98 protein-coding genes and 1 pseudogene (2 of these 99 cut by a window edge) are annotated in these 115,343 nt (G+C 41.1%); 61 read left to right on the top strand and 38 right to left on the bottom strand.

Features of this window, described 5'->3' with window-relative positions:
* The 7 genes from DUT69_RS11395 to DUT69_RS11365 all read left to right on the top strand — a co-directional run.
* A protein-coding gene (locus DUT69_RS11395) for a DEAD/DEAH box helicase (protein ID WP_113653337.1) crosses the window boundary here: on the top strand, positions 1 to 1,897 show its 3' portion. The gene continues 1,028 nt to the left of window position 1, outside the view; the window shows 1,897 of its 2,925 coding nt (coding positions 1,029–2,925); its start codon lies beyond the left edge, outside the window; its stop codon occupies positions 1,895 to 1,897.
* A 194-nt stretch (positions 1,898 to 2,091) separates the two neighbouring features.
* Positions 2,092 to 3,138 carry an AraC family transcriptional regulator gene (locus DUT69_RS11390; RefSeq protein ID WP_113653336.1) on the top strand — a complete coding sequence of 349 codons (1,047 nt, stop codon included), beginning with the start codon at positions 2,092 to 2,094 and terminating at the stop codon, positions 3,136 to 3,138.
* Positions 3,139 to 3,449: 311 nt separating this feature from the next.
* Positions 3,450 to 4,247, top strand: coding sequence for a helix-turn-helix domain-containing protein (locus DUT69_RS11385; RefSeq protein WP_162796296.1), 798 nt, complete (start codon positions 3,450 to 3,452; stop codon positions 4,245 to 4,247).
* Between the two features lie 472 nt (positions 4,248 to 4,719).
* Complete coding sequence (locus DUT69_RS11380; protein ID WP_113653334.1) at positions 4,720 to 18,015, top strand: DUF7507 domain-containing protein; 13,296 nt, start codon at positions 4,720 to 4,722, stop codon at positions 18,013 to 18,015.
* Between the two features lie 62 nt (positions 18,016 to 18,077).
* Entirely contained in the window at positions 18,078 to 19,049 is a 972-nt protein-coding gene (locus DUT69_RS11375) for a PorP/SprF family type IX secretion system membrane protein (RefSeq protein ID WP_113653333.1), read from the top strand.
* A 36-nt stretch (positions 19,050 to 19,085) separates the two neighbouring features.
* The gene (locus tag DUT69_RS11370) at positions 19,086 to 21,041 is read left to right on the top strand and encodes an OmpA family protein (RefSeq protein WP_113653332.1); all 1,956 of its coding nucleotides are present in this window, start codon (positions 19,086 to 19,088) and stop codon (positions 21,039 to 21,041) included.
* 133 nt (positions 21,042 to 21,174) lie between these two features.
* A complete protein-coding gene (locus DUT69_RS11365; RefSeq protein WP_113653331.1) occupies positions 21,175 to 21,885 on the top strand; it encodes a hypothetical protein in 711 nt (236 codons plus the stop codon).
* Between the two features lie 28 nt (positions 21,886 to 21,913).
* Here DUT69_RS11365 and DUT69_RS11360 read toward each other — a convergent pair whose 3' ends face one another.
* Both DUT69_RS11360 and DUT69_RS11355 read right to left on the bottom strand, forming a co-directional pair.
* Positions 21,914 to 22,144: a hypothetical protein gene (locus DUT69_RS11360; RefSeq protein ID WP_113653330.1), complete on the bottom strand. Its 231-nt coding sequence runs from the start codon at positions 22,142 to 22,144 to the stop codon at positions 21,914 to 21,916.
* An 85-nt stretch (positions 22,145 to 22,229) separates the two neighbouring features.
* On the bottom strand, positions 22,230 to 23,036 hold the full coding sequence (locus DUT69_RS11355; RefSeq protein WP_205314255.1) for an endonuclease/exonuclease/phosphatase family protein: 807 nt from the start codon (positions 23,034 to 23,036) through the stop codon (positions 22,230 to 22,232).
* A 190-nt stretch (positions 23,037 to 23,226) separates the two neighbouring features.
* Here DUT69_RS11355 and DUT69_RS11350 point away from each other — a divergent pair, with 190 nt between their 5' ends.
* Positions 23,227 to 24,333, top strand: a complete 1,107-nt coding sequence (locus DUT69_RS11350) for an NADH:flavin oxidoreductase (protein WP_113653329.1) — start codon at positions 23,227 to 23,229, stop codon at positions 24,331 to 24,333.
* A 51-nt stretch (positions 24,334 to 24,384) separates the two neighbouring features.
* Here DUT69_RS11350 and DUT69_RS11345 read toward each other — a convergent pair whose 3' ends face one another.
* Together DUT69_RS11345 and DUT69_RS11340 are read right to left on the bottom strand one after the other, a co-directional pair.
* On the bottom strand, positions 24,385 to 26,193 hold the full coding sequence (locus DUT69_RS11345; RefSeq protein ID WP_113653328.1) for a histidine kinase: 1,809 nt from the start codon (positions 26,191 to 26,193) through the stop codon (positions 24,385 to 24,387).
* 1 nt (position 26,194) lies between these two features.
* Entirely contained in the window at positions 26,195 to 26,521 is a 327-nt protein-coding gene (locus DUT69_RS11340) for a hypothetical protein (RefSeq protein WP_113653327.1), read from the bottom strand.
* 472 nt (positions 26,522 to 26,993) lie between these two features.
* Between DUT69_RS11340 and DUT69_RS11335 the strand changes: the two genes are divergently transcribed.
* From DUT69_RS11335 to DUT69_RS11270, 14 genes are all read left to right on the top strand, one after another.
* Positions 26,994 to 27,371, top strand: coding sequence for a MauE/DoxX family redox-associated membrane protein (locus tag DUT69_RS11335; RefSeq protein ID WP_113653326.1), 378 nt, complete (start codon positions 26,994 to 26,996; stop codon positions 27,369 to 27,371).
* Positions 27,372 to 27,391: 20 nt separating this feature from the next.
* Positions 27,392 to 28,552 carry an esterase gene (locus tag DUT69_RS11330; RefSeq protein ID WP_113653325.1) on the top strand — a complete coding sequence of 387 codons (1,161 nt, stop codon included), beginning with the start codon at positions 27,392 to 27,394 and terminating at the stop codon, positions 28,550 to 28,552.
* Between the two features lie 205 nt (positions 28,553 to 28,757).
* Positions 28,758 to 29,090, top strand: a complete 333-nt coding sequence (locus DUT69_RS11325) for a nuclear transport factor 2 family protein (protein ID WP_113653324.1) — start codon at positions 28,758 to 28,760, stop codon at positions 29,088 to 29,090.
* A 2-nt stretch (positions 29,091 to 29,092) separates the two neighbouring features.
* Positions 29,093 to 29,410 (top strand): nucleoside triphosphate pyrophosphohydrolase family protein, encoded by a 318-nt coding sequence (locus DUT69_RS11320; RefSeq protein ID WP_113653323.1) that lies wholly within the window; start codon positions 29,093 to 29,095, stop codon positions 29,408 to 29,410.
* Positions 29,411 to 29,550: 140 nt separating this feature from the next.
* Positions 29,551 to 31,134 (top strand): Na+/H+ antiporter, encoded by a 1,584-nt coding sequence (locus DUT69_RS11315; protein WP_113653322.1) that lies wholly within the window; start codon positions 29,551 to 29,553, stop codon positions 31,132 to 31,134.
* A gap of 145 nt (positions 31,135 to 31,279) precedes the next feature.
* Positions 31,280 to 33,034 (top strand): sensor histidine kinase, encoded by a 1,755-nt coding sequence (locus DUT69_RS11310; protein ID WP_113653321.1) that lies wholly within the window; start codon positions 31,280 to 31,282, stop codon positions 33,032 to 33,034.
* Positions 33,035 to 33,087: 53 nt separating this feature from the next.
* The gene (locus tag DUT69_RS11305; RefSeq protein ID WP_113653320.1) at positions 33,088 to 33,735 is read left to right on the top strand and encodes a response regulator transcription factor; all 648 of its coding nucleotides are present in this window, start codon (positions 33,088 to 33,090) and stop codon (positions 33,733 to 33,735) included.
* Between the two features lie 382 nt (positions 33,736 to 34,117).
* Positions 34,118 to 34,825, top strand: coding sequence for a hypothetical protein (locus DUT69_RS11300; protein WP_113653319.1), 708 nt, complete (start codon positions 34,118 to 34,120; stop codon positions 34,823 to 34,825).
* Between the two features lie 253 nt (positions 34,826 to 35,078).
* Complete coding sequence (locus DUT69_RS11295) at positions 35,079 to 35,327, top strand: type B 50S ribosomal protein L31 (protein ID WP_113653318.1); 249 nt, start codon at positions 35,079 to 35,081, stop codon at positions 35,325 to 35,327.
* 70 nt (positions 35,328 to 35,397) lie between these two features.
* Positions 35,398 to 36,567, top strand: a complete 1,170-nt coding sequence (locus DUT69_RS11290; protein WP_113653317.1) for a GlmU family protein — start codon at positions 35,398 to 35,400, stop codon at positions 36,565 to 36,567.
* Between the two features lie 59 nt (positions 36,568 to 36,626).
* Entirely contained in the window at positions 36,627 to 37,388 is a 762-nt protein-coding gene (tpiA, locus tag DUT69_RS11285; protein WP_113653316.1) for a triose-phosphate isomerase, read from the top strand.
* Positions 37,388 to 38,233 (top strand): 50S ribosomal protein L11 methyltransferase, encoded by an 846-nt coding sequence (prmA, locus tag DUT69_RS11280; protein ID WP_113653315.1) that lies wholly within the window; start codon positions 37,388 to 37,390, stop codon positions 38,231 to 38,233. The genes tpiA and prmA overlap by 1 nt, the downstream gene beginning before the upstream one ends.
* Positions 38,234 to 38,301: 68 nt before the next feature.
* Positions 38,302 to 39,654 carry a UDP-N-acetylmuramate--L-alanine ligase gene (locus DUT69_RS11275; protein ID WP_113653314.1) on the top strand — a complete coding sequence of 451 codons (1,353 nt, stop codon included), beginning with the start codon at positions 38,302 to 38,304 and terminating at the stop codon, positions 39,652 to 39,654.
* A gap of 47 nt (positions 39,655 to 39,701) precedes the next feature.
* A complete protein-coding gene (locus tag DUT69_RS11270) occupies positions 39,702 to 40,034 on the top strand; it encodes a helix-turn-helix domain-containing protein (RefSeq protein ID WP_113653474.1) in 333 nt (110 codons plus the stop codon).
* On the opposite strand, the gene DUT69_RS11265 is transcribed toward DUT69_RS11270, so the two are convergent.
* The 4 genes from DUT69_RS11265 to DUT69_RS11255 form a co-directional block, all read right to left on the bottom strand.
* The gene (locus tag DUT69_RS11265; RefSeq protein ID WP_113653313.1) at positions 40,031 to 41,149 is read right to left on the bottom strand and encodes a GNAT family N-acetyltransferase; all 1,119 of its coding nucleotides are present in this window, start codon (positions 41,147 to 41,149) and stop codon (positions 40,031 to 40,033) included. The two genes, DUT69_RS11270 and DUT69_RS11265, sit on opposite strands and share 4 nt — an antisense overlap.
* A gap of 74 nt (positions 41,150 to 41,223) precedes the next feature.
* Complete coding sequence (locus DUT69_RS19275; RefSeq protein ID WP_162796295.1) at positions 41,224 to 41,424, bottom strand: hypothetical protein; 201 nt, start codon at positions 41,422 to 41,424, stop codon at positions 41,224 to 41,226.
* Between the two features lie 450 nt (positions 41,425 to 41,874).
* On the bottom strand, positions 41,875 to 44,814 hold the full coding sequence (locus tag DUT69_RS11260; RefSeq protein ID WP_162796294.1) for a sensor histidine kinase: 2,940 nt from the start codon (positions 44,812 to 44,814) through the stop codon (positions 41,875 to 41,877).
* Positions 44,804 to 45,583: a LytR/AlgR family response regulator transcription factor gene (locus DUT69_RS11255; protein ID WP_113653311.1), complete on the bottom strand. Its 780-nt coding sequence runs from the start codon at positions 45,581 to 45,583 to the stop codon at positions 44,804 to 44,806. Before DUT69_RS11255 ends, DUT69_RS11260 begins: the two co-directional genes overlap by 11 nt.
* Positions 45,584 to 45,733: 150 nt before the next feature.
* On the opposite strand from DUT69_RS11255, the gene DUT69_RS11250 reads away from it, so the two are divergent.
* Entirely contained in the window at positions 45,734 to 46,465 is a 732-nt protein-coding gene (locus tag DUT69_RS11250) for a ferritin-like domain-containing protein (RefSeq protein WP_113653310.1), read from the top strand.
* 18 nt (positions 46,466 to 46,483) lie between these two features.
* Positions 46,484 to 47,344, top strand: a complete 861-nt coding sequence (locus DUT69_RS11245) for a ferritin-like domain-containing protein (RefSeq protein WP_113653309.1) — start codon at positions 46,484 to 46,486, stop codon at positions 47,342 to 47,344.
* A 201-nt stretch (positions 47,345 to 47,545) separates the two neighbouring features.
* Here the strand turns inward: DUT69_RS11245 and DUT69_RS11240 are convergent, their stop codons facing one another.
* The 9 genes from DUT69_RS11240 to DUT69_RS11200 form a co-directional block, all read right to left on the bottom strand.
* Complete coding sequence (locus DUT69_RS11240; RefSeq protein WP_113653308.1) at positions 47,546 to 48,508, bottom strand: polyprenyl synthetase family protein; 963 nt, start codon at positions 48,506 to 48,508, stop codon at positions 47,546 to 47,548.
* Between the two features lies 1 nt (position 48,509).
* Positions 48,510 to 49,667, bottom strand: coding sequence for a carboxypeptidase-like regulatory domain-containing protein (locus DUT69_RS11235; protein ID WP_113653307.1), 1,158 nt, complete (start codon positions 49,665 to 49,667; stop codon positions 48,510 to 48,512).
* Between the two features lie 2 nt (positions 49,668 to 49,669).
* Entirely contained in the window at positions 49,670 to 50,860 is a 1,191-nt protein-coding gene (locus DUT69_RS11230; RefSeq protein ID WP_113653306.1) for a carboxypeptidase-like regulatory domain-containing protein, read from the bottom strand.
* A 1-nt stretch (position 50,861) separates the two neighbouring features.
* A complete protein-coding gene (gene rnr, locus DUT69_RS11225) occupies positions 50,862 to 52,997 on the bottom strand; it encodes a ribonuclease R (protein ID WP_113653305.1) in 2,136 nt (711 codons plus the stop codon).
* Between the two features lie 402 nt (positions 52,998 to 53,399).
* On the bottom strand, positions 53,400 to 55,115 hold the full coding sequence (locus DUT69_RS11220; RefSeq protein WP_113653304.1) for an ABC transporter ATP-binding protein: 1,716 nt from the start codon (positions 55,113 to 55,115) through the stop codon (positions 53,400 to 53,402).
* 45 nt (positions 55,116 to 55,160) lie between these two features.
* On the bottom strand, positions 55,161 to 55,883 hold the full coding sequence (locus tag DUT69_RS11215) for a 3'-5' exonuclease (protein WP_113653303.1): 723 nt from the start codon (positions 55,881 to 55,883) through the stop codon (positions 55,161 to 55,163).
* A gap of 380 nt (positions 55,884 to 56,263) precedes the next feature.
* Positions 56,264 to 57,658: an arginine decarboxylase gene (locus tag DUT69_RS11210; RefSeq protein ID WP_113653302.1), complete on the bottom strand. Its 1,395-nt coding sequence runs from the start codon at positions 57,656 to 57,658 to the stop codon at positions 56,264 to 56,266.
* Positions 57,659 to 57,867: 209 nt separating this feature from the next.
* Positions 57,868 to 59,103, bottom strand: coding sequence for a DUF2931 family protein (locus DUT69_RS11205; protein ID WP_113653301.1), 1,236 nt, complete (start codon positions 59,101 to 59,103; stop codon positions 57,868 to 57,870).
* A 1-nt stretch (position 59,104) separates the two neighbouring features.
* Positions 59,105 to 60,160, bottom strand: coding sequence for a hypothetical protein (locus DUT69_RS11200; RefSeq protein ID WP_113653300.1), 1,056 nt, complete (start codon positions 60,158 to 60,160; stop codon positions 59,105 to 59,107).
* A 252-nt stretch (positions 60,161 to 60,412) separates the two neighbouring features.
* On the opposite strand from DUT69_RS11200, the gene DUT69_RS11195 reads away from it, so the two are divergent.
* From DUT69_RS11195 to DUT69_RS11185, 3 genes are read left to right on the top strand one after another with little or no spacing between them, the layout of a single operon-like run.
* Complete coding sequence (locus DUT69_RS11195; protein WP_162796293.1) at positions 60,413 to 61,240, top strand: XAC2610-related protein; 828 nt, start codon at positions 60,413 to 60,415, stop codon at positions 61,238 to 61,240.
* Positions 61,237 to 62,019: a hypothetical protein gene (locus DUT69_RS11190; protein ID WP_162796292.1), complete on the top strand. Its 783-nt coding sequence runs from the start codon at positions 61,237 to 61,239 to the stop codon at positions 62,017 to 62,019. Before DUT69_RS11195 ends, DUT69_RS11190 begins: the two co-directional genes overlap by 4 nt.
* Positions 62,016 to 62,315: a hypothetical protein gene (locus DUT69_RS11185; RefSeq protein WP_113653297.1), complete on the top strand. Its 300-nt coding sequence runs from the start codon at positions 62,016 to 62,018 to the stop codon at positions 62,313 to 62,315. The genes DUT69_RS11190 and DUT69_RS11185 overlap by 4 nt, the downstream gene beginning before the upstream one ends.
* Before the next feature lie 16 nt (positions 62,316 to 62,331).
* Here the strand turns inward: DUT69_RS11185 and DUT69_RS11180 are convergent, their stop codons facing one another.
* The 4 genes from DUT69_RS11180 to DUT69_RS11170 form a co-directional block, all read right to left on the bottom strand.
* Positions 62,332 to 62,910, bottom strand: a complete 579-nt coding sequence (locus DUT69_RS11180; RefSeq protein WP_113653296.1) for a PhnA domain-containing protein — start codon at positions 62,908 to 62,910, stop codon at positions 62,332 to 62,334.
* 57 nt (positions 62,911 to 62,967) lie between these two features.
* Complete coding sequence (locus DUT69_RS19270) at positions 62,968 to 63,114, bottom strand: hypothetical protein (protein ID WP_162796291.1); 147 nt, start codon at positions 63,112 to 63,114, stop codon at positions 62,968 to 62,970.
* Positions 63,115 to 63,149: 35 nt separating this feature from the next.
* Positions 63,150 to 64,061 (bottom strand): citrulline utilization hydrolase CtlX, encoded by a 912-nt coding sequence (gene ctlX, locus DUT69_RS11175; RefSeq protein ID WP_113653295.1) that lies wholly within the window; start codon positions 64,059 to 64,061, stop codon positions 63,150 to 63,152.
* 123 nt (positions 64,062 to 64,184) lie between these two features.
* Entirely contained in the window at positions 64,185 to 65,630 is a 1,446-nt protein-coding gene (locus DUT69_RS11170) for an arginine deiminase family protein (RefSeq protein ID WP_113653294.1), read from the bottom strand.
* Positions 65,631 to 65,887: 257 nt separating this feature from the next.
* Here DUT69_RS11170 and argS point away from each other — a divergent pair, with 257 nt between their 5' ends.
* Both argS and DUT69_RS11160 read left to right on the top strand, forming a co-directional pair.
* Positions 65,888 to 67,660, top strand: a complete 1,773-nt coding sequence (gene argS, locus DUT69_RS11165; RefSeq protein WP_113653293.1) for an arginine--tRNA ligase — start codon at positions 65,888 to 65,890, stop codon at positions 67,658 to 67,660.
* 151 nt (positions 67,661 to 67,811) lie between these two features.
* Positions 67,812 to 68,621: a sulfite exporter TauE/SafE family protein gene (locus DUT69_RS11160; RefSeq protein WP_240186709.1), complete on the top strand. Its 810-nt coding sequence runs from the start codon at positions 67,812 to 67,814 to the stop codon at positions 68,619 to 68,621.
* Positions 68,622 to 68,994: 373 nt separating this feature from the next.
* Here DUT69_RS11160 and DUT69_RS11155 read toward each other — a convergent pair whose 3' ends face one another.
* Positions 68,995 to 70,119, bottom strand: coding sequence for an AI-2E family transporter (locus DUT69_RS11155; RefSeq protein ID WP_113653292.1), 1,125 nt, complete (start codon positions 70,117 to 70,119; stop codon positions 68,995 to 68,997).
* A gap of 255 nt (positions 70,120 to 70,374) precedes the next feature.
* Between DUT69_RS11155 and mnmE the strand changes: the two genes are divergently transcribed.
* The 3 genes from mnmE to DUT69_RS11140 all read left to right on the top strand — a co-directional run bounded on the left by mnmE (position 70,375) and on the right by DUT69_RS11140 (position 73,787).
* On the top strand, positions 70,375 to 71,733 hold the full coding sequence (gene mnmE, locus DUT69_RS11150) for a tRNA uridine-5-carboxymethylaminomethyl(34) synthesis GTPase MnmE (protein ID WP_113653291.1): 1,359 nt from the start codon (positions 70,375 to 70,377) through the stop codon (positions 71,731 to 71,733).
* Positions 71,734 to 72,103: 370 nt separating this feature from the next.
* A complete protein-coding gene (locus DUT69_RS11145) occupies positions 72,104 to 72,661 on the top strand; it encodes a helix-turn-helix domain-containing protein (protein ID WP_113653290.1) in 558 nt (185 codons plus the stop codon).
* Positions 72,662 to 72,674: 13 nt separating this feature from the next.
* On the top strand, positions 72,675 to 73,787 hold the full coding sequence (locus tag DUT69_RS11140) for a tyrosine-type recombinase/integrase (protein ID WP_113653472.1): 1,113 nt from the start codon (positions 72,675 to 72,677) through the stop codon (positions 73,785 to 73,787).
* Here the strand turns inward: DUT69_RS11140 and DUT69_RS11135 are convergent.
* On the bottom strand, positions 73,784 to 74,134 hold the full coding sequence (locus tag DUT69_RS11135; protein WP_113653289.1) for a helix-turn-helix domain-containing protein: 351 nt from the start codon (positions 74,132 to 74,134) through the stop codon (positions 73,784 to 73,786). The genes DUT69_RS11140 and DUT69_RS11135 overlap by 4 nt on opposite strands.
* A 212-nt stretch (positions 74,135 to 74,346) precedes the next feature.
* Here DUT69_RS11135 and DUT69_RS11130 point away from each other — a divergent pair, with 212 nt between their 5' ends.
* The 4 genes from DUT69_RS11130 to mobC all read left to right on the top strand — a co-directional run bounded on the left by DUT69_RS11130 (position 74,347) and on the right by mobC (position 79,624).
* Positions 74,347 to 75,348, top strand: a complete 1,002-nt coding sequence (locus DUT69_RS11130) for an SDR family oxidoreductase (RefSeq protein ID WP_113653471.1) — start codon at positions 74,347 to 74,349, stop codon at positions 75,346 to 75,348.
* 642 nt (positions 75,349 to 75,990) lie between these two features.
* The gene (locus tag DUT69_RS11125) at positions 75,991 to 76,401 is read left to right on the top strand and encodes a mobilization protein (RefSeq protein ID WP_162796290.1); all 411 of its coding nucleotides are present in this window, start codon (positions 75,991 to 75,993) and stop codon (positions 76,399 to 76,401) included.
* Positions 76,383 to 77,627: a relaxase/mobilization nuclease domain-containing protein gene (locus tag DUT69_RS11120; protein ID WP_113653287.1), complete on the top strand. Its 1,245-nt coding sequence runs from the start codon at positions 76,383 to 76,385 to the stop codon at positions 77,625 to 77,627. The genes DUT69_RS11125 and DUT69_RS11120 overlap by 19 nt, the downstream gene beginning before the upstream one ends.
* The gene (gene mobC, locus DUT69_RS11115; protein ID WP_113653286.1) at positions 77,624 to 79,624 is read left to right on the top strand and encodes a conjugal transfer protein MobC; all 2,001 of its coding nucleotides are present in this window, start codon (positions 77,624 to 77,626) and stop codon (positions 79,622 to 79,624) included. The genes DUT69_RS11120 and mobC overlap by 4 nt, the downstream gene beginning before the upstream one ends.
* A gap of 51 nt (positions 79,625 to 79,675) precedes the next feature.
* Here the strand turns inward: mobC and DUT69_RS11110 are convergent, their stop codons facing one another.
* The gene (locus DUT69_RS11110) at positions 79,676 to 79,969 is read right to left on the bottom strand and encodes a hypothetical protein (RefSeq protein WP_113653285.1); all 294 of its coding nucleotides are present in this window, start codon (positions 79,967 to 79,969) and stop codon (positions 79,676 to 79,678) included.
* A gap of 325 nt (positions 79,970 to 80,294) precedes the next feature.
* Positions 80,295 to 81,416, bottom strand: coding sequence for an alpha/beta hydrolase (locus tag DUT69_RS11105; RefSeq protein ID WP_113653284.1), 1,122 nt, complete (start codon positions 81,414 to 81,416; stop codon positions 80,295 to 80,297).
* 180 nt (positions 81,417 to 81,596) lie between these two features.
* On the opposite strand from DUT69_RS11105, the gene DUT69_RS11100 reads away from it, so the two are divergent.
* On the top strand, positions 81,597 to 81,950 hold the full coding sequence (locus tag DUT69_RS11100; RefSeq protein ID WP_113653283.1) for a nuclear transport factor 2 family protein: 354 nt from the start codon (positions 81,597 to 81,599) through the stop codon (positions 81,948 to 81,950).
* A gap of 170 nt (positions 81,951 to 82,120) precedes the next feature.
* Here DUT69_RS11100 and DUT69_RS11095 read toward each other — a convergent pair whose 3' ends face one another.
* Positions 82,121 to 82,483 (bottom strand): response regulator, encoded by a 363-nt coding sequence (locus DUT69_RS11095; RefSeq protein ID WP_113653282.1) that lies wholly within the window; start codon positions 82,481 to 82,483, stop codon positions 82,121 to 82,123.
* A gap of 140 nt (positions 82,484 to 82,623) precedes the next feature.
* Between DUT69_RS11095 and DUT69_RS11090 the strand changes: the two genes are divergently transcribed.
* The 7 genes from DUT69_RS11090 to DUT69_RS11060 are packed head-to-tail and all read left to right on the top strand — an operon-like array spanning position 82,624 to position 88,056.
* On the top strand, positions 82,624 to 83,772 hold the full coding sequence (locus DUT69_RS11090; protein ID WP_113653281.1) for an NAD(P)/FAD-dependent oxidoreductase: 1,149 nt from the start codon (positions 82,624 to 82,626) through the stop codon (positions 83,770 to 83,772).
* Positions 83,769 to 84,479, top strand: coding sequence for a methyltransferase domain-containing protein (locus DUT69_RS11085; RefSeq protein ID WP_113653280.1), 711 nt, complete (start codon positions 83,769 to 83,771; stop codon positions 84,477 to 84,479). Before DUT69_RS11090 ends, DUT69_RS11085 begins: the two co-directional genes overlap by 4 nt.
* A complete protein-coding gene (locus DUT69_RS11080; protein ID WP_113653279.1) occupies positions 84,476 to 85,528 on the top strand; it encodes a type III polyketide synthase in 1,053 nt (350 codons plus the stop codon). The genes DUT69_RS11085 and DUT69_RS11080 overlap by 4 nt, the downstream gene beginning before the upstream one ends.
* 20 nt (positions 85,529 to 85,548) lie before the next feature.
* Entirely contained in the window at positions 85,549 to 85,986 is a 438-nt protein-coding gene (locus DUT69_RS11075; RefSeq protein WP_240186708.1) for a 3-hydroxyacyl-ACP dehydratase FabZ family protein, read from the top strand.
* A 46-nt stretch (positions 85,987 to 86,032) separates the two neighbouring features.
* The gene (locus DUT69_RS11070; RefSeq protein ID WP_240186707.1) at positions 86,033 to 87,253 is read left to right on the top strand and encodes a beta-ketoacyl-[acyl-carrier-protein] synthase family protein; all 1,221 of its coding nucleotides are present in this window, start codon (positions 86,033 to 86,035) and stop codon (positions 87,251 to 87,253) included.
* Positions 87,246 to 87,509, top strand: coding sequence for an acyl carrier protein (locus DUT69_RS11065; protein WP_113653276.1), 264 nt, complete (start codon positions 87,246 to 87,248; stop codon positions 87,507 to 87,509). Before DUT69_RS11070 ends, DUT69_RS11065 begins: the two co-directional genes overlap by 8 nt.
* On the top strand, positions 87,496 to 88,056 hold the full coding sequence (locus DUT69_RS11060; RefSeq protein WP_113653275.1) for a 4'-phosphopantetheinyl transferase family protein: 561 nt from the start codon (positions 87,496 to 87,498) through the stop codon (positions 88,054 to 88,056). Before DUT69_RS11065 ends, DUT69_RS11060 begins: the two co-directional genes overlap by 14 nt.
* A gap of 89 nt (positions 88,057 to 88,145) precedes the next feature.
* On the opposite strand, the gene DUT69_RS11055 is transcribed toward DUT69_RS11060, so the two are convergent.
* The 3 genes from DUT69_RS11055 to DUT69_RS11045 form a co-directional block, all read right to left on the bottom strand.
* Positions 88,146 to 89,309, bottom strand: coding sequence for a glycosyltransferase family 2 protein (locus DUT69_RS11055; protein ID WP_113653274.1), 1,164 nt, complete (start codon positions 89,307 to 89,309; stop codon positions 88,146 to 88,148).
* Between the two features lie 347 nt (positions 89,310 to 89,656).
* Entirely contained in the window at positions 89,657 to 90,259 is a 603-nt protein-coding gene (locus DUT69_RS11050; protein ID WP_162796289.1) for a DUF4142 domain-containing protein, read from the bottom strand.
* Between the two features lie 348 nt (positions 90,260 to 90,607).
* A complete protein-coding gene (locus tag DUT69_RS11045) occupies positions 90,608 to 90,958 on the bottom strand; it encodes a response regulator transcription factor (RefSeq protein ID WP_113653272.1) in 351 nt (116 codons plus the stop codon).
* Between the two features lie 1,470 nt (positions 90,959 to 92,428).
* Here DUT69_RS11045 and DUT69_RS11035 point away from each other — a divergent pair.
* The 3 genes from DUT69_RS11035 to DUT69_RS11015 all read left to right on the top strand — a co-directional run bounded on the left by DUT69_RS11035 (position 92,429) and on the right by DUT69_RS11015 (position 96,289).
* A complete protein-coding gene (locus DUT69_RS11035; protein ID WP_113653270.1) occupies positions 92,429 to 92,929 on the top strand; it encodes a low affinity iron permease family protein in 501 nt (166 codons plus the stop codon).
* Between the two features lie 127 nt (positions 92,930 to 93,056).
* Complete coding sequence (locus tag DUT69_RS11030) at positions 93,057 to 93,578, top strand: YciE/YciF ferroxidase family protein (protein ID WP_240186706.1); 522 nt, start codon at positions 93,057 to 93,059, stop codon at positions 93,576 to 93,578.
* A gap of 1,910 nt (positions 93,579 to 95,488) precedes the next feature.
* Positions 95,489 to 96,289, top strand: coding sequence for an SDR family NAD(P)-dependent oxidoreductase (locus tag DUT69_RS11015; protein WP_113653267.1), 801 nt, complete (start codon positions 95,489 to 95,491; stop codon positions 96,287 to 96,289).
* A gap of 8 nt (positions 96,290 to 96,297) precedes the next feature.
* Here the strand turns inward: DUT69_RS11015 and DUT69_RS11010 are convergent, their stop codons facing one another.
* The 6 genes and pseudogenes from DUT69_RS11010 to DUT69_RS19265 all read right to left on the bottom strand — a co-directional run bounded on the left by DUT69_RS11010 (position 96,298) and on the right by DUT69_RS19265 (position 99,844).
* The gene (locus DUT69_RS11010; protein ID WP_113653266.1) at positions 96,298 to 96,561 is read right to left on the bottom strand and encodes a hypothetical protein; all 264 of its coding nucleotides are present in this window, start codon (positions 96,559 to 96,561) and stop codon (positions 96,298 to 96,300) included.
* A 3-nt stretch (positions 96,562 to 96,564) separates the two neighbouring features.
* The gene (locus DUT69_RS11005) at positions 96,565 to 96,744 is read right to left on the bottom strand and encodes a DUF2188 domain-containing protein (protein WP_113653265.1); all 180 of its coding nucleotides are present in this window, start codon (positions 96,742 to 96,744) and stop codon (positions 96,565 to 96,567) included.
* A 628-nt stretch (positions 96,745 to 97,372) separates the two neighbouring features.
* Positions 97,373 to 97,954 carry a CinA family protein gene (locus DUT69_RS11000; protein ID WP_113653264.1) on the bottom strand — a complete coding sequence of 194 codons (582 nt, stop codon included), beginning with the start codon at positions 97,952 to 97,954 and terminating at the stop codon, positions 97,373 to 97,375.
* A gap of 183 nt (positions 97,955 to 98,137) precedes the next feature.
* On the bottom strand, positions 98,138 to 98,365 hold the full coding sequence (locus DUT69_RS19570) for a hypothetical protein (protein WP_394341257.1): 228 nt from the start codon (positions 98,363 to 98,365) through the stop codon (positions 98,138 to 98,140).
* Between the two features lie 90 nt (positions 98,366 to 98,455).
* A pseudogene (locus DUT69_RS19455) lies at positions 98,456 to 99,427 on the bottom strand (NAD(P)/FAD-dependent oxidoreductase); the annotation flags it as partial.
* 240 nt (positions 99,428 to 99,667) lie between these two features.
* Complete coding sequence (locus DUT69_RS19265; RefSeq protein WP_162796288.1) at positions 99,668 to 99,844, bottom strand: hypothetical protein; 177 nt, start codon at positions 99,842 to 99,844, stop codon at positions 99,668 to 99,670.
* Positions 99,845 to 100,319: 475 nt separating this feature from the next.
* On the opposite strand from DUT69_RS19265, the gene DUT69_RS19450 reads away from it, so the two are divergent.
* The 14 genes from DUT69_RS19450 (at position 100,320) to DUT69_RS10930 (ending at position 113,607) form a co-directional block, all read left to right on the top strand.
* Positions 100,320 to 100,553 carry a hypothetical protein gene (locus DUT69_RS19450; protein WP_240186705.1) on the top strand — a complete coding sequence of 78 codons (234 nt, stop codon included), beginning with the start codon at positions 100,320 to 100,322 and terminating at the stop codon, positions 100,551 to 100,553.
* A 299-nt stretch (positions 100,554 to 100,852) separates the two neighbouring features.
* Positions 100,853 to 101,593, top strand: coding sequence for an alpha-amylase family glycosyl hydrolase (locus DUT69_RS19445; RefSeq protein WP_240186704.1), 741 nt, complete (start codon positions 100,853 to 100,855; stop codon positions 101,591 to 101,593).
* Positions 101,594 to 101,892: 299 nt separating this feature from the next.
* Positions 101,893 to 102,429 carry a hypothetical protein gene (locus tag DUT69_RS19440; protein ID WP_394341256.1) on the top strand — a complete coding sequence of 179 codons (537 nt, stop codon included), beginning with the start codon at positions 101,893 to 101,895 and terminating at the stop codon, positions 102,427 to 102,429.
* Between the two features lie 373 nt (positions 102,430 to 102,802).
* Positions 102,803 to 103,345: an RNA polymerase sigma factor gene (locus DUT69_RS10980; RefSeq protein WP_113653262.1), complete on the top strand. Its 543-nt coding sequence runs from the start codon at positions 102,803 to 102,805 to the stop codon at positions 103,343 to 103,345.
* A gap of 42 nt (positions 103,346 to 103,387) precedes the next feature.
* Positions 103,388 to 103,711, top strand: a complete 324-nt coding sequence (locus tag DUT69_RS19565) for a PAS domain-containing protein (RefSeq protein ID WP_113653261.1) — start codon at positions 103,388 to 103,390, stop codon at positions 103,709 to 103,711.
* A 62-nt stretch (positions 103,712 to 103,773) separates the two neighbouring features.
* The gene (locus DUT69_RS10970; protein ID WP_317047214.1) at positions 103,774 to 104,409 is read left to right on the top strand and encodes a sensor histidine kinase; all 636 of its coding nucleotides are present in this window, start codon (positions 103,774 to 103,776) and stop codon (positions 104,407 to 104,409) included.
* Positions 104,410 to 105,071: 662 nt separating this feature from the next.
* Complete coding sequence (locus DUT69_RS10965) at positions 105,072 to 107,576, top strand: PAS domain-containing sensor histidine kinase (RefSeq protein WP_162796286.1); 2,505 nt, start codon at positions 105,072 to 105,074, stop codon at positions 107,574 to 107,576.
* Between the two features lie 459 nt (positions 107,577 to 108,035).
* Positions 108,036 to 108,416 carry a response regulator gene (locus DUT69_RS10960; RefSeq protein ID WP_113653258.1) on the top strand — a complete coding sequence of 127 codons (381 nt, stop codon included), beginning with the start codon at positions 108,036 to 108,038 and terminating at the stop codon, positions 108,414 to 108,416.
* Between the two features lie 686 nt (positions 108,417 to 109,102).
* The gene (locus DUT69_RS10955) at positions 109,103 to 109,579 is read left to right on the top strand and encodes a LexA family protein (protein WP_113653257.1); all 477 of its coding nucleotides are present in this window, start codon (positions 109,103 to 109,105) and stop codon (positions 109,577 to 109,579) included.
* The gene (locus tag DUT69_RS10950) at positions 109,536 to 110,813 is read left to right on the top strand and encodes a Y-family DNA polymerase (protein WP_113653256.1); all 1,278 of its coding nucleotides are present in this window, start codon (positions 109,536 to 109,538) and stop codon (positions 110,811 to 110,813) included. The genes DUT69_RS10955 and DUT69_RS10950 overlap by 44 nt, the downstream gene beginning before the upstream one ends.
* A gap of 57 nt (positions 110,814 to 110,870) precedes the next feature.
* On the top strand, positions 110,871 to 111,443 hold the full coding sequence (locus DUT69_RS10945; protein ID WP_162796285.1) for a hypothetical protein: 573 nt from the start codon (positions 110,871 to 110,873) through the stop codon (positions 111,441 to 111,443).
* A gap of 87 nt (positions 111,444 to 111,530) precedes the next feature.
* Entirely contained in the window at positions 111,531 to 112,334 is an 804-nt protein-coding gene (locus DUT69_RS10940; RefSeq protein ID WP_113653254.1) for an SOS response-associated peptidase, read from the top strand.
* Positions 112,335 to 112,443: 109 nt separating this feature from the next.
* On the top strand, positions 112,444 to 112,692 hold the full coding sequence (locus DUT69_RS10935; RefSeq protein WP_113653253.1) for a hypothetical protein: 249 nt from the start codon (positions 112,444 to 112,446) through the stop codon (positions 112,690 to 112,692).
* Positions 112,693 to 112,701: 9 nt separating this feature from the next.
* Positions 112,702 to 113,607 carry a DUF72 domain-containing protein gene (locus DUT69_RS10930; protein ID WP_113653252.1) on the top strand — a complete coding sequence of 302 codons (906 nt, stop codon included), beginning with the start codon at positions 112,702 to 112,704 and terminating at the stop codon, positions 113,605 to 113,607.
* A gap of 1 nt (position 113,608) precedes the next feature.
* Here the strand turns inward: DUT69_RS10930 and DUT69_RS10925 are convergent, their stop codons facing one another.
* From DUT69_RS10925 to DUT69_RS10915, 3 genes are all read right to left on the bottom strand, one after another.
* Positions 113,609 to 113,941: an MGMT family protein gene (locus DUT69_RS10925; protein WP_113653251.1), complete on the bottom strand. Its 333-nt coding sequence runs from the start codon at positions 113,939 to 113,941 to the stop codon at positions 113,609 to 113,611.
* A 363-nt stretch (positions 113,942 to 114,304) separates the two neighbouring features.
* Positions 114,305 to 115,087: a hypothetical protein gene (locus tag DUT69_RS10920; protein WP_162796284.1), complete on the bottom strand. Its 783-nt coding sequence runs from the start codon at positions 115,085 to 115,087 to the stop codon at positions 114,305 to 114,307.
* 110 nt (positions 115,088 to 115,197) lie between these two features.
* A protein-coding gene (locus DUT69_RS10915; protein ID WP_162796283.1) for a hypothetical protein crosses the window boundary here: on the bottom strand, positions 115,198 to 115,343 show its 3' end. It continues 181 nt past the right edge of the window; the window shows 146 of its 327 coding nt (coding positions 182–327); its start codon lies off the right edge, out of view; its stop codon occupies positions 115,198 to 115,200.

Here is a 115,343-nt window from a genome sequence, read left to right as displayed (position 1 = left end):
TGCAGATTGCTTTTATATGCACCGCAAGCACTTTTTAAAACCCGAATGGTTTTTAGAGGCTTTTGAAGTTTGGAGGAATAAGGGAATTGCAATTTTAGGGTTTAACGAGCTAAAGGATAATAAGATAAACAGCCATAAAGCAGAAATTTCTATCCACGTTAACAGTGGTATGGATTGGTTCGAAACTGCCATTAAGGTTAAGTTTAATAAAGAAACAGTATCATTAAAACATCTGCACAAATCCATAAGAAATAAAAGCAAATTTGTACAATTGGATGATGGAACAACCGGTATTTTACCAAAAGAATGGTTGGAGAGATTTGAACATTATTTTTCTGCCGGTGTAATAGTTGATGATTTAATTAGAACGCCAAATATCAATTTTGCTACTGTCGCATCACTATTCGAAACGCATCAACTAGAGGGTGGGAGCAAAGATCGTTTGCAGTTATATCAGCAAAAACTTAATAATTTTGAAGCGATTGCCGACGTTCCTATACCAAAAGACCTAAACGCAAAACTTCGTGGATACCAAAAAGAAGGACTAAATTGGTTAAATTTTTTAGACGACTTTAATTTCGGCGCTTGTTTGGCAGATGATATGGGCTTAGGTAAGACGATACAGATCATCGCCTTTATACTTTCCCAGAAAGAGAAAATCGGTAAAAATACCAATCTTATCGTGGTGCCTGCATCTTTGGTTTTTAACTGGCAACAAGAGCTTGCTAAATTTGCGCCTACCTTAAAAGTTAAAATACTTTACGGGGCCGATAGGGCAAAAATTTTAGTAGAGTTTAATACTTATGATGTTATACTTACTTCTTACGGAACCATACTTTCGGATATTCGTTTCTTGAAAGATTACAGGTTTAACTATATTTTTCTAGATGAATCTCAGCATATTAAAAATCCAGATTCGCAACGTTTTAAAGCGGTTTGTTTACTTCAGTCTAGAAACAAGGTTGTTCTTACAGGTACGCCTGTAGAAAATAATACATTTGACTTGTTTGGGCAATTTTCTTTCGCTTGTCCAGGTTTGCTAGGCACTAGAGAACAGTTTAAGAGATTATATTCAGTTCCAATAGATCAGTTTAAAGATGCTAAGCGTGCGGAGGAACTGCAAAAACGCATAAATCCATTTATGTTGCGTAGAACGAAGGAGCAAGTGGCTAGTGAATTGCCCGACAAAACCGAGATGATTATTTATTGCGAAATGGGTAAGCAACAGCGGGAAATTTACGACAGCGCTCGAGACGATATTAGAGACTATTTAATGGGCGTGGCTGATGATGAATTGACTAAGAGTAGTATGCATGTTTTGCAGGGAATTACCAAATTAAGGCAGATTTGCAATTCGCCAGCAATATTGAGCAAGGAAAAATACTTCGGAAATGCATCTGCAAAAATGGATGTTTTGATGGAGCAAATCGAAAGCAAATCCACTCAACATAAAATATTGGTTTTTTCGCAGTTTGTGAGTATGCTCGATTTAGTTAGTGTAGAATTAGAAGACCGTAAAATACCATTTTCTTACTTAACAGGGCAGACAAAAGAGCGTAAAAAGGTGGTAGAATCTTTTCAGCAAAGCGATGAAATACGCGTGTTTCTAATCAGTTTAAAAGCTGGTGGGGTAGGGTTAAATTTAACGCAAGCAGATTACGTTTATCTGATAGATCCTTGGTGGAATCCAGCAGTGGAAAATCAGGCAATTGACAGGACGTATAGAATAGGGCAACATAAAAACGTAATGGCGGTGCGCTTGATTTGTCCCGATACGGTAGAAGAAAAAATAATGTTGATGCAAGCTGGTAAAAAAGATTTAGCGCAAGAATTGATCAAAACAGAATCGTCTGTTTTTAAATCGTTAAGTAAGAAAGACTTACTTAATCTTTTGTAAATCTATTTAGGAGATTTAGAATTTATATTTTCGTTTTGGTTAAATTTTAAAAATGCTTTAATATTTTTTTTATATTTGCCAAAGCACTTGAAACCGAACAAAGGCCTCTAATAGCTCTCTAATGCCATTTTTTGCTCGATTTGTTTGCGCATAATATTTACGGCATTATCATCCCAAAGGTTAAGTAATAAGCAATGTTTTTATTTGTTTCTCGGCGAGCTTCCGGAATTTTATCCCAACAGTTTTATTCAAAATTATTTTCACAGCCAACTCATTATTTAATCGCGATAACAGTATTATCCATTTTAAATTTTGCTTATCAATTAAACTACAACAGTTGGTCTATCGTTTTTGACGCCAATTTATGGAACCCTACTTGGCTATTGATGGGGCCAGTATTGTTATTGTTTCGCTACAGTAGAGAGGAGAAAGAGAATGGCTTTTCGGGTGCTATATTTCATCTATTTCCATTTTTGATTATGATGATGTTGTTTGCGGTTGCAAACTTACAAAACCTGATTTCCCAAGCTTTTGTATATGATTTTACTGATCTTTATCAAAAAACTTTCATTCTAGTTCCAATATCGCTATTTGGTTACGGTTTAGTAGCTTGTATGCCACTTAGGAAAAAGGCAACAGAATTAGTCTCCTTTGACGATCTACAACTTATAATCAGTGGATTTTATATACTTATTGCTGCGGTCTCGTTACTGATGTATATCTGTTGGGGATTTTTGAAAGTTGATATGGTAATCGACTATAGAATAATTATTTATGCATTGCTGTTATCGATGATAGCGGTAATTTTTTATCATTTATCTATACTAAAAAGACTGCCACAATCTACTGTAAGTGAGTCTGTTGAAGATGAAAGTACGCTAGTTTTAAGCTCAAAACAAATTGGCGATTATGAAAGTAAATTGAAAAAATATCTAATAGGCGAGCAAAAGTTCTTAAATCCAAATCTTTCTTTAGCTATACTTAGCGATAAATTGGAAATTCCAAAATATCACCTTTCGGTGCTTTTTAATCATCATTTAGGAAAGAGCTTTTATAGTTATTTAGCGGCTTTGCGTATTGATTATGCGCTATTAGAACTTGAGAAGGAAAATAATTACACGGTAGAATCACTTGCATATAAATGCGGTTTTAACTCTAAAACATCTTTTCATAAATATTTTAGAGATTACACCGGTTTAACTCCAATTGCTTATATCAATCAAAAAAGCAAGCTTGCATAGCGATTATTATGGCTAGTTTTCCGGTTTTAACCTATCTTTTGCTGGCTACTATTATTGTAACTTTTGTTAATTTCTATTTTTGGTTTAGAGCCGATAAACAAAAGGCCTTTAATTGGCTTATATTTTTTTTAAATATTTATCTCTTTATACATGCTGTTTTTGTTTTTACAGTAAGGCATTTTTTTACGGAAAATATTTATTTTAATACTGTTGCGCCGTTTGTGTTGGTTTACGGACCGCTTCTATATATAGCTATAGCCCTAATTAGGCGAAACACAATTTCAAAAAAGACAGTGTACACGCACCTAGCAATGCCCATTATTATTTGGCTTGCCTGCATCGTTTTAATTGTTTTTTATGGAGAGGGGCAGGTTTACTATTGGCAGTATAATATCATCCTTGCCATTCTTACACCCATCTCGCTTATTGGCTATGCTGCTTTTGGGGTGAAGTCTATTTTGTCAACAGACTCAAGTTTGAAACGTTACAAGTTAATGGTAATGCCCGCTACACTACTACTCATATTCATGAGTTTAATTAGCATAATTGTTCCGATATATGGCGAAAAGCTTTTGCGTAATGCTGAAGCCACGGATATAATTTCTATGATGATTTATTCGCTGATGTTTGCAACGTCTGTTTTAATTTTCAAATATAAAACGTCAATTATTTTCAATGAAGATGATGTTCACAAGACGAGCTCTCTAGAAACCGAAAAACCTTTAGTTTCTGATACTAAATACGAACGTTCTACTTTAACTTTAGCACAACTTGAACTATATCAACAGAAATTAACTGATTTTACGACTAAAAACCAACCATATTTAGATGCTACTTTGTCACTTGCAAAGTTGGCTAAAATGCTGAGAATGCCTAGTCACCATTTAACACAAGTTTTGAGTACAAGGCTTAACCAAAGCTTTTACACCTACATTAATGGATTTAGAATTGAGCACGCTATAAAATTATTAGCAGAAGACACTGAGTTAAGCATGACTGAGGTAGCTATGGTAAGTGGATTTAGTTCAAAAGTTTCTTTTTACAGGCAGTTTAAAAATTTTAAAGGCTGTACACCTGCAGTTTATAAAAGTCAATTTTTCGAAAAATAATTTCATTGAAATTTTTAATGATTGTGCTTCATAATCTAAAATGATGTTTAAACAACGTTATCTGCTATAAGGAAGCGATAAAAACTGCATTTTTGAATCATATTCTGAAAACACGCTTGGTAACACTACAGCGGCGTGAACTCCTTGCCGCTTGATTGCAACTCTTTTTTGTTTTGATTAATAGAGATTTGCGCCCAATCAAAAATCCCTATTTGTGTTTATCATGTTGCAACCTTGCAAACGGAACTTGATTAATTCAGGTTCGAAATTAATATTGGCAAAGCCGATGTTTTTTCTCATTTCCGCATGGCGGAATGACTTCCATTTTTCTTTTCGAGCAAATGCTGATTACGGAATTTTAAAGATTCTGAATTCAATAAAGCTGCACAATCGAACACCCGATTTACGGTTATCAAATTCTTAAACGAACTATCAGTACTAATATTATTCAAATACGAAAAAAAGCACATTTATGTTTAAACTGCTACGTTATTTTCTACCATTAGTTTTTATTTTCATCACTGGCGAAATTTATGCGCAAAACTGTACCATTAATGCGGGTATAGATCAAACAATCTGTCCCGGTACCCCTTTTGTTTTAAGAGGCACTAGTAGCAGTAGCGGAAATTTAACTTTGCAAAGTGTACCCGTATGGACGCAAATTGCAGGACCGGCAGTTACGGTGTCGCCTACAACAAACTCAGGTTCTAATGCTACCGCTACGGTAAGTAATTTCACCACAAATGTTCAATACACATTTCGTTTAACGGCAAAATGTCAAGATGGATCTACCGTTTTTCAAGATGTAAAGTACATTGTGTCTGATGTAAGCACAGCCACCGCTGGTTCCGACCAAACTGTATGCCCGGGCACATTTACTTTTCAAGGTTCTGCTTTAAAGACTGGAGAAACTGGAAGGTGGACTCGAATAAGTGGCTCAACGAACATGCCTTTGCCGGCGAACACCGCTACTCCTAATCCTAGTATAACTATTCCCACTTCTGCAAGCGTAATTAGCGCAACTTACAGATGGACAGTTACCAAAGGAGAATGTAGCACCTTTGCGGATGTGACATTAAGAAATTTGGGTGCACAGCCAATAAGCGCAGGACCTGATAGATTAGATTTAGCTTGTTACAATGTAAGTACTTCGACTACACTGGGCGGCTCGTTCGCAGCAAATGATCCCACTAGTGGTCAAAAAGGAACTTGGACTTTTGTAAGTGGCCCAACAGTCCCTGTTATTTCAAGTCCAAATGCCCACAATTCTAGCGTGTCAAATTTACGTGAGGGAACTTACACGTTGAGATGGACGGTTCAGGGACCATGTATAAATGGCTCTGATGAAATGCAAATTACTGTTAAACCAGCTACACAAAATATAACTCAAGCAGGAGGAAGAAATGATATCTATTGCGACGGGAGAACATCTGTTGTATTAACGGCACCTCGACCATCTTACACAGGGGAGACAGGAACATGGACCAAAATATCTGGCGCTGGAACACAGGTAATCCAAAACCCGACATCGAATGTAACAGTTGTGACAGGTTTAGTCCCTACAGAAGGCACTAACTATCAGTTTAGATATACGATTAATAATCCTAATACAGATTGTACAAGTATTGGTACTTACAATGTAAGTTTTAGCGCACCACCAACCTTAAATATTACCACAGCGAGTCCTTATTTTGCACCTTGTGGTGACGTAGCTGCTGCGATCAGTTATAATTTTGCCGGAGCTACAAATATAAGTTACGCTCTAATGAGTGCACCGGTAGGTTCCGCTTTACAAACTCAATTAGGCGGTTTAGGCGTATACTCAAATGCGCCAAGTTCTGGATCTAGCCTTACTGGCTTAAACAGAATAGGAACCTACGTTTTTCGTTATCGTGCAAGTACCAATAATACTACTGGTGGCTGTGATGACGTATACAAAGAGATTAGCGTAGTGATTTCGAACAATGCTACCACGTCTAATGCCGGAACTAGACAGGTATTAGCATGTAATGTGGTTACAACATCGCTTGCAGGTAATACACCTGCTACTGGTATAGGTACTTGGAGTCAGGTAAAAGGACCAAATACTGCCACATTTAACAATATTAATAGTCCAACGGCAGTGATTAGTGATCTTGTTAGCGGTGTCTACACCTTTAGATGGATTATATCTGGTGGAGATGGAGGCTGTACCAATACGCAACAAGATGTAGATGTAGTAGTATCTGCAGTAGTACCCGTTACTGCAGCTGCAGGTAACGCTAAGCAAACTTGTTATGGCACACCGGTAGCATTAGATGGAAGTGCTACTTTAGATAATGAAACCGGTACATGGACAGTAAGAAAACAGGGAAATATTGCTTCTGAAGTAACTTTCTCGAATATAAATGATCCTAAGGCTACTGCAAACGGGCTTCTGGCAAATACAGCGTATGTATTTAGATGGACTGTAGCCAATTCGTGTAACAGTAATTTTAGTGAGGTAACAATTACTACTACTGCTACAATGGGACCAAAACAAGCAACCGCAGGTCCAGATCAGTGTTTAGCAAGCAACATAAGTAGTTTTACACTGGCTGGTAATCAGCCTGCGGCTGGAGAAACCGGTTCTTGGATAAAAGTTTCCGGTCCTGCCAGTGGAAATATTACCAACTCAACTTTATACAACACCACCGTAACGGGAGCAGCAAATGGAACTTATGTTTTTGAATGGAGACTTAGCAATGGCCCATGTACGGAAACCACAGATCAAGTTCAAATTACAATTTCAGCAGCACCTACAACTGCAAATGCCGGACCGGATCAAAATATTTGTGGTAATACAGTTAGCCTAGCAGGAAACCAGCCAACTGTTGGTCAAGGAATTTGGACACAAACTGAAGGTGCAGGTGGTGTTACAATTACAGATCCCACGCTTCGCAACACAACAGTTAGTGGATTAAAACAAGGCAGATATAAATTTATTTGGACTATCACAAACGGCGCTTGTGTACCAACTACCAATTTCGATGAAGTAGTAATTAATGTATCTACTCCTCCTGAAGCTGCAGACGCTGGACCAGACCAAACCTTATGTAACCAAAATAGCACTACACTGGCTGCTAATGTAATTACTACAGGTATGGGTAGATGGGCAGCGGTTAGCGGACCAACGATTCCGACTTTCGCTAATATTAGCAATCCAGCTACGGTTGTTAGTGGTTTAACTTATGGAACTTATGTGTTGGAGTGGATTAGCAGCGGTGGTTTATATTGTGCACCAAGCACAGATCGTATGACCATTACTGTTACACAAAATGCTAATGCTGGTAATAATCAAACCCTTTGCGACGTAACTAGCATTGCCTTAAACGGTAACGCGAACAGCACAGGAACTTGGGCCCAAGTTAGTGGACCCATTGGTTCTACGATTACTCCAACTGAGAAAAATGGAGCAATTGTTACTGGTCTAACTACGGGAATTTATGTGTTTAGTTATACCATTGACGCAATCGGAAGTTGTCCAGCTACAAGTGCAAATGTAACTTATAACATTTCCGCTCCTCCAACAATAGCTAATGCGGGCGCAGATCAAAATATATGTGAGACAACCGGAGTAATTGCACCGATTCAGTTGAATGGAAATACGCCAACTGAAGGTAACGGCGTTTGGACAGTATTAGAAGGTCCATCCGGATATAGCCATACTTTTTCAAATTCAACACAAGGCAATACCACATTTACACCAACTATTCAAGGAACCTACTTTTTACAATGGCGTATTACTAATGGTAACTGTTCTGGCGCAAGTGCAAGTAGCGACTTAGTAAGGATTATAGTTTCTTTTCCACCAACGCCTTCAAATGCAGGTGCAAATCAAACTAACCAATGTTCTGGTAGTGTTAACTTGGCAGGAAATAATCCAACAAGCGGTTTGGGAACTTGGACTCAACTAAGCGGGCCAAATACTGCAACGATTAGCCAACCAAATTCACCAGCGACAGCAGTGTTAAATACTATTCCAGGAACCTACGTATTCACTTGGACGATTAGAAATGGTAGCGTTTGTTCTCCAAGTGCAAGTAATGTACAGGTAATAGTTACATCTAGCCCTCCAAAACTAGCAAACGCAGGTTCAGATTTTAGCGCATGTACAACTTCTGTGGGTGGAACAGGTACAGCTACGTTAGTCGGTAACCAGCCATCAGGAACTGAAACAGGTTTATGGACGGTATTCGCACAACCTAGTGGCGCAGCCCCAACTTTTACCAATGCATCACTTTATAATACAACCATTAATGGTCTTAGACAAGGTACTTATACTTTACGTTGGACATTAAACAACGGCAGTTGTTCATCATTCGATGATGTAGTGATTACGGTTGGAGATCCGCCATCACAAGCAACAATTACTTCGGGCAATCAAAGCGTTTGTTTATATCAAGCGGTTAATTTAATGGCTTCAGCAGTAACATCAGGTACTGGTACATGGAGTACATTAAGTAAACCTGCAAATACTGGAAATCCAATATTCGATAACGTAAACGGAACTTCAACAGGAGTTTTCGGTTTAGAGGTAGGTACTTATACATTTACTTTCACTACAAGAACTACTGCCACTTGTTCGCCAAGTGTAGCTACGGCAGTTGAAGTAGTGGTAAGTGCGCCACCAACGCCAGCAATTTCTGGTAGTGATAAAATTACCTGTTTTAATACACCTATTGCATTAACTGGAAATACGCCAACTTCAGGTACAGGAATTTGGACGGTAACAAGTGGACAAGCCGCTACTGACTACGAATTTTCTGCTCCTACTTCACCAACCTCAACTTTTACTGGAAAAGTAGCAGGTGTATTTACCGTAACTTGGACTATAAGTACTGGATCTGGAAGTTGTAGTTCTGCATCAAGCAGTAGAGTTACTGTTCAGCCAGAGTTATTGGGTAACCAAATTACTACAACTAATGCAACACTATGTTCTGGAAGCAGACCAGCTACAATAGCAATTAGTGCACCAACCGGAGGAGCGGGTGCCGGAAGCTATGCTTATCAATGGCAAACTTCTACCAATGGCACAACGTATACAAATGTAGCAACTACAGCTGCTTATCAACCGCCTACATTAACAAACACGGGTAATACAACTATCGTAAATTATTACAGACGTTTGGTAACATCTGGTAATTGTGCCGTGTCTACGAGTAACGTAGTTACATTTACTGTCGATCCTGCTTTAGGCAATAACACAGTTACCGCGGCAAATACAAATATTTGCTTTAGCGGCGCAACTGGTATAATTACTGGTAGCGCGGTAAGCGGCGGAACAGGAACCTATACTTATCAATGGGAACTGTCAACAGATGGGGGTACAACTTTTAACAGCATCCTTAATGCAACGGAAGTTAATTACGATCCTGGGGTATTAACCAATGCAGGGAACACCATTTTAACTTATCGCTACAGAAGAATTGTTACTTCGGGCGCTAGTTGTACAAATACAAGTAATGTGGCAACTATTACGATTAACCCAAGGCCAACATTAACTAGCTCAAACACAGCTACCACTTGTAGCAATAATTTATTTACTTACACACCAATATCGTTAGTAACAGGAACTACCTTTACTTGGACTAGGGCGGTGGCTGCCGGTATCAACAATACGACGGCTGGAGGAGTTGGCGTAATTAACGAAACTTTAATCAACACCACTACTGCACCTGTAAATGTAGTATATGTATATACGTTAACGGCTAATGGATGCCAAAACCCAACTACTTATAGTGTAACGGTAACGGTAAATCCTAGTCCGAGAGGGTTGAACGAAAGCCTAACTATTGCAGATTGTACTGGCAATTTTACTTATAACCTACAAACCAACATCAACAAAACTACTTCAATTCCATCAAATTTTACTTGGGCAATTGTGCCAAATGCAAATGTTTCTGGAATAGGAACCGGAACAGGTAGTGGCACAATAATCAATGGTGCGTTATTTAACAATACCAGCGTTCCGCAACAAGTAATTTATACTATTACGCCAACAGCAACCTCTGTCGGTTCTTGCACGGGCCAACCATTTACGCTAACAGTAAATGTTCCAGTTTGCCCGGGTATGACTATTACAAAAACAACCACTAGAACAACTCCGGTAACCGCGGCTGGAAATACAATTCCTTATACAATCGTGGTAACAAATACTGGCAATGCTAGCCAAAACAATGTGGTGGTTAGAGATCCGTTTTTAAGTACAAGTCCTTTAGTCGTATCTTCTAGAATTGGAAATAACGACAATGTTTTAGAAAGAGGCGAGAGTTGGACTTATACAGGTACGTATGTAGTAACCCAAGCCGATATAGATAACAACGGTAAACCCCAGATAAACAGTGGACAGCTTGTTAACACTGCAAGCGTAACTTCGACCGAACTTCCGGCTACGCAAACTTCTTCAACTACCGTGAATATTTTAGCGACAAGCTCTTACTCCGTTGCTAAAAACAGTTCGGTAACCGCCATTACAACTGCTGGTCAAGTGGTGCCATATGATATTGTGGTAACGAATACTGGTAATACAGCCATCAGTAATATTGTTGTAAGCGACCCAATGTTAACGAATATCATTTTATTTAGTGGCGATACAAACGCAAATCAAAAACTAGATCAAGGAGAGGTTTGGACTTACCGTGGTAGTCATACCGTATTACAGGCCGATTTGGATGCCAATAAAAATAGTTTAGCCACTACTGCAGGAACTATCAGAAACGTAGTAAGCGTTACTGGTAAAAAACCTAATGGAGATCCTGTGTACCTTACGCCAATTACAGCCGAAAAAATAATTGCAATTAATGCCGTAGGTTCCATCGGAGTAATAAAGAATAGTATCATTCCTTCTGTTGTTAAAGCAGGCCAAGTGATACCATACACTATTACAATTGCTAATACAGGCAAGGTTGCGGTTTCTAATATTTCAATTGCCGATCCTTTAATACCGATGGCGGCGCTATCACTTTACAGTGGCGACATCGCACCAGCCAATGGTAAATTGGATGTTAACGAAACTTGGACCTATCGTGGAGATTATACCGTTACTCAAGCTGATATTGATAACAATGGTAACGGTAGTCCAGTACTTCGCAATGGATTTTTAAGAAACACAGCTACAGTTACCGGACTGTATTCAAATGGTAACGTAGCTAGTGCCAACTCTAATGTGTTCGATATTCCAATTAATACATTCAGCGCTTATTCTATACAAAAAACAGCTAATCGCACTCAAATTACTGTTGCAGGACAAGTGGTAACTTATACAATTTCGGTAAAAAATACTGGAGACGCAGCATTGTCAAATATTGTGGTTACCGATCCAATGTTTACTGTATTAGGCGCTAGACAAGGAGATTTAAACAACAACAATAGGTTGGATCTTAATGAAACTTGGACTTATACACAAAATTATACTGTAACCCAAGCAATTCTAGATGCTAACGGTAACAATGTGGCTTCTCATCCAGGTATGCTGAGTAATACAGCTAGCGTTCGTGCTACTAATACAGCTGGAGCTGTAATGCCAGCGCAAACAAGTACATTATTAATCCCTTTAAATACTACTTCTTCATTCACTATAACCAAAACAGCAAATCAAACACAGATTACTGCGGCAGGGCAGGTAGTAACTTACACCTTAACGGTTAAGAATACTGGTACAAATGCAGTAAGATCTGTAGGGGTTACAGACCCGATGTTAAGTAGCATATCTGGGCCAACTGGAGATGCCGCACCAACGAGCATATTAGATTTAAACGAAACTTGGACCTACACCGGATCTTACACAGTTAAACAAAGTGATTTAGATAACAACGGCAACATCACTCCAAACGGACAGTTGAGCAATACGGTTAACGTAACAGCCAATAAGCCAGATGGCAGTAGTGCAGGTTCTGCAAGCGCTGTGTTAAATATTCCACTAAACCCATCAGCTAGTTTTAGCATAGCTAAATCAAGTAATGGAGTTACAAGCGTGAACAAAGCTGGAGATTTAATTCCTTACACTGCTACTATCAGAAACACAGGTGCAGTTGCTGTACAGTCGCTTATTATTAGCGATCCGATGGTAAACTTGGTTTACACCAATGGTGATGCAAATGCTAACGGTAAATTAGATTTAACTGAAGTTTGGATTTACTCTGGTACTTACAGCGTAACACAGGCCGATATTGATAATAACGGAAATGGCACAGCAGGAAAACTGATTAACGAAGTTAGCGCAACTGCAAGAACAATTAATGGAACTTTACTACCGGCGGTAAAAGCAACTAACACAGTTGATATTTTAGCTACTGCGGCTTATGCCATTTCAAAAGCTAGTCCTATGGTAAATATTACCAAGGCAGGTCAAGCTGTTCCATATATTATTACGGTAACTAATAAAGGTACGGTAGCGATAGAAAATGTACGTGTTACAGATCCGTTGTTAAGCGCAACGCCTTTGGTACTTACAACTGGCGACGCCAATTTAGATGGTAAGTTAGATGTGAACGAGACTTGGAACTACATCGGTACCTACACGGTAACGCAAAGTATGATTGACAGTCGCGGTAATGGTATTACTCTAGATAGACTTGTAAACACAGCTACCATTAACGGTAATTCCCCGAACGGCGCAATGTCACCTTTAAACAGTAACACAGTTTCTATTCCAATTATTCCTGTAAATGCGTTTGCTGTAGCAAAAACAAGTGCAACAATAAACATTACAGCACCAGGTCAAGTTGTGCCTTACACCATAACCGTAATAAATACTGGCGATGCTGCACTTTCGAACATTGTTGTAAACGATTCTATGTTGGCAAATGGCGCATTAACATTAACCACCGGCGACACTAACAATAATAGTAAATTAGATGTTGGCGAAACTTGGAACTATGTATATAATTACACTGTTACCCAGGCAGACATAGATCAAAACGGTAACACAGCTTTAAAAGGTGTGTTGAGCAATACGGCAACGGTTAGTGCAAACACTGCGGGCGGTACAGCTTTAACAAACCTAACTGCCACCAAGATAATCCCACTAAGCAGTAGCTCTTCATTTACGGTAGATAAATCGTCAGATAGAGCTTCCATTACCAAAGCTGGTGACGTAGTGAATTATACTATTACAGTAACCAATACTGGTAATACTTCAATTAATAATGTTGCGGTAATAGATCCGTTATTGGGCAACAGTACAAATACAGTAAATGGCGGTGATTTAAATGCAAATAACATTTTAGACGTTGCCGAAGTATGGACTTACAAAGGTTCATACACGGTTACTCAAGCCGACATTGACAACAATGGAAATTCATTAGCTGGAAGCAATATATCGTCATTAGGTAACCTAATTAATATTGCAACAGTTACAGGAAATAAGCCAGATGGTTCAACAGCCGGAACTGTAAGTGCAACCAATTTGGTTCCAATACAGCCAGTTGCCTCATTTGTTTTAACCAAAACGAGTGATGTAACACAGGTGAGCAAACTTGGCGATCAGGTAGTATATACCGTAACCGCAAAAAACACCGGTGCTGTTGCAATCAACACACTTATCATTAACGATCCGATGTTAAATCTTGGCTACCTCAGTGGAGATCTAAATGGTAATGGTAAACTTGATGTTAACGAAACTTGGACTTACAGAGGTGCTTACACCGTAAAACAGAGTGATATAGATAACAACGGTAACGGAATTACATTAGGAAAGCTTGTAAATCGCGTAACTGCAAACGGTAGGAAACCAGATGGTTCTTCAATTCCAGAAGTAGATGCGAACCATTCTTTAGATGTGAATTTTGTTGCAACCATGAATGTTCAAAAAACAACATCAACCAAACAAATTACTAAAGCAGGTCAGGTAGTAGATTATACCATTACTGTTGCCAATACAGGTAACGTAGCTATTGCTGATGTTGTTCTTAACGATCCATTATTACCATCAACCACCTTGTATAGCGGAGATGTAAATGGTAATGATATACTGGATGTAAGGGAAACATGGACTTACAATGGAAGTTATACTGTTACGCAAGGCGATATAGATGTACATGGTAAGCCAATAGCCAACTCTGGTAACTTGATAAATACGGCTAGCGTTGCAGGTAAATTGCCTAGCGGAACTGCTATCAACGGAACCAGTAACACCGTAACTATTCCAATCGAAGCAAATATCGCTTATAGTTTAACTAAGGAAAGTGCTACAACTGCTATACTTAATGCAGGTCAGCAAGTGCCTTACACCATCACAGTTAAAAACATCGGCGATGCCGGAATTAGCGACATTGTATTGAATGACCCAATGGTTAATCTAACTTTAAGCAGTGGCGATGTAAATACAAATGCAAAACTTGATGTAAACGAAACTTGGATTTACAATGGGGTTTATACCGTAACGCAAAGCGATATTGATAACAACGGAAACACTACATTAAGAGGAGTGTTGAGTAACACAGTTACCTTATCGGGTAAAAAGCCTAACGGAACAGCATTGCCAAGCATAACAGCTAGTAAAGTTATCCCGTTAAATACCACAAGTTTATTTACAGTTACAAAAACTGCTGATAGACCTTCGGTACAAAAAGCTGGAGATATTATTAACTACGCAATAACAATTAACAATACCGGCGTAACAGCAATTAGCAATTTAAAAGTTGATGATCCGTTGTTGGGTGGAATAATAGTTGTGCCAAGCCAAGGCGATGTTAACTCAAATAACAAACTCGATGTTGGCGAAACATGGACGTATCGCGGTGCTTACACCGTAACTCAAGCAGACATGGACAGAAACGGCAATTTGTTAGCTGGCCAATCTACTGCAAACGGACGTATTATAAACGTTGTAAATGTTAGTGGCGAAAAGCCAGATGCAACAACAGCCGGATCAATCACTTCGGTTAACGAAGTGCCAATTGCTCCAATTGCAACTTTCAGCTTAACAAAAACTGCCGATGTAACTCGCGTTAGCAAATTAGGCGATAAGATTACTTATACTGTTGTAGCTAAAAATACGGGTACGGTTGCCATTAGCACGTTTACAGTTACAGATCCGATGATGCCTTTAGGTACTCCGGTAGGTGATGTAAATAACAATGCTAAGTTGGATGTTAACGAAACTTGGACTTACAAAGGCGTGTATACCGTTAGCCAATCTGATATTGATAATAACGGAAATGGAATTATTGCTGGTAAATTGGTAAATACAGTAAACGCAGGTGGAAGAAGACCTGACGGAACCGCACTTACACCAGTTGTTACTATCGCCAATGTAGATGTACAGCCAGTTTCTACTGTCCGTTTAACAAAGGCAAGTGCTACTACGGCAATCAACGTTGCTGGCCAACAGGTGCCGTACACAATAACGTTGGTTAATACGGGTACCGTAGCAGTTTCTGACGTGGCAGTTGCCGATCCAATGTTGGCAAACCTTACATTCTCTAATGGTGATGTAAATGCAAATAACAAACTTGATGTTAACGAAACTTGGACTTATGTAGGTTCTTACACTGTTACGCAAGGCGACATCGATAATCAAGGTAATACATCTGCAAAAGGAAGCTTAATTAATACGGCTACAGCAAATGGTAAAAATCCTAACGGAACTGCTATTGCTACCATAAGCAGTACAAAAACAATTCCTGTACAGCAAACTATCAGCTTAAACTTTACAAAAGTAGTAACTGGGCAGGTAGGCTACATTGCTGGCCAAACGGTTACTTACGAGATTAAAGTAACCAATAGCGGTAATACTACCATGAGAAACATTGTAGTTAGCGATGCTAATGCGACCATAACTAGCGGTTCGCCAATTGCACAGCTAAACCCAGGTCAGGTAGCAACAATTACCGCTGTTCATACCCTAACTCAACCAGATGTTGACGCAGGAAAAGTAATTAACCAGGCAACCTTAACAGCAGTTGACGCCAACGGAGTTAATGTTAACCAAAGGTCAGATGATCCATCTACAGCTGCGGTTCAAGATGCAACGGTAACACAAATAGTTTCTCCGGGAAGTATTAGCTTAGTTAAAACAGCTTTACTGAGTGGCGATGGAAATACCATTACCTACAACTTTACAGTTAAAAATAGTGGTATTGTAACTTTAAGCGACGTGGTGATTAGCGATACCAAAATTAGAAACGCAATTACAGTAAATCCATCGGTATTGCCTCCTGGTGCAACTGGTACCGCTACCGCAACTTACACGATAACGGCTATAGAAAAAGCGGCAGAACAAGTAACCAACACAGCAATCGTTACAGCTACTAGTCCTAATGGATTTAAAGTTAATGACGTTTCTGGAACAACCGAGAATAATAACGAACCAACATTAGTTATTCTTCCTAAAATTACCGGTGCTAAATCAGTAGCTGATGCTAATGGAAATGGCATCATTGAAGAAGGAGAGGTTTTAACTTATACCATCACTATCAGCAATAACGGAAATGTAAATCGTACAGGCGTTAGCGCAAGCGATCAGCTTCCGGCAAATATGACGTATGTAAATGGTAGCGCAAGCAATGGTGGCGTATTAACTGCAGGAGTGGTTGAATGGAGTAACTTAACTATTCCGGCTAATGGAAGTCTTGCAGTTAACTTCAAAGCAACTGTTAATAATAACTTGCCACTTGGCTTAACTAGGATAACAAATATGGCTAGCATCAGCAATCCAGCTGAGCCAGCAACACCAGTTCTGGTAGAAACAAGCATGCCAACAGCAGGTAAGCTAGAAAGCACCAAAACTGTAAATGATGCTAAAGGTAATAAAGATGCTATTGCACAAGCAAATGAGACATTAACTTATCACATTGTGTTAAAAAATAGTGGCGGAAGCGTGTTGAGAGGAATAAGGGTTAGCGATATGCTACCTACCGGATTAACCTATCTTACCGGCACAGCAAGCAATGGCGGAGTTTACACGCAAACTGGTAACGTTTTAAACTGGACTTTAGATTTAGCACCAGGTGTTAGTGCAGATTTAGTATTCGATGCGAAAGTGGTTGATGATGTAAATGCAATACCATCGTTAAGAAACGTTGCAAATATTGTTAGTCCAACTGGGCAAACATTAACGCCAGAGATTATCATGGCTACAGATCCTTCTGCAGATTTGGTAATTACAAAAGAGCTTATTGCAACTGCTCCGGTAAGAACAGGCGATAGAATTGCTTATAAAATTACGGTTGCTAACGCTGGTCAGAACAAGGCTACAGGAGTATCGGTAAGCGATATTCTTCCGGGTTCGCTTGATGCACCTTACGATATTGTAGTTACTAAAGGTACATCAGCATTTGTAGCAAACAGTAAAACTTTAACTTGGACAATCGGTGACCTTGCTTTGAACGAACTGGTTACGGCAACCTTTAAAACTAGAGTGGTAGCTACCGGTAGTTTGGTAAACACTGCAACGGTTAAAGCAGATCAGCCAGATCCTATAGCCAACAGCAATACTGCATCTTCTGCAGGTTCGCCAATTGGTGGTAACGATTTGTTTATACCAAACTTGTTTACGCCAAACGGCGATGGCAATAATGACCGTTTCGAAATCCGCGGATTGGATCAATTCCCAGACAACGAACTTGTGATAGTGAATAGATGGGGTAACGAAGTTTTCAGAGCTAAAAACTACCAAAACAACTGGACAGGAGAAGGATTAAACGAGGGTACTTACTACTATTTGTTAAAGGCTAAAAACAATGCCGATACCGAATACAGAGTACTTAAAGGTTGGGTTACATTAATCAGAGCATTTAAAAAATAGTAGAACATTTCGGAAGGTTGATTAACCTAATCGCCTTCCGATTTATATAGCATTTAATAATTATGAAGAAATTACTTCTTGCCATCACAATAGCATTATTACTGTTTGATGTACCTGCAATGGCACAACAAGATGCCCAGTATAGCCAATATATTTTTAACGGTATATACATCAATCCGGCCTATGCGGGTTACAAAGAAAATCTCAATTTGCACATGTTTTATCGCAATCAATGGACTGGGATAGACGGTGCTCCAAAAAGTATGTCGCTTGCGGTTGATGCAATTGCCAACAATGGCAATGTGGGTTTGGCGTTTCAGGTATCTAGTGATAAATTAGGTGCGCAAAACAACCTGGCAGCTTACGGAAACTATGCTTATAGAATTAAACTTAACGATGAGGGAACATCTCGATTAGCACTTGGTGTTGGCTTGGGTGCTTTGCAGTTGGGAATAGACGGGTCAATGTTTAATCCGAACGATCCTGAACGTGATGCGCCAACGGGTAATCAAACGGCTATTGTTCCTGATGCAAGAGCCGGAGCTTATTTCTCAAATGAGCATTTCTTTGCTGGTTTTTCGGTTGATAATCTTATTTCGCAATACATAGAACTAGATAGGTACGCGTTCATTCCGCAACCTAAAGCACACTTTTATTTAACAGCAGGCGCTATGTTTAAACTTAGTGATGGCTTAAAATTAAAACCATCATTCTTGATAAAAGACGATCGTAAAGGCCCAACGAGTTTGGATTTAAACGCTTTCTTTTTATTTGGCGATAGATTATGGTTGGGCGGTTCTTATCGCACAGGAGTAAAACTGTACGAAAAAAATCACCTTCAAAACAACTTAAGTAATTTAAACTCGGCTATTGCTGCAGTTGAATTTTACGCTACTGATAAGTTAAGAATTGGTTATGCGCACGATTTTTCTGTAGGTCCTTTGAGAGGCTACTCCAGCGGTACTCACGAGATTTCTGTCGGCTTTACCTTCCTAAAACCAACAGTTAGAATGGCAACACCAAGGTTTTTTTAATTAACAAGAAGAATCAGATATCAAAAAATATACGTCATGATTAAAAGATTACGTCAGCTATTTATTATTTCTACACTGTTAATTTGTGTGTTAAGCGTAAATGCTCAAAACAGTTTAAAGCAAGGCGATAAACAATTTGAGCTTTATAACTACATAAAAGCAATTGATTTGTATGAACAAGCCTACAAAAAACAGAAAAGCCTACATGCTGCAGAGCGTTTAGCTGCAGCCTATAGCTTAACAAAAAATTATGTACAAGCCGAAAGTTGGGCAGCCGTAGCGGTTGACTTGCCAAATAGTAAACCAGAAAATGTTCTGGTTTATGCAAAAGCTTTACAACAAAACTCGAAATATACCGAGGCAAAAAATAATTTTGTTAAATATTTTGGTTTGCAAACAGGCCTTGATCCAAAACAAAAACAGCTTTGGATAGCTTCATGCGACTCTGCGCAGAAGTGGATGAAGTCTCCAGAAAGGTTGGATATTATTAACGAAAAGGCATTAAACAGCCAGCAGTCTGACTGGGCTGCGGTTAATTATAAGAACACTGTAGTTTTTACTTCTGATAGAGGAAAGGGCGAAACAAAAACAGAATCACGCAGACCGTTTTTGAAATTTGATGGTACGGTTTGGCCTCCAAAAAATGTGTACGGATGGACAGGTAATAGCTATTTAAAGTTATATGTTAAAGAAGCTGGTAAAGACAGTTTAAGCCTGTTTCCCTTAACATCTGTAAGCGATTACCACGTTGGTGCAACTAGTTTTACTTCCGACGGCAATACGGCTTATTTTACCTTAACCAGAATTCCTAAAAAGATTAAACGTCTTAAAAATAAGCCAAGTACCATAAACGTAGAATTGTACAGCAGCAAAAAAGATAGTGCTGGTAATTGGGCGGGTCCTATTGCATTTGCATTTAATAATGTAAATGAATATTCGGTTTCCGATCCATTTATTACTAATGATGGCTCTCGTTTGTACTTTACATCTAATATGCCTGGCGGTTTTGGAGGTAGCGATATTTATTACTGCGAAATTAGCAATGGTACATTTTCAAATCCTGTAAACGTAAAAGAATTAAATACGCCTGGTAACGAACGTAGTCCGGTTATTGCACCTAATGGCGATTTTTACTTTTCTACCGATGGAAGAGTTGGTATGGGAGGTTTGGATATTTTCTTGGCAAAATGGAAAGACAATCAGAATGTAGATATCCAAAACCTAAAATATCCTTTAAATTCTCCGCAAGACGATTTTGGCTTTAGTTTAGATCTAAACGGTAACATTGCTTTTTTCTCTTCTGATAGAACAGACGGTTTAGGCCAAGATGATATTTATAGTTTAAAAACGCTAGCAAGTGTTTCAGTAAAACTGATTGGTAAAGTTTTAAACGTGGATACGAAATTGCCAGTTGCCAATGCTTTGGTAATGCTTAGCAAAGAAAATGGTGGCATTTTAAAGGTAGAAACCGATGCAACTGGAGCTTATAGTTTTAACCTAAGTCCGTTATCAAAATATAAACTAGCTGGTATTAAAGCGGGTATGCTTACCGATTTGCAAGAGATAAGTGTCGGCAATGTAGATGCTTCGGAAGTTATAGAAAAAGATTTACACCTAAGGAATATAGAACTTAACAAGGGCATTAGAATAGAAAATATTTATTACGACTTTGATAAAGCTAACATCAGGCCAGATGCCGCAACAGAGTTGGATAAATTAGTTAAGGTTTTACAAAACAATCCTACCATTTGGATTGAATTAGGTTCGCACACCGATAGTCGCGGAAAGGATTCGTACAACCTTGGTTTGTCTCAACGCAGAGCTGATGCTGCAATTGCATACATAATAAGCAAAGGCATAAGCGCAAACCGTTTAACGGCCAAAGGTTACGGCGAAACGCAATTGGTTAATGCCTGCAAAAACGGCGAGAGTTGCACTGAAGAAGCACATCAGCAAAACAGGCGAACTGAATTTAAGATTGTTAAAATCTAACACAGCAAAACCACCTAAATAACGCTCCGGATGTCTCACAATAAATCACAAATTGTTAATTGTCAGACATCCGGTTTTTGTTTTTAATAAGATTGTAGACTGGTAGTCTGCCAAAAATGCAAGCCTTTTATTAATGCCGAGAGAAGAAAATTATAGTGGTTTATTGAGGCAGATTGTTTTAGATCGCTTAGTGCCGAAAAATATTTTACCACATGCAGACGGGAATTTATTTGTATTGGATAGGGGATGGTATTGTATTTTGGTAGAGTTTCAAAATTCGCAGTGGTCAAACGGAATTTATCTTAAAATTGGGGTAGATCTCAACTTCTATCCACGAGATTACTTTTTGTTTGGTTATGTAAAAAAGGAGACCAATTTTACTGTTTTCTCCGATGAAAAGCAATTAGGTGAGATTTTACATTCGCTCTGCGATATGGCACTTTGGGAGGTAAACGTTTTAGATCAGAAATTTAAAGATTTGCTTACCGCAAAGCGCACTTTAGATGCAGGTATAGATGTTTGGAGTTATTACGAAAAAGGGATACTTACTGCGTTAACAGGCAATTTTGAGAAAGCCCGCAATTATATCAGAAAAAAAGTGTCGCCACGCTCTTACGACAATGAAAAATGGGAGCTAGTGGGTTTCGCAAAAGATATGTTAACCTGGATGGATGATGAAGCGCATTTTGCACAACATACCATTAACTTGGTTAACAAATGTAGGGAATTGAAGAAAATGCCTTTTTTCGGTCACCCGCAACTGAATTTAATTTACAGAAAAAAGAATTCTTCGCTTCTATCAACTCTTAAGAAGCTCTTTAGCTTTGCAAAAAACAAGCGTTAATTTTTTGAGATTAACGCTTGACTTTTAATCATCTATAGTTTACTTCAAAACCACCATAGGTTAACATTTCTGCATTATGCGATACGAAAAGGTTTAGGTTTAAACTTTCAATAATTTGTTTCGCTTCTAAAATGTCTCTGTGCAAGTTGTTAACGCCTCTAATATCGATGCCTTTATCTAACATTTTAAATTTGCTGGGCTGAAATTTATCGATGAATTGCTGTAAATCCTTGCCAATTTTTTTGTTGTTGTTTTCCATTGTAGTTGTAAATTAACTCAACAAAAAAAGCAATATCGTTTTAAGTTAGTGCGTAGCTTATGTTAAGCTATTTGTTGTAGAAAGATTATTTTTTTAACCTTAAAACCGAAACAATTGGTAAATGATCTGATGCATATCTTTCATGAACAACTTGATGAGACACAACTTCGATTTCGCTGTTTTTTGTAAACGAAATAAAATCGATTGCAAATTTAGGGTTTACAACGGGGATGGTAAATTCGCAATCTTGGCAGGTTCTAGTAAAAAAAGCATCCAAAATTTTAACTGTTTCGCTCTCGGGTTTAGCATTCCAATCGCCTGCCATAATAAAAGGATAATATTGTCTTTTTCCAATTTCTACCAAAGCTCTTGCCTGCATTAGGCGATTAGTTTCCGCTTTTTGGGCATCTAAATGTGTAGCGCCAAATCTTATCTTTTTACCGTTGGGAAGTAATAGCGTTGCGATTGCCAAAATTCGAGGTTCGCCTTTTAAATCTTCTGCAGAAGGTAGTTTGAGTGTGGCGGTATCTTCTATTTTAAATTTCGAAAGTATGGCTACCCCGTAGTCGCCACCATCGTGGTCTATCGCCTTGGCAAAAAAGACTTCCATATTTAGTTTTTCAGCTAACAATTTTGCTTGGTTGATGTTGCCCGATCTTTTCGTGTTTACGTCTACTTCTTGCAAGGCAATAATATCTGGGTTTTGGCTGGCAATAGTTTTTGCAATGGCATCAACATCTATTAGGCCAGGTTTAGATGGTGGATTAGCATGATGGATGTTGTATGACATCACTTTTAGCTCTGTGGGTTGGGCAATGCCTATCAGTTTTTTTGTGCAACTAACTAATAATGTAATTGCAATTAGAAGCAACAAGCATCTTGATTTGTTCATGTTTTTGTTTTATGGGTGAAACTGCATTTTACCAAATTTTATTAAGCTAATTTTAATTTGATGTTAAATTATTGAATCCTTCGTTCAAACATCAATTTTTTGTCATCTCTCAAATGTTAATAGGTATATCGGGAAATTCCGATATATATTTGTCGGGGATTTCAAATCATCCTAATTAGATTTAAATATTATGAATACAGATAGCTTGTTTAAGCCATTTAACTTAAAATCGCTAAACATAAAAAACCGAATAGTAATGGCGCCGATGACGCGTTCATTTTCTCCGAATGGAGTACCTACAAATGATGTAGCCGATTATTACCAAAAAAGGGCAGAGGGAGAAGTTGGATTAATTTTATCAGAAGGTACAGTTATAGATAGAGTTTCTTCATCAAATGATGCTAACGTGCCACATTTTTACGGCGACAAAGCTTTAGCCGGTTGGAAAAACGTAATCGATAAAGTACATAGTGCTGGCGGTGCAATGGCGCCACAAATTTGGCACATGGGTATTATGGACAACCATCAATCTGGATGGGTACCATCACAACCTTTCGAGGGTCCGTCTGGTTTAAACAGACCAGGCAATAACAATGGTAAAACCATGACCGAAAAAGATATCGAAGATGCAATTATCGCCTATGGCAAAGCAGCTGCAGATGCAAAACGTTTAGGTTTTAACAGTGTAGAAATTCATGGCGCACACGGTTACCTAATAGACCAATTTTTTTGGGAGGGAACTAATGAACGTACTGATGTTTATGGTGGCAAAACTTTAGCAGACCGTACTCGTTTCGGTGTGGATGTAGTAAAAGAAGTTCGCAAACAAGTAGGGGAAGATTTTGCGGTAATTATACGTTTATCTCAATTTAAACCTTCTGCCTATACTAACCAATTAGCTAAAACACCTCAAGAAATGGAAGCATGGTTAAATCCGCTTGCTGATGCCGGTGTAGATATTTTCCATTGTTCGCAACGCCGTTTCTGGGAGCCAGAATTTGAGGGTTCTGATTTGAATTTTGCTGGTTGGGCTAAAAAACTAAGTGGCAAGCCAACTATTACCGTAGGTTCGGTAGGTTTAACAGGCGAGTTTTTAGCCGCTTTTGCCGGCGAAAGTTCTGAACCAAGTTCTTTAGAAGAACTGCTAAGACGTATGGATCGTGGAGATTTCGATTTAGTTGCTGTTGGTCGCCCGTTATTGTCAGATCCAAATTGGGTTAAGAAAATTAAAGAAGGTAAAACCGACGAATTAAAGGGTTTTACCAAAGAAGCGCTTGGCGAATTGGTAATGAGCTAACCAATTTAAAATATAAAGCCTCGGCATATTTGTCGGGGCTTTTTTGTACTATTAACTCAATTTATTTTGATTTAATATGGGCAAACAAATGGTCGCAATTGTTCCTCTATTATTAATTCCCGGAGATATGGTTAAGCTAGCCATATCACTTTTAGTTTGTGCATTTATCATTTCTAACCTTTCTTTTATAGAAGAAATACCAATGGATTGTTGTTTAAGCATTTTCTGAGTAGGTGTTTTTACTTTATCAGAAATGCCGATGCCATTATCGCTTACGGTTATACAAATTCCGTTTTCTAGTTGTGCCAAGCTCACTTCTAAATGCGAATCTGGTTTCGGTTCTACAATTAATCCGTGTAAAATGGCATTTTCTATTAAAGGCTGTATAAGCATTGGCGGTAACAAAATATGTTGCAATTGCAGGTTTTCGTCTACGTTAAAACTATAGGTAAATGAGTCGCTATAACGCATAGCTTCTAGTTCGGTATAAAGTTTTAAAGCCTTCCATTCACGGTCGGCAGTTACTAAACTTTTAGTAGAGTTTTCTAAAATTAACCTGCTCAAACCAGCAAATTTTTGTATTAACCTAGAGGCTATCACCTTTTCGTTATCCATTATATACGATTCGATGGAATTGAGCACATTAAAAATAAAATGCGGATTCATTTGCGATCGTATGGCCTTAAGTTCGCTCTCCGAAAGTTTGTATTGATAGGTTAGTTGCAGTTCGTTCTGCGTAGCTTCTTGTTGTTGTAATTTGTTTTTTAGTCTGAGTTGTTTGTTACTGTAAAAGGCAATGAGCAATAAGCCTAAAATAATGGCGCCCACTAATAAAACGACGAAGTTTCGTTGTCTTTCTTCAGCCTTAACATCTGCCAAAGCCAACTTTTGCTTGCTGATGTAAAGGCTGTCTTGCTGTTGCCTTAACTCGTATTTGGCGGTCATTTCTGCAACGGCATTTCCAATACTTTCGGTATTGATACTGTCTTTAGTTAAATTTTCTAAGTTTTTGTAGTAAAAAGCTTTATAGTAGTCTTTTTGTTGGTTGTAAACAAATGCAAAGTTGTGATACAAAGAAGATTTATTCGAGAGACTGATAGCAGATGTTATATAATTTTTTGCTTTTTGTAAAGCAACTATACTTTCATCAAATCTTTTCAGCTGCATAAGGCAATCGCCTTTATTAGCAAATGCTATACATAAGCTTGAACTATCCTTTGATAGGCTGAATAAGCTGATCGCTTTATCGTAATTACTTAAAGCTAAATCAAAACGTCTTTGTTTGGAATAGGTATCTGCGGTAAGTAATAACGCTGCATTTTTAGATTGATTATGTATAGAGTTGTTTTCAGCGACTTTGTTGAAGTAAAACAAAGCTGAATCGTTAATTTTTAAACTTTTGTAAGCTAAGCCGATATTATTCAAACAGTCAAACAGGCTAACACTGTCCTTTTGTGTTTTTTCACAAGCAAGCTGTTTTTTAAAATAATCAACAGCATTAGCATATCTATGCGTAAAACTCAATTCAATATTTCCCAACCTACTATACAGAAAAGATAGCGACGCAATATTTTTTTTACGTTCATTGAATTTTACCGCTTCCCCATAATAGAAAATACTCGAATCTATTTTATTAAGCGCTTCGTAATTATTTCCTAAATATAGATTTACGTTTTCATTATAACCAGTGTCTTTTCCTTTTAATGATTTTGCTTCTTGTAGTAACTTAATAGCATCTTTATATTTCTCTTTTTTCGTATTTTCCTGTGCAAGGAGAAGTAATGATCGGTACTCTTGTGAAAAGCCCAAGAAATGGATAAGCAAGAAAATTCCTGTAAGTAAAAATCTTGGGCTTAACATGCTATTTTTTTATAAGTTTTTTATAAGTTAAATTAAGCTTCAGTCTGTTAATAGCTTTGATAACATCATCTGTTACGGGTGGTGGCGTAGGTTTTGGTTTAACTAGTAGAAGCTGTTCCAGCTCCGCAACTCCTTTAACAAAAACCTTAGCTACAATTTCGTTTCCTCTTACTGTAATTCTAATTTCCAGGTCGTTAACATCGATATTTTTGTCAATAGGGAAGTTAATATTTAAGGATTTGCTTAGCTTTTTTGTTAAGGTAGATTTACTTGCCGTAGTAGCTTTTGCGCCTGTTAATTTGGCAATGGTTTTTTGCGGTGATTTCATGAAATTTTTTTTAATGGTTAGATGCTTTTTAAACTCTATTGAAATTACAGTTTATTGTTTGCTATTGCAACGTGTTTACTCATTTAAACTCGGGTTTTGCTAAGTGATATGGGTGTTTTTTGCTTGACTTGGTTCTTAGTTGCCAAAAAATTTATTCTCTGCTTTACTTAACCGCTAGTGGAGGACATGATATTTAAACATTTCTTTCGAATTATCTAATACCTTCGTCATTGCCAGCTCGACTGGCAATCGTAATGCAATTAGTAGGTGAAAAGGCTTAAAATGCTTTAAGGCCTGTGTTAACTAGCCCCTACAGTAGCGGAAATACTTTTTTGTTAATAAAACAAAAAAGATTGAAGCGAATGGAGGGACTAACGCCTAATAGTAGTACTGCAAATGCGCTTCAAATAAAAATAAACACTATGTTTTTTCGCTCTGTTTTTTTGCTTAGTTTTAATTAAAAAACAACATTATGAAAATTGTAAAAAATGTATTAAGTATCCTCTTCGGAATTATGTTCTTGAATGCTGGTTTAGACAAATTTTTCCATTATATGCCCATGCCCGAAAACATGCCGGCAGAGTTGATAAAGGCTGGAGAAGCATTTATGGCTATAGTTTGGCTAATGCCTTTGGTTGCAGTAATTGAGATAGTAGGAGGAATTTTATTTGCAATACCTAAAACTAGAGCATTGGGCGCAATTGTTATTTTTCCGGTAATGGTGGGTATTGTATTGCACAATGCCGTTTTTTTTACAACAACAGGTTTAGCAATATCTGGCGTTATGCTTTTAATAAATATTTGGATTATTGCCGATAATACCCATAAGTATAAAGCTATGATAGCTTAAATTTTATAAAAATATCCCTTATGATTAGAAAATTAACCCTTGGTTTTTTGTTGTTTGCTTCTGTTGTAGGTTATACCCAAGAGAACTTAAATTTTAACCAACAGAAAGAAATCGTATCGCCACAAATAAATGCCGATAAAACCGTGACGTTTAGGTTAATGGCACCTAACGCCACTAAAGTAGAATTGCAAGGGGATTTGTTGGAGAAAGGCACAGCGCCAATGGTTAAACAAACAGATGGCGTTTGGACTTTTACCACCACGCCATTAGCTTCTGAGCTTTACAGTTATTCTTTTATTGTAGATGGACTAAAGATGAGGGACGCAAACAATGTTTATCAGATTAGAGATGTAGCTTCGGTGGTAAATGTTTTAATTGTGGGTGCTGGCAAAGCCGACAATTATTTGGTTGCCAATATACCGCACGGCACAGTTGCTAAACGATGGTATAACTCGCCGGGTAACAATGGCAAGCAAAGAAGATTGACCGTTTATACGCCTCCAGGTTACGAAAGTAGTCAACAGAAATACCCAGTTTTGTATTTATTGCATGGCATGGGTGGCGATGAAGAGGCTTGGAGTGCTTTGGGCAGAACGGCACAAATTTTAGATAATTTAATAGCGCAAGGTAAGGCAAAGCCGATGATTGTTATAATGCCAAATGGAAATGTGTCACAACAAGCGGCACCAGGCGAAGATGCCAAAGGTTTGTACAAGCCAACCATGCAATTACCAAATACTATGGATGGTAAAATGGAAGAAACCTTTACTGACATTATAAAATTTGTAGAAAGTAATTATCGAGTTAATGCAACTGCAAATCAGCGGGCTATTGCAGGTTTGTCTATGGGTGGTTTTCATTCCTTGCATACCTCTAGATTTTATCCAAAAACGTTCGATTATGTTGGCTTGTTTTCGCCTGCCATTATGCCTTTTGGTAAAACTACATCGCCAGTTTACGAGAATTTTGATGCCACTTTAAAAAATCAATTTAACAATGGCTTAAAATTGTATTGGATTGCGATAGGTAAAACCGATTTTCTGTATAAAAACGTAGCTGATTACCGAAAAAAGTTAGATGGCTTAGGCGTAAAATATACTTATGTAGAAAGTGAGGGAGGCCATACTTGGGCAAATTGGAGAGATTATTTGATGCTTTTTGCGCCTCAGCTTTTTAAGTAGCTATTTTTGCGATTTGTCATTCCGACTAAGGAGGAATCTGTTTTGACGGTTTTTAAAATAGATTCTTCACTTGTTTCTGAATGACAAAATTTCGAGGGAATTTCATTCCGATTTCAGAGTAATCTGCAAACTTGTATAGAAAAGATGTAAACAGATTGCTCGCTCTCGAAATGCGGGACAGGTTAGCTTAAATGTAAATTAAAAAATGGATATTAAATCAATAGTAAATAAATGGATTAGCGTGAGCAATGCTTACGATGTAGAAAAATATTTGTCGTTCTTTTGGGAAGATGCCGTTTTGAATGATCCTTCCGTAGGTAGAAAATTTGTTGGTCACAAAGGGATAAGGGAATATTTTACCAGTTATTTTATAGGTTATAAAACACAAAGCGAGCTCGTTAAAATAGAAGTTAACCAGAATGTGGCATATATAGAATTAGCTTTTACAGGAGAGTTTCCTGAAGGGAAAATTAACGGAACGTTTGAATTAAAATTTAAAGAAGGAAAAATAGCAGGAGCTAAAGCAGATTTATTATAACTATGGAAAACGATTTGGATGAAATAATCCGTCGCTCTTTGGAGCTCAGAAAAAAATATCATCAATTAGAAATGCAACATCACGGTAGCGAATGGACTGTTAGCGAAGATGCACTTGCATTTTTAACAGACGCAGGTTTAGTAGGCAGACATGTAATGTCGCAACAAGAACGTTGGCCAAAAGCTGATACAGATAGAGAACTTGAACATAAATTGGGCGAAAGTATTTGGTGGTTGATAATTTTAGCCGATAGGATGAATATCGACATTAAACAGGCCTTGACCAATTTTTTAACCAAAACAGAGCAACAATTAAAATGAAATGGATTTTAGAACAATCCATTTGAGGCTTTTATTTTGAGATTATAGTAGAAGCTTTTTGCTACTTTTGCAGGCTAAAAATAAAATTTAATTCATCATCCCTAAAAAACGAACATTATACAAAACAGACAAAAAAATTAATGCACACCTTACTACCTTTTTTTCTGGCCATGATTGCGGCAATTGTATTGCTAAACATGTGGGCCAACAAGTTAAAGATTGCTTATCCTATTTTGCTGGTAATAGCTGGATTAGCAGTAAGTTTTATTCCCGGTTTACCAGTAATCAAAATAGACCCGGATTTAATATTTTTCATCTTTCTTCCGCCACTTTTGTTTGAGGCAACTTGGTCGGTTTCTTTTAAAGAAATGAAAAAATGGTATCGCATTATAACCAGTTTTGCATTTTTGGTGGTGTTTTTTACTGCGCTTTTAGTAGCTGTAGTCACAAATTATTTTATCCCCGGGTTTACGATCGTTTTGGGCTTTCTTTTGGGCGGAATAGTTTCTCCGCCAGATGCGGTAAGTACCGGCGCAATTACAAAATTTGTTAAAATTCCCAAATCTACATCGGCGATATTAGAGGGCGAAAGTTTGCTTAATGATGCTTCTTCATTAATCATATTCCGATTTGCGATGGTGGCTGTAGGCACTGGACAATTCATTTGGCACGAAGCTGCATTAAGTTTTGTTTGGATGGTAATTGGAGGTGCCGCAATAGGGCTTGCACTAGCTTGGTTTTTTGTACAGGCGCAGAAACGTTTGCCAACAGATGCGCCATCGGATATAGCTTTAACCTTAGTACAGCCGTATTTTATGTATTGGGTGGCAGAGCAATTACATAGCTCTGGCGTGCTGGCCGTTGTGGCAGGTGGCTTATACATGTCTACCCAACGTTTAGTTTTTTTAAACAGTGCAAGCCGAATTATGGGCTATAGCGTTTGGCAAAGTTTCGTGTTTATTTTAAATGGAATCGTATTTCTCATTATCGGTTTAGAACTGCCAGAAATTGTAAGCGGAATACGTTCTGCAGGTATTCCGTTAAGTACTGCTATTGGATATGGGGTATTGGTAACCGGAGTTTTAATTTTTGCCAGAATGCTAAGCAGTTATGCTGCATTAGTAGCCACAATGATTTTTAGGCCTCAAAATACGCCAAGGGCAATTTCTAAGAAAAGACGCTGGTTAATGCCTGCACTATTAGGTTGGACAGGTATGCGAGGCGTAGTTTCATTAGCGGCGGCTTTATCTATTCCCGTTACTTTAGATAACGGAACTTTATTTCCCCAAAGGGATTTAATATTGTTTATCACCTTTGTAGCAATTCTTTTAACCTTGTTGGTACAAGGTTTAACCTTACCTTACATAATTAACAAAACCGGTTTGTTTGAAGGTATTTTTGATGAAACCGACGAGGAGGTTACTCGCAAAAAGATGAAACAAGGGCTTAAAACTCATATTTACGAATATTTAAAAGAGAAATATGCAGATGAAATAGGAGGAAATACAGTAATTGCTAAACTTTTACAACAGTGGGAAGAGCGTGCAAAAGCAGCGGATGATACGTGGATGAGTGAAAAGTCAAAACTCATATTTGTAGAATTACTAGAAATTCAGCGTCAATATCTAACCGAACTTAATAAAGATCCAAAAATTAACGAAGAGATTATTCGTCAGCAGTTGTATCAAATTGATTTAGAAGAGGAAAGATTGAAAATGATCTAGCAAGAAACCATCTGAAGGCTTTTTAAAAATCACTTGAACTGAGTATATTATTAAGGCCGGCATTACTAGCTCTACATACGTTTTTTGTTTAAGCAAACTGTTTGAACGGATAAAAAACATAAGTGCTTTTCCCTATATTTATTAAATGAGAAAAGCGCTACTCGTATTTTTGATTTTGTTGCCTTGTATTGTATTTGGCCAGCGTGTTAAAAACCAGCAACCAGATGCCGATCAGAAATTTATACTAGATGCTTTTACCAAGGCAGATGAGTATATGAATACCGATCATTACGACTCAGCGCAGGTTTGGCTCAACAAAATCTATTTAAAAGTTAGCTATCGTAAACCATCCTTATTTTCTTACTTTTTAACTACCAGGCAGGCAGAAGTTTATTATTATAATAATTTGCATGAGCTTGGCATGCAAGAGGCTTTAAAAGCAGAAAATATTGCCCGTGTTTTAAAAGACAGCATATTAATTGCCGACGCTTGCAACTTTATTGGACTATTTTATCTGAATGGTCAGAAGTTGACAGCTGCCGAAAAGTATTTTAAACAAGGTCTTAAGTATACGATCCAGCCACCATATAAAAAAGAGTATATAGAGTTATCTAAACCGCATCATATTTATGGAAATTTGGCCGAAACCTTCGAAAAAATGAAGGAGCCGGATAGCGCCATCTATTATTGCAGAATCTCCTTAAAAAAGGCAACGGAAATAAATTCACTACGTGGTATCGCAACTGGCAATTTAAATTTGGGAAGTGCATTTATTTTAAAACACGAAATTGATAGTGCGTATAAATACTTTGAGCAAACTAGAATTAAGGCCATAAAAAGCGAAGACTTTGACGTAGAGTTAACCAGTTATAGTGGTTTGGCAGATTGCGCATCCGATAGATTAGATAAAATAACTGCATTTGCGCAATTAGATAAAGGCTTCGCTCTGCTTTCTAAATATCCCCAACTAAATGATTTTTATGGTGCCATGTTTTTAGAAACCGCCATTAAAATTTACAGAAGATATGATGTAAAACCTCTGCTAATAAAAACGTTAGATCTTAAATCAAGTATACAAACAGCAACCTATAATAGAAATAACACGCAGATCCAAACCCTGCTTTTAATGGGTTTAAAAAATGAAAAGACCATTTTTAACCTAGAGATCGAAGAATCGAGAAATAAACAAAGTCTGGCCAATACCAGAATGTATGTTTTGTTATTAGCACTTTTAACTGTGGTTGTAGCCTTTGTAGCCTACCGGTATTACGCCTTACAACGTTTACGCTTAGCAAATTTAAGAACTAAAATTAGCCAGGATTTGCATGATGAGGTTGGCGCAACATTAAGCGGAATTGCAATGTACAGTTACATCACCAAAAGCCAGCTGGAAGGAGGCGACAAACAATCGGTTAACCAATCTTTAGATATTATAAAAGATAATGCTAGCGAAATGGTGGCTAAATTAAATGATATTGTTTGGGCGGTTAATCCCTTAGAAGATAATTTATTTGCCTTAACACAACGTTTAAAAGAGTTTGCGCTACAAATTGCTACAGCTAAAAACCTTCGCCTAGAGTTTACCGCAAATCCAAACCTAGAAAGCGTAAAACTTAGTATGGAACAAAGAAAAAACATCTATCTTATTTGTAAAGAAGCAATAAATAATGCGGTAAAATATAGCGAAGCTTCATTGCTTAAAATTGAAGTTACAGTTGCTCAAAAAGATTTATCTGTGCTCATTGCCGACAATGGAATAGGTTTTCAATCTGCCTCTGCAAGTAAAGGTAATGGGTTAATAAATATGGCCAGTAGAGCTAAAGAAATTAATGCAGAACTTAAAATTGATGGACTAGGCGAAGCCGGAACTACCGTAACTTTATTTTGCAAAATCACCTAAAAGGGGATAGCCCAAAAGCTTAAAAAGTAGCATTTTTGTTTAAACTGAAAATAATGGAAATCAACGTTGCAATTTTCGAAGACAATAAACTAATACGGGAAGCATTGCAAACCATTATAAATGGAACTTCTGGTTTTAGGTGTACCGGAACTTTCGCAAACGTAAATCAGGTAGAAGCCGATGTTTTGTTTAGCAAGCCCGATGTAGTTTTAATGGATATCGAGATGCCAGGTAGAAGCGGTATAGAGGCAACAAAAATAATTAAGGCTAAATTTCCCGATATTAAAGTTTTAATACAGACGGTTTTTAACGATAACGATAAAATATTTAACGCACTTTGTGCCGGCGCATCTGGCTATATTTTAAAAACAGATTCGCCAATGAAACAGCTACAAGCTTTAGAAGAAGTGTTTAATGGTGGCGCTTCCATGTCATCGGCAATAGCGCATAAAGTATTGCAGTTTTTCGTAAGGCAAAACGTAATATTGGTGCAACCGCAAGAAACAGATTTTAACCTCAGTGCCCGCGAAAAAGAAATTCTCTCTTTAATGGTAGATGGAAATAATTATAGAAATATAGCAGATAAGGCATTCATCAGCTATGAAACTGTTCGTACGCACATAAAGCATATTTATAAAAAACTGCACGTAGCTTCTCGGTCAGAAGCCATTATGAAAGCTAAACAGCAGGGTTTGTTGTAAGCTAATTTTATATTTATCTCTAGCGTGGCTCAAATATTTAAGCTTTTTTTTAGAAAAGCAATTGTTTTTCTCCGTCGGTTCTTTCTGTCCCGCTTTCCGCTCCAATCTTTTAACCTTATATTCCCTAAAGGGAAATGGTTAAAAGTATTTCCACTACAATCGGGTTTAAAAAACGCATTGCTTTGCTACTATTTAATAATTAAGCCCACGCCGTAACTAAACAGAATAAAAGGCACAAGTTAATCAGCGGTTTTAATCGGTACAAAATACCTCAACCAACATCTTTTTATCCAAATAATCACTCATTGTGGTATTGTCGGGTCATCTTTTATAAGGCAATTTTGAGATAGAAATTAAATTTAAAATCCTAAAAATTAAAAAGATGAAAACAAATACTAAAAGTATGAAATGGTTAATGGTTGTTTTGGTAGCCCTAAGTTTTATGGCTTGTAAAAAAGACAAAAAAGAAATTGTAGATGAAATCGTTAGGCTCGATATTCAAAAAAAACAAATACAGAATATTATTCCCGATCAGTATTTGGATTCGTTAAAAAAGCTTGGTTTAAACATAAACACAGGTATTGATCCTGTAAATTTGGAGGGCTACTATGCCATAAATCCTTTAATACTGCAAGCCACCAACATTGTAAAAGATTTTCCTATCGGTCACCGTTTTACCGATGCTCGTTTAAAGTTGTTCAATCAGGATGAAAATTTTGGCATTAAACTGATCGGCAAAGGTTTTCTTGCAACAGCAGACACCAGTATTGTTACGGCTATTTCTGGCTCAGGTAAGGATTTTACCGTTTACGGTAAAGTTAAATCGCAAAGAAACGGTAAGGAGGCAGATTTTGCTATTCTTGTTTCTGGAACCATGGAAAACAATACGATACGTAACTTCAAGTATGGTCTAATCTGTATCTCCAATAAAAATAATTCGACAGATGCGAATTTTATTCGCGAGGGGCAAGCACGTGTTGTAATAGAAAGTGACCAATTATCAAATAGGATTAATGAAACCGATTTCCTAGCTTCTAAAAATCCCGAGAGCAAATTGCAGTTGTTAAGCCCGGGATTTGTAAAGCCTTAAAATAGAGTTATCTTTTAAAAAAAGTAGATCTAAATGTTTTAACATTTCTGGGTATTTTTACGGATATAAATCAATACCAAAATAATAATACATTTTTTCAGTCATCTATTGCATATCAAAAATAAAATTAAGATATTTGCATCCTCTAAAATAGAGATAAAAAAGATTAATAGGAGCCGTCATCAGCTTTGTTGCCCGCAAAACGCAATCAAGTCATTGGCCCTCCACACAGATAACTTAAAATAATATTCAAATGAAAAAAGATTTGCATCCATCAAGCTACAGATTCGTTGTTTTTAAAGATATGTCTAACGAGTATCAGTTTTTAACTAAATCATGTGTAGAAACTAAAGAAACTATCAAATGGGAAGATGGAAATGAATATCCATTATACAAATTAGAGATTTCTCACACTTCTCACCCTTTTTACACTGGTAAAATGAAGTTAGTTGATACTGCTGGTCGTATCGATAAATTTAAAACTCGTTACGCAAAAAAATAATTTTGCAAAAACAATATATTTTCGAAGTCCCGAAGCCATAAGCTCGGGACTTTTTTTATTTTTGTAGCTTATGATGATCAATCTATTTGATGATGTTTCTTGGCTCTCGCTTAGACCACTAACATTTACCAGGCCCGTGGCCGATTTACGCGTTGGTATCCTTACCATTGCAGAAAAGTGGGCAAAGTACCTAAATGCCGATGCCGGATTTATAACACAAACATATTTAAGCGTAAAATATCCCGCTAAGCCGGCCAAACTTTTTATTAATGGCTCGGTTTGCCCCAATAACGACTTGCTTACTGCTATAAACAGGTTAAATGAAGGCGAGGTGTTAGTTATAGATGAAATTGTTCTTGCTTATGCAGTTAACACAACGCTGACTTACGAGAAAGCCATAAGTGAACTAAAACAAATCGTTTTCGATGGCAGTTTTACCCATATTCAATTTCCTGAAGATATTTTTAAAAACAACGATAAGGAATTAAGATTGGATTTTGCCTTGCTTACCGAAGGCAGAACATCGGCTACGCTACACGAAAGCAACATAATAATTGGCGATAATCTATTTGTAGAAGAGGGCGCAAGTGCCTACTGCTCTACTTTTAATACTTTGCAAGGCCCAATTTACATTGGCAAAAACAGTCAGGTTTGGGAAGGATGTAATATTCGTGGCTCCTTTGCGCTTTGCGATAACTCGCAGGTTAAAATGGGCGCAAAAATTTACGGACAAACTACCATAGGCCCGTTTTGCAGGGTAGGTGGCGAGATTAATAATGCGGTAATTTGGGGTTACTCGTCTAAAGGTCATGATGGTTATTTGGGTAATGCAGTAATGGGTGCCTGGTGTAACATTGGCGCAGATAGTAATAACTCAAATCTTAAAAATAACTATGCTGAAGTTAGACTATGGGATTACGAAAAAGAGAGTTTCCGTAAAACGGGCTTGCAATTTTGTGGTTTAATTATGGCCGATCATGCAAAATGCGCCATTAATACCGCTTTTAATACTGGTACAGTTGCGGGGGTTAGTGCTAATATATTCGGTGCTGGTTTTCCGCGTAACTTTATCCCGGATTTCTCTTGGGGTGGTGCACATGGTTATGAAGTTTACGGACTGAAAAAAATGTTGGAAACTGCAAAATTGGTACTGGCCAGAAGAGATATGGAACTTGACGATATGGAGGTTGATATTTTAACCGAGGTTTTTGAAAGAACGCAGCAACACCGAAGATTTTAAGGCTGTATAAATATTAATATAACACGAACGGTTCTATAAACGTTCAATAAATAAAAATTATGAGAAAGAAAATTGTAGCAGGTAACTGGAAAATGAATTTAGATTATAATGAAGGAATTTCATTGTTTTCTGAGATTGTAAACATGGTAAGAGACGAAAAAAAAGGTGATCAAATTGCTGTAATTTGTGCACCTTATATTCATATCAATAGCCTTGCGCAATTGGCATCTGGTGTGGTAAAAATTGGGGCGCAAAATTGCCATCAAAACGAAAGCGGTGCTTATACTGGCGAAATTTCTGCTAAAATGGTAAAATCCACCGGTTCAGAATATGTAATTATCGGTCACTCAGAACGTAGACAATATTTTGCAGAATCTGACGAATTATTAGCAGCCAAAACAGTAATTGCTTTGGAAAATAACTTAACTCCATTATTCTGTATCGGCGAAACTTTAGATGAACGTAATAACGGAAGCTATTACCAAGTTTTAGAATCGCAGTTAGAAAATGGTGTGTTTAACTTAAGTGCTGCGGATTTTGGTAAGTTGGTTTTGGCTTACGAGCCAGTTTGGGCTATAGGTACGGGCTTAACCGCAACACCTGAGCAGGCACAAGATATCCACGCATTTATTAGAGCTAAAGTAGAAGCTAAATACGGCGTAAACGTGGCCGACGATGTAACTATTCTTTATGGTGGAAGCTGTAATCCGAAAAACGCTGCGGAATTGTTTGCACAGCCAGATATCGATGGTGGTTTAATTGGTGGTGCTTCCTTAAAATCTCGTGATTTTGTAGATATCGTTAAAACTTTCAACTCATAATGGAGTATAAAAAAGTTGCTTTTAGCTTTGCTAGTATAGAAGAATATCAGCACGACTTACTTATTGCGGCATTGGCCGATGTTGGTTTTGATACATTTGAGGATACGGTAGAAGGCTTTGATGCGTTTGTGGTTGCAACAGAATTTAACGAAACCGATTTTAATAACGTACTAATGGATTTCGGGGATGAACTTCAATATACTTATGTTATTAGCGATATTGAACCGGAAAACTGGAATGAGGAATGGGAGAAAAATTTCTCTCCGTTAATTATTACCGACGAATGTTATGTAAGGGCTACATTTCATGATGAGCAACCTCAGTATAAATACGAGATCGTAATCGACCCTAAAATGGCATTCGGAACTGGTCATCATCAAACTACAACTATGATGATGCAATATATTCTAGAAAATAATTTTGTTGGTAAACTAGTTTTGGATATGGGAGCTGGAACCGGAATTTTAGGGATTTTGGCATCGAAAAGAGGAGCAACTGAAATCATTGCAATTGATAATGATGAAGTTTGTTATCGCAGTGCGATAGAAAATGCTGCTTTAAACGAAATAACAAACCTAACTTCACTTTGTGGGAGCAAGGAGGAAATACCAATAAAAGCTTACGATATTATTTTGGCAAATATTAACAGAAATATCTTGCTTGATCAGATAGAGACCTATGCCAAAGTTTTAAAAAGTGGTGGGCAAATTTATTTTAGTGGTTTTTACGAAGAGCCAGATTTAAATATGATTAAAAATCATGCTGCTGATTTTGGACTAAACTACGTGAGCCATAAAAAAATAAATGACTGGGTTGCCACAAAGTTTGAAAAGATAAAAAATTAATATTGCAATAAAGGTAAAAGGGTTGTTCTGCAATCCTTTTATCATTTGTTGCTTTTTGTAATAGAGATATGCGTATACATTTTATAGCTATTGGTGGTAGTGCAATGCACAATTTAGCCATTGCGTTACACAAAAAAGGATTTAAGGTTACTGGTTCTGATGATGTTATTTTTGAACCGTCTAGTGGCAGGTTGGCTAAATATGGTTTATTGCCACAAAAAATGGGCTGGGATGATGACCGTATCACATCCGATTTGGATGCAGTGATTCTTGGTATGCATGCTCGGTTAGATAATCCAGAACTATTAAAAGCGCAAGAATTAGGGCTAAAGATTTACTCTTATCCAGAATATATTTACGAACAATCTAAAGACAAGTTAAGGGTAGTTATTGGTGGTAGTCATGGAAAAACGACCATTACCTCTATGATACTCCACGTGCTTAATTATTACCAGAAAGATTTTGATTATTTGGTTGGCGCACAGTTAGCTGGTTTTGAAACAATGGTAAAAATCACTAACGAGGCACCGGTAATTATTATTGAGGGTGACGAATATTTAGCATCGCCTATCGACCGCCGACCAAAGTTCCACCTATATAAAGCTAACATTGCGGTAATTAGTGGGATTGCTTGGGACCATATAAACGTTTTTCCCACATTTGGGGATTATGTTGCACAGTTCGATAAATTTATTGATACGATAATTCCCGGTGGAAAATTAATTTATTGTGAAAATGATTTAGAATTAAGAAATATTGTTGTTAACTCTAAAGCAAAAATTGAGAAACTAGCGTACACAGTTCCGGGACATCAGGTAATAGATGGTGTAACATATCTTTTGCCACAACATACAGCTCTAAAGGTGTTTGGCGATCATAATTTAATGAATTTAAATGCAGCAAGATTGGTGTGTGCTCAGTTAGGTATTGATGAAGAGAAATTTGCTAATGCGATAGCATCTTTTACTGGCGCAGCTAAGCGTTTAGAGCTTTTAAGCAGTAATCATTCTACCAATGTCTATAAAGACTTTGCTCACTCACCATCTAAGTTAAAAGCCACTTTAGATGCAGTTAAAGCACAATTTAAAGATAGGAAACTTGTTGCTTGTATAGAACTGCATACCTTCAGCAGCTTAAACAAAACCTTCTTGGCAGAGTATAGAAACACTATGGACGAAGCCGATGTGAAGATAGTTTACATAGACGAAAAAACGTTTAAGCAGAAGAAAATGGAGCCGTTAAATGAAAGGGATGTTCAAACATCTTTTAACGATGAAAATATTTTGTTTTTTAATGAAGCTGAGCAATTGGAAGCTTATTTAAGAGGATTGAATTTTGAAGATACGAACTTGCTGTTGATGAGTTCGGGTATCTTTGGCGGAATGGATTTGATAAAATTGGCATCAGAGTTGGATAAATAAAAGCATCACAGCAATACATTGTTATGCTTAAACCAAAATCTGAACAAATGAATGTTATAGGAATCAACATTAGACAATTGCGCCAAAAAAATGGCTGGAGCCAGGGAGAGGTTGCTAAAAGATTACAAATCTCAATACCTGCATTTTCAAAAATTGAAACGGGAATTACAGATATCAATATTTCCAGACTAGAGCAAATTGCCAATTTGTTCGAAGTTTCAACGATGCAAATTATCTCTAAAGATATTGAGAATATACACGCAGGAAGTTTTACCGAAGTTGGGATATTAAAACAAAAGGTTTCGGTACAGGAAGATGAGATTATCAGCCTGCAGAAAAAAGTTATAGATCTTTACGAAGAAATAAGAAATAGAAACTAAAAAGTTTTACGCATAGTCAGGTGTCGCTTTCCAAAAGTGGCACCTGTTGCTTCGTGTATAGCGATCATTTTCTCATTAAAATCGCCCACCCAGCTTAATTCAAGCTCTTTATACTGGTTTTTTGGCAATACGTACTCGCCAAGTTTTATAAATAAGGCCGACTCTAAGCCAAGCTTCTGGAAGCTAGTTTTAGTGCCCATCACAATTGCCCGCATCCTCGTAACACCAAGCCATCTTCTGTAGGCAAACTTTAATTTTTGTATTAGGCCTAATTTCCCATTTAATCCTTTTATCATTTGGTTAGCATCTGGTATAATTACAACAAAGGCTGCAGGTTCTCCATTTGCGTATGCAAACCAAATAAGCTTTTCGTCCATTATAACTTCCATCTGCTTAAAACTCTCTTTAAGCGTTTCTTTTTTAATCGGCACAAAGTTCTCAAAATCCTGCCATCCATCATTGTAAATTTCCATTAAATGATTGATGTATTTGTCTGCTTCTGCCTTTTTAAAATGTTCGAAACTATAATCTGGCTTAGCTGCAACCCAATTTGCAATTTTGGTAAAACGTGCCGGGAAAGGAATAGTAAGATTGATATGATTTGTAAGCTGTTCGTATGCAGTTTCGAAACCATAGTTTTCAAATAATGAGCGGTAATAAGGGCGATGGTAGTTCATACCGTAAGATGGGGGAGTAAAACCCTCTACCAGTAATCCCCAAAACGTATCATTTTCTCCAAAATTAATAGGGCCTTCAACTGCTTTCATCCCTTTATGCTGTAACCAGCTTTTGGCTGTATCAAACAATAAAGTTGATGCCTGTAAATCATCTAGACACTCAAAAAAACCAATTCCTCCAGTTGGAACATCGTAATTGTGTGCCTTTTTTTCGTTAATAAAAGCTGCGATCCTACCTATGGTTTGATTTTGATCGTTTTTTAAAATCCATCTGATGCATTGTCCGTGCTTAAAAAATGGGTTGCTTTTTTCGTCAAAAACTTTTTCAATATCTGCGTCTAATGGTCTAATCCAGTTAACATCATCTTTATAGATGAAATTTACAACTTCTAAAAACTCTTTTTTTGATGCGTTATCGTTTACTGGCAGTATGTTCATTTGTAGGATACAGTTGTTTAAAATAAAAAGCATCCTTATAAAAGGATGCTTTTAAGTATAATTTTTAGCTGATATTAATATCTATCATCGTCGTCATCGTCGTCGTCAAAATCGCCGAACGTGTCTAGGTCATCCAAAGGCACATCAAAATCATCTTCATCTTCATCTACCTCTTTAGGATCTTGGATATCATCCTCATCTTCATCAGATTCCTTTTTACTAGAAATCGGTTTGCTTACAGGATTTTTCTGGGTTGGTTTTTTCGGCGTTTTCATTACACAAAAAATTGTTAAATAATAGGAAATTATAAACGATGATCTAAAATACACAAAATCTTTTTAAATAGAAAACGACCTGTTTTTTTAGATTTTTATCTGATTCAAAATTAAAATAAAAACGTTTTTTATAAAAGTTTTTTTAAAAATTTTGAGGTGCTGAGAAGCAATAGTTTAGCATCGGAAACCAGAAAATTAAGCAAGAATATACATAGCCTAAACAAAAAAAAGCGTCTCAATATTATTGGGACGCTTTTAACACACAAATGAAACCTGAATTGAGATATAGTTTTAGGTTAGGTTAAAAAATATCTTTTGTCAATCCTATAAGAACGTTTTTTAAACAAGAACTTTGCTTGTTTTAATATCTTATAACAAGTTTAATGCTATTTAACATGCCAATTATTATTACTTAGTAAGTGGTATGTATAATTGAGTAAACGGTAAATTTTAGTTTAAAGGTACCAGAATAGTGATGGTTGTGCCACTATCTCCGTTCTGTTCTATAAAAAGTTGTATAGGTTTTGCTTCAATTTTATTGAGCAGATTTATGCGTTCTTGAGTTAAGCCCATTCCCTTGCTCTGGTGAGAGCCATTTTTATTAGCTAGCGAGTTTTTAATACCGATACCATTATCTATGATTTTTATCCACAAGTAGGTTTCGTCTTTTTGCTCTATAGATATCTTTAAATCTCCACCGTCTTCTATTGGCATTATTCCATGCCAAATAGCATTTTCTATGTAAGGTTGTAGCAACATGGAAGGTAATTGGGTTTCATCCTTATCTAATTTAGGATCTACATCTATCGTATAATTGAACTTATCTCCAAATCTGTTTTTCTCTAAAGTAAGATATAATTTAAGGTAGGCTAACTCTTCTTCTAAGCTGATGTAACTCTTGGTGCATATTTCTAGATTTTTTCTTATCAGCTTTGCGAAACCGGTTAAAACCCTGTTGGCCGATGAGGTATTTTGTGTATTAATGTAATGTTGAATGGAATTCATTACGTTAAAAACAAAGTGAGGATTCATCATAGCTTGTAAAGCTTGCTGTTCTAGCATTAGTATTTTGTTTTTAAGCAACAACTGCTCTTGTTCTTTATTTTTTTGGCGTTTAGTAATTTTTACCGTCATTATATAAAGAAGGTATGCGCCACTTGCTAACGCAATGAGAATAAACCACCACTTTTGCCAAAAATGTTTTTCTATAATAAATTTAATTTTTGCAGGTTGGCTCCAATCGCTATCCTGGCTTTTGGCGCTAATTTCGAAACAATAATTTCCTGGTTCTAAAGAAGATAGTTCAAGTCGTCTGTTTCGGGTTTCAGACCAATTCGCGTCGTCTTTTAAACGGTAGCGGTACAAGATCTGTCGATTTTTAAAATCTATTGCGCTATAGTTGAATGTAATGCTTTGCTGTTTTGGTTTTAATACAAAGCTAGCAGCGCCTAAATCTAAAGGTTCTCTATTAATGCTAACCGAGGTAATATATATTTTTGGCGGTTTCTTTTCTCTAATTATTTGGTTGTAGGCGAAATATACAAGCCCATTGTTTGTAGCAAAATAAGCAGTGTCTTTGTCTACATAAATATCATTTACGTCTTCGTTCAGCAAATCATTTGCGTAATCAAATGCATTAACAGAAAAATGATTGTTGGCATAACGGATTCTGTTAACACCAGCATTGCTAACAGACCAAAGAAAATCGTCTTTAAAATAGAGCTTGTTGATAATGTTGCTATTTAACCCATCGGCTTTTGTAAGTTGTTTGATTAACTGCCCGTTTTTTAAAAATGCGATGCCATAACCATCTGTAGCCATGGCGTAAACGTTGTTTTTAAGTTGTTTTATGTCGTTTATCCTCTTGTTTAATAGCGTGTTTTTTTCAAAATATTTATATTCTTTACGGTTATCAAACTGTGTAAGTCCATTGATGTTGGCAAACCATAAATGCTGATTATCATCATAAAAAACCCGATAGGCACGGTCTTTAAAGTAATCCTTACGTTCGTTGTAATGTAAGGAAGAGAACTCGAATTTCTTAATCCTTTCTTCTAGAACTACAACACCAGAAGACAAAGCCAAGGCTAATTTGCTGGTAGTGTCTAAACTGAAGTTTTTAATTACAAAAACAGAATTATTGCTCTCTTTCAGGTAGTTTACTTTTTGATCTGCAGGATAGGATGATGATATAGAGCCTAGGCCGTAATCTGAAGCGAAATAAACTAATCCATCCTTGCGATCGAAACACAATTGTTTGATGACATTATATTTTTCGGTATCATTAAAACTTAGCTTTTGAACCGTTTTTTTGTTAGTGCTAAGGATGTTGATGTTACTATTGTTTAGGCCAAGCCAGAATCGGTTGTTTTGGTCTTTAGTAATACTTTTTACAAAATCGCTCGTTAATCCGTTTTCTTTGGTAAAGATAAAAAGCCTTTCCTTTAATTCCGGTAAACGGTATATGCCGTTTTTTGTAGTAAACCACATATTATTGTCGCTGTCTTTTACTACCTGATTTACATCGATATTATTTAATAGGTGATTAATTTTTCCCTTATAGTCAATAATATAAACACCGTTGTTGTTGGTTAACCAAAGTTCCTTTTCGTCGGCGTAAATATAGCCCGGACTATTATTGAGCAATTTTTCGTTAACCTTGATTAAAAGCTGATCTTCAGTGCCTTTTTTCAAATTTAAACCATTTTTATCTAAGTAGTAAATGGAGCCGTTATTCGCCGTGTGGAAGGTTTTATAAGAAAGTGGGGTCATTTTCTCGTTTACCAAAACGAAATTGTTTCTAATAAAAATAAAAACTGCATCTGTACAGTAAGCCCAAATATTACCCTGTTTATCTTGGTGGATATAGGCATTAGCATACTGATTTTTCTGCGTTGGCGACGTGTGTTTCATTAGCGTTTCTCCGTCCCAAATTCCAATAATATTCTTATTCGTTCCGAACCAAATTTTGCCACTTTTATCTTCAAAAAAAGAAACAATTACTGCGTTAAAATTTAACTTTTTAAGTCCTTTATCATTCGATGGGTTGTAAATCTTGCCGTTGTAGAAATAACTTAGCTGGCCGTTTAAAGATAAAAACCAAATTCTACCTTTACTATCTTCCCTAACTTGTAATACCTGGTTATCAGGTAGTCCGTCATCAACTGTAAAAGTTTCAAACGCCGTACCATCAAATCTGCTTACACCAGCATCTGTACAAACCCAGATATAGCCTTTTCTATCTTGCAATAAATAATAGCAATTATTGCTTGCCAAACCATTTTTAGTAGTATAGTGCGGTAAATAAGAAGTTTGCGAAAAACCATTAAAGGAAAATCCTAAAATTAGGGTTAGAAGTATTATTAGGGTATGTAATGGTTTATATCTCACGTTGGAAATTTGTATAAGCCTTAATCTTGTCAAAAAAATCGCTTGCCCGTCTTCTAGAAACAATAATAATTTCACCATTGTTCAAAACAACTTGTAAGCCATTTTTTGAATTATATTCCTTAACAAATTTTAAATTTACAATACTTGATTTATGCACCCGAACAAATCTATTTTCGGGTAAAATTTCTTCGTAATCCTTTAAAACCTTTGCAACAACAATTTTTTCTAAATTAATTAGGTTAAATATAGAGTAATTGCTATCTGCCTCTATGTGTACAATATCATCAATATCAATTAGCCTAAAACCTTGGCTGCTGGGCAAAGTTATTTTTTTTACAGCTTGGCTATCTTGTAAATCATTTGCTAAATTTTTAAGGCTTTCGTTTCTGTTGTTTTCAACTTTGTTAAAAGTACTGTATTTAACGGCTTTTCCTACAGCTTCTTTTAATTCATCAATATCAATTGGCTTTAGAAGGTAATCTAAGGCATTTGCTTTTATGGCTTTTAACGCATACTGATCATAAGCTGTAGTAAATATTACGTTGGCGTTTGATTGTTGCACTTGTGGAATTAACTCGAAACCATTTTCGCCGGGCATGGCAATGTCTAAAAATATCAAGTCTACGCTGTGTTGCGTAAGCAAGTTGCGAGCCTCACTAACAGACTTTGCGATGCCTACAACTTGTATCTCTTGACAATTTTGCTGTATTAAAAAATATAATGATGAGCGAGCAAACTCCTCATCATCTACAATAATCGCGTTTAGCACAGTTTTTTATCGATTTAGTTGGGCTCAATTTATTAAAAAATGAGGGCATACTGAAATTTTTATTAATAGTTAAAAACCAAAGTAAATTTTACATCGTAATTGCATACATATAAGACCTTTTGACTAAACCCTAATTAAAAAATTATTCTTATGGAAAATTTAAACGATCAAAAACAAGATTTGCTAGCGGAGGACAGTAGCTTTATGCAAGCAAAACTACAACGTCGTTCTTTCTTGCAATTTGCAGGTGCTGGAGCAGCTGTTGTAGCACTTACTGCAGCAGGATGTAGAAAAGATAGAATCAATACCCCGTTGCCTAGTGGCGTTACGCTAGATTTTAAAGATGATTTTGGTGTACTTAATTACGCCTACGCTTTAGAGCAACTAGAAGCAGCATTTTATATTCAAGTGGCTTCAAATCCGCCTTCTGCTTTTTCAAGTGCAGAAAGAACCTATTTTCAAGATATACAATTTCATGAAATTGCCCACAGAGAATTTTTTAAGAGAGCGCTTAGCACTGCAGCAATTGGCAGCTTAGAGGTAGATTTTTCGAGCATTAATTTCTCAGACCGTATGAGTGTTTTAAATGCAGCTAAAGCGTTTGAAGATTTAGGCGTTGCAGCCTACAATGGTGCAGGTGTTAGGTTAACAAATACTAATTTCTTGGTAGTTGCTGGTCAAATCGTTTCTGTAGAGGCTCGCCACGCAGCTTATGTTCGTGATATGATTTCTAACGGAAGTTTTGCCGATTTAGGTGATGCCGGATTTGCTGGTTTAAATGCTAATGCGAGTGCAGGTTTAGATGCATCGCTTACTCCTGATAAAGTATTAGCTATTGCAGGCAAGTTTGTAAAAACAAAAATTAACGTAATCAATCTTTAATCCTTAAAAAAAGCAATCATGAATATCTTAAATATATTAGACGAAATTGAAAAAGTTGATGGCGAAATCTATGAAAGATTAAGTCCGAGACGTTCAGCAATGAAAGATTTTTTTAACGTTGGTAAAAAAATATCATTAGCTGCATTACCATTAGCGTTAGGTTCTATGTTCCAAAAAGCTTACGGACAAACCAACCCAGCAAATGTTAACGAAGTTTTAAACTTTGCATTAACTTTAGAATACCTAGAGTATCACTTCTACAACCACGCACTAACAAACTCTACTATAACTTTCCCTAACGCGGCATCTCGCCAAGCAATCACAACCATTCGCGACCATGAATTGGCTCACGTAACGTTGCTTAGAACAGCACTAGGTGCAAATGCCGTTACTCCGTTTGTAGATGGCGATTTTGATTTTACTGGTGCGGCTACTTTTGGAACTGCGTTTGCAGATGTTTTCAGTAACTATCAAACTTTCTTAAAAGTTGCTACAGCATTCGAAGATACAGGCGTTAGAGCTTACAAAGGCCAGGCTCCAGTGTTAAAAGGCATGCAAGTTTTAACTACAGCATTACAAATTCACTCTGTTGAAGCTCGCCACGCAGCGCATTTGCGTCAAATGACGGCAGCTTCGTTAAACGTTCCGCTAAAACCTTGGATCGCTTACGCAGCAAATGGTAACGATACAGGTATTGCTCAAGTAAACGCAGTTTACGCAGGTGAGCAGAACACGAAAATTCTTGATATAGAAATTACTGGAATTAACGGTACTGCTGTAACACAAACAGCAGCAGCAGAATCTTTCGATGAGTTTTTAACTGGAAGCGCTGTTAAAACTATCGCAAACATATTCATCAGAACAAGAAAATTGGCATAGTTTCAATTGGTTTAAGTTAAGGGAAGGGAGCGAAAGTTTTCTTCCCTTTTTTTGTAAATCAATTTTGTGTTACTATCTAAGCTAGCCCAGCTTTCCATTATATTCCCAATTCTAGGCTCATCGCGAGCCTTACAAGAATTGGGAGATGCCATTTCAATCTGGTTTATTTTTCAGCGTTTTTGCAACAAAAATGCATAACGCCTATTTATCTCGTTCTAAAATTTGCTGAACCAAGGTTGTAAACTGTTCTTTTTTGCTTTCTGAAACGGGTAAGTCGGCTAGTGCCTTATTAGCAACCGATAAATATTTGTCCATTTCATTATTAGCAAGATTTTGTATGTCGTACTTGTCGTAAAGTGCAGTAACAGCTTGTATTTTTTCTTCTTGTGCTAAATCTGTCGCTGTTAAACAAATTGCTTCGTCACCCTGTGCCAAAGCCAAGGCTTTAAGGTGTAAGAATGTTTTTTTGTTGGCAATAATGTCACCGCCAACTTGTTTGCCAAATTTTTCTGGGTTGCCATAAACGTCTAAAATGTCGTCCTGCAGTTGAAAAGCTACGCCTAAGTTTTCTCCAAATTTGTAAAGTAAAGCAGATTCTGTTTCGTTTGCGCCACCAACTATTGCGCCCAATTTCATGGCGCCACCCAATAACACCGCAGTTTTCAGCCTAATCATTTCAATATATTCTGCTATGCTTACATCACTTCTTTGCTCAAATTCCATATCCAATTGCTGACCTTCGCACACACCTTGAGCAGTAGCATTGAATGTATCTAAAACTGGCTTTAATACACTAATGGCAACTTTAGAAAGATGCTTGTTAGATTCTACCATCATCACATCGCCACTTAAAATAGCATTATTTACGCCCCATTTTTCGTGTACGGTTTGTTTACCTCGCCTTAGTGGTGCATTGTCCATAATATCATCATGCACCAAAGTAAAATTGTGGAAGGTTTCTATGGCCAGTGCAACATCCAACGCACTTTTAACATTTTCGGTAAATAATTCTGTAGCCATTAAAACCATTACCGGCCTAATACGCTTGCCACCCAAACTCATAATATATTTTATAGGTTCGTAAAGGTTGTTAGGATGTGTGGGATAAACTATTTGCTTAATCGCTTCTTCTAATATTGCTTGTAATTGGGTAGGAGTGTGCATGCTATTTTTTCTGTTGTTGCGCTGCTTCTAATGTTTGTATTGCTTGCTCTTCTTTCGCAGTGCGTTTTATGGTTTGGTTTTCATTCCAAAAATTTGCATTGAAATTTATGCCTTTGGTAGTATTAATATCATTGGTTTTGGCATTTAATTCTTGCAAATCCTTATTAAAAACATCATTATAATCTACCATAAACAATGTAGATGCAAAAGTAGTAGTTTTTGCGCCAATGCCTAATACTTTAAGTCTACTTGTTACACTAAATGTAGAAAAGTCTAAAACATTCGCCCCATTTTTATCTATTTTAAACTGTGCCATTAATTTTAAGCCATCGTTTTTAATACCCATTATACCAGAACTACTTAAGTTGAAATTAAATACTGTTCCTTCTAGTTTTAATACTTCGAAAGTACTTGTATTAATAAAATAATCACCTTCAAAATACATTCTCGTAATTTTAACTTTAGGCGTACTGCTAATAATGGCGATTTCCTGGTCGCCGAGTTGGTATGTGCCTTTCAGTTTAAAACTGTAAAGAGAATCTAATTTCTCTACTAAACCTTTATGGTGTACGCTATTGGCCAGAAAACCTGACATGGCTAGCGTGAAAAAGCTAAAATTTGTATAGGAAACAGTTGCCCTATCTCGCAGGTATCTAGCTTCTAACGGACGCCATTTAATCATTCCATAGTTTCTCCAGTTGCCATTAAAATACATTTCGTTTAAATAGGTTGGTCTATCTGCTTCATAGGCAATTTGTCTTAAAAAACCTTTTGCATAATTATCAGATTCTTTATTTTCTTTGCCTTTTTCGTAGGCATTTTTCATTAGCATAGTTGCGTAGTCGCCAATTACTACCTCTTTCAAAGTTACCGTTAAAGGCTTGAGCTTAATGTTCAAAACACTCTCGTCAACTTTGTTAACTTTTACAGCTTCGTAACTAACGTGAGAAATAAAAACAGTTGCGGGTAAAGAGGCAATGTTTAACTCAAATTCGCCGCTTTCATTGGTAATGGTTTTGGTTTTTTCATTAACCATTATGGTTACAAACTGTATTGCGGTGCCGGTTAAATCGTCTGTTATTTTACCTTTAATTATGTTTTGAGCTAGGCTTAAAAACGGTAGGACAAGAGCTGTTAAAAGTAGAAGTGTTTTTTTCATTGTTATGGATTAGTCATTGTGCCGAAAGCCTTTTTGTTTTCCATCATCTTTATAAACGAATCTTCTAAACTTGTTTGTTTTACGATTGGATTATCGGCCCAAAATTTAGCATCATAAGCTATTGATTGAATAACTGCCTTATCTTTTGTTTTTTTACTGAGGGTTACAAAATTTTTGTCGGATATTTTATTGTCTACTGAGAAAACAGTAAGCAAGGAACTTACCGATAGGCGAAGTTCCTGTCCTGATCCTTTAGCTGTACCATTTAATAGGAATTTTGTAGAAACACTTTCCAAAACAGTTACACCATCTCCATAGTTTTTAAAAGTGGCAACCGTATTACATGCTGGCGGGTAGGTGGCTTTAGCATCTGATAAGGCTACAGGAACATTGTAAACATTATTTTCCAAACGATAGATGTTCGAATCGTCCATGCCGATGTAATAGGTGGAGTTTACGTAATATTGGTTCTTTTTAGCCTTGTTATATTTGCAAGACACCACCGCAACACGCTGGTCTGCCTGTTCTATGTAACGCTCTATGTTGATGGTAAAATCGGCTAAGTTGTCTAAAGTTATATATTTGCAACCTTTTTCCTGTAGCAAATATCCGCTGTAAGAAAAAGTTAGATAAGATTGATTATTCATCGAAAAACTGAGTCCATCATTCATCTCTGCAAAACGGCTATGTTTCGCCGACCATCCTTGCACACGTTTAGGATTCCATTTTAAATCGTAAAATAGTTCGAAAATCTGGTTAGGCTTGTCGTTTAATGTAGATAACTGCCTGTAAAATGCATTCGTGTAATAGTTTCTGTCACTATTTGCGGTCGCTTTTTCCAATGCACCTTTTACAATTCTTTGGCCCAAATACGGATCGATTGTTACCGTATTTAAGCTAAGGGTTGCAGGAACTAATTGGATAGAAAGTTTTTCTCCACGTTGCGATAAATTAATTTCGCTTTGCAAATAACTGATATGCGATACGCGAAGTTTTATTGGGTAGGTAAAACCAGAAAGAATAAACTCTCCGTTTTCATTGGTTACCGTTGCAATATTTGCATCTATAATGGTTACAGAAGCAAAAGGAATAGGTTGACCGTTACTCTGATCGGTAACCTTTCCGATTATGTTTTGAGCATGTAAACTAACGCTAGCCAAGAGCATCATTAGGCTAAAAAATAGTTTTTTCATATTAATCTTGCAGCAATGTAAAATCAATTTGGCGTTTAGATAAATCTACTTTTTTAACCTTAATCTGCACTTCATCTCCCAATTGGTACTTTTTATGTTTTCTTTGGCCAACTATGCAAAAGTTTTTTTCGTCTAATACATAAAAATCGTCGGTAATATCCCGCAACCTAATCATGCCTTCGCATTTGTTTTCATTTAGCTCAACGTACATTCCCCATTCGGTAACGCCAGAAATAATACCGGTGTAGGTGTTTCCTATATTATCTTCCAGGTATTCTGCTTGTTTATATTTTATAGAAGCTCTCTCGGCATCGGCAGCACGCTTTTCCATAGCCGATGAATGCGAGCTTGCGTTTTCATATTCGTCGGCATTTGCCGATTTTCCGCCATCTAAATAATGCGCTAATAATCTATGCACCATTACATCAGGATAACGTCTGATAGGAGAGGTGAAGTGGGTGTAATAATCGAATGCTAAACCGTAGTGACTAGTTTTTTTAGTGGTATAAATAGCTTTGGCCATAGATCTAATAGCCAGTTGCGTAAGCATGTTTTGCTCTTTTTTGCCTTCCACGTCTTCCATCAAAAAGTTAAGGGATTTTGCAATTTCCTTATCAGATTTTGTGTTGATTTTATAACCAAATCTTGCTGCAAAGGTTGCGAAGTTGCCTAAATTCTCAAGGTTAGGCGAATCGTGAGAACGGTAAACGAAAGTATATTTATCTTTCCCTTTACCTTTTTTTGCAATAAACTCAGCTACTTTTTTGTTTGCCAAAAGCATAAAATCTTCAATAAGTTTATGTGCATCCTTACGTTCTTTTACATAAACGCCAATAGGTTTTCCTCGCTCATCAAGCTTAAATTTAACTTCGGTACTTTCAAAGCTAATGGCTCCGTTTTTAAACTTTCTATCTCTTAAAATGTAGGCTAATTCGTTCAGTTTCAAAATTTCTGCTGCAAAATCACCTTGTTTTGTTTCAATTACTTCCTGTGCTTCTTCGTAACTAAAGCGCCTGTCAGAGTGTATGGCCGTTCTCCCAAACCATTGCTCAACTATATTTGCTTCTTCATCTAGTTCGAACACGGCAGCAAAGCATAATTTATCTTCATTAGGGCGTAAAGAACAAACGCCATTACTCAAACGCTCCGGTAGCATAGGTATAACCCGATCTACCAAATAAACAGAAGTAGCACGTTCATAAGCTTCTTTATCTAATGAGGTTTTTGGTTTTACATAATGAGAAACATCGGCAATATGTACACCAATTTCGTAATTTCCGTTGGGAAGTTGTTTAAATGAAATGGCATCATCAAAATCTTTCGCATCGGCTGGGTCTATGGTAAAAGTAACCGTATTTCTAAAATCTCTCCGGCCTGCAATTTCCGCCTCGCTCACTACTTCTGGTATAGCATTGGCTTCGTGTTCAACTTCCTCTGGGAAACTTAACGGAAAACCATATTGCGCTAAAATGGCATTCATTTCCGTATCGTTTTCGCCCTGCGTACCTAAAACATTAAGGATTTTACCAATAGGATTTTTAGCACCTTCAGGCCAGTCGGTAATGCCCACTAATACTTTTTGGCCATTTTTTGCCCCGTTTAAATCACTAAGCGGTACAAAAATGTCATGCGCCATCTTACGGTCGTCTGGAATTATAAACGCAAAACGATCGCTCACTTTTGCTACGCCAATAAAATCGGTCTTAACTCTCGAGATAATCTCTACTACTTCGCCCTCTTTTTTACGACCACTGGTTTTTTTAGCATACACGTAAACTTTAACCTTATCGCCGTTTAAAGCATTGCGCAATTTTCGTGGCGCCACAAAAATATCTTTCTCAAATTCATCGTCCGGTATAATAAAGGCAGAGCCATCGGCAGTCATATCAACTGTTCCGGTTAAAAATGTTTTAAGCTCTTTCAGTCTGAACTTTCCGCGTTCTGGCCTAATAAATATGCCTTTTTCAGTTTGTTCTACCAATATTTCTAAAATCGTATCTGCAGATGCACCATCAGTTAAGTTTAATTTAGCCGCAACCTGTTTGTGGTTTAGCGCCACATTATTGTTTTTCTCGAAAATATCAGTAATCAGTTGGGTTAGAACAAGTTTAACCTGCGCATTTTTATTTTTTGCCATAGCACTTTTTGTATAAAAACTAAGATAACAAATCAACCCCAAGCTTTGTCATATTTTTACATTAATTAACGTTTCTATAACAAAATAATAAAGGTTTTCTGGTAAAACAGTGGCAGCAACAATAGGTTTTGCAGTCCCGCTTTTGTTTCAATCTTTTTGTTCTTCAGTACACAAAACTCACAGTTTATTTTTAACTATTGTCATTAAATCTATGGGCTTTTCTTCCTAAACAAAAAGTATTTTCACGCAATCGGGTTTGTTTAATTCCAGCTTGTGGGTTATCGCTTTTGTAGTTAGGCGCAAACCAAAGAGTGTTTGGTTTAAGAAAAATCATCACATCGGGCGGATGGTTTGTACTATTGACAAGATTTTTTTCTAACCTTCCAAATCTTAGTAGAGTTTTTAAATCAATTCTTTTTTGCCAGGGATTGCATCAATTAGTTTCTTAGTGTAGGCCGCTTTCGGGGCGTTGTAAATGATTTCAGGGAAGCCTTCTTCTTCAATTTTTCCTTTATTCATCACAATCATTCTGTCAGAAATGTGTTTTACTACCGCTAAATCATGCGAAATAAATATATAGGTTAAGCCAAACTCTTGTTGTAGTTCTCGCAATAAGTTTAACACTTGCGCTTGCACCGAAACATCTAATGCAGATACTGATTCATCGCAAATGATAAACCTAGGTTTTAACGCCAATGCTCTTGCAATTACAATTCTTTGTCGTTGTCCGCCAGAAAATTCGTGCGGGTAACGATCAAAATGATCAACATTTAGGTTAACTTTTTCGAGTAACGAAAGTACGTGAGCTTTACGCTCTTTATCATTTTTGAATATGCCATGTACTTGCAAAGGCTCCATAATGGCATTGCCCACCGTAACTTTTGGATTTAACGAAGAGTAAGGGTCTTGAAAAATAATTTGAACATCTTTGCGCATCTTTCTCAAGTCGGCCTTTCCTAATTCGCTCAGGTTTTCTCCATCAAAAATAATATTCCCCGAAGTTGGTTCTACCAGTCGCAAAATACTTCTGCCTAAGGTAGTTTTTCCACAGCCAGATTCGCCCACTAAGCCCAAGGTTTCTCCTGGAAATACATCAAAGGAAATATTGTCAACTGCTTTTACATAATCGGTAGTTTTACCAAATAAACCTTTTTTAATAGGGTACCAAGTACACAAGTTCTGCACTTGCAATAAAGGTGGTTGCGAATATAATTCGTGTCGTCTTTGCGCTATTTCCTGATCTGTAAAACTGTTGATGTCCAGCAAATGTTTAACGCCGATGGCTTTGTCTTCATTTAAGAAATCGGCAACTACAGGTAGCCTTTTTAGCCTACGTTGTGGAGCTGGCCTACAAGCTAATAGCCCTTTTGTATATGGGTGTTGCGGATTTTCAAACAATTGCTTCGCTGGGCCTTGCTCTACAATATTGCCCTTGTACATTACCAAAAGTTCATCGGCAATCTCACTGATTACTGCTAAATCATGTGTAATGAAAATAAGGCCCATGTTGCGTTCGTCTTTTAAGCGCAACAGCAGTTCTAATATTGTTTTTTGTACCGTTACATCTAGTGCGGTTGTGGGTTCATCGGCAATCAAGAGTTCAGGATTGCAACTTAATGCCATAGCAATCATTACCCGTTGTTTTTGCCCGCCAGAGAGTTGGTGCGGATAACTTTCAAAAATATTTTCTGGTCTTGGTAATTGTACTTCGTTAAAGAGCGCTATAGTTTGCGCTTTTGCAACGTCTTTACCAACCTTTTGGTGCAACATGATAGCTTCCTGAACCTGGAAACCACAGGTAAACACGGGGTTTAGCGAGGTCATGGGTTCTTGGAAAATCATCGCCATTTTATTGCCACGATAATTTCTTATTTCGTTATCGCTAAGTTTTAAAATGCTGATGTTATCTAATTCGATTGTACCCTTTATGTCGGTATTTTTCGAATCGTGCAAGCGCATAATAGAAAAGGAAGTAACGGATTTGCCTGATCCACTTTCGCCTACGATACCTAAAACTTTACCTTTTGCAAGTTTAAAGCTTACTTTGTGTACGGCCTCGCTCCAAGTTTTTTCTTCTCGGCTGTAAAATGATATGGCAAGTTCTTTAACTTCTAACATTAATTACTAAGGTAGCATTTATACCTGATTTTAGCATTCTTTGCTTTAATTTTTGGTTGAAGCTATAGAAATGTGTTCCTCTAATATTGAATCCAATCCTTTAAAACGTAATAGAATTTGTGCGGTGGTAATTACATCTTTTTGGCAGTAGCTTACAATTCTAGGAAGATCGTTTTCTAAATAATACACATCCTTAACCATGCTGCCATCAATATCATCTTTAGGTGTTGGGATGTTAAAAATAGCGGCTAATAAATTTAATGAGGTGTAGTTTTTATGATCACCAAACTTCCAGAGCTCCATAGTATCGATGTGGTTAATTTCCCATGGTTTTTTGCCTGCTATTTGCAACTGCGTTGGAATTGTAACTTTGTTAACCAGCATCCGTCTACACAAATAGGGAAAATCAAATTCTTTACCATTATGTGCACACAAAATTTGGTCGTTAGGTTGCTGTTGCAAGAGTTTACTAAATTGGCTTAATACTTCAACTTCGTTATTGCCTGAATAGGAGTTTACCCTAAAATGCAATTGGTCCTCTACCAAGTGAAATAAGCCTACACTAATGCAAATGATTTTGCCAAACTCCGACCAAATGCCTGCACGTTCGTAAAATTCTGCAGGCGTTTTATTATCCTTTCGCTGAAACTCTGTTTTGTTATCCCAAAGGGATTGCATGTGTTCGGGCATTTCTTCGAAATATTGATACAGCGGAACGGTTTCTATATCAATAACAAATACTTTATTTAAATTAACTTCTTTAAGCATACGAGAAATATGTATCGTTATTTTAAATAGGGATAATGGAAGTTAGTGAAAATATTGCGAATTAGCCAAATGATAGTATTACAAGCCTATTTTATTTAAACCCGACTTAGCGAAAATACTTTTTTGTTAAAACATTATGCTTGGTATTCTCAGCTTGTTCCAGACGTTGAAAGTTTTAAAAAACAAAAAAGATTGTAGCGAGGGCGGGACTGAATTTACCGATTAGCTGTTTTTTGCTTTTCTAATTTAAACGTCCAGATTTGCAATAAAAGCAGAGAATTCTTTTTACTAAGTACCATCGATAGGAAGATTAATAAATAAAAAATCCCTCCCGAATACCGGGAAGGATTAATAGTCTTATCTCTTTTATCTTTGCTATTTTAAGAAGTATAACCCAGGATTTTTAAAACCTGTTTACTATTTTGCTCTTCGCCGAAAACCTCAAAATTGAAAGTTTCATCTCTGTTTCTGCGAATAATTACGTGTTTAGGGCTAGGTAATAAACAGTGGTGGATACCGCCATAACCGCTTAAAACCTCTTGATAAGCACCCGTGTTAAAGAAACCTAAATATTGTACCTTACGGGTTTTAGGCATGAAAACACTGTTCATGTGTGCTTCTTGGTTGTAATAATCCTGACCGTCGCAGGTGATACCGCCTAAGTTTACACGTTCGTATTCTGCATCCCAGTTATTAATTGGCAGTAAAATGTATTTCTGATTTAATGCCCAAACATCTGGTAGGTTGGTAATAAAAGAACCGTCTAACATTAGCCACTTTTCGCGGTCGTTTTGTTGTTTACGGCCTAAAACCTTGTATAAAATACCCGATGCTTCTGCAACTGTATATTTTCCAAATTCTGTGATGATATCTGGCTCTATTACATCGTGCTCGGCACAAATTTCCTTAATCCTTTTTACAATTTCATTAACCATGTATTCGTAATCGAAATCGAATACCAAGCTATCTTTAAATGGCATACCGCCACCAATATCTAACGTATCTAATTCTGGATTAATTTTTTTGAATTTGCAGTATAGCGTTACATATTTCTCCAATTCGTTCCAATAATAAGGAGAATCTGTAATGCCTGAATTGATGAAGAAGTGTAACAACTTAACTCTAAAGTTAGGGTTGCCGGCGATTTTGTTGTTGTAGAAATCTATAACATCTTCCATACGTACACCTAAACGAGAGGTGTAAAATTGAGAATCTGGTTGTTCTTCTGCCGCTATACGGATACCCAAGTTGCAAGGCGTATCCATTTCAATTTCATCATCGTAAAGGTTAAATTCTTCTTTGTTGTCTAAAACCGGAATGATGTTTTTATAACCGTCGTGCAACATATCTATAATATATTGCTTGTATTGATAGGTTTTAAAGCCGTTGCAGATAACTGTGATATCTTTGGTTAATGCACCTTTTTTCTCCAAAGCTTCAATCATTGGCATATCAAATGCCGAAGAAGTTTCTAAGTGGATGCCGTTCTTTAAAGCTTCCTCTACAATGTGGCGGAAGTGCGAACTTTTTGTGCAGTAACAATACTTATAATCGCCACGGTAATTATTTTTGATAATAGCCGTTTGAAACAACAACTTTGCTTGCTGAATCTTTTTGGTAACCATAGGTAAGTAGGTGAAACGCAATGGCGTGCCATAGGTTTCAATCATTTCCATTAAATTAAGGTCTTGGAAGTACAATTCGTCGTCTATAACGCTGTAACCTTCTTGTGGAAAACCAACACTTAAGTCAAGAAATTCTGAGTAACTCTGCATTTATATCAAATAATTTTTTGCAAAAATGTAATTAAAAATCGAGAATTGATGTAGTAGTTTAAAATTATTCGATTAATAACTTAATTTTACTTTAGCTAAATAATTTAAAATTTTAGAGCGTTGGTTTTAACAACAAACGGCAAGCGCAAAAGTTAGGTAAAATAACTACAGCTAAAATAAACGTGTTTTAACTAATGTTATCCATGAGTTTAGTTTTTTTCGTTTTGTTTAACTTCTTGCCATTCTAGCAATCGCAAGGGCGATGATGGATGGAGGTATATATTCTTAGCAAAATCGGGATCGTTTACTGGCGTAATTACAATTTGATAACCAACTTTGCCATTATTGTATCGGTAATCGCTTACAGTATATTTTAACGCCTGCTTTTTTCTTTCATCTACCGCATAGCGGATGTCTTGATCGTTAGAATTTGCCAAATAGAACGCGACCAAATCACCCAATAGTAAAGTTTTTTCGTCAAAAATTCTTTCTTGTTCAAAAAAAGCGGTTAACGGTGGCATGCCTTTTTCAATTAAAATGGATAGTTTTCCTTTTTTATAGCGTTCGGTTCTTATTGCAATAAGTATTTGTTTAGTAGTTGATGTGCCGTCTTTTTTATATGATACCACGTCTGCATTTCGCCATCGTACCTTTATCAAATCGCCCTGCGAATAAGTTTCTGGCAACTTGTTTTGGCTAACAAAGCCTAAACTATCTTTGAGTTTGTGAACGAGGAGCATTTCTTGCTGGCCAATTTTTTGTTGCGTTATATAGGTATAAATGCCATTAAAAATACCGTCGGTAGCTTCTTCATTACCAAAACTTAAGCTTGCATTTATTTCATCTCGCTCGGTATTGCTAATTTTGTTGTACATGCGTTGCATATAAGCGGTCTGATCTTCTTCATTTTCCTTCGGAAAAACTTCCCAATTTGGGTCATGGGTTTTTGCAGTAAACTTTTGTATTTCTTGAAGGCCTTTCGTACCCTTGGCCCAAAGTATAAATTCCCCTTTGGGTGCCAAACCAACGATAAGCTGTTTACCATTGGCGGTTCTAAAAATACTATCCAATTTTTTGGCCGGCAATTTAACCGATGTTTTGTAAAAAAGCTTTTCTCTTATAGAAAGCCATTCTAAATTTAAGCTTACCGGCAGTGGAGCCAACGTTCCAATGGTATCACCATTGCCAACGCCCCATTTGCCACCCAACGGTTCAAACTGTTCCTTGCCAAAATCGCTAATGCCCAAGGTAACCCCATCAGGACTGATGAAATTTGCGTTAACTACTACCATAGGCCATAAGTATTTATCGCTAATAGCACTGCCCCAAGTATATTCAGGCAAAGCCGATTTAGCCTTTTTCGGAAATAAAAAATCACATGCTGATAATAAGGCAATTGCCGTAATTGCCATCAAGAGCGCTAAATTTTTCTTTTGCTTTTCCATATTATTTCTTCGGAATAATTATGTAACAACCATCTAGCTGATGAACATGATCATTGTCGTAACCCACAGTAATTAATTTAAAACTGTACTCTGGTGCCTCAAAAAAGTCTAATTGTCCCCATTGATAATTGTTGTAATAGGGTGCAAAACCTGAATTTTCTTCTGGGTAGAAATTGATGGTGTGCTTAAATTTAAGCGTATCGTTTTTTATAGGAACGTGAAAATAAGCCATCCCTTCCCAATTAGCTGGTCTGCTCGTTGGCGCTGGCGCAAAAGGCGATGGCGAGGTTGCCGAATTATAATGTTGCTTTAAAAAGTAATCGATGTAGATAGGAGATTTTTTATTCTGCCAGTCGTAAAAAACGCCATCTATATATTCGTTCACTCTTGGTAATAATAAAAAGTTAGTTTGAAATTTATACTCCACCGCCACGTCCATATCATTTGGAGTATAAATTTTTTCAACCAATCCATTAATAAATGCCGTGTAGATTATAGAATCACCTTCGTTATCTACTTTTAATGCTACAGATTTTTCTCGCGTTTGGCTTAAGAGCATAGTTAGTGCATCTTTGCCCATGCTCAAATCCTGGTTAATTATTTTGTATGGGATTTTGTCTGTTTTTCCATTCTGTAAATAAGTACTATATGTATTTTCATAAAGAATAAATCCAGCGTGTTCATAGCCAAAATCTTCGTCGCTACGCGTGGTAATACTGTCCAGCAACTTTCCAGATTTGTCTAATCTATAATACGTAGATGAAAGTAGGTTATTTTCGTTATCGCTTTTAGCTTTAAACTCTTCAAGTTTTTCTATAATCAACACATCATTTACCGTGTCTTTGTAAATCTGTTTTGGTCTGGCACCGGTAAACAGTGTAATAACCTTGAAATTTTCAGATTCTATTTTTTCGTTTAACGATGGGTAGGTTTTATATTTTTGAGGGAGTTTAGACAGAAAATAACCTTCGCTTCTAAAATACGCACGCACAAGAAAAAATGCCACGATGCTTAAAACGGCAATCAATAAAACACTAAACATTTGTTTCTTTTTCATTTGGGTTTATGGTTTAATGCGTTAACTACAAACTAAAATAATATTAAGTTTTAAGCAAAACACCGTGTTTTATTATTAGCCTGTTTTCAATCTTTATTTGCGTGTTTTGCTTTATTATTTGAATGCAACATGATTTCGCTTTGCGAATAATAAAAGAAATTAGACGAATATAAACGCTACTTTAACGGATAGTTAAATGATGTGTTTTTTTAATAGTGTAAATGTATTTTAGTATATCATTTTAAAAAAAGGATGAAAAGATCAACGATTTACCTTGTCATTTTTGGAATTTCCCTATTGCCTAATTTTCTGTTGGCGCAAATGAAATTCAAGTCTATTGGAGAAAAGAAACCAATATATTTTCAGTTGGGCTATTCGGGTACAAAAGGTGCTTTCGTTTGGTATAAAGGCCAAACTCAACCCATTCCTTTAAAATTAAAATCGCTAGATATCGATAGTAGTGATAGAGATTCTGGTCAGCCTAATTTTAATACTTACAAATGGACAGAGGTTTATAATGGGAAAGTTACTGGCGAGTACGGTTTTACCGAATGGCCAAGAAACGTAGAGGATATTTATTATAAGCGATATAGCGATGGGAGAGTGTTTAAATTTAAAGTTGATGAAAGCGAAGAATACGATGGCAAAAGCATGGCGCTGCTACACAATGTTCAATTTCATTTTTATTCGTTTTATCAAGATAGCCTGCGCATAGTTTACCCTAACGGGATTAAAAAAAACTTTTTGTTAAATCCTTTGCCTGAAGATAAGGATAGAGCGAGGTATGTTTATGTAGAAGATTATAATTTTGATGGAATAGACGATATAGCCTTTTCTGTAACTGACGGAGAGGGTTTGGTTGTTGCTTATGATGTTTTTATCTACAATAAAGTAACTAAGCAATTTACGAAGCTGACAGCTCCGGCCGGTGCAAAGGGCTGTGGAGAATTTACCAATTTGAAAATAAATGCTGAGCGAAAAGAATTGAGCACAACTTGTAAATCGGGGCCGAGATGGCTCGGATACACTTATAAATTTAACAGCGCTGGAAAGCTGTATTTATTGAAAAACGAGGAATGAAGAAGCTATCAGGTTTCGTTTGTATGTATTTGATGGTTCAGCTCTGCTATGCACAAAACCATATTTATCATAGTTTGGCGTCAGAAATCAAAAAGAGCATCAGCTTTGCTGCGACTTATAGCTACAACAATGAACCAGATTATAATATAGATAGTTTGTGTTTGGCTACCGCGAAAAAATCTGTAAAACTATTGGCTAATACCAATTGGACGAATGTCAATTACAAAGCATTGGGTTTACGATTATCGTTAACCAGCGGCGATAGGACCGAAATAAAGATTTTTAATTTCGGTTACGATTGTGGCGGAACCCGGAGGATTATTACTCACCCTATTATTCAATGGAAAAACACTTCCGGTAAAACTTTTGCTTACAATTTATCGAGTAATATTAATTGTGATTTTAATGAAATTTATAAATTAAAAAGCCCAGGGAAAAATCGTTATTTATTAATTGGACAGGAATCTGGAGACGGGAATTGCTACCAAAGTGTTGCTTATGTAATAGAAATTAGAGGAGATCACTTAATAATTGATCAACCGGCATTTGCTGATCTCGGATATATTAACCTATGCAATATGGAGTTTGATTTTGACTCAAAAACACAAATTCTACGCGGATTATTGGCGCATGCATCACTTCGTAGTGATCTTGATGCACTTATGCCGGGTGTGAAAACTGAAAAACTGAAAACATTAATCGGCAAAGGTTACTATAGCGAACCTAGCGAGTTTAGCTTAAGATTTGACGGACAAAAATTTGTAAAAATAGAACGATGAAAGTTATAATTAAACATCTTTTAATACGCTTGGCTATTTTAGCAGTACCCTTATTTAGCCTGTTTTTACTTTACTATTTTCTTTATGATCCTCATACCTTGTGTGTAGGAGACTATCACAGGCATACCGGCGGACCATTTGGTTACGTGTTATTGGCCGGCGCAATAGTTGTTTTTTGGGGTATTGCCCTAATAGCCGAAATAATTTTGCGATTAGTTAAGAAAGATAGAACGAGCTCTCTTATTAATTTGTTTTTATTGATTTTTGTGGTACTATTTTTACTCTTCTTTTTATAAGAAAATAGGATTTGTACTAGCCTTTTCTCAGGTATTTTGTTAAAATAACGATGGTTTGGCCTTCAACCTTTCCTTCAATTTGTTCGGTATTGTCATGCACCAAGCGTATGTTTTTTACAACGGTGCCCAATTTAGCGCTAATGGTAGAGCCTTTCACATCTAGCGTTTTAATTAAAACAACGGTGTCGCCTTCTAATAGTCTTGCGCCATTGCTATCTTGATGAAATTCTACCGTACCATCTTGTTCATGGTCGCCGGTTTTCTTTGCCCATTCTAAAGTAGCTTCATCTAAATATAAAATATCCAAACTATCGGCAGCCCAACCTTCGTTTCTCAACCTACTTAACATTCTCCAAGCAACAACTTGTACTGGCGCAAATTCGCTCCACATGGTTTCTGTTAAAACCTTCCAATGTTCTGGGTTAATCTGTTCGCTTTTTTCAATTTGATCTAAGCAAGTTTTGCAAACTAAAACGCAATTATCGGCATTAGCATTATCAGTTGGTGGAACTTCGTAAACAGATAGGTTGCCTTCTGAAGTACATAATTCGCATTTATTGCCTGATCGATCTTGAAGTTGTTGCGCTAAAGACATATTTAGTTTTGATTTTCGGCGAAAGTAGCGAAATAAATTTTAGTGGCTGGATATTTTTTAGTGATTTTCATCATATTTAGCATACGTAAAGCTAGTGTGCCGTGGCTCGTTTAAGTCTTCGACTGTACCAGGACTGACACGGTAAATTGGCTCCATTTGGTAAACTGCATCTGATTTTCCTACGCCATTTAATGAGATTCTCATCGGCCGCTGGTTCGAAATGTCGGTTTGTTTGAGAACTACTTTATAGGCAAATGTACTTCTGCTAACATGCACCTTGCGCTACCACCACCGTTTTGTTCTATCATGTATAAAGGTGCATGAATCAACTTTGCGTATTTAGAAAGCGAAGTAATTTGTGTTTCATTTAGCACTTTATAAGCTTGCTCAGACATGACCAGTAAACTATCTTCATTTGCGTTTTTAACTTGCAGCATATTTCCCGCAAAGTGGTTCATTTGATCGAGACTAATTTTGATAATTTCTTTGCCAGAAAGAGTTAATACTTTCTGTACAAAATCACGTTCGTATAAATTTGGGATTGAATCAAGACAGATTACTGCAAATTTATCGCCAATACACATCATCACATTGGTATGGTAAATTGGGTAATTTGTGGCGTCTACTGCATTAAATATTACCGATTTATATCCGGCCAACTGACAAAAATTATTAAATGCTTCTACCTCCGTACGCACACTTAAACAAGCATAGGCAATTTTATTTGCTCTATCTAAAACCATGCTCCCTGTACCTTCTAAAAAAATATTTCCATTTTCGTAAAAGCTTAAATCATTAATATGGCTTATTTCGAAATTCTTTTCTAAAATTTCTAATATTTCTTCTCTTCTTTCTAACCTACGGTTTTCAGAGAACATTGGATAAAGAAAAACAGCGCCATCTTCGTGAAAAGAAACCCAGTTATTTGGGAAAATAGAGTCTGGAGTAGATGGTTCTAAAGTATCATTAATTACCGTTACATCTACTCCGTTTGAACGCAGCATTGTTACAAAACCATCAAACTCTTGTAAAGCTTGCTGTTGTACATCTCTCTGCTCACTAGCTTGCTGAAATTTATTGTTGCCTGCCGTTTGTTCGTTGAACTTAAAATCAACAGGGCGAATCATTAAGATGTGGGAAGTTGTTTGCATTTAAGGTAAAAGCTAAAAGGCGAAAGGTTTAAGGTAGCAAAACGCCTAAAATAAAAAAAAATCTTTATGTTGGCGTTAACATAAGCACCAGGGCCCTCTACCTTATGCCTTTCACCCTTAATATTACAAATTGTCTCTTAATATCGGCAAACTCATACAATGGAAACCACCTCTTGCTCTAGATAATTCTGCCGAAGGCATTAAAACTAGGGTGTCGGTAATGGTCTCAATATCGGCTTTGCCACTTTCTAAATCCTTAATTAAATCCTTAACGTCTACAATGTTAAAACCAGCTTCTTTAAAGGCTTCTACAGTTTTGTCGTTCCTGTCGTAGCCTAAAACAACGCCTTCTTTTAGGGCTAATAAATTACAAGAATCTGTCCATTGCTCTCTCGAATCGTAAGGGAAAGTATTATTTCCGCTGTAAATGATTTTTGTAGGTTCGCTGCTATTTAAATCGTTCTTACTAATATCATTTAACAACGCTTCTACATGTTCAAAATATTTCGGTTCTCCGGGTTTGTCTTTGTGAAATTGAATGGCAGTTGTAGCTTCTAACTGCTCTGGCTCTTTTAAAAAATTAATCGGCTCATTCGGATTAAACTTAGGCGAGTGTGCAATTGAATTTAAAATAACCCAAGTATTACGTTTAACCTGTGTAAAAACCGTATCTAGGTGCATATAGTCTCGTTTTGCTGGAATTTTTACCACCGTAACTTTCTCTACTACATTGTTTTCGAACAACAATTTTATAGCTTCGTTTGCACCGTGTTCAGAGGTGCGTTCGCTACAGCCAATTAAAACGTGGTTCTTGCTAACCATCATTACATCACCACCTTCTAGCGTGGTGCTAAAAGCTGGTTCATCACCAGGTCTTAAAAAGTGCATGGTAACATCAGGTATTTCTAAAATGTTGTTTTTATAATTTGCAAAAATAGGGTGATTAAAAAAGATGTATCGCATTAAAAGCGTTTCGCGAACACGAGCTTTTTTTGCTGGTTTATTTAGTAAAATATGATTGTTAATAGTGGTGCCAACATCTCTGGTGAAAATTAGATTCGGAATTGGAGCAAAAATCATCGTATCATTTGCCAAGGTGCCAGAAATAAAAATTTCGGCAAGTTCCTTAGGGTTGGTATCTGCCAATTGCATTTGCACTTTATAGGTACATCCTTCTATTGCTGCCACCGCTGCTACCAATTTTTTTCTGATAGATTCGTTTTCCAAAACCTCGCTCAAAAGGTTTTGCACCTCGATAACGGCTTTGGAATTATGAAAATCTGCGTGATTTGGCTTGAAGAAATTTCTATTTGCTTCTTCGCTATCAATTTCTGCTAGTTTACCTCTAATCTTATCAGGATCTAAGAAATACATTAACAATTTAAGGTAATAATCGTATTCGCCTTTGCGGATGGTATCTAAATGAACAATGTCTTCAAAAAGCCAATCTTGCGCTTTAGAGGGCACAACTTTTCCTAAACCGCTGTCGGGGCTGTGGATAAGTAACTTTCTAAGTCGGCCAATTTCTGTATTTACACTAACGTTAAAGTTTTCTTGTGCTTCGCTCATATATTTGGTTTGTTGTGTTACAAAGCTATCAGATTTTTTCAAAGTCCGAAAGGCTGAAAGATTAGGAAGAATGGTTTATGGGTATAGTTGGCTCTTTAGTGATTGCGTTAGGGATAGGAGCGGCATCCTTTTAGCCCGAGCGTAGCGAAGGAAAGCTAAAAGATATAGCGGATAGCCCGCCCGAACGCCCAAATTATTATTTTTAAAGCATCAATATGTTTCTTTCAGCTTTAGTGTTTAATCGCTATTTTTGCTTCATGAATTTTATAACTACCGCCACTATAGATGCCGTAAAGCAACTTTACAACCAAAGCATTGAAGAAAGTGTGCTTAATATACAGGAAACGCGTAAAGAATTTGAAGGACAGGTTACTATCGTAGTTTTTCCGATTACAAAAATATCTAAACAATCTCCGGAGCAAACGGCTACGGCAATTGGCGAATATTTAGTTGCAAATGTAGCGGAAGTTACTGCGTTTAATGTAGTTAAGGGATTTTTGAATTTAAGCATAGCTGATAGCTATTGGTTAAATTTATTTAATAATGAATTGCTGAGCGATGATTTTGGTAAGCCTAAACCGAACGGTAAAAAAGTGATGGTAGAATATTCATCGCCAAATACCAACAAGCCACTTCACCTGGGCCACGTTAGGAACAATTTACTAGGTTATTCGGTTGCAGAACTGTTGAAAGCTGATGGCTACGAAGTTTTTAAGGTAAACTTGGTAAACGATAGAGGTATACACATTTGCAAATCGATGTTGGCTTGGGAAAAATGGGGCAATGGAGAAACGCCAGAAAGTTCTGGATTGAAAGGCGACCATTTGGTAGGCAAATACTATGTAATTTTCGATAAAGAATATAAAAAGGAAATTGATGCTTTAAAAGCCGAAGGGCAAACTGAAGATGAGGCGAAGAAAAATGCGCCTTTAATCAAAGAAGCGCAACAAATGCTTTTAGCTTGGGAAGCTGGCGATAAGGAAGTTATCGATCTTTGGAAAAAAATGAATGGCTGGGTTTACGACGGTTTTGCGGTAAGTTACAAAAACCTGGGTGTAGATTTTGACAAATATTATTACGAAAGCAATACCTATTTGTTAGGAAAAGATACGGTAGATGAAGGGTTGGCAAAAGGGGTTTTCTTTAAAAAAGAAGATGGTTCTGTATGGATTGATTTAACTGCTGATGGCTTGGATCAAAAACTGGTTTTACGTGCGGATGGTACTTCGGTTTACATTACCCAAGATTTAGGTACCGCCCAGATGAAATACGATGATTTTGGCATGGACCAATCTATTTATGTAGTAGGTAACGAGCAAGATTATCATTTCAAGGTGTTATTCTTGATTTTAGAAAAATTAGGCAAGAGCTGGGCGAAAGGTTTGCATCACCTAAGTTATGGGATGGTTGATTTACCTAGCGGAAAGATGAAAAGTAGGGAAGGAACCGTTGTAGATGCTGATGATTTGATAGCGGAAATGATTGAAACCGCAAAGCAAAAAACCGAAGCTTTAGGTAAAACGAACGATTTCGCAGAGGCGGATAAAGCTGAATTGTATTACAACATTGGCCTGGGCGCCTTGAAATATTTCTTACTAAAAGTTGAACCGAAAAAACGTTTGTTGTTCGATCCAAACGAAAGTATTGATTTTCAAGGAAATACTGGTCCGTTTATTCAATACACACATGCTAGGATAAAATCGCTGTTAGCAAAAGCAAACTTCCAGTTGGATGTAAAGCAAAGCGAAGTAGCTGGATTGGAAGCAACCGAATTAGAAATGATTATGCTTTTAGCTAAATATCCGGCTGAGTTAAGCAATGCGGCTAAAGCTTATAGTCCGGCATTTTTAGCCAATTATTTATATGAGGTGGCTAAGCTTTTCAATAAGTTTTATCACGAAGTACCGCCAATTGTAAAAGAAGAAAATCAAGTTGTAAAAGAACATCGCTTAAACATTTGTAAAGTAACTGCAGACGTACTTAAAGCCGGAACAGCTATTTTAGGCATAAACGTGCCGGAACGGATGTAAAACAAAATTTGTTTTGGTTATTTCTAGCTAAAAAAGTGGCTAAAACACTTTGCATCGTTCAGTTTTTTTATCACAATAAAACTTACGAAGTTCAAGCATGAAAATGTTGGAGACTTCGTAAGTCTACATCAGCTGTGCTCGGGCGTAAATCATGTATTTTAATTATGAAGCAAGTAGCGTTTTAATGACAAACTTCATCCAAGAACTTATACTGCTTTGTACAGTAGCCTTTTGTGCTGGTTTTGTAGATGCCATAGTTGGTGGCGGTGGATTGCTGCAAACGCCGGCAACATTATTAATTTTACCTCACTATCCGGTAGCTAGCATTTTCGGTACTACAAAAATACCATCGCTTGCTGGTACGAGTGTTGCAGCCTATAAATACGCTAAACAGGTTAAATTAAACTATAAAGTTTTAATAGCATGTGTATTGGCAGCGTTTTTTGCCGCATTGTTGGGTGCGTATTGTGTTAGCTTAATTGATAACGCTGTAATTAAACCCGTAATTCTCTGTATTTTAATTGCGGTGGCTATTTATACTTTTTTTAACAAACAGTTTGGCATACAACAACATAAAGCACATTCTGTTAAGAACCAAGTTTTGTTGGCGGCATTATTTGGATTTATTATTGGCTTTTACGATGGATTAATAGGACCCGGAACAGGTTCGTTTTTGATTTTAGTATTTGTTGCGGTATTGGGATTCGATTTTATTGGTGCCAGCGCACATGCTAAAATCGTAAATATTGCTACAAACGTGGCAGCTTTAATCTACTTTGGATCTACTGGTCACGTATTATTTGAATATGCCATGCCAATGGCGATATTTAACGTAGCTGGTTCTTATTTTGGTGCGAAACTCGCTTTGCTTAAAGGGAATAAGTTCGTCAGGATATTCTTTTTAATCGTAGTTTTTGGGACGATACTGAGATTTGCATGGGATGTTTTGAAATTTAACTGATCATTCGTTTTAACTTGATATTAATTTTGCCGTTATAATTACTTCATTAAACCGCTTAGGATATTCTAGAGGCTATCGATTTTTAGCTTTCGTTCTTGCTCTTTATTTTCCTCTGGTTATTAAAAACAAAACCATTTATGCAATCTGCTGTTGTTTTAAATATATAACAATCGTAAAACGGAAGGGTAGCCATTTGTTGGTTGCCCTTTTTCATTTAAAAACTATGGATGATTTAAGTAAGGCAATATTAGGCGTTACATGTTGCCTAATCGGGATTATTATTTTCTATTTTATTTTTAGAAAAAGTCCCAGCAAATAAAAAAGGCGAACAAGTTTTTAAACTTTGTTCGCCTTTTTAGTATTTTTCAAAATACTATTTCTTTGAAATTACGCCACTTCTTGTATCAATAGCTTTCTTTCTTCTAAAACTTGGGAACTGCATTGGGCTTTTCTCAGGTCGCTCATCGCCAAGTAAAACTCCCCACTGCTTAAACTGTTCGGTACGGTCGAAAATGATTTTAAGCACCGCAATAATCGGTAATGATAAAAACATACCGGAGACGCCCGCAATGGTACCTCCCAGTAAAACCCCGAGAATAGAGAATAGTGCATTTATTTTTACTTTAGAGCCTACAATGCGAGGCATTAAAATGTTATTGTCTAAAAACTGCACAACCGCGATTACCCCTAGAACAGTAATTACGGGCCACAATTCTGTAGATGAAGTTAGCGTAAGCAATACACCAATGATGTTACCTACCAAAGCACCTACGTAAGGAATTAAGTTTAGGATAGCGAAGATTACGCCAATTAACAAAGCATGTTTAATACCAATAATCATCAAAATACCGCCCAATAAAACGGTCATGTAAGATACCTGAATCAGCAAGCCGATTAGGTAACTTTTAATGATTGATTCTGTCTCATATACAGCTTCTTTAACTTTAGGGTGATCATCTGTCTTGAACCACATAAAAGTGAAACGCAACAAAATATCCTTATAAAAAAGAATTAAATAAATATAGATTGGCAGCAAACCTACGAAAATGAATACTCCGCTCAATGTTACCGCGGCGCCACTGGCAACCTTACCACCCATAGAAAGCAGGTCGTCACTCTTTTCGTTTATGAAATCGGTTTGTTTTTTAGTTTCAATGCCTGTTAAATTTGTAATCCACTCTTGCAATGAGTGCAGGTGTTTTGCTACATTCTGTTTTATCTGCGGAAAATCATCAACCAAGGTGCCGATTTGAGCAGAGAAAAACCAAACTATCCCAGCTATAAAAATAGCTACCATTAAAATTGGTAAAATAATAGACAGCGATTCGGGTACTTTATATTTTCGCAAAAAGCGATAAATAGGCAGTAGCATAATGCTTACAAAAAATGCCATTATAATTGGCATAATAATGTCTCTACCTACCACTAAAATGGCAATGGCAAGCACTAAACCCAATAATTCTATTGATCTTTTAACGGTTAGTGGAAGTTCTTTCATGGAAGTTGTTCGTTTATTAAGCAGATTAACATTAATGTAACGATTTTGTTTGTTTTCGTTTGGCGTTTTTTCGCTTATCGTCTACGCCTTGTAGTTTTAGCGTTTCCACTTTACGTTTACAATCTTAAAGCTTTGTCCCTAACGAAATCTAAAACTTAAAACCTACAACCCTAAAACGTACTACTTAAAACTTACAACCTAAAACTTATAACTTAAAACTTACAACCTACAAACTAAAACTCATAACTTTGCAAAATGTACAACCAAGATACCATTGTTGCTTTATCAACTCCTCCAGGAAGTGGCGCTATAGGCGTTATCCGTTTATCAGGACCAGAGGCCATAAATTTAACCAATTCAGTTTTTGCAGGTAAGGATTTAAGCAAACAAGCTTCGCATACTTTGCATTTCGGCCTAATTAAAGAAGATGATTTGATTATCGATGAAGTGGTGGCAGGTTTGTACGTTGCGCCTAGATCTTATACAAAAGAAAATGTGGTTGAAATTTCTTGCCATGGTTCTAATTATATCATTCAGCAGATTTTAAACTTGCTAATTAAAAAAGGAGCGAGAGCTGCTAAACCCGGCGAATTTACTTTGCGTGCTTTCCTAAACGGAGCGTTTGATTTAAGTCAGGCAGAGGCCGTGGCCGATCTAATAGCGTCTGATAGCAAGGCATCTCACGATGTGGCACTACAACAAATGCGTGGTGGTTTTTCTACGGAGTTAGCCGGTTTACGAGAGCAATTAATTCATTTTGCTTCGATGATAGAATTGGAACTCGATTTTGCGGAGGAAGACGTAGAATTCGCTAATCGCGATCAATTAAAAGCATTGATTCTTAAAATAAACAATGTTTTACACCGATTGATTTCTTCTTTTGAAATGGGCAATGTGCTTAAAAATGGCGTACCAATTGTTATTGCCGGTAAGCCGAACGTAGGTAAATCAACCTTGTTGAATGCACTTTTAAATGAAGATAGAGCCATTGTTTCTGATATAGCCGGAACAACGAGGGATACCATTGAAGACGAATTGAATATTAATGGTATTATCTTCAGGTTTATTGATACAGCCGGCATTAGAGATACTGCAGATATAATTGAAGCTAAAGGAGTGGAGCGCACGCTAGAGCGAATGAAACAAGCCAAACTCATCTTGTACATGGTTGACGCACTGCAAACGCCTGATGAATTGGAAGAACAATTGACTGATTTAAAGAAAATAGAAATTCCTTATTTAGCCATTGTTAATAAAGCCGATTTGTTTACAAGCGAACAAAAAGAAGGCTTTGCAAAACAAGAAGTTTTATTCTTGTCGGCCAAGGAAAACATAGGAGTGGATGAGTTGAAGGAAGCTTTATTAGCAAAGGTTAACCTACACGCCATCAATACCAGCGAAACTCTCGTGTCAAATATTCGCCATGTAGAAGCCCTAAAAAATACGAAGCAGGCCTTAGCCAATGTACTAAACAATATTGATAACCCTGTAACTTCAGATTTTTTAGCAATGGACATTAAACAGGCCTTACATTATCTTGGTGAGATTACTGGCATGGTTACTACAGATGATTTGTTGGAAAATATATTTAGCAAGTTTTGCATCGGCAAATAGGTGCACAAAATAAATCAAAAAAAATCAAATTAAAACAAAGTAAACCATTTAACTTCAATTAGTTAGATGGTTTTTTGTTTGACTGGATATTTGGATTTTTGCCGGTATTTTGATTAAATTTGTCCCTAGATTGTTCGCCGCAGAACAGTTTGTCCCCTGTTGTCAAAATGCCGGGTGACTTAACTTGACAAAACAGTACACTTTTAACTAAAATTAACCAGAACTGGGCGTAATTATGCCCGATGGTCGATTTCTTCGAAAAGCCTCATCCTAGAGAGAAAAAAGTGTTATTGGCGGTTGGGACAAAAATTAATAAATATTTTTTTTACTGGGATCATCGGTTGTTACCGATCCCATAAACGATCCAGAGATGAGTTCAAACATCACCGTTATTCGCGTGTGCGATTATTGTTGCGACAGTTTCGAGGCAAAGACCACTGTCACCAAATTCTGCTCTACCAAATGTAGGAGCGCATACTATAAGCGAAAAATCCGAAACCAGAAGATCGATGTCAGCAACAAAAAGACTGCATCGCTATTGCCAAGCCATTTCGACCTGGTCCAATCTAAGGAATTTCTTACCGTTAAGGATCTTTCCATCATGCTCAACAGTTCAAGGCAGACTATCTACAACCTCATCAATTCCGGTAAGCTAAGGGCAGCTAACATCTATATGAAAAAGACGCTCGTTGCAAGGTCCGAGGTAGATAAGCTATTCCTGCCTCCAGATATTTTGCCAGCGATACCAGATATCCAGAGCGTGATGAAGATAGAGGCCTGCTATACAATCGGCGAAGTGGAGGCGAAATTTAGTGTTCCCGGCAAGACCCTTTACGACATTATCAAACGACAGGGCATACCAAAGCTGAAGGTTGGCAAGTTTACCTATGTACCCAAATCGCGAATTCACGAAATCTTCAATCGTTAAAAACAATGTAGCCATGTCAAAAGTAACCTTAAGAAAAAAAGAGCTTGCATCGGGAAGAATCAGTTTCTTCCTGGACTATTATCCGCCAATTCCTCATCCCAGCAATGGAAGGCCGATCCGTAAGGAATACCTGAAGTTGTATATGGTCAAAGACCCGAACAACCAAGTCGATAGGAACTTCAACAAGCAGACCGAGTTGATCGCACAGAACATTAGGGCAAAGCGCCAGCTTGATATCCAGAACCGCCAGTATGGATTCCTGTCCGCCGAAAGGTTGATGGGCAGCTTCATCGATTTTTTCAGGAATGTTGTCAGAAAGAAAACCGGTACAAACTCGGACGTCTGGTACATGGCACTTCGTTACCTAACCGATTACGCGGGCCATGATGTCAGATTTGCCGACCTCAATGTCCACTTCTGCGATGAGTACAAGGAATACCTCCTTTCCGCACCTGGGATCAGCGCAAGGAAAACGCCAATTTCCAACAATACCGCACTCAGCTACTATAACAAGTTTAGGCATGTGCTCAAACTCGCCTACAAGGCAGATTTTTTGACAGTAAACATTTATGACAAGACGGATGCAATTAAGGAGTATGATACCCAACGTGAATTTTTGACGATTTTCGAGTTCCAGCGTTTGGCAGACGTAAAGATTAATCCGGAGATGATGAAGAATGCGGGATTGGTGTCAGGGTTGACCGGCCTTCGCTTTTCCGATGTAAAGGCACTTAAATGGAGTGATTTGAGGGGCCAATCCGGAGAATATTATATCCACTTCCGCCAACAGAAAACCAAGGGCGTACAGGTTCTTCCGATCTCCGATCAGACCTTTTCGCTCTTTGGGGAGCGAAGGAATCCCGATGAGCACGTTTTCCCGGATCTCAGGTACGCCAGGCTTCGCGCCTTTATGGACAAATGGCTGGGGCTGGCAGGGATTGAGAAGCATATAACCTTTCATTGTTTCAGGCACACATTTGCCACCTTGCAACTTTCAATGGGAACCGATATCTATACCGTTTCCAAGCTGCTGGGGCATAGGGACATCAAGACAACACAGATTTATACAAAGATTATCGATTCGAAAAAAAGGGAAGCGGCAACAAGGATTACCTTGGAGCTCTAGTAAATATATTTTCTGGTCTTTGGAAGATGGCGGATCCTGAGTTCCGCCTCTTTCTGCAACTGATAGACGCTCGTTTTATTGTTCGCCTGCATCAGCTCTATCAGCTCCTGCCTGTTGAAGAGCAGGCGTTTACCTGATTTAAACGCTGGAAGCTCGCCCCGGCTCACCTTGGTGTAAATCGTGGAAATTTTCAGCTTCAGAAGTTTCCCAGCCTCGGCGACATCCAAAACTTGCGGAAGCTCGTCCTTTTCCTTTTCATTAGGTGCGAGAAGCTGCTCTATACTTCTCAGTCTTTGAAGAATTTCCTCAATGGCTTCTGGTAGTTTCTCGAAAGTTAATTTTTCCATTTATTAGTCCGCTAGCACGAATATTGGAAAATGCCTTTCGGATTCTGGACAATCACAATGGGAATGCCTACATAGAACTTTTGAAGGCGCGTGCTCGGCTGGCACCGACTGGCCGGTATTTATTCCCTACGCTATTGTGAACAATTGAACAATTTTTAGCCTTCGATGTTTTTTATCCAACCGGCATGTTGCCGGGTAGCTTAATGAAAAACATGAAAAAAGATTTGATGAACAGACGTCAGGCGGTAGCTGGTCTTGGCGCCGGCATAGCTGGACTTGCAATTTCTCCAGTTTTCGGATCGGAAGGAATTTCTTTCGAGCAAGATAACCTTGCTCCGCTACAGGATCCAACAACCAAATATCCGAGGCCTCCGTTCAAACCACAGCAACAACCGTTTCCAGGTTTGGCGTCCAAGATGGATCCAAAACCTGACCACGGAGAACAAACCTATAAGGGCTCGGGACGTTTGGCCGGCAGGAAAGCGCTTATAACTGGCGGGGATTCGGGTATGGGCCGAGCTGCGGCGATTGCATTTGCAAGGGAAGGCGCAGATGTAGTGATCAACTACCTTCCTGCCGAAGAAGAGGACGCAAGGGAAGTAATCGAATGGATAAAAAAGGCTGGCAGAAAAGGCTATGCCATACCAGGCGATCTTAGGGACGAATCATTCTGCAAAAGCCTGGTGGCCCAAAGCGTTCAGAAATTAGGAGGACTTGACATTGTGGTAAGCAATGCGGCAAGGCAACAGACCAAACCGTCCATATTGGATATTACCACCGAGGATTTCGATGCAACCATGAAAACAAATATATATGGCCCTTTTTGGCTTCTGAAGGCATCAATTCCGCATCTAAAACCAGGTTCCAGCATTATCGTTACCACTTCTGAACAGGCCAACGATCCCAGCCCAGAGCTTTTTGACTATGCGCAGACCAAGGCTGCCAATACCAGCACCGTGCGTTCTCTTGCCAAGTTCCTGACGCCAAAAGGGGTAAGGGTGAACGGCGTAGCTCCAGGCCCAATTTGGACACCTTTGCAGGTTGGCGGAGGAGCAACAGACGAAAAGTTGAAGGAGTTTGGAAAGGCTACCCCGATGGGACGACCTGGACAGCCGGCAGAATTGGCCTCGATATATGTGCAGCTGGCCGATAACGGCGCAAGCTACTCTACAGGCCAGATCTATGGGGCCATGGGTGGAGGCGGTCAACCCTAAAAAGCCTCCATTAAATCTTAAATGGGTTTAAGGCTTTATCCATCGTTCTTGCAGGGAAGGCGGGACCGATTTACTTTTGATGCGGGCAACGGGAAGAAGAGAGTCTCAAGCCCTTTGGATTATTGCCCGTCCTTCGCCGGTCAAGTTTTCCGATTGGCTTTCCTGCTCAATATTTAGCAATGGAGTCCCGTGGAGGATAAACGGGGCTCCTTGTATCCATCAGCTATCGCTTTGTTTTTTATGCTGCCTCCCTTTGACCATTGTCAACTCATCCTGATGCTATCCGCCATTTTTGAACCCTAAATCATAGGGTCATGGACAGAAAATCATTCAAAAATACTACAGTTTCACATCGTCGGCCTGGGCAATGGGTGCGCCCAAAACCTGCATTTATGCGGCTAAGGATCAGACAGCTTTTAAAGTCTTTTACGCCAGTTCTTTGGTCCACGAGCAGATGTAAATCGAAATTGAACGCGAACGGTTCAATCAGCATAGGTAAGGGTTTGGAGGGAGGGGATCCGGCAAACACCTGTTTGCAGCAAGATGTATTTTTGTGCACAAAAATATCTTGCTCCGACACGTCGGAGGGCTGTTGCTCGGAACTCGCAAAGCCTGGAAAACATCCAATGTAAAGCAGACCAGATGGCAAGAAAACCTAAGGAAGACAAAGAGGAACTGCTGATGCACCTGTTAACTGTCAGGGTTACGGGTACGACGCTCAAGCGGCTTGAAAAACTGTTGGCAGAGTCCAATTGCCGGAGCATTGGCGAGGTTGCACGGAAGCTGCTTAACAGGGAGCGAATCAACTGCTTCTACAGGGACGCTTCCATGTCCGGACCAATGGAGGAACTCGCCCTGATCCGAAAGGAGCTCAAATCGATCGGGATCAATATTAACCAGCAGACCCGTTATTTCAACGCCGTGAAATCGGCAGCGGAGAAATCATTTCATTTTGACCGCACCATGGCGCTCTGCCTTAAACTTGACGGCAAAATTGAAAGGCTGTTTTCCGTTATATCCAGACTTGCAGAAAGATGGTTGCCAAGATCTTAAGCGGGAAATCGATCCGGGGAATTCTGGTCTACAACGAGCAGAAGGTGGAAAAGGGCGTTGCGTCAATTTTGTTGGCAAGTGGATTTGCAACCGACATCCACCGGCTGAACCTTCTTCAGAAGCTGTCCAGGTTCCAGCGGCTGACCGAACTAAATCCCAGGGCCAGGACCAATGCACTGCACATTTCGCTTAATTTCCATGCAGAGGACAAGCTTGATGATGAAACACTGCAGGGCATTGCCCTGCGGTACATGGAAAAATTGGGCTTCGGCGAACAGCCTTTTATCGCCTATCGGCATTTTGATACAGCGCACACCCATCTTCACATCGCTACGGTCAACATTCAAAGGGATGGAAGCAGGATTGATCTCCATGATATCGGCAGGAAGGTTTCCGAGCCGATAAGGAAAGAGCTGGAGGTCGAATACGGTCTGGTCAGGGCCGAAGGCAGGCGTCTAGCTGTCCAACCGTATTTAAAAGTTGCCGAGTATGGTGCAGTTCCCACCAAAAAGGTGTTGGCCAACATCACCAAAGCTGTGATGCAGGACTATGCCTATACTTCCTTTGCCGAATACAAGGCGGTACTGTCGCAGTTCAATGTCCAGGTGGAAAGGGGATCCGAAAATTCGGTAATGTTCCAGAAGAAAGGTTTGCTCTACTCCATCGCCGATGTAAACGGAAATCCGGTCGGCGTGCCCATCAAGGCGAGTGCTTTTTACAACGGTGCGACGATGCGGAACCTGGAAAAACACTTCCAGCGCAACACTGAAAGACGAAAGCCCTTCAGGCAAGACCTGATGGAAAGGATAAAACGCGTACTTGATAACTACAGCACCATGCGAAAGGACACAATGCTAAGGCTGTTGGCTATCGAACAGGTAGCTCTTGTGCTCAGGAGAAACCAAACCGGACTAATCTATGGACTGACCTTTATCGACCATAGGCATCGCACTGTTTTCAATGGCAGCGATCTGGGAAGGGCGTATGCTGCAAAGGCCATCACCGGAATGTTTTCAGAAAGCGACGTACCGAAACGATATTTGGTGCAAGGGGAATCGAGCAATTATCTGCAACGCAATGAGGAGGGCAGAGATGATTATAGAAAAAGCCAGCAAGGTTTAATAGAGGGGCTTTTGGGCAGGGCGGACTACCAGTTTCCATCGGTTATCGGCCGTAAAAGGAAAAGAAGGAAAGGGAAGGGGAAAATACAAAATCTTAGCATATGAGCACTGGAGAGGACTTGCAAGGCCTTAGGAAAATTGTCGATTTTACTAGGCTTCTCAGCATTTTTATATTGGTAATCCATTTTTACATCTGCTGTTATCGGGCATTTGAAGCATGGCGCTGGACGTCGGGGATAACCGACAAAATAATAGGCGGCATTGCAAGGAACGTGCTGTTCGAGGGACTGTTCGGCGCAAAGCTGGCAGCGCTCCTGTTGCTTGCGGTATCGTTGCTGGGCGTGAAGGGAAGGAAGGACGAGAATTTGGAACCTAAGCCTATAATTTTTTATCTGGTGGCGGGGATGGGGCTGTATTTTGCAGCAGCACTCTGCCTATTTTTTCCCGCTGCAATCAGCGTTGTTGCCATTTGCTACATGGCGCTGACCACTACAGGATATCTTTTGATTCTCGCCGGTGGGGGCCGGCTGTCCCGTCTTTTAAAGGACCGGTTGCGAAAGGATATCTTTAACGAACTCAACGAGACCTTCCCCCAGGAGGAGCGGCTGCTGGATAACGAGTATTCGGTGAACCTGCCCGCAAGGTACAGGCTCGGGGAGCTCTCGCGCAGCAGTTGGATCAATATCATCAACCCGTTTAGGGGACTGCTTGTGGCCGGAACGCCCGGAGCTGGCAAGAGTTATTTCGTCATCCGCCACATCATCGACCAGCATATCAGAAAGGGATTTTCCATGTTCATTTACGACTTTAAGTTCGATGACCTTTCAAGGATTGCCTACAACAAGCTGCTGCAGTATTCCGCTAACTATCAGGTTAGCCCAAAGTTCTACGTAATCAATTTTGATGACCTTAACCGTACCCACCGATGCAATCCACTCGACCCTTTGTCAATGGAGGACATCACCGATGCTACCGAGGCCTCACGTACGATCATGATGGGGCTGAACAGGGACTGGATAAAAAAGCAGGGTGATTTCTTTGTTGAATCGCCTATCAACTTCCTGACCGCATGCATATGGTACCTGCGTAAATACCAGGATGGCAAGTATTGTACCCTGCCACACGTAATAGAACTGATGCAAAGCGAGTATGATCCGCTTTTTGCGGTGCTGCAGTCCTGCGAGGAGATAAAAGTTCTGATCAATCCCTTTGTATCGGCCTACCGCAACAATGCCATGGCGCAGCTCGAGGGGCAGATTGCCTCGGCGAAGATCGGGCTTGCAAGGCTTTCCTCCCCCCAGCTGTACTATGTGCTGAACGGAAACGACTTTACCCTTGATATCAACAGTCCCGATGAACCCAAGGTGGTATGCCTGGGCAACAACCCCCAGAAGCTGCAGGTCTACGGGGCAGTACTCTCGCTGTACATTTCCAGAATGATAAAACTGGTAAACCAAAAAGGAAAGCTGAAGTCTTCGCTGATCTTCGATGAGTTTCCCACGATCTATTTCAACAGTATGGACAGCCTGATTGCGACTGCAAGGAGCAACAAAGTGGCAACCTGCCTTGCAGTGCAGGACTTTTCGCAACTGAAAAAGGACTATGGCGCAGAACAGGCCGAAGTGATCACCGGAATTGTCGGCAACCTGATATCCGGACAGGTGACCGGATCGACGGCAAAGACCCTTTCGGAGAATTTTGGAAAGATCTCCCAGCAGAAAGACTCGATGAACATCAATTCATCGGACACCTCCATTACCCGGGCAACCCAGCTTGACCATGCCATTCCCGCCAGTAGGATTGCAACACTTTCCTCGGGGGAATTTGTAGGGGTTGTCGCGGACAATCCCGAGCAGAAGATTAGATTGAAGATGTTCCACTGCGAAATCCAGAACGACCATAAAGCTATCGCTGCGGAGGAAACAAGCTACAGGGAAATTCCATTGGTGAAGAAGGTTTCAGCGGAAGACGTCGAGGAAAACTATAAGCGTATCAAGAGCGAGGTTTTTGAACTGCTCCGCGAGGAGTGCGGCAAGCTGGCAGGCATGCAGCACAAAAAAGAGAAGCAAGCGACCGAAACGAACAGGTCGGTTTCCCTCTAGCAAACTAGTTAGGGCCGACTGGATTTTATCAGTATGATTTGCCTTTCCGTGCTACAGTTCAAAGCTCAACTGCTCAAACGGACCTTTCGTGGCGGAAATTTCAGATGTTAGCGCGGGCTGGCCAAACTTGCACAGCGCAACGGTTGGAAAGTTCATAAACACCGTTTCACTTTCTACCGCACCGGGCAGGTAATTGGCTATTCCTTTCCTGAAGAGCGACAATAGCTCAGCGGAAGCTTTTCCGATTTTTGCAGCCTCTGCTATCAGCGCAAGCTCACTGTCATATTCTGCAATCAGCTCAACCCGTGCGGAGTTTTTAGAGACAAACTGGTAATGGTATTTCATGATGGTATTCGCAGTCCCAAAGGTAGCGATTCAAACACATATTCCGCTATGAATAAGAGCGTGAATCTGCTGATTATTCCGCACTGAGATTGAGATTGGGTCAAATGGGCCATTTAATACAACTACCGGCGATCTGTCGGTAAATCGCTAAATATCTCCCTTACCTCATAGGATAAAATGGTTTACAGGATTTCGCTATTTGTGCCCAATTAGCTTTTATTTGCCAGTGTCAGCCCGGTAACGAATCAAATGAGTCGTACCATCGCTTGCACTTACTTAAACCAGGATAGGCAATTCTGCCTATCCTTAGCAGCTTAGGGTACTTTTACCTAAATGCGTTTTTAAGCTGCATTGCAGCGTACGCCTGTGCATCCTTCGCCTGCGGTACGATTGCAGCCATGCCGAAGAATTCATGGGTGACGCCGGTATAGTTCTTATGGTCAATTTTTACGCCGGCAGCTTTCAGCTTTTCGGCCAGCATTGTTCCGTCGTCATGCAAGGGGTCGATTTCTGCGGTTATGATGGTAGTTGCCGGAAGTCCTTTAAGGTTTGCATTGACAAGGGCAATCCTCGGATCCTTTGCCTGGGCGGGATTGCTCAGGTAGTTGTTGGTAAACCAGCCCATCATAGCTTTGTTAAGAGGCTTGGCATTGGCGTATTCGTTATAGGAATTGGTGTTCATATCAGACTGGGCGATGGGATAGACCAGCACCTGATGGAGCGGCATGGTAATTTTTGCTTCCCTTGCCATGATCGCAACGTTGGAAGCCAGGTTTCCGCCCGCACTTTCGCCGACCAATGCTACTTTCAGCGGATTTGCATTAAGGCTCTCCGCATTCTTCAATACCCACTGGTAGGCCGCAAAAGCGTCATTGTGCGCAGTAGGGAACTTATGCTCCGGGGCTTGCCTGTAGGCAACCGATACCACAACTGCACCCACCTGTTCGGCCAGTCCCTGTGCCGATGAATTGTAAACATCCAGGTCGGCAATAACAAACCCTCCGCCGTGGTAATAGACGATTACTGGCAGTGGCCCCGATGCAGATTTCGGTGTATATATTCTTGCATGGATCCGTGCGCCGGAAACCTCGATGTCGCGGCCTACAGTATCCACCATCGCAGCAGGCTGCTCGATCCCGTTTTCCCGGATAAGGTCCATGACCGCATCGCTAGGGGTATGGTTCTTGCGTGCCTGCTCGGCGGTCAGGTTTTCGATGGGCTGGTCCTTGTAGCTGGCCAGTTTTTCCATTACCGCCAGCATTTCAGGTCTGATCGATTTGCCCCACTGCGGTGCAGGGCCTTTAGGAGCGACCACCACTTTCTGCGCCGTGGTATCGCTGGCAGTGGTATCGGTTGCCTGTTTTTTTTTCTGCTCGCTACCGCAACCTGTGGCGGCAAAGGCAATGGTAAAAGCTACCATTGATAGCTTAGTCTTAATGTTTTTCATAGGAGATAGATTTACTGATAAACACGCGCTGAAATAAAAGGTTCGAAAGTGTGCACAACCCTAGGGAATGAGGAACCTGCTGCGTTATGGGTAGGTTTGCCGATGCACGGGAAAAACAATTTTTGGGATAGGCTGTTGTAGTTTGTATATGCAATAATGTTGCATTTTAATTTGGGGAACATGTCAGAGATCAATAAAAAATTGCTAATCATGGGCAACAGCGCAATAGCCCGCGGGGATTACCAAACCTTCCTTTCCATTTGTAGCGATGATACGGTTTGGGAATTTGTGGGCGACCGAACCCTTCGCGGCAAAGCGGAGGTAAGGGCCTATATGGCGGAAAGCTATCTTGCGCCGCCGGTTTTCAAGGTGTCGCACCTGATTGCAGAGGGCGAGATGCTTACTGCGGTAGGGGAAATATCACTCCTTGGTCGGGACGGGAAATGGACGGAATACCACTACTGCGACGTATGGGAATTTAGGGACGGCCTGTTGGAAACATTAAAGGCTTTTGTGGTTGAAAAAATCAAGTGAGAATCGGCAAGCGGGACTGGTTTTTACGCATGAGGTGTGTTTTATATGCAGTCGAATGCTTTGGGTAAGGTCGGAACGTTCGGAAGCTTCGCTGTATCCAGAGATGTGCCCGCCATCCGGACCAGCTAGGCCATTTGGCAAAAATGAACAATACCATTGGTGTTGAAAATTTATTGATGCCGGGATAGCGTATCTTTGATCAAAGCGCAGAATTCGTCCAAATCGAAAGGTTTTTGGATAAAGGCATCAGCTCCGGCCGTTTGGCTTATCGAGGAAAGGTTGGCATTGGTGGAGCTCATAATCACCGGGATGTTCCTGGTTTCCGGCTCGTGCTTTATTTTCCTGCAGATGGTTATGCCCTTGCCGTCAAGCCCGTTGTGGAGGATGATCAGAGCTGGACTTGCGCCAAGGAGCTCCGAGAGATCGAAGGGCTTAGAGGCGATTACGGTCCTATAGCCTTCATCGGCCAGCATAAGTGCTATCACATCAATTACTGCGGGATCCTTGTCGATCAGGTAAACTGTCTTTTGCATTTTCTATCGGGATGAATCGCTAATATAGCGATAAAATCAAAGTTTTTCCCAATCCATCAACCAGCCATGGATGGATGCCGAGCCATGTGCAAAACTGATGGATGCCGGCTTAGAACAATAGCAGCTAAAATTTGTTCTGCATGCAGTCTATGGTTTCAGAAAAGAATGTCCTTGTTATCGGAGGCGGCCTTGCCGGGCTGACCGCTGCCCTGCACCTGAACAAATCAGGAATGGAGGTGACCGTGGTCGAGCGGCACGGCTATCCACGTCACAAGGTCTGCGGGGAATATGTCTCCAACGAGGTACTGCCTTACTTTGACTGGCTTGGCATAAACTTTCAGGCGCTTTCACCATCCAATCTGCGTACTTTGCGTTATACCACCCTTTCGGGCCGCGTACTTGAATCCCAACTCCCGTTGGGAGGTTTCGGGCTGAGCCGCTATGCGATGGACGAACTGTTGTACAGGGTTCTGCTTTCCCGCGGAGTAAAGGTGGTTTTCGATGCGGTCAGGGAGGTCAGCTACCATAACGAGCGCTTTTCCGTAACCACCGCTTCGGGAAGCATTTTCAGGGCAGCGGTTGTAATTGGAGCGTTCGGAAAGCTTTCCGCACTTTCCAAAAAGGGCAAAAACGTGGCTAGGGCTTCTTCGCCGGCAGTAGCGGTCAAAGCGCATTACCGGTACGATGGGGATTTTCCTGCCGAGGAGGTTTCCCTGCACAATTTTTCCGGCGGATATTGCGGGGTTTCCATGGTAGAAAACCACCAGCTGAACATCTGCTATCTGGCCGATTACGCCAGCTTCAAAAAAAGCGGTAACATCAAAACCTTTCAGCAAAATGTGCTGAAGGGCAATAGGTTCCTTAAAGAAGTGCTGGAGCGTTCCACCATCATTGGGGAAGGTCCGGTTAGTGTCGGGCAACTCTCCTTCGGCAGGCAGCCGGCAGTCCAGGACCATATGCTGATGATCGGCGATACCGCCGGGCTGATCCATCCCCTGTGCGGGAACGGGATGGCAATGGCAGTTGGCAGCGCCAAGGTGTCCTGCGAGCTGATAGTCGCTTTTCTAAGGGACGGGCTGCTAAGACGCAAGGAAATGGAATCTCGCTACCAGAAGGCCTGGAACGAGGCATTTGGAAACAGGATGTGGGCTGCAAGAATGCTTTCGGCCCTTGGGAAAAGTACGGTGCTGCAGGGACTGGCAATGGAGTCCCTTGGGAGATTTCCGTTGCTGTTTAAAAAGATGATAGAAAGCACACACGGTAAACCAATCAGCATTAAAGGCTTATGAGAATAGATACCAGCAACAGAAGCACCAGCAGCGAAATGATGGACGATTTCTCCATGCAGGGTCCGGTACTTACCGATGCGCTGGACAAGATCGCTGCGGTAAACCGTTTTCTGGGAGGAAACAGGGTAACTTTGGAAGGCATTGCCGCTCTGCTTGGCAGCATTGCCCCGGGCGGGGTGCTTCGGATTGTGGATGTGGGATGCGGGAACGGAGATATGCTTCGGACCCTGGCCAGATATCCTGCCTTCAAAAGCCTCAAGCTCGAGCTGATAGGCATCGATGCCAACCAGGCAAGCGTAGAGCATGCAAGGAAGCTGTCCGCCGGTTTTCCTGATATAAGCTACCGTTGCATGGACATATTTGATCCTTTGGAAGAAGGATGGACCTGCGATATCATGCTTTTCACCCTTACCCTGCACCACTTTAGCGATCGGCAGATCCTGACGCTTCTCGGCAGGCTTAAAAATCACGTGCGGACTGGCATTGTTGTGAACGACCTGCAAAGGAGCACAACTGCCTACAGGCTCTTTCAGGCATTGAGTTTTGTCTTTGGCCTTAGCGATATGTCCCGCGAGGACGGACTGGTGTCGATTTTACGGGGCTTCAAAAAAAGGGACCTTCTGGCCTACGACAAAAAGCTGGGCAGGGTTCAGGGAACCATAAAATGGAGATGGGCATTTAGATACCTTTGGATAATCAGGATATGAAAGTTAGAATAAAAACGGTGGCAAAGGCCTTGCCGGAATACTGCTGCACTACAGCTGAGACCTTGCCCTTTGTAAGGGACTGGCTCAAGGGAAAGGAAGACCGCTTTGTAAGGAAGGTCATCAAGATTTTTGAGAACGCAGGTGTGCAGAAGCGCTACGCGATCATGCCTCCCGAAAAGGTTTTCAGCAACATGGGATTTGCGGAGCGAAACCGTCTGTATGCCAAGGCGGCCATTGCCCTTGGGGAGCAGTGCCTTTCCGATGCGCTTGCCAAGGCGGGATGGAAGGCCGACCAGCTGGACTATATCATTACGGTCAGCTGCACCGGCATCATGATCCCCTCGCTTGATGCCTACCTGATCAATCGGCTCGGCCTACGTCAGGACATCATCCGTCTGCCGGTGACCGAGATGGGTTGCGCAGCCGGCGTATCTGGACTGATCTATGCCAAAAACTTCCTAAAGGAAAATCCGGGAAAAAGGGCTGCGCTGGTTTCAGTGGAATCCCCGTCCGCTACTTTCCAGTACCAGGACTTTTCCATGGCCAACATTGTGAGCGCTGCGATCTTCGGGGACGGGGCGGCCTGCGTGCTGCTCAGCTCGGATCCTGGCGAGGACGGTCCGCAGATCCTAGACCAGGGCATGTACCACTTCTACGACGCCGAACAGCTGATGGGCTTTGAGCTCACCGACACCGGCCTGCAGATGGTGCTGGACGTTGCGGTTCCGGAAAGGATTGCGGATCATTTCGGACAGGTCATCCATCCTTTTTTGGAAGCTAACGGAATTGCGATAAAGGACATCGACCATTTGGTCTTCCATCCGGGCGGCAAGAAAATCATCCAGGTGGTGGAAAGCCTTTTCGGCGAGCTGGGCAAGGATCTTGAGCTGACCAAGACGGTACTGGGCGAGTACGGGAACATGAGCAGCGCAACGGTGCTGTACGTTTTGGAAAAGTTTATCGAACGCAGTCCCAAGGAAGGCGATCGGGGGCTCATGCTCAGTTTTGGTCCAGGGTTTTCGGCACAAAGAATACTTTTGCAATGGTAGTCTTATCAGCTGGACAGATTTTGGAAAGGCTGCCCTATGGCGAGGCTTTCCGCTTTGTGGATGAAATCCTGGAAATCAGCCAGGACGGTATCGGTGGCTGCTATACCTATGACAGCGCGCTGTTTTTCTATGACGGGCATTTCAGGGACTTTCCGGTAACCCCGGCCGCGATACTGACCGAAACCATGGCGCAGATCGGGCTGGTATGTCTGGGAATATACCTGATGGGCGGGAAGGTTCCTCCGGGAAAGGCAAGCGTAGCGATGACTTCCTCATCGCTTGATTTTTTAAAGCCGGTTTATCCCGGGGAAAAGGTTTTCGTTACCGGAACAAAAAACTATTTTAGGTTCAACAAGCTTTCCTGCAAGGTGCAGATGCATGATGCAGGCGGGGAGCTGATTGCAAAGGGAACGATATCTGGCATGTTAATCTCAAGAACGGATGAAAGCGGCAAATAGGGTAGTTATAACCGGACTCGGGGTATGTGCCCCCAATGGCACCGGTGTGGAAGATTTCGCAAGGGCGATCAAATCCGGTACTTCCGGGATCAGGTTTGATCCGGCCCTGCAGGCGCTTGGGTTTTCCTGCCAGGTTTCCGGCAGGCCTGAAATATCCAGGCAAACGATGGATGTCTGTTTCAGCGAGCTGGAACAGAGGGTATTGGCAAGTACGGGAATTCAGTACGGGGTGGTAGCGGCGATGGAAGCCTGGTCGGGCGCTGGGCTGCTTCCCGCAGGGGAATCCCAACCGGACTGGGACAGCGGAACTTTTTTTGGAACCGGTACCTCCGGTATCGACAAGTTCCGTTGGGCGATCCAGCAGATCGACCAGCAGCAGGTACGCAAGCTCGGCAGTACGGTGGTGGGACAGACCATGGCCAGCGGGGTAAGCGCCTACATCGCGGGCAAACTCGGGCTGGGAAACCAGGTTACGACAAACTCCTCGGCCTGCGCAACAGGAACCGAAAGCATACTTATGGCCTACGAACATATCAGATGGGGCAAGGCCAAGCGGATGCTGGCCGGCAGCACCAGTGACAGCGGTCCATATATCTGGGGCGGCTTCGATGCGATGAAGGTTTGCACCTATAAACACAACGATTCGCCGCAGGATGCCAGCAGGCCGATGAGCGCCACTGCCAGCGGCTTTGTGCCGGGAAGTGGTGCGGGTGCGCTGGTGCTGGAATCCCTGGAGAGCGCAGTTTCGCGCAACGCCAGGATTTACTGCGAGGTGATCGGCGGGCATGCCAATTCCGGAGGCCAGCGGGGACTTGGAACCATGACCGCTCCCAATCCCGAGGCGGTAAAGCGCTGCATTGCCCAGGCGGTTTCCGGTGCCGGCATCCGCCCCGAACAGGTGGAGGTAATAAACGGGCACCTGACCGCAACGGCAAAGGATGCACTTGAGATCGCAAACTGGAAGCAGGCGCTGGGACGCGGAAGGGAGGACTTCCCCTACATCAATTCCCTGAAGGGAATGACTGGGCACTGCATCAGTGCCTCGGGCAGCATAGAATGCGTTGCATCGGTGATGCAGCTCAGTGGCGGATTTGTTTTTCCCAACATCAACTGCCAGGACCTGAACCCGGAAATCGCAGCGCTGGTGGATCCCTCGCGCATACCCGGGAAACTTTTGGCCTTGGATTTCGAGGTGCTTGCCAAGGCAAGTTTTGGATTTGGGGATGTGAACGCGTGTTTGATATTTAAAAGGTTTAAAAATGGATAGATTACTTATTATTGGGGAACTGAAGGCAATAGTTTCACCCTACACCGAAGAGCGCAGCAAGCTCGAGGAGCTTTCCGAGGATACCGATTTTCTAAAGGACCTGAAGATCAATTCGGCCAACCTGGTGGACATTGTACTGGACATAGAGGAAAAGTTTGGTATCGAAGTGGACAACGATTCGATGGCAAAAATGCTGACCGTTCGTGCAACGGTCGAAGTGGTGGCGCAAAAACTTTCTGGCGATGCTGGGCAATGACCTGATCGACCTTCAGCTTGCCCAGGTGCAGAGCGACTGGAAAAGAAAAGGCTACCTCAGCAAGCTCTTCAATGATGATGAGCAGCGGGCCATTGCGCTTGCGCAGGATCCCGGCCTTTTGGTGTGGATGATGTGGAGCATGAAGGAGGCTGCCTACAAAGTGCACAACCGGAACTCCGGCATACGGCTATACGAGCCCTTGGCCTACAGCTGCATGCTGGAAATGAATGGCGTTTCCACGGCGCAGGGCGCAGTGATGAAAGGCAACGAATCGTTCCCTTGCAGATCGTCAGTTTATCAAGGGATGCTGCATACCGTAGCCCTTGGCCGGGGAGCTGTTTACGGCGAGGTAAAAACGGTGCATATGAAAAACCAGCAGGACTACCGGCAGGCCTTCAGTTCGCAGAGCGGCCTGGTTCTGGCAAAGTGCCCAAAGGGACTGCCGATGGTTTATGATCCGGCCAGCGGCCGGACGGGCCCTGCAAGCGTGAGCCATCATGGCAGGGGGCTGTGCGTTGTGTACTTACAAGGTAATGAATATAGGTAACCATTTTTCAGTCCCGAAAAACGTCCAGCGAAGCTTTTGCTATAGGGGTTTAGCCCAAGTCAATCTAGCAATGCCCCCAGGGGCTAAGCCTACACTGCAGGGATTCGGTTGCTTTCAGGGCTATCCTTTGCAGCGCCACATCCGTGATCCACGCTTTCGGCGAAGGAGATTTTTCTTCCTTTCCATTCCAGATCCCTGCGCACGGTTCCAAGAATGGCTAAATAGCCTACCACCGCTAAGCTAAGCTGCTGAAAGGGGTGCAGGATAATGTTAAGGGCCAGGCTCTGTCCGCAAACCTTTGACACGGCAGCACGGGTAAGCAATATGGTAAGGGCGAGGGCGAGTATCAGATAGGGGCTTGCCAGCAGCATAACGCTTGCCGGGCCGATGACAGAAAGGGAAAGGAAGGTTGAAAAAAGCCAGATTTTTCCATCGAAAGGAGCCAGAAAGTTTTTGGAGAAGCCGGTAACCGCCTGCAGGTAGCCGCTGTACATGCGGCAAGTGACCAATCCTCCGGCCAAAAGGCCCTGGCCTTTACAGGCCAATTTTTTGACAAGCTTCATAATGCTCAGGTCTTCGGCGATGTCCGCCTTGACCGCCATGTGGAATTGGTGTTTTTTATAGCAACAGGCGCGGAAAAGCATAAACTGCCCACTGGCAGCGGAGAATATGGGCATTGGATGCTTCAAGATCAATCGGATGGGAAGTAGCGTCAGCAGCAGATAGTTCATCAGCGGAACGACAAGTTTTTCGCCAAGGCTTTCCATTTGCTGGTCGGGAAATAGGCTGAGCAGGTCGAGCTTTCCATTGTGCATCCTTTGCACAGCAGCGTTCAGCAGCTGCCGATGGACGGTCGTATCGGCATCAAGAAACAACAGAAAGCTGCCCTTTGCAAGTTGGGCAAGCTGATGGCAGGCATGGTTTTTTCCAAGCCATCCCTGTGGAAGCGCCTGGCCCCTAACTACCGAAAAGCGCTGGTCCCGGCCAGCATAACTCTCGCATATTTCAAAGGTGCGGTCCGATGAATGGTCGTCGAGCACGATCAGTTCAAAATTTCCGTAGTCCAAAAGGGAAACCGAATCGAGCAGCTTGGCAATGCTTTCCTGCTCGTTCCTTGCCGGAACGAGTATCGAGACAAGGTCGTTATGCCTTTTTTTGCAAACCCTCAGCACCGGCTCCGAGGCAAAATTGTAGACCGCTACGCCCAGTCGGGCAAGGCAAAAGGCAAAAACGACCAAGAACAGTATTTCCATGCCACTCAAACACCTTCGAGCTTGCTTTGTTTTGGCTGCTTTTTTTAGTTTTCCGTGGTGCTTGGCGCAGGCGTCGGGCAGAGGCTAAACAGGCTCCTATTACTGAGATCCGGAAATGTACTTCGTTTGCATCATCGCTAGAGCGGGTTAGGATGTTGCCAGCGACGTGGCGTTTTTACGCCTGGGTAATGTCCAGGCCATTGATCAATGAAAATTCCGTTCACCAAAGGTTACGGGCGTTGAGGACTGGACGGGCCAGGGTAGTGGTGGGGTCCATCGATGCGGGCAGCTTCAGGTCGCCCGAAAACCCAAGGCCCCCTGCGGGACCTTGGGTTTGAAATAATCTTTTACTCCGATTTTCCCGTGCCGCTCTTTTTTGCAGCTCCGCTTAGGTTTTTCAGCACGCTCTGCGCATGGGCAAGGTGTGCCTTCAGCGTTGGCAGGTGCTTGGATGCAAATGCCTTCAGTGCGGGGTTGGGCTCGCTCTGGCCAGCAGATGAAAACATTGAGACCGCCTGCTCGTGCTCCCTTACCATCAACTCGGCATAGGCAAGGTTCTGCGCTTCTTCGGACATTGATTCGATATCAGCTATGGCCTGCAGCTTTTCCTGGGGAAGTGCCTGAGGGAGGTTCATCTTTTCCTTTTTGGCAATTGCCTTCAGCTCCGCATTTGCGGCCCCGTGGTCCTTGACCATCATGACCGCCATGGTCTGTATTTCCGGGTTTTCGGTGCGCTTGATCATTTTTGCGCTCGATTCCACCTCGGTCATTCCGCCAATTGCGGCCTGGGCGGCAAATTCGCTGCTGTTGGGAGCTCCGACCAGGGCGGTGTCCACCGGATCCTTTGCAATCTGGGTGGTGTCGTTCTGGCTTGAGGTCGAGGGTTTGGGGTTGCAGGCATAAACGGTGGCGCCTAGTGCCATCGCCGCAAATAATAGTTTTTTGTTCATGGTCTGGGTTCTTTGTTCGAAAATAGAACACCTTGCTGCCATTTTGGTTTCCGCTAATTGGATCCTTGCCAAAAAGCAGGGTGAAAGACAACCACTTGCCGGAAACCTATGACTGCTTATATGAAACTTTAGGTTTTAGCTTGGTTCGGAAAAAAAACATTCAATGCCCAGTAAAGGGATTTTTGAATACATTTGTGGCGAGAGCGTTAATTTAAATGGGGGTAGGGCTTAGGCGCTATCCCTATTTTCTTTTCGCGGTCTTTGTTCAGATTAATCTCCTGTTTAACGACATAAAAGATGTAGTTAAATTACTAGGTAGGGTTTTGTAACGTACAAATATTTAGGTGCCTATGCAACTAGATTTGCGATCCGCTTGAGCAGATTGTCGATGTCAAACGGCTTTTCGACAAAATCATCGGCGGCGCATCCTTTCATTACACTGTTGCGGTCCTGGTGAGCGGACATCATCACTACTGGAATTTTTAAATATCTTGCATCGGATTTTAGGTCATTGCAGACCGCCCGTCCATCCCCATCGGGAAGCATAATATCAAGAAGGAAAATATCCGGCTTGGTGCCAGCGTTGATGAAACTGGTTATATCCCTAAAGCCGTTTACCAGATAGCCTTCTTGGATAAATAGAAAAGTGCATATTTCCCGGATGTCCGAGTCGTCCTCCAGGATAGTAATTTGTTTCATAAGGTTTCGTTTGTGTGTGACGTTATCTACGCAAATGCCCTGCCAAGAGATGTACGATTTGTGAGTTCAGGTACTTATTGCAAGACGGCTAAGTATTTATTGCAGAGAAAGTTTCCGTTTTATAGCTCGAACCTATTTGTTCAAGTTGAGCATGATCGAACTTGCCGGTTTTTGCGGCATCGACTTATTTTGCTGCAATTCAATATTTGAATTTACAATGCGGAAAATGATTTGCTAACCGCAATGATTGTGCTTGACCTTGCAAGAAATTACGGTATTTTACATGAATCGTCGTTGTTTTACGGATTCCCGTAACATATCCCAACCATTAATTAAGTCTTTTGCTAAATGAATGGCACGACATTATGCAATTTAACAGTAGGTCAACGGTTTGTTTTTGGTAGAGTTATTTTTAGGGTTAAAGCGTTCAACGATGATAAAACAGTTAGCTGTTCCGTTGGTGACTCGAACAATACGGTTTTGATAATGGCCTACTCCTGGGTCTATATCTATAAAAACAGATTCAAATCCACGATTGATTGGTTACGGAATTATTTCTAGATTCAAAAAACTAAAGGAAGATGTTGCCATAGAAAATTTCAGCGACAAAATGGTCGAAAAGTTTGAACCACTAGTTGATTTTATATCGCCCATGTATCTAATGTTCTACAACCATGCTCAACCATTATTAGTTAAGGGTGCATTTGCCTGTTTCAATGGGGTTATCCAAGCAATTTATAAATATTGCCTATGGCCTTGGCCCGTTTTACTTAAGTAAATAAGGTAACTAATAAAACTCCCGAAGGTTTTGTAGGATATGATGATTTGGATAGTTATGCAACCAGATTTGCGATGCGCTTGAGCAGATTTTCGATATCAAATGGCTTTTCGATAAAATCATCGGCTGCGCATCAAGTCATTACACCATTGCGGTCTATGTGGGCGGACATTATTGATACCGGAATTTTTTGAACATCTGGGATCGGATTTTAGGTGATTGCAGACCGCGCGTCCGTCCCCCTTGGAAAGCATGACGTCCAGAAGGAAAATATCCGGTTTTGTGCCGGCGTTGATGAAACTGGTAATATTGCTAAACTCGTTTACAAGGTAGCCTTCTTCGATAAATAGCAAAGTGCATACATTTCATGATAGTAGTGGTAGCATTAAAACGGTCAGGTTGCCACCGGTATTTCTCGGAAATTAAGGCATAACTTGGTAATGGATGCGAAATAGAATTTAAGATAGTATCAAATGCCGCGTTTACGGGATATTTTAAACCAAGCAGGGCCGGGTTTGTTTAATGGATGATTTAAGCGGATTTAATACCATGGAAAAATTATTCGTTAGCGAAATAGGGCTATCCCCTAAAAGCATTTTAAGTTTTGGCCTAGAAGTGATATAACAGTTAGAAATGTATTGATCTGCCGATAACATTAGCAGAGAATAAAGAGCCACATAAATATAGAGAACATGAAAAGCAACAGACGAAAAAAAGATGGTTTTTTTGAAAGGACTGCTACAGCGATAACTTGCTGGACAGGCAGTTCAATTGCATTTCTTTGCGCATTTGCAACAGTTCTGTTTTGGGGGATATCGGGTCCGTTGTTTGATTTTTCTGACACCTGGCAACTGGTCATTAACACAGGAACGACAATTATCACCTTTTTGATGGTTTTTCTGATTCAGAAATCCCAGAACAAGGATGGCAAGGCGATACAGCTGAAGCTTAACGAGCTGATTGCTGCCAGCAGGTTTGCCAGCAACCGGATGGTAGATATTGAGGACCTGACCGAAGCGGAACTTGACGTGATCCACAAATATTACCAATTGCTTGCCGATAAGGCCGAAAACGATGAGGATATCCATTCCTCGCATTCGATTGATGCTGCCACAAAGGTCAACCAATTGAAAAAAAAGGCACGATCAGCTTCTAAGTTGCAATCACAAAAGACGAGTGACTCGAGCCAGTAGCACAACTCCCAATCGAAAACAAAGCCTTGGGAAAAGGGCTTTTCCGGCTATGTTGGGGTTTAAATCAACTTTGTTAAAACCTTAGGGAGTAGGGATTGTTCCAGCTATAAAAACTAATATTATCATTATGGCTAAACAGAACAACAACCAGGATATGCCCAACGGGCACCTGCACGAGCTATTCGTAGATGAACTTAGGGATATCCTAGGTGCGGAAAGACAATTGCTGAAAGGACTGAAAAAAATGGCGTCGGCAGCTGAGAGCGAAACACTGAGAGCCGCTTTCGAGACCCACCATGTACAGACCGAAGGACAGATTGAACGTCTAAAAGAGGTGTTCGGTTCCATCGGACTTGCTGCAAGGGGCAAGAAATGCAAAGCAATGGAAGGGCTGCTCGAAGAAGCCGAGGAGATCGCAGAAAGTTTCCAGGATCAGCCGGAAGTGATCGATGCCGCATTGATCTCCGCAGCACAGAAAGTTGAACATTATGAAATTGCAAGCTACGGATGCCTGGTAACCTTCGCGAAAATGATGGGGCACAGCGAAGCAGAAGAACTGCTGGCAGCGACATTGGCCGAAGAAAAGGATACGGACAGCCTGCTGACGGACATTGCGATGAGCGAAGCCAATGCTGGTGCCGCAATGTAAGCCTACAGGGAACAAAAACTACCCATAAAAAGATCCTTCAAGGGTCTTTGTGGTGGAGACTAGAGGTTCGGAAACTACAAGGCCCGTTCAAGATTGAAATATTTTCTAATATCATGGATGTGGTCTGTGGGATATCCTTTAAGGAGCGACTTTGGAGCCTGTTCAGGAACGATGGGTGGAAAAAGCCTTAGGATTTTGATTAGTACAATATTTTCTAAGGCCACCATAAATCCTACCATTGAACCGAGAGCGTTAACTTAAATGGGGAAGTGGACTTCGGTTGCTTTCCCGTTTTGCGTTATGCTTTACAGAAAGCAAGGCAGTTCTGGCATGTAATTTTCCTACTTTCTTTTCACTGGATTTGTGTCTTAGGTTCCTTTCAGTGCCATAATCGGCATAGTAGGATCATTCAATTATTACCGGGAAGGACAAAGCCGGGTAATGATGGCACTCGATCCTGCTTGTTAAAAATATTCCAAACATAATAATAGGTTAATTTGTCGCATATTGGATTTTCAATTTAATCAACTTTAGTAGAATGCTGGTGGTCTTGTTACTGTCTGCATTTTTTGTTTAAGGTAGTCCGGAACTATCATCAATTAAAACTTACTTTATTTGCCATATGAAAAAGAAGGCGTAACTACGCTGTACAAACTCGAAAATTTGGATTTTGGGGCGATTGTAAAGTAGAGGCTCCGATGTGGACGGGAGCTTGGGCTCCCTAAAGGGGGAACACCAGGGATGCGGCAAACAGGATGGCCTAATCATGGGTATACTGCCCAAGCAGCCAGATCCTTTTTTAATAGGTTTTAAGTCCTATTTTGTCTTGTCGATCAATCGGTATAATTAAATGGCCTCCCAGAGGCTGGTACAGTAACGCGCATGCATTTCTTGGAAGAATCTCAGAAGAATCGATCGTTAATGATAATGTGGCCTCGATGTGCATGACCCTAAGTTTCTTTCCGACTCCATTAACCTAGCCATTTAATTTCATCCTAAGATTAAGAGCGATATGATCAGCCTTGAGGTCTGATGGACCTGTTCACGCAAGCTACTGTCTTTATACATAAAAGTAAAGATGCTTTTTTATTGGGGCTACTGTATTTCGGATTTAATAAAAAAACTAGAATGAGTTTGGTATTTTGGGTATCGCGTAAAGATAAGTCTGCTGGTCACGCCAACTCAGCTTATTCCGATCGGAATAAGGATAACCAAAGCGACAAGGGAAGCAAATTCTCGAATTGATGCGAGCTAGGATCGAAGCATCATTTTAAAAATGTAGAAATTCCTACTTGCAGACACTCTTGAAATGCTCTAACTGCATATTAATTAGCGTCTTTCAAAGTTATCATCGACGTTACGCACGCATGTTTTTACCCTCGATTAGGACGGTCGATAAATTCTCATATAAACGGAATTTGGTTTTTTATCTTAGTTTTTTTCTCTTAGTCGGCATGCCTAATATGATTTCGGCCACGAATTTATCTGTCAAATTGTTATCCCTATCTAATGCTTCTTTTGAAAAATGAAGTTTGTGAATACTGGTCACGAGCCGGGGAATTTCCTTAAGATGGAAAAGTTCACTGCTCATCGCATTTATCTTTTCAATCATCTCAATATTTTTTTGAGCAATTGCTGTAAAATTTGCTCACTTAATGGATTATCTCCTTTTTTCATTTTTTATTGTGCTTTAATAAATCAGTATTTAGAACCAATAGCTTGGGGTAAAATTTATTTCCGTAGTAATAATATAGCATCCGAGGATTGTACTGAACTTACGTTACTCTGAAAAAAAAATAATTTTAAGCCCGAGGAAGGCTTATTCCAAATATTTTAAAGATGTAGGCATTTTCGAAAACCATTATCTTATCCACGTTGTTCCAAAATTATTGGACCTTAAAAATTTAGACATGGAAAATATACGGCCAACTGTGCTTATAACGGGCGCGACGAGCGGCATTGGTCTGGAACTCGCCAGGCTGTTTGCAAAAGATAACTATAAAATATTGTTGGTGGCTAGAAACGAGAGGGAACTGGAAGCTACATCGGCAACGCTAAGACAGAATGGCTCCCCTGAGGTAAAGGTGTTTGCAACCGATCTTTTTGAACGGGATGCAGCTATAGAACTGTACCAAGAGATTTCGGGCATGGGCATTCAGGTCGATATTTTGGTGAACAATGCCGGCCAGGGGGCCTATGGGAAATTCATCGATATAGATCTCGCGGATGAACTGTCCATTATCCAGTTGAACATTAGTTCGCTTGTGAGTTTGACCAAGTTCTTTGCCAGGGGCATGGTGGCCCGCGGCAACGGCAGGATACTGAACGTCGCTTCCATTGCGGGAAAGACACCCGGGCCGTGGCAAGCGGTCTACCATGGGACAAAGGCATTTGTGCATTCCTTTAACGTTGCGTTGAACAATGAACTAAAAGGTATAGGGGTGACGGTGACATCACTGCTACCGGGCGCGACAGATACAGATTTCTTCCACAAGGCTGGAATGGAGTCGTCAAAAGTTGTTGTGGAGGGCGAACTGGCCAATCCGGCCGATGTTGCAAAAGACGGCTACGACGCGCTCATGGCCAGGAAGGATATGGTAGTATCTGGCTTTAAGAACAAGCTAAACGTGGCAATGGGGAATGTTACCCCGGATAGTGCCCAGGCTTCGATGATGGAAAAGCAGCAGCGACCGGCCGACCACAAGCGCTAATGAAAAACTTAAATTCCAGCGGTTGCTTTCCCCTTGTTGTCCCAATGGTCTTTTATGATGTTCCCATTTTTGTCTAGGAGCAGTCTACGGGCATACCTTTCTCCCCTTATCTTTCCATTTTCATCTTTTAAGCCAATGAAAAGCAGTATCGGATTTCCCTTTTCATCCGTACGGAATGCAATATCATACCGGCCGAAACGGTGTTCGACTAGGCTGAGCGGCTGGTAGGTTTTGCCCAGGATGTTCAGTATCGGTGCTTTGAGTCCTGACATAGACTATTTTTTTTCTTTTGACTTTCTTTGCGCTTCCCTTGCCCGCTTAAGCCCGGTGGCGATGGCAAGGCCTTCGTCTCCGGATTCTTCCAAAATTGCGTTCGCGATCTCTACCGCCTTTTCCCTCAGTTTTTTCGGCAGGTTTTTATAGGATGGTGGATATTCTCCTTTTGGCCACGGCATAAGTTTTTGCTTTTTTGCTTAACAAGCTGGTTGTTGTTTGGTTTTTATTTTTGTTGTTTGGAAAGAAATCTTTTTTGATAAAGTTCTTATCGTGCTAATTGATTCTACTGTTATGCAAACGATAAAAGAGAAACCAAGGAACGGCGCTTTCCCGCCTTCCCATGGCTTCTCCCTCCTGCATATAGGGATACATTATGCGATGTAGTATTTGCGAACTAGTTACAGTGGTGATGCGGGTGTCAAATGACTATGGGATTGAACCGTTGGTGGTCCCAACGAATATCTATCTTTAGCCTTCTTCTGCATAGGACAATGTTGACCGGGTGAGTGAGCAAAAATCCTCTAGATTGAACCGTTTCAAGATATATGCTTCCGCACCGGCATCCTGCTAAGTTCGGGCAGGTTATTGCGGGTAGAACTCATGATTTCCGTTATCTTTGAAGTTTCAGTGTCTTCTTTTAACTTCGAGCAAATCTCCAGGTCCATATCGTCCAGCCCATTATGCAAAAGAATCAGTTCTGGTACCACGCTCCGGACCTCACAAATCCTAAAAGGCTTAGCGGCGATGAAAGTACGGTATCTTTTGTCTTTGTGCATAAGACTGATCAATTCGATTACTGCCGGATCTTTATCGACAAGGTAAACTGTTTTCGGCACCTGGTAGTATGTTATCCAATTCAGATAGTGATTTCCCCACCTTAAAACTGTTGCTCACCTGGCTTTTTTTAAGGTACTCCTGAAGCAGAAAGGCCGTACGGTTAATGGTGCCTTCAATGATATCGTGTTGATCCCCTGCGTAGTTGGAACGGTCCTGGAATATTGTCTGCCCGTTATGGATCCCGTGAATGAACATGGTGCCCACTGGCTTGTCCCTTGTCTCGCTGCCTCCCGGACAGGTAAGTCCGGTGCATCCAATGAGCAGATCGGCCTGGAAAAGTTTGCCCAGCCCTTGGGTAATGGCCAAGGTCACCTCCGGGGATTCCGGGGTAAATTGTTTGATCAGCTGAGGGTCTACATCCAAAAGGTTTTCCTTGATAAATGCGTTGTAGCAGCCAAGTCCTCCCATCAAAAACTTTCCTGCATCACTTGCCAGTGAAAAATCCGCGGCGATTCTTCCGCAGGTAGCGCTTTCGGCGAAGGCAAGGGTAAGCCCTTTTGCAATGAGTAGTTCCGCGCAGGTGCTGATGTAGTCTGAAGTTTTTTCGCTCATGTGTTTTCAGTGTTGCCGATTCGGTTTTCCAACACCCCTAACAACTTATGGTTTTGGAAAAGTTGAAATGGGCGGAACGATCGCGGTCGATGCAGAACACAGGTGATAGGGATGCCTGCATTCTGGTCAATTACTAAACAATGGGACTTGCGGTATTGGAGTCTGCCCTCCGAGGGCTAATTACTATTCGCCGTGACTAGCAGCCTTGCCGGGTTTTACGATCATTCTCAAAGGCTGGTCTTTGGTAAAATAGGCCTGCAGCCAGTTAAGGAAGGTAGTCAGTTTGTTACGTATGTTGATAAGGGACATCAGGTGGACAAATATCCAGGCAAGCCAAGCAACAAAACCGTCCAAGTTCCTTACCGTTCCCGGCAAATCGGCTACAGCCTTGTTCCTGCTTATGATTGCCATAGAGCCTTTGTCCTTATATATAAATGGTGCAGGTTTTTCCCCGTTGTTGATAAGCAGCAGGTTCTTTGCCAATCGGCTTCCCTGCTGCATGGCAACCTGGGCCAGCTGCGGATGTCCGTAAGGAAATCCAGGGTCGGCGGTAGTAATGCAGGTATCGCCGATGACATAGATGTTACTGTAACGATAGAGCCTGTTGAACGGATCCACAAAAAGTCGTTTTCCCTTTCCATAGTCGTCCGGTTCAAGTCCGGCAAACGTCATGCCGGTCACGCCGGCAGTCCTAATAAGTGTCTTGGCTGGGATCACCGAACCGTCGGCCAGTATAACGGTGTCATCAAGGTAATCCTTTACCAGGTGTCCAAGCCTTATCTTTACGCCCATGTTCCTCAGCTACTTTTCGGCATAACGCTGCGAGTTTTCGCTCATCGGGGAGAGAAGCGTCGGCAACCCATCAATAAGATGGATGTCAAGCGGAAGGTCCCGCAGGGCTGGGAACTCCCTGAAGAAAACGTTTTTTTTAAGCTCGCTCAACATTCCAGCTATTTCAACGCCCGTAGGTCCGCCACCTGCAATAACAATGTTGGTAAGCTTCCTCCTCATGTTCAGGTCGGTAGTCCTTGAAGCCTCTTCGAACCGCTCAAGTATTGTGTTCTTGAGCAGCAGCGCATCGCTTATGGTCTTCATCGGCAAAGAATTTTTTTTGATGTTTTCGTTGCCGAAATAATTGCTTGTAGTTCCCGTAGCGATAATGAGCTTGGAATAAGGAAGCTCGCCATTATTAAGCACTACCAGGTTTTGCTCGTGAACAATCTCTCGCAGCTCACCCATTCTGAACGAGAAATTGGAGAATTTGCCAAAGTACTTTCTGAATGGATAGCTGATATTTGAAACATCGAGAAAGCCTGTAGCTACCTGATAGATTAACGGGGGAAAGAAATTATAGTTATTCTTATCCACCAGTGTGACATTTATCTCTTTATTCTGCTTAAGAAGTGATTTCGAAAGCTGTATCCCGGCGAATCCGCCACCGATGATGACAATGTTCTCCTTATCTTTTTCCATTGTTGTTCGTTTGTTCCTAGCTTTCAAACCCCGGCGAACCAAAATAGTTTTGACTTGGTCACGTTTGGTCGGATGCGGCTGTAGGGTTATAAGTGTGCTTGTGGAAGGATTAGCAGCTGTTTTAACCGGCCATAGGCAATGCCTTTCCAGCGCAGTGCTTACTGCGCAGACCAACGTTGGGCACGAAAGCAGAATGGCCCAAGGGACCATTCTGCAAATAACCTCATGACCTAAGCTTTCCTAAAGCAGACCGGCAAGTCCGTTCTTTGGGTAACTGTAGACGATGTGCTGGATCTTTGCATCGTTTTTCTGGCCTGCGGTTGCTTTGGTTTTGGTGCTGACGGCACCGTACCGATGCCTGATAGGCAAGGTGCCTGCCTGCATTTTTTTTGAAGGAGTATGTTCTAGCGTTTCCATGTATAATGATTTATGAATGTTGCAAATGAGCGGTAATGCAAGCTTTTACATTGGTGTTCGATACTTCCGATAGACTGAACAGCTAACTTGAGTCTTTTGCGCTTGCTCCGGTTTTTTTCTTCAGGGATATCCTAAACTTATCTGATTCTGCTTTCTTCATCGAATACCTTTTATATGCAACCCGTGAGGCCAAAGTTTGGTTTTCGCCAGGATGTAATTGGGTATAAGTCCGCTAGTATTTGCGTATTTCTGTCGGACAGCCAAAAGGTACGCCGACGTGGCATGCGGCTGATGCGTTCGTATTATGATCAGTTTAGGCGTACATCTCAAGGTTGAGAAGTCGGGCCATCGTAATTCTTTTTGAAACAAAAACCTGTTTGTGTTGTGCTTAGGAGATACCGGTTACTTGATTTCACTACTGACAAGCAAAAGTTAATCTTGGTAAATGTGATCAAAATCGAAAAAAAAAGACGCTATGAAACACCAGGCCAACTATAGACCGCAAGCTGGAAAGCCCTATCCCCTTGGAGCAACACTAGAAAATGGGGGGGTAAACTTTGCATTTTATTCCGCAAATGCGACAAGGGTTGAGCTGCATTTGTACGATACAGGGGACTTGCATACCGGTACAGTGGAAGTGCTGGAACGCACAAGGCAGATCTGGCATGTATTCATACCCGGATTGGACGCCTTACAACGCTATAGCTAACGGGTTTGGGGACTGCATGAACCTGAGAACGGTTCCCGATTCAATCCCAACAAACTTCTCATTGACCCCTATGCAAAAGCCATTTCCGGAAGGATCCAATGGCACGATGCGCTATTTGGCTATGTGATCGGAGAAAACGACCTGTCGTATAGTCTGCTGGATAGTGCGCCGTTTCTCCCAGGGAGCATAGTGATAGATTCCAGTTATGACTGGGAAGGGGTAAGGCAACCAAGAATTCCCTACCTGAAAGTATTATTTACGAGGCGCATGTAAAAGGACTGACTTTTCGGCACCCCGGTTTGCCCGAAGATCTTAGGTGTACGTACGCCGGAATAGCCCATCCCATAATTGTGGACCATCTCAAGTCGCCCGGCATAACGGCAATTGAGCTGATGCCCGTCCAGCATTTTGTAAACAACCGCCACCTCGTAGAAAAAGGCCTCACCAATTATTGGGGCTATAACACTATCGGTTTTTTTGCTCCGGACTGCAGGTATGCCTCGGGGAGCAAGGAGGGCGGTCAGGTCGCAGAATTCAAGGGTATGGTCAAAGCCTTGCACAGGGCCGGTATCGAGGTTATTCTGGACGTGGTCTATAACCACACAGCGGAGGGTAACCACCTTGGCCCAACGCTCTGTTTCAAGGGCGCCGACAACCAGGAATATTACAGGCTCTGCGAGGACAGGCGCTATTATATGGATTTCACAGGTACGGGAAATACCCTGAACGCGCACTTTCCTCCCGTGCTTAGGCTGATAATGGATAGCCTGCGCTACTGGATTACCAAGATGCATGTGGACGGTTTCCGCTTTGACCTTGCCTCCGCCTTGGCCAGGGGACTGGAAGAGGTGAACATGCTGGGCTCATTTTTCAGCATTATGCACCAGGATCCGATCATATCACAGGTTAAATTCATCGCAGAGCCTTGGGATCTGGGAGAGGGCGGATACCAGGTCGGGAATTTCCCGCAGAATGGGCGGAGTGGAACGGCAGGTACAGGGACTGCGTTCGGGACTTTTGGCGAGGGGAGGATAGCATGATGAGCGAATTTGCATCCAGAATTACCGGAAGCCCGGACCTTTACAGCGACAGCAACCGGACTCCTTTTGCAAGCATTAACCTGATTACTGCCCACGACGGTTTTACATTGCATGATTTGGTGAGCTACGGCCAAAAGCATAACCAGGCGAACGGAGAGGACAATGGCGACGGCGAATCTTACAACCGTTCCTCTAATTATGGGGTGGAGGGGGAAACATCAGATCCGGACATCGTCCGACTCAGGAAACGATAGAAAAGGAACCTGCTGGCAACGCTGATACTCTCCCAGGGTGTGCCCATGCTACTTTCCGGGGATGAGCTCGGCCGTAGCCAAGGAGGTAGCAATAATGCATATTGCCAGGACAACGAGATTTCCTGGCTGAACTGGGCGGATGCTGACCTGGAGCTTTTTGCATTTGTAAAAACACTAATATCGCTACGGAAGCAGCATCCGGTCTTTTCCAGGAAAAAGTGGTTCCGGGGGGAACCGATAAGGGGACTTGGCGTGAAGGACATTCAGTGGTTCCAGCCCGATGGGACCGAAATGGAAGACCATAATTGGGACAAGGACTTTGCCCGCTCGTTAGGAGTGTTTCTCAGTGGGGATACGGCGAAACCATATTTCGCGGTAGCGGACAGGCTGGCCGACAGCAGATTTTACCTGATTTTTAATGCCCATAGCGGTCCGCTGGATTTTCATCTTCCCCATCAGAACCACGGATTGAAATGGGAACTGGTGCTTACTACATGCGACAGGCTGCCTGGGGGGCATTATCTTGCCTCGGATTCGCTTTGCGTCAGCGATAGGAGCATTGCCGTACTTAAATCATTTTAGACCAAAACCCTGAAGCCAAATTCAAGGCGGTTAATTTAGCGTCAGGAGAAATTAACATGAGCCAGCAGTCCTGGCTATCGATCTGAATAGGCGCAGTGCCGGAAGAATAGGAAAGTAACTTGTTTGTAACGGTGTGGAAGCCAACAGGTTCAGCAAATTCTTTCACGGGCATGCAGAACACTGCCGGGGTTAGTACAAAAACCGAACCCTAGTGTCTGTTGCAACGTAATTCTCGCTTGCATCAGTGCGTGATATACGGATTTTGTTTTGCCGTCCAACCTTTGCCGGTTTAGAATTGTTTGTTTTGCATAATACTTACTGGTAAGATGCCGGGGAGGATTACTCAAATTGTGGTTTAACTTAATTTGATGCAATGGAGACAATCAACAAGACATTGAACTTCGAAAGCCTTATTGGCCCGTACCATTCAAAATTGAAGGCCTATGCGCTTAATTTCACACATGACGAGGATAGCGCAGCCGATCTGGTCCAGGATACCCTATTAAAAGCCTATAGATACTACGACAAGTTCAAGCCGGAAACAAATTTTAGGGCCTGGCTGTTCACGATAATGAAGAATACCTTTATAAACAACTATAGAAGAAATACACGTGTACAGCGTGTAGTCAGTGTGGAGGAGGAACTTTCCTCGCAGCAGCTGGCCTTCAGTTGTAGCAGGAACAACGGGGAGCTTAAGTTTATCAACGAGGATATTGCAAAGGCTCTAAAGGCTTTGCCAGATAACCTTTATGATCCATTTATGCGCTATTTTGAGGGCTACAAGTACCATGAGATTGCCGAGGAGTTTGATTTGCCCATTGGAACGGTAAAAACCAGGATTCACCATGCACGGCTGCACCTGAAAAAATTCCTAAAGATTTATTCGCAATCCAAAGGAAAACCCGATCAGCCGTAGCACATCGATAGAATAGAGTCCCGGAAATCAACTTACTGTTGACTGGCTAACCGGAGATTCGTTCCGGTTGATCGGGGAAGCCCCCATGTAGAAGATATAATTGGCTATTCGGTGGAAGATGTTCGGAACGATGCCCATATATGGATCAAGGCGATTCATCCCGATGACCTGATTCAAATGCGGGATACCACCCGTGAAATGTTCAGGTCAAAAATACCCGGAAAAAGGGTTTATAGATTCAAACACAAGCACAGGGACGAATACGTGTGGCTGGAAGACTATCTTGTTCCTATAATGGACGATACGGGGTGGATAAAGGAATTCTATGCGTCTGCACATATCCGGGCTAAGGACTGCCGAGCTTGAGCAGGAGCGGCTACTTTTGGAATTGGGCAGAAGGCATGACGAGTTGATGCAGTTCCAGCCATATCGTATCGCACAATCTGCGTTCCCCGGTGGCAAGTATCCTGGGACTAGCAGAACTGTTGAGCGGACAGCCAATGCCGGAGGAATCGTCCCAGACATGTAAATATATCCTGCAGGCAGCCCGATCGATGGACAATCTGCTTAGGGATCTGAACAATGTGCTTTCGGTACGGGCCACGCTTGAAGAGAAAAAACAGATTTTTAGTATCAGGGATGTCGTTTACAACATATCCATCAACCTGAAACGGGAAATTGAGGAAACGAAAACCGAGCTTCACGTGGTAATTGATCAACGGGCCGATGAGCTCAACACTATTAAAAGCTATGTTCAGAGCTCGCTGTACAATTTGGTAAGCAATGCGATCAAATACCGATGCGAGCACCGGAGGCCAATCGTGAAGATTGACGTATCGAAGCGGGACAATCGGACTGTTGTTATTGTCACCGATAATGGCACGGGCATTAATCTTGAAGCACATAAAGATAGGATCTTCTCACTTTACGGCAGACTTCATAGCAACAGGGATGGGCAAGGACTCGGGCTGTACATGACCAAAACGCAGATCGAATCCCTGAATGGAACGATTGCAGTTGAAAGCGAAGTAGGAAAAGGGACCGTCTTTACAATCATCCTATAGTTGAGCGGAATCGAATACTGGATCTGCGGATCCGGTATGCTAGGGTTACTAGGATGATTAATTAGACATGAAGTAGGGATGGACCTCAGCGCGGAATGCCCGCAAATGCAGGCAATTTACCATTTCAGCACGCTTGTCAAAAAAGGAAAAGAATGTACGAAATTAAGGGGACATATGGAAACCTCTTTCAATATCGTAGGGACCAATCCGTGCTCTAAGAGTTGTCGTCCGGGATATGTAGCGGCCAACAATGGAACAATCCGGAAACAGATGGTAGTCTCATAAATATGGCACAAATTACTTTGTTGGCAACTTCAAAATATATTAGTAATTTCCGTTGCTGTTACGGAAACGCGACATTTTTTTATAGCGTCAAGCAGAATAGTGGAACTACTGTTTCTAATATGGTATAGCTTTGTAGCTACTACAATACTTTTTTATAAACAAATTGATCATGGAAGCGTTTAAGCTTGATCATTCAGAGGCCAAATATTAGGTATAATGACAAAACTTATCTACGTCCTTGAGGACGGCGAACAAATCCAGCAAACTGTACGCCCTGTACCGGAGGTAAATCAGGCGCGGTACGCCATTACTGGTGACCAGCATCGAGGTGAGCTATGTTTGCCAGTAAGTTACCCGAAAAACAAAAGCGCTTTCTGATGGAACACTCGAAAAGGCTCAACGCTGCGGCCAAACTTGACATTCTAGAAAAGGTGGAGATGGCAACTGCCATTTATTCGGGAAAGGATATATTCATAGAGTTCGCCAATTCGGCGATGCTTACAGCATGGGGAAAGTGCCCGCAGGTCATTGGCATGGCCCTTAGCGACGCAATTCCTGAGCTGGAAGGCCAGCCCTTCATAGCTATGTTAAAGACAGTATGGGAAACCGGCGTTGATGATGTCGGAGAGGCTATCCCTGCTAAACTTATGTACCAGGGCAGGCTAAAGCTTTTCTATTTTGACTATGCTTATCGGGCGGTAAAAGACGATCAGGGAAAAGTATATGCTCTGCTGCACACTGCTACCGATGTGACCGATAAGGTAAATGGGCTCATAGAGTTGGAGCGTGCTAAAGAGCGGGAGCATATGATTCAGAATCAACTAATGGTCAACGAAAAGCTGTCTGCGACAAATGCGCAACTCTTAGCGGCAAACGAGGAGCTCGAATCACTCAAGATGCGTTTGGAGGGAATGAACAGAGAGCTGCAAGGCCACATACAGTCCCGAACTTTGGCACTCTCCACGTCCGAAAGCCGTTTACGATACCTATTGGCTGATGCGCCGATCGCGATAGCTGTGCTTAGCGGACGCGAACTGGTTGTGGAATCGGCAAACAAAAAGGTGCTTGAAGCCTGGGGTAAAACCGTGGATGTGATCGGCAAGCCACTCCGACTGGCCCTTCCCGAGCTCCCTGGACAGGATTATTTAAGTATACTAGACGATGTCTACGTCACTGGACGACCTTATTACGTTTATGAAGCGAAAGCGTTGATGGAGCATAATGGTAAGGTGGAGGAGGTTTATTCCAATTTCGTATACCAGCCTTTGACAGGATCGGATGGCAAGGTCAATGGCATTATGCTGACTGCACAAATGGTGACCGAGCAGGTTACAAGCAGGCTGAGGGTTCAGCAACTCAACGAGAAGCTAAATGCTATCAATCAAGAATTGCATGAGTCTCAGGAGCGACTAACCGATAAGCACGAAGAGCTCATGCAGAGCGAGAACAGACTAGGCAGGATCCTTAGCGAGCTGCCTGTTCCAGTAGTGGCCTTGCTGGGAAAGGAACATCGGATCGCGACAACAAATTCCGCGCTACTGAGGCTGTGGGACAGGACAGCAGAGGAAGTTGTAGGCAGAACGATGCTGGAGGTATTTCCAGAATTGCAGGGACAGCAATATCCACGGCTTTGGAAAGAGGTCCTGCAAAGCGGAACGCCATTCATGCAACGCGAGGCCCGTGTAGTGTACAAGGATAGAAAAGGGGGAGACAGATCCTTTTATATAGACTATTTCTGCCAGCCCCTTGAAGACGCCAAAGGCCGACGCATAGGGGTAATATCGACAGTGTTTGACGTCACCGACAAGGTTCGCTCCAGAAAAAAGATTGAGGAAACGGAATCTCGTTTAAGGCTAGCTATAGATTCGGCAGCCTTGGGCACTTGGTTCATAGATGTGGATTCAAGGGAATTCCGGATGTCAGCAAAGCTTCGGAAGATTTTCGGACTTCCTACGGATCGAAGGCTAGAACTGGCTGATGCTACGGACAGGATTTTGGAAAGCCACAGAATAGATGTTGTAGACCGTATAGAAAGGGCCATAAATACCGGCGAACATTTCAGTATGGAATATCCCATCAGGGGATCAAGCATTGGGCAGGTGCGATGGGTTCATGCCACGGGTAAAACTTATGGTGGTTTGGGGGAGAGAAGAAATTTTTCTGGCGTAGTTCAGGATATCACGCAAAGAAAGACAGAGGAGCAGCGGAAAGATGATTTTCTGAGTATAGCCAGTCACGAGCTCAAGACACCCGTGACGACCTTGAAAGGGTCACTGCAGATATTGGAACGCAAAAGAAATGATTTGGCTCACCCAATTGTTCCCAAGTTGATCGACCAGGCTATCGTGAGCGTGGAAAAAATCACCGATCTAATTGATGACCTTCTTAATACAACAAGAACTAATGCAGGTCAGCTTCATCTAAACTATTCCGAATTTAGGATATGTGATATGCTGGAACAGTCTTGCCAGCATATCCGATTGGGCGGCAAGCATGATCTAGTCCTCACTGGTGATTTGGAACTCCGGATATGGGCTGACCATGCAAGGATAGATCAGGTAGTTGTCAATTTAGTGAACAATGCTGCCAAATACGCTCCAGAACAGAGAACGATCTATCTGGAGGTTGAAAAACTAAACCAAAATGTTAAGTTATCGGTGCGGGATACCGGGCCGGGAATTCCACAAGACAAGTTGGACAAAATTTTCGACAGGTATTACCGGGTAGACCATGGGGGCGCCCAGTATTCGGGACTGGGACTCGGCTTGTACATAAGCGCCGAAATCATAAAAAGACACGGTGGTGAGATCGGCGTTAAAAGCGAACTTGGAAAGGGTAGTACTTTTTGGTTCACTTTACCTTTTTTAAGAAAGGTTGATTAGCCGGCATTTGGTTTCGACATGATAGCAATATGGGGTGGGTAGTGTATATGGGGAACAAAAGTAGATAGCTATTTTCCGACGTCTTGTTGCCATTTTATCGAGCAAACTGAACTGTGATTGTTGGATAACTTTGCGAGGGCGCGGATTCAAAAAGGAATGTGAAAACTTTAGCTATCGTGATGACCCGATAAGGAATTACAAATATTATTTTCGTGCCGAGTCGTTCCACTATGAAAGCTGAACTGCGCAATATTCAAGGAGAAGCTTTGAGTGCCGATTTTTGTAGACGTTATAGGGTGGAACCCATTCAGTATTCCTTTAGAGCGAATTAATGCTTTGAGCTCTCGGTGGCATTGGTTTTTATTGATAAAAACGGTTTTAACCGCGTGATCGTCCGGTTTGCTAAGGTGATGAAGACTATTTTTTATATTTACAAAAAATAATGACTTAATTTGAATTATGCGGAGAATACTCATTGCAGATGATTATTACGACAATGCCGAAGTTTTGGAAATATTGTTAATCTGGGAAGGTTTCGACACAAAGATAGTTTCCAGCCGGGGAGAACTCCTAATGGAACTAGACTCCTATCGCCCCGATCTTGCGATCATTGATGTCCACTTGGGCGATAGCGATGGCAGGGATATCGCAAAGGAGTTGAAAAATGAACAAAGATATTCAGAGCTTAAGATCATATTGATGACCGCTGGGACGGCATCAGGGCAAGCCGAATTACCTTCGGAATACTGCAATGGATTCTTTAAAAAACCATTCGATCTAGAAAAAATCCTTTATACGATCAGAGGATTGTTAGGTGAGGATAGTGATAATAAACAATGATGGCTAAAGTGGATTTAGGCCCTGGAGCGGATTCAATTCACCCTGCGTTGCCACCCTTGCCCCAATTAATTATAATGCTCTAACTCTCGTGTGGTATAGTTACCCTCCAGACAGGTTTTCCTTTATATCCTGAACACCTAACCCATACTTCTTACGACCAAGTGGATCATGAATGTGAGCTAAAATTTTTAAATCTTCCAAAAATTGGTTTGAACGGCATAAATCATAGAGCACTTAGCGCAGCATAATCAGCGGTTCTAGATTTGATTGTTTTTAATGATACACCATATGCGGTACATAAGGAGATTGATGGGGATGGAACGTCCATCAAAAGAACTGGTGATGGGAAAATAATCGATGCATTCCCAAGTGCCGTCGAAAAATACCTAGTACAAGGTGAGAATTAATTGATTTTCTACCACCTATAAACCTATTATTCTACAACAATTCTCAAGCATTATCCGTTAACGTTGCATTTGCTTGTTTCGACGGGAGTTACCCCAAATATTAGCATTTTCTTAGTGTAGTTTGCAGATACTAGCGCTAGTTCTTGACTGCTGTCGTTAAAAGCCTATTATTTTACACAAATATGGAATATTTGATTTCAAAACTAAAAATGTTAGTATTTTATTGTATTTATACTAATATTATTAGTATAAATTTGTAGCTGTTTAAACTTATGGATTATGAAAGAGCTCACACTTTACGCCAAGGGGGAGGCGCAAACCCTCATACCGCTGTTCAACGAAAGGGTTCATGCCGGTTTTGAAAGCCCTGCGGCCGATTACGAGGAATCCAGGATCGACCTGAACGACTACGTTTCCAAATATCCCGAAGCCACGTTTTTTGCCAGGGTCGAGGGCGACTGCATGATCGGTTCGGGAATATTTCCAGATGATATGCTGGTGGTGGACCGTTCGCTGGACCAGCAGAACGGTGACGTGGTGGTGGGCGAGCTGAACGGGGAATTTGTGCTGCGTTCGTACTTCAGGGACGGCAACCGTGTTTTTCTGATGCCCGACAACAAGCATTATAGGCCAATAGAACTGAACGAAACCACTACCTTCTCTATCTGGGGGGTCGTGCCGCATACGATCTACAACCAAAGGAGGAGGAACAGTGCTCGCATTAATCGATTCGAACAATTTCTACGTCAGCGCTGAACGGGTATTCCAGCCCGAGCTCAACGGCCGCGCCGGATGCGTGCTGTCGAACAATGACGGCTGCGCGATTTCCCGTTCGGACGAGGCGAAGCAGGAACTGGACATAAAGATGGGCACGCCCTATTTTATGATGCGCGAACTGCAGCAGGCGGGAAAGATTTGGTGGCGTTCCTCCAACTATACCCTTTACCAGGACATGATGCGCCGGATTACGGCAATAGTGGCAAGGAGCTTTCCCGACCAGGAGATCTATTCGATCGACGAATGCTTCTGCGACCTTACGGGGCACAAGTACGCGGATCTGGAAAGCGAAGCGGTCGCCCTGCGGGAAAGGATCCTGAAATGGACCGGGGTTCCGGTATGCATCGGCATAGGGCCAACGCGGACGCTTGCAAAGATAGCCAACAAGCTGGCCAAAAAGCAGGGGCGTACCACCGGTGTGTTTCTGATGGATAGCGCCGAAAAGATCTACCAAGCGCTGAAAGATACCGAGGTGGACCAGGTTTGGGGAATCGGACCTGCCTATGCGGTCAAACTGATGCGGGAAGGGATATATACGGCCTACGATTTTATCCGTCTGCCGGAGGATTACGTGCTGAAAACGATGACCATACAGGGACGAAGGACCTATCGTGAGCTTCGTGGCCAGCGCTGCATCCCTATGGAATATGTCCGGGCGGACAAGGAAGGGATTTGCACGGCAAGGAGCTTCGGGGGCTTTGAGACCGAACTGTTGCCGATGGAGGAGGCGCTGGCGACCTATGTGGCCAATGCGGCGCTGAAGCTCAGGTCGCAGGGCTCGGTCTGTTCGAAGCTGTTCGTTTTTGCCCACACCTCAAGGTTTGCGGTGGTGAGCGACCGATACAGTGCCGGACTGGAGGTCAAGCTGGATATGGCCACCGATGATACGGCGGTGCTGATCTCCAATGCGCTTTCGGCGCTAAGGCGTTTTTTCGTTCGGGGATACCGTTACCAGAAAGTGGGCGTGGAGCTCAAGGGCCTCAAACCTGCATCGCAGGTGCAGGCATCCATGTTCGATCAGCTGGGCGACGAAAAAAGGCAGAAAATGAAAAACGCACTGGCAGCAGTGGACAGTATGAACGCCGCCTACGGTAAGGATAAGGTGCGCTACGCGGTGATGGGCTATGAAAAAAAATGGTTCATGCGGCAGCAGTTCCTCTCCCGGAAGTTCACCACCAGGATTTCGGACGTGATCGTGGTAAAGGCAAAATAAAAAAGGATGAAACAGGGCAGGAAAAAAAATGTTAATTTAGGATATAGAATGATGAGTATGCAACAGATAGATGTAGCGCCGATGGACCTGCTTTGCCAAAGGCTGAAGGCAAACTTCCCGGAAATTACCGCCTGCTCGGCAACCACAGGAAACGAATTCTTCTGGGTGACCATTGCGGAAGAAACGAAGGACGCCCCTTTTATGAAGGCCTTCGACCAGTTTGTAAAATCTTATATAGAGGCCTACGGTAACAGGGAGACTGGTTATGGATTCCGCATCGGACGCAGCAACCAGCTGGTGAACATCATATCCTACAATCAGGGACTTGGGTACCTGGTGGACGCAAAGCTCGGCGGAAGGATGCAGAGCCTGTTCGTGGTGGATGTGCAGGGAGCTACCGGTAACTTTACGGTTTTCGACGATGATTTCAATACCGTAGGTTACATGTGGATGAGGGAAGCCGATGCGCAGGGCGCCGAAGGGGATATGGAAGGCGAGCCTCCGCATCCGGATTTCACGGACGGGAGCTTATGGACCGCATCCAACGATATGCTCCGTGCGGTACTTTACCAGATCGTAACGCAGGTCGCTGAGCAGATCAAGGATTCAGGAGGAGCTTGCGATGAATAGCCCTAAGCTTGTCGCGGCATCTTATGGGCCGGAGCAGCTGCCCCTGGAGCGCAATGTTTTTTTTGCTATAGTTAAACCGGTAGGCTGATGTGCGCAAGATATACCCTTACGGCAGAGGAAAAGGAACTGATCAAGCAGGGCAACTATACCATCCAGGGGCCTTATGTCGCCGACCCCAATATTGCGGTGACCGATATTGGCTATGTGGTGACTACAGAAGAGCCATCGGTCGTGCAGCGCATGTTCTGGGGAATCGACAAGTCCTTTGCCTCTTTCAACATCCGAAGCGAAGACGTTATGCAGACGCCCAACTTCAAAAAGCTGCTGGATGCAGGGAACTTCTGTATTATCCTTGCCGACGGTTTTTACGAATCAGAGGAGCTGACAAGGGAGGACAAAAGGCCATGGCGTTTTGTTACCGAGCGAAAGGTGTTCGCTTTTCTGGGCCTGTGGACCGAAGTGCCAAGTACGGTTCCAGGGGAAACCCAGAGACGCTATGCGATCTTTACCTGCAAGGCTAACAAGACCGTTGGGGAAATCCACCCCTATGACCGCATGCCGGTGATTTTGAGCAAAGCGGACGAGGATTTTGTGCTGCGCAGAAAACCGACCGTTGAACAGCTGCTGGCCCTTTGCGTACCCTATCCGGACCGGCTGATGAACCGTTACCGTGTCAGCAAACAGGTGCTGCCTGTCTCCACCAAGGAGAAATGGAACAAATCGATGGAACTGCTGAACGAAGTGCCCGACGAGCCGCGTACGGGCAACCTTTTCGGTGAAGCGATGCCGCCTGCGGATGTTTCGAAAAGAATCTATAAAAATACAGGCAGGAAAAAGCCAAAGGCCGGCGGTCCGAATAATCCGCCACCGGACCTGTTCAATTCCGGGTAATGTTTTTTGCCCGATCGGTTTTATAGATCAAACGATCTGTATTTAGAGTTAGGATCGGTAGGTTGCAGGCCGGTTAAAAGGAAATAAATCATTAGTTTTACCAAAGCATATGGAAGAAAATATCATGGAGCCCTTCGAGGTCAGAGTAACCTTGCAGGGAGAGTCGCAGACCCTTCGCGTAGAACCGGAATCCCCCCAGGAAGACAAGCACCAGTACAGGATCTACAATGATGGCGCATTTCTGGGAACGGTGTGGCCGGACTGCCTGGACCACGGGGTGTGCTGGTTTTCCAGCGATGAAATTGCGGAGGATACCCTGCTTAAAATCGGGGATGCGATCGAAAGGCATGAAAGCTAACCTGGAGAGATGGAGTTTGGAAGAGTTGAACCGGAAGCGATCAAGGATATTGACTTTCTGCTGCCGCCCGATGGAAGGATTACAAGGAATTCACTGAAGGGCATTCCTTCGGCGAAGCCATGCAGGTTCAGTGTTGGAATGGCGAAATGGGGAAGAAAGCAATGGGCCGGTCCGTTCTATCCGCCAGGGACAAAGCAGCGTGATTTTTTGGAGTCGTATGCACGGCGATTGGATTCGATCGAACTCAATGCAACTTTTTTTTCAGTTCCTGGGCCAGAGGAGATAGGCAGATGGAAGCAGCAGGTCGAGGCTTCTGAAAACCGTAACTTTCTGTTCTTTCCAAAGGTTTCAAGAATGATCAGCCACATCAAAAGGTTGCAGGACTGTGATTTACTGACCAGAATGTACCTGGATGCGGTTGCCGGACTGGGGAAATTCGAAGGTCCCTCGCTTCTGCAGCTGGGCGGCAGCTTTGGTCCGAAAGATTTTCAGCACCTGGCCAGCTTTCTGGAGAGCTGGCCAGCAGAAAAGCGCCTTTTTGCGGAAGTCCGTCACCAGGACTGGTTTTCGCAGGAACAGATCCGAATTAAACTTTTTGATCTGCTGGCCAAACTTAATATAGGATCCGCAATGACCGATTCAAGTGGACGCAGGGACTGCCTGCACATGGAACTGCCGACACCGGATCTTTTTGTCCGTTTTGTTGGAAACGGGGGCGGTCATGAAAGGTCGGATTTTGCCAGGGTGGACAACTGGGTGGAAAGGATTTCCGAATGGATGGATAGGGGACTGGAGACGGTAAGTTTCTTCTGCCACCACCACGATGAACAAGATACCTACGCGCTCGCTTCATACGTGACCGAGCAGTTCAATAAAAATCTGGGTGCCGGTCTGCGCGAGATAACTTATTCCTAGGCTAGATCTCCGCTAGCGGATCCCAGAATACTTTGCCGAAGTGCTGGACCTGATCGTCCTTAACGATGATGCCTTCGGCTTCCAGCAGCTGCTCCATTTGTGTTGGGGAATCAAAGTGATGCTTGCCGGTAAGCATTCCATTGCTGTTTACGACGCGGTGGCCGGGTACCCCAAGTCTCGGGTCATGGGCATGGGCCATGGCATTACCGACCATTCTCGAGGAGCTTGAGACGCCCAGCGCCTTTGCAATGGCACCATAGGTCGTAACCCTTCCCTTTGGGATCAGCCTTGCGATCTGGTGGACCTGTTCATAGAAGCTGCTGTCTTTGTACATAAAAGCAAAGTTACTTATTTATTGGGGCTACTGGATTACTGTTCAGTAAAAGCTTACATGCTTTCTTGCCGGAAATCAATGCTTTTGCTGGTACAGGCTTGCACGGAATTATGCAGGAGGGGAAAACGCCAGCAACATATTGATGGAAGAAGAACATTTCACTGCAAAGCATGCGGAAATGCATGAACCAGCATCCATGGCTAGGCTAGAATGACCGAAGGCTTTTTATCACGTACATTTCGGTCAGGTTTTTTTTCCGGGTATGCCTATGATATGAGTCGTTTTGCAGCTCGTCCAGCTATATTTACCAGAACCTATAAATGCCGATCGATGGCTGTCAAACAAAAAAATAATTGCTGTTGGCTATAATTGCTTTGGGTTTTTGTAGGCTATTGAATGCCTGCCCTGGTATGTGCGCAGGTATCTGTCCAGCTTTCTCCTTCCAATGGTCATTCCATCCAGTTCAAAATCAATATAAACGTTATCTGCCCAGTACCTCAAATGGAAAGTACGGTAACGCCCATTGCCGCTGGGAACGATCCTCAGGTCGCGAATCTGCGACCAGCTGCAGAATCCGGAACCGGCGGTTTCCAACCCGTAGGAATTCATGACAAGCTGCGCCTTTCGGTTGATGAGCTGCTTTAAGGACTCGTAAAATAGCCAACCTCCCAAACTGACAAAGAATATTCCTACTACGCACTGCCAGACCAGGCTGGCAAGGGAGCGGTCATGGTCAAGGAAAAAATAGGGCAGTGCGCCAAATCCCAGCGTGATCAGCGCCAGCAGCATTACCCATAGCTTTTTGTACCAGGCAAAATATACCCTGGTTTCGGCGGGAACTTCCGGACGTTCAACAAAAATGTCCTGCGCATCAAATTTTTTTTCGATCCCGAGCCACGCCTGTTTCTGTTCGCCGGTCCAACGCTCAAACTTTCTGATGCCTGCATTTTCTTCATTTGGCATCAGCCATGCGAACTCGGCACGTCTTTTCAGTTCATGGACATTTCTTACCTTGGAAAATGCCCATATCTTCCATCGGGGAACCGCATAAGCACGATAGATCGCTGCCAGAGCTGCGCCAAGCAACAGGATCATGGGGGCGAGCATCATTGCGTACGCATGCCGGGTAATTAAATAGATAGCCATAGCCGGCCCGAACAGCATAAGCAGGCAGGGAAGCAGGATCGTCCTTCGACCCTTAGCTATGGCCTGCTCGACGGTTATATTTTCGGTCTCGTAGTGCACTGGATGAACGATCAATATTTTAGAAAGCAGATTCCGATCAATAGGATGCCTCCGGTATAGAAAAACAGATGGAACCCTTTTTTGATAATGCTTTGCCGGTCGATAACGTACCTGACAGGATTCAGGTCAGGCCTGCCATAGCTTTTATGAAAGCCCA

Source organism: Pedobacter namyangjuensis, from assembly GCF_003313325.1.
Taxonomy (GTDB): Bacteria; Bacteroidota; Bacteroidia; order Sphingobacteriales; family Sphingobacteriaceae; genus Pedobacter; species Pedobacter namyangjuensis.
This window is presented reverse-complemented; position numbering and strand designations above follow the sequence as displayed.

Excerpts from the sequence above, each read along its gene's own strand:
- DUT69_RS11035 (WP_113653270.1), top strand. The coding sequence starts at position 92,429 with ATGAAAAGCAACAGACGAAAAAAAGATGGTTTTTTTGAAAGGACTGCT.
- DUT69_RS11090 (WP_113653281.1), top strand. The coding sequence starts at position 82,624 with ATGCAGTCTATGGTTTCAGAAAAGAATGTCCTTGTTATCGGAGGCGGC.
- DUT69_RS11365 (WP_113653331.1), top strand. The coding sequence starts at position 21,175 with ATGCCGAGAGAAGAAAATTATAGTGGTTTATTGAGGCAGATTGTTTTA.
- DUT69_RS11230 (WP_113653306.1), bottom strand. The coding sequence starts at position 50,860 with ATGAAAAAACTATTTTTTAGCCTAATGATGCTCTTGGCTAGCGTTAGT.
- DUT69_RS11315 (WP_113653322.1), top strand. The coding sequence starts at position 29,551 with ATGCACACCTTACTACCTTTTTTTCTGGCCATGATTGCGGCAATTGTA.
- DUT69_RS11130 (WP_113653471.1), top strand. The coding sequence starts at position 74,347 with ATGAAAAAAGATTTGATGAACAGACGTCAGGCGGTAGCTGGTCTTGGC.
- DUT69_RS11305 (WP_113653320.1), top strand. The coding sequence starts at position 33,088 with ATGGAAATCAACGTTGCAATTTTCGAAGACAATAAACTAATACGGGAA.
- DUT69_RS11240 (WP_113653308.1), bottom strand. The coding sequence starts at position 48,508 with ATGCACACTCCTACCCAATTACAAGCAATATTAGAAGAAGCGATTAAG.
- DUT69_RS11220 (WP_113653304.1), bottom strand. The coding sequence starts at position 55,115 with ATGTTAGAAGTTAAAGAACTTGCCATATCATTTTACAGCCGAGAAGAA.
- DUT69_RS11155 (WP_113653292.1), bottom strand. The coding sequence starts at position 70,119 with ATGAAAGAACTTCCACTAACCGTTAAAAGATCAATAGAATTATTGGGT.
- DUT69_RS11095 (WP_113653282.1), bottom strand. The coding sequence starts at position 82,483 with ATGCAAAAGACAGTTTACCTGATCGACAAGGATCCCGCAGTAATTGAT.
- DUT69_RS11120 (WP_113653287.1), top strand. The coding sequence starts at position 76,383 with ATGGTTGCCAAGATCTTAAGCGGGAAATCGATCCGGGGAATTCTGGTC.
- DUT69_RS11015 (WP_113653267.1), top strand. The coding sequence starts at position 95,489 with ATGGAAAATATACGGCCAACTGTGCTTATAACGGGCGCGACGAGCGGC.
- DUT69_RS11275 (WP_113653314.1), top strand. The coding sequence starts at position 38,302 with ATGCGTATACATTTTATAGCTATTGGTGGTAGTGCAATGCACAATTTA.
- DUT69_RS11345 (WP_113653328.1), bottom strand. The coding sequence starts at position 26,193 with ATGTTAAGCCCAAGATTTTTACTTACAGGAATTTTCTTGCTTATCCAT.
- DUT69_RS11320 (WP_113653323.1), top strand. The coding sequence starts at position 29,093 with ATGGAAAACGATTTGGATGAAATAATCCGTCGCTCTTTGGAGCTCAGA.
- DUT69_RS11290 (WP_113653317.1), top strand. The coding sequence starts at position 35,398 with ATGATGATCAATCTATTTGATGATGTTTCTTGGCTCTCGCTTAGACCA.
- DUT69_RS11145 (WP_113653290.1), top strand. The coding sequence starts at position 72,104 with ATGAGTTCAAACATCACCGTTATTCGCGTGTGCGATTATTGTTGCGAC.
- DUT69_RS11370 (WP_113653332.1), top strand. The coding sequence starts at position 19,086 with ATGATTAAAAGATTACGTCAGCTATTTATTATTTCTACACTGTTAATT.
- DUT69_RS11125 (WP_162796290.1), top strand. The coding sequence starts at position 75,991 with ATGGCAAGAAAACCTAAGGAAGACAAAGAGGAACTGCTGATGCACCTG.
- mnmE (WP_113653291.1), top strand. The coding sequence starts at position 70,375 with ATGTACAACCAAGATACCATTGTTGCTTTATCAACTCCTCCAGGAAGT.
- DUT69_RS11100 (WP_113653283.1), top strand. The coding sequence starts at position 81,597 with ATGTCAGAGATCAATAAAAAATTGCTAATCATGGGCAACAGCGCAATA.
- DUT69_RS11375 (WP_113653333.1), top strand. The coding sequence starts at position 18,078 with ATGAAGAAATTACTTCTTGCCATCACAATAGCATTATTACTGTTTGAT.
- DUT69_RS11050 (WP_162796289.1), bottom strand. The coding sequence starts at position 90,259 with ATGAACAAAAAACTATTATTTGCGGCGATGGCACTAGGCGCCACCGTT.
- argS (WP_113653293.1), top strand. The coding sequence starts at position 65,888 with ATGAATTTTATAACTACCGCCACTATAGATGCCGTAAAGCAACTTTAC.
- DUT69_RS11030 (WP_240186706.1), top strand. The coding sequence starts at position 93,057 with ATGGCTAAACAGAACAACAACCAGGATATGCCCAACGGGCACCTGCAC.
- DUT69_RS11180 (WP_113653296.1), bottom strand. The coding sequence starts at position 62,910 with ATGTCTTTAGCGCAACAACTTCAAGATCGATCAGGCAATAAATGCGAA.
- DUT69_RS19270 (WP_162796291.1), bottom strand. The coding sequence starts at position 63,114 with ATGAGAATCTCATTAAATGGCGTAGGAAAATCAGATGCAGTTTACCAA.
- DUT69_RS11215 (WP_113653303.1), bottom strand. The coding sequence starts at position 55,883 with ATGCTTAAAGAAGTTAATTTAAATAAAGTATTTGTTATTGATATAGAA.
- DUT69_RS19440 (WP_394341256.1), top strand. The coding sequence starts at position 101,893 with ATGCTACTTTCCGGGGATGAGCTCGGCCGTAGCCAAGGAGGTAGCAAT.
- DUT69_RS11005 (WP_113653265.1), bottom strand. The coding sequence starts at position 96,744 with ATGCCGTGGCCAAAAGGAGAATATCCACCATCCTATAAAAACCTGCCG.
- mobC (WP_113653286.1), top strand. The coding sequence starts at position 77,624 with ATGAGCACTGGAGAGGACTTGCAAGGCCTTAGGAAAATTGTCGATTTT.
- DUT69_RS11200 (WP_113653300.1), bottom strand. The coding sequence starts at position 60,160 with ATGAAAAAGAAACAAATGTTTAGTGTTTTATTGATTGCCGTTTTAAGC.
- DUT69_RS11340 (WP_113653327.1), bottom strand. The coding sequence starts at position 26,521 with ATGAAATCACCGCAAAAAACCATTGCCAAATTAACAGGCGCAAAAGCT.
- DUT69_RS11060 (WP_113653275.1), top strand. The coding sequence starts at position 87,496 with ATGCTGGGCAATGACCTGATCGACCTTCAGCTTGCCCAGGTGCAGAGC.
- DUT69_RS10965 (WP_162796286.1), top strand. The coding sequence starts at position 105,072 with ATGGAACACTCGAAAAGGCTCAACGCTGCGGCCAAACTTGACATTCTA.
- DUT69_RS11190 (WP_162796292.1), top strand. The coding sequence starts at position 61,237 with ATGAAGAAGCTATCAGGTTTCGTTTGTATGTATTTGATGGTTCAGCTC.
- DUT69_RS11085 (WP_113653280.1), top strand. The coding sequence starts at position 83,769 with ATGAGAATAGATACCAGCAACAGAAGCACCAGCAGCGAAATGATGGAC.
- DUT69_RS11000 (WP_113653264.1), bottom strand. The coding sequence starts at position 97,954 with ATGAGCGAAAAAACTTCAGACTACATCAGCACCTGCGCGGAACTACTC.
- DUT69_RS11310 (WP_113653321.1), top strand. The coding sequence starts at position 31,280 with ATGAGAAAAGCGCTACTCGTATTTTTGATTTTGTTGCCTTGTATTGTA.
- DUT69_RS11335 (WP_113653326.1), top strand. The coding sequence starts at position 26,994 with ATGAAAATTGTAAAAAATGTATTAAGTATCCTCTTCGGAATTATGTTC.
- DUT69_RS11350 (WP_113653329.1), top strand. The coding sequence starts at position 23,227 with ATGAATACAGATAGCTTGTTTAAGCCATTTAACTTAAAATCGCTAAAC.
- prmA (WP_113653315.1), top strand. The coding sequence starts at position 37,388 with ATGGAGTATAAAAAAGTTGCTTTTAGCTTTGCTAGTATAGAAGAATAT.
- DUT69_RS11235 (WP_113653307.1), bottom strand. The coding sequence starts at position 49,667 with ATGAAAAAAACACTTCTACTTTTAACAGCTCTTGTCCTACCGTTTTTA.
- DUT69_RS11300 (WP_113653319.1), top strand. The coding sequence starts at position 34,118 with ATGAAAACAAATACTAAAAGTATGAAATGGTTAATGGTTGTTTTGGTA.
- DUT69_RS11380 (WP_113653334.1), top strand. The coding sequence starts at position 4,720 with ATGTTTAAACTGCTACGTTATTTTCTACCATTAGTTTTTATTTTCATC.
- DUT69_RS11185 (WP_113653297.1), top strand. The coding sequence starts at position 62,016 with ATGAAAGTTATAATTAAACATCTTTTAATACGCTTGGCTATTTTAGCA.
- DUT69_RS11160 (WP_240186709.1), top strand. The coding sequence starts at position 67,812 with ATGTATTTTAATTATGAAGCAAGTAGCGTTTTAATGACAAACTTCATC.
- DUT69_RS11135 (WP_113653289.1), bottom strand. The coding sequence starts at position 74,134 with ATGGAAAAATTAACTTTCGAGAAACTACCAGAAGCCATTGAGGAAATT.
- DUT69_RS11385 (WP_162796296.1), top strand. The coding sequence starts at position 3,450 with ATGCCCATTATTATTTGGCTTGCCTGCATCGTTTTAATTGTTTTTTAT.
- DUT69_RS11355 (WP_205314255.1), bottom strand. The coding sequence starts at position 23,036 with ATGAACAAATCAAGATGCTTGTTGCTTCTAATTGCAATTACATTATTA.
- DUT69_RS10945 (WP_162796285.1), top strand. The coding sequence starts at position 110,871 with ATGCAACAGATAGATGTAGCGCCGATGGACCTGCTTTGCCAAAGGCTG.
- DUT69_RS19450 (WP_240186705.1), top strand. The coding sequence starts at position 100,320 with ATGAAACACCAGGCCAACTATAGACCGCAAGCTGGAAAGCCCTATCCC.
- DUT69_RS11010 (WP_113653266.1), bottom strand. The coding sequence starts at position 96,561 with ATGTCAGGACTCAAAGCACCGATACTGAACATCCTGGGCAAAACCTAC.
- DUT69_RS11170 (WP_113653294.1), bottom strand. The coding sequence starts at position 65,630 with ATGAGCGAAGCACAAGAAAACTTTAACGTTAGTGTAAATACAGAAATT.
- DUT69_RS11210 (WP_113653302.1), bottom strand. The coding sequence starts at position 57,658 with ATGCAGAGTTACTCAGAATTTCTTGACTTAAGTGTTGGTTTTCCACAA.
- DUT69_RS11205 (WP_113653301.1), bottom strand. The coding sequence starts at position 59,103 with ATGGAAAAGCAAAAGAAAAATTTAGCGCTCTTGATGGCAATTACGGCA.
- DUT69_RS10935 (WP_113653253.1), top strand. The coding sequence starts at position 112,444 with ATGGAAGAAAATATCATGGAGCCCTTCGAGGTCAGAGTAACCTTGCAG.
- DUT69_RS11055 (WP_113653274.1), bottom strand. The coding sequence starts at position 89,309 with ATGGAAATACTGTTCTTGGTCGTTTTTGCCTTTTGCCTTGCCCGACTG.
- DUT69_RS11330 (WP_113653325.1), top strand. The coding sequence starts at position 27,392 with ATGATTAGAAAATTAACCCTTGGTTTTTTGTTGTTTGCTTCTGTTGTA.
- rnr (WP_113653305.1), bottom strand. The coding sequence starts at position 52,997 with ATGGCAAAAAATAAAAATGCGCAGGTTAAACTTGTTCTAACCCAACTG.
- DUT69_RS10980 (WP_113653262.1), top strand. The coding sequence starts at position 102,803 with ATGGAGACAATCAACAAGACATTGAACTTCGAAAGCCTTATTGGCCCG.
- ctlX (WP_113653295.1), bottom strand. The coding sequence starts at position 64,061 with ATGCAAACAACTTCCCACATCTTAATGATTCGCCCTGTTGATTTTAAG.
- DUT69_RS11270 (WP_113653474.1), top strand. The coding sequence starts at position 39,702 with ATGAATGTTATAGGAATCAACATTAGACAATTGCGCCAAAAAAATGGC.
- DUT69_RS11295 (WP_113653318.1), top strand. The coding sequence starts at position 35,079 with ATGAAAAAAGATTTGCATCCATCAAGCTACAGATTCGTTGTTTTTAAA.
- DUT69_RS10955 (WP_113653257.1), top strand. The coding sequence starts at position 109,103 with ATGAAAGAGCTCACACTTTACGCCAAGGGGGAGGCGCAAACCCTCATA.
- DUT69_RS11245 (WP_113653309.1), top strand. The coding sequence starts at position 46,484 with ATGAATATCTTAAATATATTAGACGAAATTGAAAAAGTTGATGGCGAA.
- DUT69_RS11140 (WP_113653472.1), top strand. The coding sequence starts at position 72,675 with ATGTCAAAAGTAACCTTAAGAAAAAAAGAGCTTGCATCGGGAAGAATC.
- tpiA (WP_113653316.1), top strand. The coding sequence starts at position 36,627 with ATGAGAAAGAAAATTGTAGCAGGTAACTGGAAAATGAATTTAGATTAT.
- DUT69_RS10925 (WP_113653251.1), bottom strand. The coding sequence starts at position 113,941 with ATGTACAAAGACAGCAGCTTCTATGAACAGGTCCACCAGATCGCAAGG.
- DUT69_RS11360 (WP_113653330.1), bottom strand. The coding sequence starts at position 22,144 with ATGGAAAACAACAACAAAAAAATTGGCAAGGATTTACAGCAATTCATC.
- DUT69_RS11325 (WP_113653324.1), top strand. The coding sequence starts at position 28,758 with ATGGATATTAAATCAATAGTAAATAAATGGATTAGCGTGAGCAATGCT.
- DUT69_RS19265 (WP_162796288.1), bottom strand. The coding sequence starts at position 99,844 with ATGGAAACGCTAGAACATACTCCTTCAAAAAAAATGCAGGCAGGCACC.
- DUT69_RS11195 (WP_162796293.1), top strand. The coding sequence starts at position 60,413 with ATGAAAAGATCAACGATTTACCTTGTCATTTTTGGAATTTCCCTATTG.
- DUT69_RS19570 (WP_394341257.1), bottom strand. The coding sequence starts at position 98,365 with ATGGCAATCATAAGCAGGAACAAGGCTGTAGCCGATTTGCCGGGAACG.
- DUT69_RS10920 (WP_162796284.1), bottom strand. The coding sequence starts at position 115,087 with ATGGCTATCTATTTAATTACCCGGCATGCGTACGCAATGATGCTCGCC.
- DUT69_RS10960 (WP_113653258.1), top strand. The coding sequence starts at position 108,036 with ATGCGGAGAATACTCATTGCAGATGATTATTACGACAATGCCGAAGTT.
- DUT69_RS10940 (WP_113653254.1), top strand. The coding sequence starts at position 111,531 with ATGTGCGCAAGATATACCCTTACGGCAGAGGAAAAGGAACTGATCAAG.
- DUT69_RS11080 (WP_113653279.1), top strand. The coding sequence starts at position 84,476 with ATGAAAGTTAGAATAAAAACGGTGGCAAAGGCCTTGCCGGAATACTGC.
- DUT69_RS11265 (WP_113653313.1), bottom strand. The coding sequence starts at position 41,149 with ATGAACATACTGCCAGTAAACGATAACGCATCAAAAAAAGAGTTTTTA.
- DUT69_RS10930 (WP_113653252.1), top strand. The coding sequence starts at position 112,702 with ATGGAGTTTGGAAGAGTTGAACCGGAAGCGATCAAGGATATTGACTTT.
- DUT69_RS11105 (WP_113653284.1), bottom strand. The coding sequence starts at position 81,416 with ATGAAAAACATTAAGACTAAGCTATCAATGGTAGCTTTTACCATTGCC.
- DUT69_RS19275 (WP_162796295.1), bottom strand. The coding sequence starts at position 41,424 with ATGAAAACGCCGAAAAAACCAACCCAGAAAAATCCTGTAAGCAAACCG.
- DUT69_RS11045 (WP_113653272.1), bottom strand. The coding sequence starts at position 90,958 with ATGAAACAAATTACTATCCTGGAGGACGACTCGGACATCCGGGAAATA.
- DUT69_RS11390 (WP_113653336.1), top strand. The coding sequence starts at position 2,092 with ATGTTTTTATTTGTTTCTCGGCGAGCTTCCGGAATTTTATCCCAACAG.
- DUT69_RS11065 (WP_113653276.1), top strand. The coding sequence starts at position 87,246 with ATGGATAGATTACTTATTATTGGGGAACTGAAGGCAATAGTTTCACCC.
- DUT69_RS11250 (WP_113653310.1), top strand. The coding sequence starts at position 45,734 with ATGGAAAATTTAAACGATCAAAAACAAGATTTGCTAGCGGAGGACAGT.
- DUT69_RS11110 (WP_113653285.1), bottom strand. The coding sequence starts at position 79,969 with ATGAAATACCATTACCAGTTTGTCTCTAAAAACTCCGCACGGGTTGAG.